Source organism: Methylorubrum rhodinum (genome assembly GCF_014199935.1).
GTDB classification, from domain to species: Bacteria; Pseudomonadota; Alphaproteobacteria; order Rhizobiales; family Beijerinckiaceae; genus Methylobacterium; species Methylobacterium rhodinum.
On record NZ_JACHOP010000005.1, the window covers coordinates 224,710 to 308,044 of the forward strand.

The following is an 83,335-nucleotide window of genomic DNA, read 5'->3' on the forward strand; positions in this document are numbered from 1 at the left end:
TCAACGACCCAGCGCGCCAGGGCCAAACCGATGCCGAAGCCCGGCTCCCCAGAATGGTTGTCGCGGCGGAAGCGCTCGAACAGTCCCTCGGCGTCCTCGGGAAAGCCCGGCCCGTCGTCCTCGATGGCGATGAGCGCGCGCTCGCCTTCCCCGTCGAACCGCTCGTCCACCGAGACGACGACGCGGGTCAGCCCGCTGGCGTGGCGGAACGCGTTGTCGATCAGGCTCTCGATGACCTGACGCAGCCATTCGGGGTCGGCGGAGAGTTCGAGGTCGCGGGCGCCGGGCTCCAGCACCAGCTCGATCCGGCGCCGCGCGGCCTCCGAGGCGAGGCCGTCGACCGCGTCGCTCGCGATGGCGACCGCCGAGACCGGGCGGCGGTCGAGCTCGATCTGCCCGGATTCCGAGCGGGCGACCCGCAGCAGATCCTCCACCCGCCGCTTGAGCCTTTGCGCCCGCTTGCGGATCGTGCCGAAGACGGGGGTGAAATCGGCGGGCCGCGGGCTCCCCCGCTCGATCGAGCGCTGGGCGAGGTCGCACTCGCCGAGGATGACGGTGAGCGGCGTGCGCAATTCGTGGCTCACGTCGGCGAAGAAGCGGCGGCGCGAGCGATCGACCATCTCCAGCCGCTCGTTTGCGGCACGCAGGTCGGCGGTGCGGGCCTGCACCGTGTCCTCCAGGGCGGCCCGGTCGGCGGCAAGCCGGCCCTCGCGGCGAGACAGCCGCGCCACCATGCGGTTGAAGTTCGCCACCAGCACGCCGAGTTCGTCGCGGGTCTCGACCGAGAGGCGGGTGTCGAGGGCCCCGCTGCCGACCGCCGTCGCGGCGCGGCGGATTTCGGCGATGCGCGCCAGCGTCGGCCGCGTGACCGTGCGGTACAGCAGCCCGACGAAGGCGAGCGCCAGCACCATGGCGGCGAGCGAGGCGGCGGTGAGCCGCTGCGACAGGGTGCGGGCGTCCTCCGAGCCCACCTGCATGCTGCGCCGCTCGGCCTCGATCAGCATCGACAGCGGCGGGCCGGTCATCGCCCCGAAGCCGTTCAGCGCCCCCTGCATGGCGTTGCGCCGCCGCTCCGGCTCGCTCTCGCGCTGCGCGATCCGCACCTGCCGGTCGAGCATCGCCCGGGCGGCGCGCACGCTGGCGAGCGGCCGTGTGCGGGCGAGGTACTGGATGCGGTCCTGCGGGTCGCTGCTCGATCCGAGGCCTCGCCCGAGGGCATCATCGACGGCGTTCAGCGCCTGATCGACCCGGCCGCGGGTCACCGACAGGGCCTCGGGGGGGGCCTCGGGGTTGTTGACGCTCTCGATCGCCGCGAGCCCGAACTGCGCGAGCCGCCCCGACAATTCGGCCATCAGCTCCAGCCGGTGCTGGGCGGCGAGCGTGCGTTCGATGACGTGCTCGGACAGCCGCGTCGACCACAGCACGCCGCCCGCGGCCATCAGCGCGATGAGCGCCGTGCCGCCGAGCAACAGGGCGAACCGGACCTTGAGCGAACGCATGGACTTCCGTGTTCCCGCCGTGATGGCGGCGGTCGGACCATGTCATCGCCCGGCGGGGCGCTCAAGCGACGGACATCACGTCCTGTCGGGCAGGCTGCCCTTCGGGGCGCAGCGCCAGCTCTTCACGTGCAGGTCGGGATGCTCCTCCTGCCAGGCCGCGAGCGTCGCCTGCGAATTGCGCAGGCACAGGAACGGGTTCGGGTTGTCGTAGCCGAGGTTGATCCGCTCGTCGTGGCACTTCGTCGGCTCGGCGACGAGACAGACGGACAGGAGCAGGAACATGCCGCACGACCTCGCGTGGTGAGCGACTGAGGCTTCCGCCCGCGCGCCGCGTCCGGGGAGAAGTGGGACGAAGCGGCAGGCCGGCAAGTGATTTCGTGCAGGGTCCGATGGGCGCAGGTGCAGGATCGTGCCGGCCGGTGGGTCAGCGGTTGATGACCCCGGCCGCGCCACGCTGGCGGTTCTGCTCAATCGCCTGCTTGAGCGAGTGGAACAGGCCTCGCGGCAGATAGCCCCAATGGCAGGGTACCGACGCAGCCTCGGTCGCCGAGGCGCGCCGGATCGGGCGGAGATCGGGGCCGGGCCAGACGAAGACGTTCAATTCGGTGGCGGAGATGAACGAGGCCTGCGCGTCGAGCCCGAGATGACGTTTGACGATCGCGGGGATTTCGACCGCTTCGTGCGAGGCTGCCGGCGGGCTGTGGCTGACCGGCGCGACGTAGAGGACGGGCGTGGGGCCGAGGTCGCGGCGGCCCAGGACCACCACGGCCGGACGGTCCTTGCGGCCTTCGCGGAGCCCGGCTTCGAACTCGCGCTTCCAAAGATAGGCGTAGCAGAGGACGAGGCCCGGTCCGGGATTTTCGGGCAGCCTCACCGGGTCGTCGGATCGGACTCGGCGTCCGGATCGCTCAGGTCGGCGATCTCGTAGGCATGTTCCTCGGGCACGTCCGCCGCCCGGAGCAGGGCCATCTCGTCGTCGGTCAGGTCCGCGGTGCCGACCGCCCGGCGGTAGCAGGCCCAGAGTTCGTGGAAGGTCTCGGCTGAGACGAGGTAGGCCGTCTCGCGGCCGTGCTTGGTGATCCGCACCGGCTCCTTCTGGGAGCGGTCGTGCCATGCGCCAAAGTTCTTCTGCGCCTCGGAGGCCGTCACCGTCGCGGTCATACTCGACTCCGTTTTCCGTAAAATACGGAAAACGGAAGCGGGTGTCACGCCGGCACGAACATCTCACCCTTACCCAGCGTCGCCAGATCGCCCGAGTAGCGCCGCAGCGTCCCGCCGAGGAGGCCGGCCTGCGCTGCGCCGAGGCGCTTGAGGGTCTGGGCGAGCAGGCGGACGTAGACGAGGTCAGGGGTGCCGGTCTCGACGAAGGTGGGCAGCAGGGCGCCGTGGCCGCCCGCGATCAGGGTGCCGCGGCGCATGCCGTAGCCCGGATGGTCGCCGATCGCGCCGGACACCACGATGGTGCCGGCGATCATGCGCGAGGCGGTCTGCGCGCCGGCGGAGCCCGCCAGGATGATCCCGCGGCGCATGCGGTCGCCGAGATGGGCGCCGGCCGCGCCCTTGATGACGAGCGTCGCGCCGTCGAGCCCGGCCTTGGCGGCGTAGACCGCGCCGCCCGCGTGGTCGCCGGCGTCCCCCTCGATCGTCACCGTGCCGCCGGTGGCGCCTGTCGCCGCGAACGGGCCGGCAGAGCCGGTGACGGTGAGCGAACCGCCCGCCATGCCCTCGCCGAGGCGCTGGCCGACATCGCCCTCGACGCGGATCGTGCCCTCCGAGAGCGCCGCGCCGACGCGGTCGAGCCGGTCGGAACCGCCCTCGATGACGAGCGTGTCGGAGCCGTCGAGGGTGATGTCGAACAGGTCGCCCAGGCTCACGCCGCGGCGGCTGGTGCCGACCGCGAGCTTGCCGGCTTCCGATTCCGACAGGCCCTTGAGCGCCAGCGGCGTCACGTTGAGGAGGTCGATCCGCTCCGGCGGCGCCCCGCGCAGTCTCAGCGTGCTCATGCTGCGGGTTTCTCCAACAGGTCGCGGAGGTGGTAGTGGTGCCGGCCGAGATTGCCGCCGTAATTGCCGGCGGTGACCGCCACGAGCCCGTACTTGGCGCCGATCTCGGTCGAGGCGTGGAGCGCCGCGCGCATCGACTCGGCGACGCCCTGCGAGGTCAGCGCGTCGATGACGATCTCCAGCACCACGCCGCATTCGGGCGGCAGCGCCGAGCCGGCGCGTCCCTTGAGCGTCGGGCAATAGGCGTCGTTGGTCGAGGCCATCATGCCCTTGGTGCGCCCGCCGACCTTCGAGCCGGAGCGGACGATGCCGCCGGGGAAGGGTAGGATTGCGCCGGGAATCGCCTTGGCGGCTTCGACCGCGATCTCGGCGACGATGAGCGTGTCCGAGTGCTTGCGCCCGAGGAACAGCAGGTTGCCGCCGCCGACCGCGCCGTCGACCGCGCGGGTCGAATCCTCGCACAGGAACTCGCCGTCCATGACGGGAATCCGCCAGTAGCGGCGCATCCGCCCCTGTGCGTCCGGCAGGCGCTTGGCGACGGCGAAGCCGTCGCCGAAATAGCGGATGGCGCCGCCGAGCTTGAGCTTGTGCGGGCCCTCGACGCCGGCAAAGCACGCCGTGCCAGGGCAGGTGAGGATGCACTGGCCGACGCGCTTGAGGAGTTGCTCCTTGAGCCCGTTCGGCTCGAAGCCGAACAGCAGGATGCGCACGCCGGGCCGCCCGTCCGGGGTTTCCTCCGGGGACAGCTCGGCGTCGATGCCGGCCTCGGCGCCGCAGCCGATGACCGAGGTGGCGAAGCCCGTCATCACGGTGGCCGCGATCATCGCCCATTTCGGCGTGTCGTTGGTCACGATGATCGCGGTGCCCGCGACGTCGAAGGCCTCGGCGAAGGTGTCCTCGACCTTGATGCCGTTGAGGGTGAGGTCAGCCATGGGTTCTCTTCCTCACGCCCGGCACGCCACGTCTTCGAACGTCCCGGTGTTGTCCGGGAACGCGGCGTCCGGCACCGCGAAGGTGTCGAGGCCGGCGCCGAAGCGGTCCTGCAGGTAGGTCTCGGCGCGCTTTTCCATGCCGGCATCCGCCTCGACGTTCAGCGACAGCGTCTTGCCGGAGAACCACGCCACGACCTCGCCGTCCTCGACGATCCTTTGGCCGTCCTTCAGCACCAGCTTGGCGTGGGAGAACATCGCCGTGCGGTTCCGGTCGTCGCGGTAGATCGCGATGTCGGCCTTGGCGCCCTCGCGCAGGTGGCCGCGGTCGGTCAGCCCGAGGAGTTTAGCCGGACCCGAGCGGGTCAGCTGCGCGATCTCGCTGAAAGAGTATTCGCGCTCGATCTTGGGCAGGCCGGAGCGCTCGCCGACGACCGGGGGCAGCGTCGCGATTTCCTTGGCCCGCTCCTCGGCATCCATCAGCAGGTGGATGATGCGCGGATACTCGGTGAAGACGCCGCCGTTGGGGTGGTCGGTGGTCAGGATGGTGCGCTCGGGGTTCGACGAGAGCAGCATCAGCTCCAGGCCGATCGCCCATTGCAGCGAAGAGACCGGGCCGCGCGGCCGGTAGAGGAACGGCACCACGCCGCCGCCCTCGGCGTCGCCCGCCGTGAGCACCCACTTCTTGGGCTTCGCGCCTTTCCGGCCGCCGAACTGGCGCAGGATGTCGAGCGAGATCGTCACGGTCTGGCCGAACACCACCTGACCGACGTCGTAGGTGGCATTGGGATGGGCCTCCATCGCCGCGTTGATCCGCTCGGCGGCCGAGCGGAAGCCGCCGGTCATCGGGTTCTCGGGGTCGGCGACGCCGTAGGCGTAGAACTGCGCGTGGGCGAAGTGGATGCGCCGGCCTTCCGCGGCTTCCAGCGTCGCGACGAGCGAGTCGTCGGCGCCGGGGAGCCCCAGATTGTTGCAGTGGACGTGCAGCGGATGCGGCACGCCGATCTCTTCCACCGCGTCGAGCAGCGCCGACATGATCTTGCGGGTGGTGAGACCGTAGCAGGGAATTTCGTCGTCGAGGCTGAGCTTCAAGACGCCGTCCTTGAAGGCCGAGGCGCCGCCCGCGTTGATGCACTTGACGCCCAAGCCCCGCGAATGGGCCAGCGTCTGCTGCACGAGATCGCGCACCGCCGCCTTGCCCTCGCCGTCGCGCAGGAGCTGGAGCAGGTGGTCGTCGTTGCCGAGGACGGCCAGACCGCCGCGGTCGAGCAGCGGGATGTCGGCGAGTTCGAGATGGGTCGCGAGCGCGTTCGAGGGCGGCAGCGCCGGCTCGACCGCGGTGGTGTAGCCCATCCGGGCGTAGTTGGCGCCGATCCAGCTGCCCGAGCCGCCGGCATGCGCGAAGGGATGGCCGTTGGGCGCGGATTCGCTGACATAGAGGTCGGGCAGGAGCAGGCGGCTCATCACCACGTTGCCGCCCGCGATGTGCGAGTGAACCTCGACGCCGCCGGCCATCACGACGCAGCCGGTGGCGTCGATGGTCTCGTCGGGGGCGCGGTCCGACGGGGCGACGACGCGGCCGTCCTCGATCCAGACGTCGCCGACGCCGTCGCGTCCGGCGGTCGGATCGACCACCCGTCCGCCATGGATACGGGTCAGCATGAGACACCCTTCTCGATGAGGCGGTCGCGGATGCGGGCGAGCACGTCGGCTGCGGTCTCGGCCTCGGCCGGAGCGGTCGCATCCGCGTAGGCGATGACGCCGCGCCGCTGGTTCCACAGCGCCCCGCCGACGCTCTCGCCCGGCACGCCGACGGTGATGACGACCTCCGCGGTCTCGCCCGCGGCCTCGGTCGAGCCTTCGCCGACGATGGCGACGGTCGGCAACGTGCCGAGCCAATCCGGGCGCGGCGCGGGAAGCGCGGCGAGCCACAGCGCGGCGTCGGCCTCGCCCGCCGCGATCTGGCGGGCGCTGTCGAAGCGCCACGGATCGTGCTCCGGCAGATGCCGGCCGAAGCCGACGCGGGGCGCCTGACCGGTGATCCAGGCGGAGAGCTGCACCGCGGCGCGGCCCTGGAACGGGTCGGCGAGCGGCAGCGTGAAGAAGCGGGTGGTCTCGTTGAGATCGCGGATCAGGCCCTGGAGCATCTCCACGCCGAGTTCGCCAAGCTCCTCCGCGTCGTAGACGACGACGCCGTACTGGGCCGCGAACAGGCGCTTGGCCAAGTCCGAAAGGGCCTCCTCGCCCGCGAGATGCCCCTTGGCGAAGGCGCGCAGGTGTCCGAGGGAGACGGCCAAGCCGCCCGCATCCGCGCCGTAGGCGACGTGGCGGATCGCGCCGTTCTGCGGCCCGCCGAGCGAGAGCAGGGTGCGCTCGGAGCCCGAGGCCCGGCCGCGGCGGATCGGGGCGGCAGCGATCTCGCCGATCAGGTCGCCGTCCCAGGGGCGATGCCCAAGGATCAGCACCACGTCGGCGCGGCCTACGGTCTCGGCCCGGGTCGTCGTCAGGGCGCCGCCCGCGCTCAGCGCGCCGAGTTCGGCGTAGACGCTTGTGCCGGCCACCGGATCGAGCGAGGCGCCGAGCGTCTCCGCGAGCCGATAGGCCGCGCGCAGGCCCGCCACATCCGCGTTCAGGCCGGCGAGCACCGGCACGCGTGCCGCGGCGAGCAGCTCGGCGGCGGCCGCCACCGCCGCGTCCACATCCGCCGCGCCCCCCTTCACCCAGGCTGCCATGATTCCTCACCGTCGCTTCTTCGGGCACCCCCGCACTTGAGGGCGGGGCGAAAGACGGCCGTGTCCGAGAGACGCCGGAGAGGGCGCCCTTGGTGGAGCCTCGATGTCCCGCGCCGTCGAGGGCGGCGGGCAGACGCTCGGACCGGCTCCGCGAGGGAGCGTGGTGGTTTTGCATTCCTGTCACCGCGCCCGCAAGTCCCCCCTTGCCAATCCCGCCACGGTTTTCCGAATGGGAATTCCCGCCCATCGGGCGGGGGGATGGGAAAACGGCGGAGACGGCGCGGACGTCGGCAGGGGCCGATCCTACTCCGCCGGCATTCCGGGGCTCGCCAGAGGCGAGAACCGAAATCCACGACTGGCCTCCACGATGCCGCTTCAGCCGGGCATCCCGCATCACGGGTGGATTGCACGCCTCCGGCGCGCCCCTTCGGGTCCGGGTTCCGCTCCGCGGTCCCGGAATGACGGGGGTGGATGACAGTGCGGTGGCGTAGGCGCCTTCGTGGTTGTCGCGGGCGCCGCCGCATGGGACAAGCCGCGCGCCGGGACCGAACCGGTCCCGGCAGCATGACAAAGAGGGAAGCGACGGTGGCCGAGGTCCCGCAACGCACGGGTGAGACCGCGACCGGACCGGTGGCAGGATCTTCCGCGGGTGTCCGCGTCCGCGCCCCGGCGCGCCTGCATTTCGGCTTCCTCGATCTCAACGGCAGCCTCGGGCGCCGCTTCGGCAGCATCGGCCTCGCCCTCGACGCGCCCGCGGTGCAGCTCGTGGCCCGCCCCGCCAAGCGCGTCGCCGCCACCGGCCCGGAGGCCGAGCGGGTGCGGGCGAACCTGCTCGCGGCCGCCGCCTATCTCGACGTACCCGACACCGTGGCGGTCGAGGTCGAGGAGGCGATCCCGCCCCATGCCGGCTTCGGCTCGGGCACGCAGCTGGCGCTGGCGGTGGCCGCCGCGCTCGCCCGTCTCAACGGACGCCCCTTCGCCCCGGCCGACTTCGCCGACGTCTTGGACCGCGGCAACCGTTCCGGCGTCGGGCTCGCCGCCTTCACCGAGGGCGGGCTGATCGTCGATGGCGGGCGCGACGAGTCCGGCGCGCCGCCCCCGGTCATTTCCCGGCTGCCCTATCCGGTGGACTGGCGGGTCGTGCTGATCCTCGACGAGGGCATGACCGGCGTGCACGGCTCGCGCGAGACCGAAGCGTTTCGCGATCTGCCGCCCTTCGATCCCGGCGAGGCCGCCGAGATCTGCCGCATCGTGCTGATGCAGATCCTGCCCGCCGCCGCCACCGCCGAGCCCGACGGCTTCGGCGCCGGCATCACCGCGATCCAGACGCGCATCGGCGACCATTTCGCCCCGCACCAGGGCGGGCGCTACGCCAGCCCCGCGGTGGCCGAGGCGCTGGCCGCGATCGCACAGAGCGGCGTGCCGGGCTACGGCCAGAGTTCCTGGGGGCCGACCGGCTTCGCGCTGATGCCCTCGCAAGCCGACGCCGAGCGGCTGGTCGCCTCGCTCGCGCGGCCGGGGCGCCTGCGCTTCGTCATTGCGCGGGGGCGCAACGACGGCGCCGCGATCACCGATCTTTAGATTTTTTTCGTCAGGACGCTCGCGAGCGAACCTGCGCTTGACGGGTGCGGGTGCGATACGCTTTGCACCTGAAGCGGCCTTTTGAGACCGCGATCACGGGAGAGGACACTGATGGCCCGCTCGATCCTGCACATGCTGACGCCGCTCAAGCATATGAGCCCGTTCGACGTGAACATGGCGATCGATGCCGGCTTCGAGACCCTGATCCCCTACACGGGCGTCACCCTGCCCGACGTGGTCTCGCTGACCCAGGACTCGATCTTCTCCCGCGCGCCGCAAGACGGCATCCGCACCGGCATCTTCATCGGCGGCAAGAACGCCGAGGACGCCCTCGACATGATGGACCGGGCCAAGAAGGCGTTCGTGCCGCCCTTCATCAACCACGTCTTCGCCGATCCGGCGGGCTCCTTCACCACGGGGGCCGCGATGGTCGCCGAGGTGAACCGGGCGCTGAAGGCGAAGTTTTCGACCGATCTCAAGGGCAAGCGCATCGTCATCTTCGGCGGCGCGGGCGTCGTCGCCTACGTGGCGGCGGTGATCGGCGCGCTGGAGGGCGCGCAGACCGTGCTCGTCGGCCATGACGGCGAGGAGCGTGTCTCGAAGATCGCCTTCACCATGAAGTGGCGCTTCGGCATCGAGGTCGGCGCCGTCGACGGCACCCTGCCCGAGGCGCGCCGCGCGGCGATCACCGACGCCGACGTAATCCTCTCCGCCGGCCCTGCCGGCATCCCGATCCTGACGGCCGAAGACCTCGAATCCGCGCCGAAACTCTTGGTTGCCTCCGACGTCAACGCCGTGCCGCCCGCCGGCATCGCCGGCATCGACGTGAACGCCAAGGACGTGCCGCTGCCGGTCGGCAAGGGCGTCGGCATCGGCGCGCTCGCCGTCGGCAACGTCAAGTACCAGACCCAGTGCCGGCTCTTTCGCAAGATGCTGGAGGCTGACGAACCGCTCTGCCTCGACTTCCGCGACGCCTACACGCTCGCCGTCGAGATCGCCGGCTGACCGGCCCGCGCATCCGCGAGGGCGGCGCGCTCCTGATCGCCGCCCAGTCCGGCCGGGCGCTCGCCCAGGCCGCGCGGCGGGCGGGCCTGCGGCCGTTCGTGCTCGACCTGTTCGGGGACGAGGACACGCTGGCGCTGGCCGAAGCGCACCGCCCGCTGCCGGGCCGCTTCGGCGCGGGGCGGCGGGACCGGGTCGCGGTGCTTTCGGGGCTGGCAGCGCTTGCCGCGGAGGCCGGAGGCGCCCCGCTCGGCGTGATGCTCGGCAGCGGGTTCGAGGGCGCGCCGGACCTGATGGCCGAGATCGCCGGGCGCTTCCCGCTGCTCGGTGCGACGCCCGCTGCTGTCGCCGCCCTGAAGGACCCAGCGGGCTTTGCTGCCCTGTGCGACCGCCTCGCGATCCCGCATCCGGCGCTTTCACCCGTTTCCGGTGGGCCGTCGGAGCCGCGTGGAACACGCGTTCCCCTCCCCCTTGCGAGGAGGGGTAGGGGTGGGGGTGGTTCAGGACGGATCGCCGAGCCTCCTCCGGCACCACCCCCACCTCCTACCTCCTCCCCGCAAGGGGGAGGAGAGGCGCCTTTTTCGGCTCATCTTGCGTCAGCGGAGCGCAGTGCGTGGCTCCTCAAGCGCGCCGGCGGCTGCGGCGGCTCGCATATCCGCTTGAGCGCCACCGGCGCGGTGCCGCCCGGCCATTACCTTCAGCAAAAAGTGACCGGCCGCGCCTTCGCCCTCAACTTCCTCAGCGACGGCTCCCGCATCGAGCCCCTGGCGCTGACCGAGCAATGGCAGGCGCCCTCCCGCCTCCGCCCGTTCCGCTACGGCGGCGCGCTCGCCCGCGGCCGGGACGAGCCGCACCCGGTCGCCTCTGCCTTGCGTGAGGCCATCACGGAGTCCGTCGCCCGGATCGTGCGCGCCACGGGCCTGACGGGTCTCGCCAGCGCCGACCTGCTGATCGACGGCGAAAACTGGTGGCTGCTCGAGATCAACCCCCGCCCCGGCGCGACCCTCGACGTGCTCGACCGGCGCCCGACGCCCCTGCTTCTCGCGCATATCGAGGCAAGCCTCGGCCGCCTGCCGACCCTCGAGCCCGCACCCCCGGATGCAACAGGCGCCGAGATCTGTTACGCGGCCCGGACTTACGCGGCCCTGCCGCCGCTCGACTGGCCGGCCCACGTCCACGACCGGCCGCGGGCCGGCAGCCGAGTGGGGCGCGACGCCCCGATCTGCACGGTGACGGCGACCGGGGCGGACGCGGCGACGGTCAAAAGGAATTTGCGGGCACGGGCGGATGCGCTCCGCGCCCGCCTCGACGACACGGAGAACAGGCATGAGTTCCAACACGACCGTCCCGAGCCTCAACGCCCTGGCGAACCCGCTGGTCGAGAGCCTCGTCGCTGACGCGGCCAAGCTCCGGCTCGTCGTCGCGCAGGAGAACGGGGCGCGCACGGTCGATGCCGGCGCCAACGCCCGCGGCTCGATCGAGGCCGGCCGGCGCATCGCCGAGATCTGCCTGGGCGGCCTCGGCACCGTGTCGATCGCGCCGACCGGCCCGATCGCCGCCTGGCCCTACACGATCGTCGTCCATTCCGCCGACCCGGTGCTGGCCTGCCTAGGCAGCCAGTATGCCGGCTGGAGCCTCGCCGACGAGGAGGGCGATTCCGGCTTCTTCGCCCTGGGCTCCGGCCCCGGCCGCGCGGTCGCCGTGGTGGAGGAACTCTACAAGGAGCTGAACTACCGCGACAACGCGGGCAAGACCGCGCTGGTGCTGGAATCGGCCAGCGCCCCGCCGGCCTCGGTCGTCCGGAAGGTCGCCGCCGCCACCGGGATCGCGGCCGAGAACGTCACCTTCATCTACGCTCCGACCCAGAGCCTCGCGGGCGCGACCCAGGTGGTCGCCCGCGTGCTGGAGGTGGCCCTGCACAAGGCCCACACCGTCGGCTTCGACCTGCACCGCATCCTCGACGGCATCGGCTCGGCCCCGCTCTCGCCGCAGCACCCGGACTTCATCCAGGCGATGGGCCGCACCAACGACGCCATCATCTACGGCGGCCGGGTGCAGCTCTACGTCGATGCCGACGACGCGGACGCCAAGCAGCTCGCCGAGCAGCTCCCCTCGACCACCTCGGCCGACCACGGCGCCCCCTTCGCCGAGATCTTTTCCCGCGTGAACGGCGACTTCTACAAGATCGACGGCGCGCTGTTCTCGCCGGCCGAGGCCATCGTCACCTCGGTCAAGACCGGCCGCACGTTCCGGGGCGGCCGCCTGGAGCCGACGCTGGTGGACGCCTCGTTCACGTAACAAGCGCGCCGTCATCAACCCTCCCCCCAACGGATATCGGGCTTGCCCGATATCCGCATGCTAAGTCCTCAAGTCGGGCAGGCCCGATTTGAGGTGGGGGAGGGTGCCTGCGGAGCAGGCGGGAGAGGGGAGCGACGGTTCCGGAGAGTTCGCGGTCGAACGCGGCCAAGCGGCACCGTCGCTCCCCTCTCCCGACCCTCGCTGACGCGAGGGCCACCCTCTCCCGCGGAGGGGAGAGGGAGAAAAAACGGAAAAAAGAATGCGCATCGGGCTCGCGGCCGACAACGGCAATTGGCACAAGGCGCGCCTGCGCGCGGCGCTGCAATCCTTCGGCGTCGAGCCGGTCCTGTTCTCCCTCGCCGACGTGGCGGTCGTCACCGGCGGCGGCGAGCCCCTGCGCGTGCCGGGCTTCGAAGACGGCCTGCCCGACGGCGTCCTCTTGCGCACCATCGCGGGCGGCACGTTCGAGGCCACCACGATGCGGTTGGGCGTGCTGCACGCGCTCGTCGCCTCCGGCGTCACCGTCTGGAACGGCCCCGTCGCCATCGAGCGCTCGGTGGACAAGGCCGCGACCTCGTTGCTGATCGCCCGCGCCGGCCTGCCGACGCCGGACACCTTCGTGGTCTCGAAGCGCGAGGCCGCGGCCGAGATCGTCGCCCGCGAGGCGCGGCCGGGCACGCCCATCGTCCTCAAGCCCCTGTTCGGCTCGCAGGGCGAGGGGCTGATGCTGATCGAGCACCCCGACGCGCTGCCGACGCCGGAGGCGGTGAGCGGCGTCTATTATCTCCAGCGCTACATCCCCCGCGCCGACGGGCTGTGGCGCGACTACCGCGTCTTCGTCTGCGAGGGCCGGGCCATCGCCGGCATGATCCGCGAGGGCGACGGCTGGATCACCAACGTCCACCGCGGCGGTCGGCCCCACGCCTGGGACGTGCCGGCCCGCGCCGCCGAACTCGCCGAGGCCGCGGCAGCGGCTGTCGGCGTCGATTACACCGGCATCGACCTCGTCGAGGACGGGGAGGGCGGCTTCCTCGTGCTGGAAGTCAACTCCATGCCGGCCTGGTCCGGCCTGCAGCAGGTGACCGAGACCGACATCGCCGCCGCGGTCGCCCTCGGCTTCCTCAACGCGGTGCGCGCCGCCCGCCCGCCGCGGCTGGTCTCGGCGCTCGGATGAGCGCGCGGCTGCCCTCCGCCACGGTGGCCGACTTCTACCGCGCCGCGTGTCTGGCCGAACTCGACGCGCTGAAACCCGGCAACGTCCACGCCTACGCCCCCGGCCACCGCATGGTGACGGCCGACTTCGTGGCCAGCGCCGAGGTCTCGGCCCCCCCGCTCGCCGCATCCGGCGCGCGGGTCGGCGCGCGGGTGCTGGGCGGCGTCGAGGCGACGTTCGCGGCGGTCGGCCAGAACACCAATCTCGGCATCCTGCTTCTCTGCGCGCCGCTCGCCCGCGCCGCGGAGGCCGACGGGCCGCTGTTCGAGGGCTTGTCGGCGGTGCTCGGCGGGCTCGACGCGTCGGACGCCGCCGATGTCTTCGCCGCGATCCGCCTCGCCAGTCCCGGCGGCCTGGGCAAGGCCCCCCGTCACGACGTGACCGATGCGGACACCGTCCCGCCGCTCCTGGATGCGATGGCGGAGGCCGCCCACCGCGACCGCATCGCCCGCGCCTACACCGACGGGTTTCGCGATCTTTCCGGGATCGGCCTGCCCGCCCTCGCGCAGGCCCGTGCAAAGGGCCTCGCCGCACCCTGGACCACGACCGCGGTTCATCTCGCCTACCTGACCGCGGTGCCGGACAGCCACATCGCCCGCAAGCACGGCCCCGAGCGCGCCGAGGCCGTGCGGATGCAAGCCGCCGCGCGGCTCGCCGGGCTCGACCTCGCCCAAGAGCCGCTGGCGGCGCTCCTCGACTACGACCGATTTCTGAAACGTGAAGGCTTGAATCCCGGCACGAGCGCCGACTTCACGGTCGCGACCCTGTTCGCCGACGCCCTGCTGGCGGCCCGCGGCGAAAGGATGTGAGCCCTCGCCCGCGAGGGAACGAAAAGTCTTCCCGTCAAGGCCCCGATCGGTCCAAAAAATCGCCGATTTCAGGCGCTTGCGCGGGTTGTTCGGGGCAAAAGCCCGCTGTAGGGTCCGCCGCGCTGTCCGGGCTAACCGGCTCGGCCCCCTGCCGGGCGCCGCGAACAAGGATGGCCTCGGGCCCCGCCTTCTCTCAGGGCGGGCCTTTTTTCAGGAATGCAGGGAGAGACCCCCAATGGCAAAAATCACCAAGGTTCAGGTTGGCGAAGCCCTCGTCGGCGACGGCAACGAGGTCGCCCACATCGACCTGATCATCGGACCGCGCGGCTCGCCGGCCGAGACCGCCTTCTGCAACGGCCTGGTCAACAACAAGCACGGCTTCACCAGCCTGCTCGCCGTGATCGCGCCGAACCTGCCGTGCAAGCCGAACACGCTGATGTTCAACAAGGTCACCATCAACGACGCCCGTCAGGCCGTCCAGATGTTCGGCCCCGCCCAGCACGGCGTCGCCATGGCGGTGCAGGATGCGGTTGCCGAGGGCATCATCCCGGCGGACGAGGCCGATGACCTGTACGTGCTGGTCGGCGTGTTCATCCACTGGGAGGCGGCCGACGACGCCAAGATCCAGAAGTACAACTACGAGGCCACCAAGCTCTCGATCCAGCGCGCCGTGAACGGCGAGCCGAAGGCTTCGGCCGTGACCGAGCAGCGCAAGTCGGCGACCCACCCCTTCGCCGCCAACGCTTAGATCGGACACAGTCCTGGGCAGAGCGAGCCTCCGCCCGCACCGCGGGGCCTGCTCCAGCGACTGGCTTCGATCTTCCTCGGACGTTGATGGATCGGGACGGCTTCGGCCGTCCCTTTCTTTTTGGGCGATGCTGTCGTCCGGGCGTGCGACAACTGGAAGTGGGCGACCTCCTGGAAAATCGCCTCAAAGCCGGCGGCGGGCTTCGAACGCGAGATGACGCTCCGGAGCAGGACGGAACCTTGGCCCGCATCCGGGACCTCGCAGGCCTCGGCCTTCTTCTTGCCTCGGTCTCGCTCGCGACGACTGGCCTTCGTGCTCGTCGACATGGGCCTGAACTCAGAGGGGCCGATAAGATCCGATAGGGACCCATCAAGCGACTATGGAGCGCCGACTCGAGCATCCTGTCGGATGGAGGAGGATGTCCAGCGATGACGGACGCGCTCGTCGACCGGATCTATGAGGCGAGCCTCGTCCCGGAGCACTGGCCCTGCCTGCTCGAAGACCTTGCCTGCCTGTCCGGCTCGGTTGGCGGCGTGATGTTCGCGACAGACACCGGGACCCTCACCCGTTGGACGGCCGCCGCCACGACCAGACAGATGGTCGTGGCCTACACGGAGAACTCGGATGTCCCGCCGAATGACCGGCCCCGCTTCCTCCGCCGGCGAAACTATCTGGGTTTCTTGCGTGAGATAGATTTCCTGCCGCCCGGCCATCTCGACCACGACCCCATCCAACTCTGGTTGAGGACATGGGGACTCGGCTGGCAGTGCGGGACGATGATCCCGATGCCGTCCGGCGAACTGGTCATCATGTCCTTCGACCGCCCCTACGAGCGCGGGCCGCATGCGGCCTCGCTGATGCCGCGGCTCGACGCCTTGCGTCCCCATCTCGCCCGTGCCGCCATGATCGCCGCCCGACTCGGGCTGGAGCGTGCGCGGACGGCCGTCGCAACGCTCGAAGCCCTTGGATTGCCGGCGGCCGTGCTCGATGGCGCGGGTCGCGCGCTCGCGGTCAATGGACTGGTGGCGGGCACGCCGGAGATGCTGACCGGTGCGTATGGCCGCTTGCGCCTGAACCATCCGCCCGCCGATGCCCTTCTGCGGGAGGCGCTCGGCGCCGGCTGGATCGGCGGTGCGGTCCGCTCGGTGGCGCTGCCGAGTTCCGGGACACGCAGCGCAAGCATCGTCCATGTGCTGCCCTTGTGCCGGGAGGCGCAGGACGTCCTCGGCGGCGCAACGCTCGTCGTCCTGACCCACCTCAAGGCGGACGCCAATATTCCCGACGCGGCGCTTCTGCCGGGACTGTTCGATCTCACGCCGCGCGAGGCGGACATCGTGGTGGGGCTCGCGGCCGGCCACTCCCTGCACGATTCCGCGGCGGCAGCGGGGCTGACGGTCGCGACGGCGCGCTCTTATCTGGAGAGCATCTTCCGCAAGACCGGGACTCATCGCCAGGGCCAGCTCGTCGCCCTCGTCAAGGGCCGATCCGGGATCCAAGGCGAAGCCCGGCCCGATCCGGCCTGAGGCCCCGTATCGGAGATCCGTATTCGGCACGCGGCTCCGATCCAGCGGGCCGCATCGGCGTCCTTCGAGAACCTGTAGGGCTTAACGGAACCCGCCATCATGGATCGCCGAGGCGACGAGCGCCCCGGCCGCGCCGACCTCCTCGAGCCGCGCCACGTCCAGGGGGCCACGCACGCCGCCCGCCGCGTAAATCCTTCGGCCACCCGCCCGCGCCAATGCTTGCGAAATCCCCAAAAAATCGGGGCCCGTGCCGGTGCCGACGCGGCCCAGCGTCATCACGATCACTTCATCGGGCCATGAACCGGCCTCGTCGTGCAGCGCGTCCGGCCCGAGTCGCTCGTCGCCGCGGCTGTCGAGGGAAAGGACGGCGCGGTTCCCCAGCGCCCGCACGAGCGCGTCGTCGCGCTGGCTCTCGCTGCCGATCACCGGGCGGCCGAGTCCCGTGCCCAGGAACCGCTCGACCGCGGCGGCCTGCGAAAACCCGGCATCGACCCAGAGCGCGACGCCGGGGCAGGCGCGGGCCACCGCCTCCAGGCTGGCGCGGTCGGGCGCGGTGCCGTCCATGATCGCGTCGAGGTCGGCGACGTAGAGGGTGTCGGCGGCGACCGCGTCGAGGAGGCCGCGGGCGACGTCGGCCGGCGCCGAACCCCTGGCCAAGGGGGTGACGATCGGGGCATAGGCATCGCGCTCGCCCGCGCGGGCGCGGACCACGACGCCGCGGCGCAGATCGATCACCGGGATCAGCCGGAACGGCGCCGCCCGACCTTGCAGAGCGTGAGACATCGCGTGAACCGGACTGAGACCAGGATCGTCGGGTGGGATCTCGGCGGGGTGCATGTCAAGGCGGCGCTGATCGAGGGCGGCCGCGTGGTCGAGGCGGTGCAGGCCGCCTGCCCGCTCTGGCGCGGCATCCCGGCCCTCGACCGGACGTTTTCGGAATTGCCCGACTGGGCGCGCGGCGAGGCCGACCACGCCGTCACCATGACGGGCGAGCTGACCGATTGCTTTGCCGACAGGGCGGACGGCGTCGAGAAGCTCTCGGCCTGGGCCGCCGCCACGCTGAAGGGGCGCGTGCGCGTCTACGCCGGCCGTGCCGGTTTCGTCGCACCCGAAGGCGCGCGCGCGGACTCCGAAAAAATCGCCTCGGCCAACTGGCACGCCACGGCGGCGCTCGTCGGGCGCTGCCTGCCGCGCGCGCTGCTGGTCGATATCGGCTCGACCACCGCCGACCTGATCCCGATCGTCGAGGGGCGCCCGGCGGCCACCGGCTACAGCGACGCCGAGCGGCTGGAGACGGGCGAACTCGTCTATACCGGCGTCGTCCGCACGCCGATCCTGGCGTTTGCCACCCACGCCCCCTGGCGGGGGCGGCGCACCGCGCTGATGGCCGAGACGTTTGCGACCGCCGCCGACATCCATCGGCTGACCGGCGACCTGCCCGAGGGCGCCGACCAGCAGCACAGCGCCGATCTCAAGGGCAAGTCGCTCGCGGAAACAGAGACGCGGCTGGCCCGCATGGTCGGCCGCGACCGGGGGGAGGGGACCAGCGAAGAGTGGCGGGCGCTCGCCGCGTGGTTCGCCGAGGCGCAGCTGCGCCCGCTGCACGACGCCGCCGCGGTGCTGCTGTCGCGGCCCGACCTGCCGCCGGATGCGCCGCTCGTCGTCTGCGGCGCCGGCCGCTTCCTGGCCGAGCGGCTGGCCACCCGGCTCGGGCGCGAGGGGGTGCCGCTCGCCGGCCTCATCGCCGACCGGGTGGCGGCGGAGGGCTCCGAATGGGTCTCGACCTGCGGGCCGGCGGTGGCGGTGGGGCTGATCGCATGAGGAACGGTTTGCGTTCCGCGCGTTGACCGGGACCGAAACGACGAGAGAGGGGAAGAATGAGCGCAGCCCAGAAACTCACCCGAATCCTGGCGACCCGCACGGGGGCGGATGTCGAGCTGGCCTTCGTCACCGAGGACGGCCGCACCACGCGGGTGCTGGCGAGCGACGAGCAGATCGACCGGCTGGTGGACGAGCTGGAGGACATCCTGAACTCGCCCGCCGAGGACGAACCCGGCGAGCCGCCCGCGGCGGCGTGACGCCTACCTCAGAAAATCGCCGAAGGAGCGCGGCCCGTCGCCGGTCTTCACCGTGCCGGTGACCGTCAGGCTCGTCGGGTCGATCAGGCTCAGGGAATTGTCGCCCCAGTTGGCGACCACGATCGTCGTGCCGTCGCGGGTCGCGGCGATGCCCTCGGGATGGTCGCCGACATCGACGGTGCCGAGTTTCTTCATCGTGGCCGGGTCGAACGCCGTCACGGTGTTGGAATACTGGTCGGTGACGAAGCCGCGCTCTCCCGCAAACGCGATGACGTAGGGACGCTGGCCGGTGCCGACGCGGCCGGTCTCGCGGCCCGCCGCGATGTCGATGGCTGAGACGTCGTCGGACAGGACGTTGGCGGTGTAGGCGCGCGTGCCGTCGGGCGAGAGCGTCAGGCCGAACGGGTGGGTGCCGACCGCGATGCGCCGCGTCTCCTTGCGGGTGGCGACATCGATCACCGAGACGGAATCGGATTCGCGGTTGGCGACCAGCAGCGTCGCCCCGTCCGGCGTCACGGCGATGCCCGAGGGCGATTTGCCGGTGGCGATCTCGCCGTCGAGCGCGACGCCGTCCGACGTGGCGCGCAGCACGAACACCCGCTCGGCGAACCAGTCGGCGACGTAGACCTCGCCCGATTTCGGATTGACCCCGACGCCGAGGGGACCGCCGGGCAGGGCAAGTTCGGACAGGACCTTTTCGTTGGCGAGGTCGATCACCGTGACGCCGTGGCCCTCGGGCCGGGTGACGTAGGCGCGCGCCCGGTCGGGCGAGAGCGCAATGCCGGCTGGCGCGCCCGCGACGGGGATCGTGTGCAGGATTTTTTGGGTCGCGAGATCGACGATCTCGACGGCGTTGCCGAGTTGCGTCGTGACGATGGCCTCTTGGGCCGGGGCGGGGGTGGCCGCGAGTAGGAGCAGGCTCAGCGAGAGCCGCTGCACCAAAACCCTCCCCCCACCCAATCTCGGGCTTGCCCGAGATTGGTCACCATCTGCCCAAGTCGGGCAGGCCCGACTTGGGTGGGGGAGGGTGCCTGCGGAGCGGGCGGGTGAGAGGACCGACAGTGCCGCTTGGCCGCCCTCTGTCGGCCATCTCCGGAAGCGGGGTTTCCCCTCTCCCGACCCCCTTCGGGGGCCACCCTCCCCCGCATAGGGGGGAGGGGGTTGGCGGCGCGCTTGTCCGAGCAACATCATCGAGCGCGCCGCCTGCATCATCGTGAAAACCTACGAACCCTTCTCGGCCTTGGCCTTCACGTTTTCCAGGCTCGCCTTGTAGAGGCCGAGCACGGCCTTCTTCGAGGCCTCGTCGTTGAGGTCCGGCGGCGGATCGTTGTTCATGTAGCCGCGGTAGAACGCGCCCTTCCAGGTCAGCTTGGTCTTTGAGCCGTCGCCCTCGACCTCGACGGTGGAGGAATAGTCGTTCACCGGCAGGGTCTTCACGTCGACCTTGGTGATCCGGTACATGTAGGTCTTCTTCTCGGCGTCGTACTTGGCGAGCTCTTCCTCGACCGTGGCGCCGCCCTTGAGGGTCAGCGTGCGGGTCGCCTTGACCTCGTTGCCGCCCTTGCCCTCGGTCTTCTCGACGACCGGGATCCAGCTGCCGTCCTGGAAATTGCCGACGATGGCCCAAACCTTGTCGGCCGGGGCGTTGATCTCGATCGACTCCGAGACCTTCTGGCGGGACGGGCCGTGGGCCTGGGCCGCGAAGGTCACCGTGGCGAGCGCCGCGACTGCGGCGAGCGTCTTGAATCGCATTCTCTTCTTCTCCTCCCGTGGGGCGCTGCCGGAGGGCGGCGCCGCGTCACCCCTCAGTCGATGCGTTCCCACACATCGCCCGCGGCGTCGACTTGGCCAGAGGGCCCGAGCCTCCGCTCACGAAAAATTTGTGGCCGAGCCGGCTGCGATCCGCCTTTTCCGACCGTCATGAGGCCGGCAGGACCCGCTCGCTGCGCCCGAGCGCGGCCGCGACCTTGTCCTCGATCCAGTCCCAGGCCTCGCGCTCGGGCGGACCGGCGGTCTTCTGGATGGCGATGGCGTGGTAGGCCATCTCCGTCAGGATCTTGTCCGGCTCCAGCATGTGCAGCCGGGTCGAGAGGATCGCGGCCTCGATCACGGCCGCTTGCGCCCGGTTGTAGCCGATGAACGGCACGTGGCTCTGCGCATGGACCATGCGACCGCGGTAGCGCGGGCGGGTCTCGTCGTCCTCGATTCCCGCCACCTCGAACTCGGCATGGCCGAAGCAGTCCGCGAGCCGCTTGCCGGGGATTTTTTCACAGTCGACGACAGGCCAGTCGCGGCGACCCGTGACCACGCCGGCGATCACCCGCACGTCGCTGGGGGCCGAGGCGCAGAAATAGGGCCGCTCGGTCAGGTTGGCGATGGTCGGCGAGGGCCGGAACGGGGCGAGCACGAAATCCTCGCCCTCGCGGATCAGGCCGAACGGCACGAGGTGCATCGCGCCGTCCGCCGAGAGGGTGGTGACGACGGTCTCCAGGATCAGCGGCATCGGCTCACCCCCGCTCCTCGTCCGGCACCAGCCGGCCGCAGACGATGCGCGCAGCCTTCGGCTCGCTGAGCGTGTCGCGGGCTTCCTCCGAGCCACGGCCGGACTCGGTCTGCGGCCCGGCGGCATCCTGTTCGGCTGGGATCGCCGCCGCGCGGGCGGCCTCCGGCGCCTCGGGGCCGCTGTGGCGCGTATGCGCCGCCTTCTTCGTCGGGCCGGCCTGCTTGAAGGCGGTGGTGTCCTGCTGGTCGCGGTCGGCGGCGCAGCCCCAGTCGAGCGGCTCGTCCTGCACGTAGCGTTTTCCGAGGCGGAACGCGGTCTCGGCCTTGGTCAGCTCGCCCCCGAGATAGAAGGCGTGGGCGCCGTCGCTTTCCACGCTCAGATCGGGGAAGAAGGCCATCGCGTCGGTGCCGGTCTTGTGAATGTCGCGGTTGAAGACGTGGATGCCGTCCTCGGCCACCGCGATGCGGTAGTTCGGATCGCGCACGTCGGCGGCCTGCGCCGCGATCTCGTCCGGGGTCTGCACGAAGGGGCGCTTGTCGTGAAGTGCCAGTAGCTCCCGGCCGTAGCCCTTGGGCAGGGCCGCATCGGCCTTGGCCGCGTACATCACCCGGCGGGCCGCGTCGTGCTCCTCGACGGTGCGGCGGGTGTGGTTCGAGACCTGCACGATCAGCACGTTGCCGATGGCGAGTTCCGAGCACATGCCGACGAGGAGCGCGGTGACGCCGAGGCTGTCGGCCTCGGTGAGTTCGGTGAGGTTGCCGGTGCCCATCATCATCGCGATGTCGGGCCAGCGGGCGCGGGTGTCGCGGTAGCGGGCGATGGAATCGACGAAGCCGAAATGGATCGGCTCGAGGATCGGGTCGGCCAGGAACGGTTTCCCGGCCTTCACCATCCGCTCGATGGCGCGGTCGAGCGAGGGCAGGTCGTCGGGGCGCATCGGCACGAGGACGGGCACCGCGTCGGTCTCGAAGGCGAGGTCCAGCGTCTCCTCGTTGAGGCTGAGCAGGAAGTCGGCCCCGGCCCTGGCACCGCGGGTGAGTTCGTCGAGGGAGAAGGAATCGACGCTGACCTTGAGCCCCGCCGCCTTGAGGCCGCGCACGCTCTCTTCGAGATGCGGAAAGTCGGTGTCGGGCAGCCCGCCGAGATCGATCACGTCCGCGCCCTTGGCCGCCAACTCCAGGCCCTTTGCGACGATCTCGTCCGGCGTCATCTTCGAGGCATCGACGATCTCGGAGAAGATGCGCAGATCGTGGCGCGAGAGATCGACCTTGCGGGCGGTGAGCCCGAGATAGGCCGGCAGATCGACCACCTCGTCCGGCCCCCGCTCCACCGGCAGGCCGAAATGCTCTGCCAGTGCCTGCGGGTTCGCCCGGCAGCGGCCGGGCAGGACGATGCGGGTCGCACCCTCGGGCATTTTCACGCGGCGCTTGATGATCTCCTCGGTCATCAGCGCGGCGACCTTCACGCCGGCATCCGCGATCGACCAGACGTAGCGCTCGCCCGGCAGGCTCGCGGCGACCTTTTCGAGCCGGGCATGGGCCAGTTTGCCGGTGATGAAGACGAGATGTTCGGGCGCGCTCATGCGGCCTCACTGACGGAGTCGGGGCCGCGCACCACGATCTGGCCGGGATAGAGGGCGGCGAAAAGCGGGAAGGCCGCGTCCACGAGGCCGAGCGCGGCGAGCGCTTCCGGGTCGGTGGTGGGCACGGGCGCGGATTTTTCCAGGATGCAGCGGCCTGCGCCGAGGCGGGTCGCGAGCCAGAGCGCGAGGCTGTCGGAGGTGATGTCCCAGCTCTCCGGGATGTCCGGGCAACCGGCCTTCAGCGCGGCCGGGTCCCAGACGATCGCGCGGCCTTGGGCGAGGGCCTCAGCCACGGCCTCCACGCTGGCGGCGATGGCGAGGCGCGGTTCGAGACTGCAAAACACCTCGGCCATGCGGCCCATGGCGTCGAGGGCGAGGCGGTGGGCCAGCGCGTCGTCGAAGCCCAGCGCCGTCTGGGCGGTCCGTACCGCGTCGGCGAAGGGGCCGCCGCCGGGGACGATGGCGACGCTGTCCTCGGCGCAACGAGCGAGAACAGCGCACAGGCGGGCGCGGTCGGAAACGAGGCTGCCGCCGACCTTGACCACGCGCCAATCCCTCCCCCCTCCGCGGGGGAGGGTGCCTGCGGAGCAGGCGGGAGAGGGGAGCGACGGTGCCGCTTGGCTGCGGTCGAAGGCGAGTTCTCCGGAAGCGTCGCTCCCCTCTCCCGACTCCCTTCGGGGGCCACCCTCTCCCGCGGAGGGGGGAGGGGATTTGGCGTCGCGCCCGTTCATCACGCGGCGTCGGCGCGGCGCGGCATCCGCAAAGCGGCGACGGCCTCGGCGATGCGAGCCTCTTCCAAATCCTGGCGCCGGTCGCCGCCGCGGCAGAGACCGCCGCGGAAGCCGAGATAGTCGGGGCCGAGCGCGGCGAGCGCCGGAATGTCGGCCAGTCGCAGGGAGCCGGCGAGCCCGCTCATCAGCCCGGAGCCGCGGCAGGCGGCGACGAAGGCGGAGAGTTTTGCCGCCGGCAGGATGTCGCGCAGGCCGGTGCCGCTTTTGCCCCGCGTGTCGATCATCGCGCCGGAAAACCCCGCCGCCGCGAGACGCGCCGGAAGATCGGCCCCATCGAAGGAATCCTCGGCGAAGACGACGCCGATCAGCCGGCCCGGCGCCGCGGCGGCGGCTTCCGTGAGCGCGGCGTCGGACGCAGATCCGACCGCGATCTTGATCCAGCGCGGGCCCGCAACCGCCATCGCGGCGACCGCGCTCGCGAGGTTGGTCCCCGTGCCGTCGCCCGCGACCGCGCTGGTGATCGCCCGCCCGTCGATCGCCGCGACGATTTCTTGAACCTTCGCGGCTGGCAGCGCGCCCAAGGCGCCCCGCTCGGGATCCTTGGCATCGATCAAATCGGCGCCTGCGCGCAGCGCGACGCGCGCTTCCGCGGCATCGCGGACGCTGACGAGGAGCCGGACGGGGGGGGACACCTGGGACACGGGAACGCTTAAACGCTCGGACGGGGCGCCTGCGCAAGTCCTCGCGCGAGCATGCCGGGATCGCCGAGAGGCGTTACGAGCGGCCCGGCAGCGGCTCGGCCAGCAGGCGGTTCTTCACGATCCAGCGCGCGGCGTGGGACCAGTCGTCGTCGGTGTTGGCCCGGATCGTCACCTGGCCCTGCCTCACGACCTTGCCGCTCTCGGCCTCGCTGATGGTGACGACGAGGTTGAACAGCTGGTTGGAGCCCTTGTCGGCGAACGCCGTCACGGCGAGTTCGGCGCCCAGCGCCTTGGCGATGGGCGAGACGCAGCCGTTGCACTTGTAGAGCGGGCTCTCCTTGCGGATTTCCTCCGCCTGAGGCGCCAGATCGACGCTCTCGATCCCGGCCTTCTCGGTCAACTGCGCCTTCAGCACGTCGGTGACGAGGCCGAGCCGCTTCTGGTCGGCGGGGGCGGGCTTGCGGCCGTAGGCGAGCGTCGGGTCGTTCAGCTCGGCGGGGAAGATCGCGGCCTTGCGCGCGCCCTCGGCCGAAGCGACGCCGCCAAGGAGCGGCAGCAGCGCGAGCGCCAGGGCGTGACGGCGGACGGCCGGGTGGGCGCGCAGTCTCATGAGGGGACAGCCTCGACGTCTCGTCGCGGCCTGAGGCGCCGCACGGCAAAATATCTCGGGCGGCCGGAGGATTTGGCAACGGCCCGCGCGCATCGTCCCGGTCGGCTCACGCACTTGTTCGCCGGCCATGTCTTAGAAAAATCTTATGTTTTCGCCGTTGAGGCGGGGCGGGCAATGTTGCTAGCGTTGTGCCTGCATGCGCGTTTCCCCGTCTCTCCTCCTCGCCCTCGCGTTTCTCGCGGGAATCCCGGCCGCCCAGGCGCAGGAGCCGAAGGCGGCGACCGGCGAGCCGCCCCCCGCTCCGCCGCCGCAGGCCGGCGGCAACGACACGCATATCGCGATGATCTACCGGCCCGTCCCGGCCCCGTCCTCCTACGACGCGGAGGCCGAGCCCGAGGATCTCGGTGTGGCCGGCGCCCGCATGGCGGTGAAGGATAACAACACCACCGGCCGCTTCACCAAGCAGACCTACGCCCTCGACGAGGTGGCCCTCGAACCGGGACAGGACGCGGTCGCGGCCGCGAAGGACCTGGCGGCCAAGGGCGTGAAATACTTCGCCCTGACGCTCCCGGCGGAAGAGGTGCTGGCGGTGGCCGACGCCCTGAAGGAGGGGGATGCGGTGGTCCTCAACGCGGGCGCCCCCGACGACCGCCTGCGCGGGGCCGATTGCCGGGCCAACGTGTTCCACACGATCCCGAGCCGCGCCATGCAGACCGACGCGCTGGCGCAGTACATGACGCTGATGCGCTGGCGTAAGATTTTTCTGATCGTCGGCCCGACCGAGCGCGACAAGGCCTATGCCGACGCGCTGAAGAACTCGGCGAAGAAATTCGGGCTCAAGATCACGGCGGAAAAACCCTGGACCTTCGGCCCGCTGGCCAAGGCGCGGGGCGACACGCCGACCCGGGCCGAGGCGATGGTGTTCACCCGCGGTCTCGACTACGACATGGCGGTGGTCGCCGACGAGGAGGGCGACTGGGGCGACTACGTCCCGTTCCGCACCGTCGATCCGCGGCCGGTGGCCGGCACGCAGGGGCTGATCGCCACGACGTGGCACCCGACGCTGGAGACCTGGGGCGCGGCCCAGGCGCAGAACCGCTTCCGCCGCCAGACCGGCCGTCTGATGAAGCCCCTCGATTACCAGGCCTGGGCGGCGATCCGCACCGTGGGTGAGGCGGCCACGCAGAAGAAGACCACGGATATCGGCGTGATCCGCCCCTACCTGACGACGCCGGAATTCTCGCTGCCGGCCTACAAGGGCGTCTCGCTCACCTACCGCCCCTGGGACCACCAGCTGCGCCAGCCGATCATCGTGGTGCAGCCCAAGGCCATGGTCTCGGTAGCGCCCGAGCAGGGCTTCATCCACCAGCGCACGCCGCTCGACACGCTCGGCACCGACGAGCCGGAGACGACGTGCAAGCTGAAGTGAGCGCGCGGCTTGCCGCCAGCCGCCCACGCTCCTACCGTTCGGACATCGCAGATGAGGGCAGGACCGTTCATGCAACTCGCGGTGACCGTGCATCACGACGCGGCGTCGGGCGTCTGGTACGTCCACGATTCCGAGCTGCCGGGACTGCACGCCGAGGCGCCGACGCTCGATGCCCTGGTGGCGATCATCGAGGATGTCGCGCCCGACCTGATCGAGACCAATCTGCCGCGCGGCGCCGACGGTGCCGTGCCGTCGCCCGAACTGCGGGTGCAGCACGTCGTCAGGGCCAAGCCCGCGCGCGCCGCCTAGATGGGGGGCAACCTCTATCCCGAACTCGTGCATCTCTTGCGGGCGGCGGGGTGCCGGCTCGTGCGGCAGGGCAAGGGATCGCACGAAATCTGGCACAGCCCGATCACGAATCGTCGTTTCGCCGTGCCCCGTAACACCACCATGGCGCACACCGCCAACGCCATCCTGAAGGAAGCCGGGCTGGAGAAGGCGTTCTGATCCGCCCCACGGTGTGGCAATCCACCACCCGGTCCGGGACGGTCCGGAAGCCGATTTTCCGTTTGTGCCGGGCGCCCTAGATGGCCATGTCGCCAGCACGAACACATCGAACCAAGGCGCAGCCAAGCGCCGGAACGACAGGGAGGAAGCCGATGGTCGCTCGCGTCAGGGCGGGACTGGGTGCGGCGGCGCTCGCAGGCGTCTGGCTCGCCGGAGCCGGTGGAGCGCAGGCCTTCACCGCCTACGTCACCAACGAGAAGGCCAACACCGTCTCGGTGATCGACACCACCACCATGGCGGTGACCGGCACGTGGAAGGTCGGGCGCCGGCCCCGCGGCGTCACGCTGTCGAAGGACGACAAGGAGCTGTTCGTCTGCGCCAGCGACGACGACCGCATCGACGTGCTCGACACCGCCACCGGCAAGGTCGTGCGCTCGCTGCGCTCCGGCCCCGATCCGGAGCAGTTCATCCTCGACCGCAGCGGCAACCCGCTCTTCGTCGCCAACGAGGACGACAGCCAGGTCACCATCATCGACATCGAGAAGAACAAGGTGCTCGCCGAGGTGCCGGTGGGCGTGGAGCCGGAGGGGATGGGCCTGTCGCCGGACGGGAAGATCCTGGTCAACACCTCCGAGACCACCAACATGGCCCACTTCATCGACACCAAGACCTTCGAGGTGATCGACAACGTGCTGGTCGATGCGCGGCCCCGCTTCGCCGAGTTCTCGAACGACGGCAAGATTCTCTGGGTCTCGGCGGAGGTCGGCGGCACGGTCTCGATCATCGACACCGGCACCCGCAAGGTGACCAAGAAGATCACCTTCAAGATCCCCGGCGTCACCGACGAGCAGATCCAGCCGGTCGGCGTGCGCCTCACCAGCGACGGCACCAAAGCCTTCGTCGCGCTCGGGCCGGCCAACCGCGTCGCGGTGATCGATGCCAAGACCTACGAGGTGCAGAAGTACCTGCCCGTGGGCCAGCGCGTGTGGCAGCTCGCCTTCACCCCGGACGAGAAGCAGCTCTACACCACCAACGGCTCCTCGAACGACGTCTCGGTGATCGACGTCGAGGCGCTGAAGGTGGTGAAAAGCATCCCCGTCGGCCTGCTGCCCTGGGGCGTGGCGATCTCGAAGAAATAAAATAAGCCGGCAAAAATATCGGGAGGACACGACATGGCATGGACCACGCGCCTCGGCCTCGCCGCCGCGGCCCTGATGCTGGCGGTTGCGCCCGCGGGCGCCCTCGATCTCACGAAGAAGCGCCAGAACCTGCCGGACCTCGTGCTCGGCAACGAGGAGGGCAACGACTTCGTGGTCGAGAACAAGGACATCGAACTGGAAGCCGGCAAGGCCTACCGCCTGCGGATCGTCGCCAAGGGCCGGCAGGAATACAAGTTCTATGCGCCGGAGTTCTTCCGCTACATCTGGCTCAACCAGATCGTGATCGAGCACAAGGAGATCCACGGCGGCGGCCCGCCCGATCACCTCGAATTCGACGATCCCGGCGAGATCGCCATCGAGTTCGTGGCGATCAAGCCCGGCGAGTACCGGTGGTACGCGCAAGGTTTGGAGGAGAAGGGCATGGCCGGCAAGATTTCGGTGAAGTGAGATGATGGACTTCGCAAAGCGCACCACCCCAACCCTCCCCCCTCTGCGGGGGAGGGTGCCCGCGGAGCGGGCGGGTGAGGGGAGCGACGGCGCCGGCAAAGGCTCTGCCTCCATGGAGGTCGCGACAGCTTCTGCGCCGTCGCTCCCCTCACCCGACCCCCTTCGGGGGCCACCCTCTCCCGCGGAGGGGAGAGGGGTATTCGCGGCGGTCGCCGCGCTCTTTCTGCTCGCCACCCCCGCGCTCGCCGACGACAAGGCCGCCTGCCTCTCCGGTATCGCCGACATCAAGGCCAAGGTCGCGGCAATCGCTCCCGATGCCGTCCCGCAGAAGCTGAAAAAGGCCCTGCGCGTCGCCGAGCGGGAGCAGGGCGAGGGCGAGTTCGACGAGTGCCTGGAGGCGCTCGACGACGCCAAGCGGGCGCTGCCGCGATGAGCGCAGCCCTGGAGGTCGCGGGTGTCGGCCACCGCTTCGGCCAGCGCGCCGCGCTCTCCGACGTGTCGATCACGGTCGAGCGCGGGCGCTTCATGGCGCTGCTCGGGCCGAACGGCGCGGGCAAGACCACCCTGTTCTCGGTGATCACGCGGCTCTACAACAATCAGGAGGGCCGGGTGTCGATCCTCGGCCATCCCCTCGACCGGGAGCCCTCGCGAGCGCTCGCCCGGCTCGGCGTGGTGTTCCAGGCGCGCACGCTCGACACCGATCTCACCGTCGCACAGAACCTGCACTACCACGCGAGCCTGCACGGCATCGTCCGCAAGGCGGCGCGCGCGCGCATCGAGCAGTTGCTCGCCCGCGTCGGCCTGTCGGAGCGGCGCGACGACAAGATCCGCACCCTGTCCGGCGGCCAGTCCCGGCGCATCGAGATCGCCCGCTCGCTGATCCACGAGCCGCGCCTGCTGCTCCTCGACGAGCCGACGGTGGGCCTCGATCTCGAATCGCGCGCCGACATCGTCGCCATTGTCCGCGCGCTGGTGCGCGAAGAGGGCCTGTCGGTGCTGTGGGCGACCCACATCTTCGAGGAGATTTCGCCCGAGGACGACGCCGTGGTCCTGCACAAGGGCCGCATCGTCGCCCGTGGACGTGCCGGGGAGATCGGCGCGCCGGGCGAGACGCTGGAGGCCGCCTTCCGCCGCCTCGTCTCCGAGCCGGGAAAAAGCACCGGAAAGGTCGCCGCATGAGCGCCCCCTCGAACCCCGCCGTGGCGGCCCCTGCGGAGGCTGGTGCCAAGCCCGTGCCGCATGCCGGCCGGCTCGACGCGGTCGGCTACCTGATCGCGCTCGGCGGCATCGTCCGCCGCGAGCTGCTGCGCTTCTTCAATCAGAAGGAGCGGTTCTTCTCCGCGCTGGTGCGCCCGCTGGTCTGGCTGTTCATCTTCGCCGCCGGTTTTCGCAACACGCTCGGCGTCTCGATCACGCCGCCTTACGAGACCTACGTGCTCTACGAGGTCTACGTCGTGCCGGGGCTCGCCGTGATGATCCAGCTCTTCAACGGCATGCAGTCCTCGCTGTCGATGGTCTACGACCGCGAGGTCGGCTCGATGAAGGTGCTGCTGACCTCGCCCTATCCGCGCTGGCTGCTGCTGCTGGCCAAGCTGATCGCGGGCGTGTGCGTCTCGATCGTCCAGGCCTACGCGTTCCTCGCCATCGCGTGGTTCTGGGAGACCGACATCCCGACCATCGGTTACCTCGCCGCCCTGCCGGCCTTCCTGGCGGCGGGGATGATGCTCGGCGCCATCGGCCTGTTCCTGTCCTCGCTGGTGCGGCAGTTGGAGAACTTCGCCAGCGTGATGAACTTCGTGATCTTCCCGATGTTCTTTGCCTCTTCCGCCCTATATCCGCTCTGGCGCATCCGGGAATCGAGCGATTCGCTCTACTGGATCTGCCAGGCCAACCCGTTCACCCACGCCGTCGAGCTGGTGCGCTTCGCCCTCTACGGGAAGTTCGAGCCGCTGAGCTTTGCCGTCGTGGTCGGGACCGGCCTCCTGTTCTTCACGCTCGCCGTGATCGCCTACGACCCGGGCCGGGGAATCATGGCCCGTCGTGGCGGACCGGCCGGCGAAACGCCGTGAGAGGAAGCATGCGCTCGACCCTGTCCCTGACCCTCCTGCTGGCGCTGGCCGCCGGGCCGGCCCTGGCGCAGCCTAGGCAGGATCCGGACTGGCCCTGCGTCCAGCGCCGGGTGCCGACGATCGGCTACGGCGCGGTCTGGACCGGGCCGGACCCGTCCGAGGCCGCCGGCACCTGGGGCAGCGACCGCGACGCGGCCCAGCTCGCCCGCAAGCTCGCCTCCCGCCGCACCGAACTGCGCGAGGCCGACACCCTGATCGACGAATTCGTGGAAAAGATCGATCCGGCCGAGAAGGCCAAACGCCTCACCCATGTCTTCGCCGGCGTCTACGAGATCATCACCGGCGAGCGCAGCACGGTGATGAACGGCATCGTCCGCTACGCGCAAGGCCAGCGACGTCTTGCCGAGCGCATCCGCGACGAGGCCGACAAGGTCAGCGAACTCAAGGACTCCCCGGACAACGACACCACCAAGGTCGCCTCCAAGGAGGTCGCGGAGTTGGAGACCAAGTTCAACTGGGACCGCCGCATCTTCGACGAGCGCAACCAGTCGGTCTCCTACGTTTGCGAGGTGCCGACGCTCCTGGAGCAGCGCCTCGGCGAGATCGCCAAGCGGATCCAGGCGAAGCTCTGACCTCCGCTCAAGGGCAGTAGCGCAGCGGCCGGCCGAACGGGTCGTCGAAGCCGAGACCGGGACGGAAGCCGTAATAGCTCGGCTTGCCCAGGCCGTAGGCCGAGCCGACATAGCTCGGATCGTCGGGCGCGTCGGTCGGCACCGGCGCGACCCGCGGCGCGCAAGCCGCGAGCCGGCGCGGTGGCGGCAGGCGCTCGCCGATGGAATCGCCCTCCGCGCGGGGGAAGAACCGCGGCGCTTGGGGGCCGGGCATCGGTTCGAGCCCGAGTAGGTCGGCGGCGTCGGCCGGTGTGGCGGCGAGGACGAGAAAGGCCGCTGCCCACAGCCGTCCGTTCGTCATTGCCGCCCCCCGCGAAAAACCTGAAAAGCCGTCGCAGCTTATGGTGAACGGTTCGTTACCACGCCGTCTCAGGCGAGGCGTCGCTTAGAGGCTGCGCCTGCGAGATCATTAACCTCCAAAGAACAACCTACGTCCGTCATTCCGGGGCCGCGGAGCGGAACCCGGACCCGAAGGGGCAAGCCGGAGGCGTGCAATCCACCCATGATGCGCCGGCTGTGCGAGCGTCGAGGCCAGTCGTGGATTCCGGGTTCTCGCCTTCGGCGAGCCCCGGAATGACGGCGGAGGGGAGGGTGTGGCGCATTACCCCCGCGGATAGACGATGATCGACAGATACGTCGTCGGCGTCTTCAACAGCTTGGCCGGGCCGTGCAGGCCGTTCGAGTCGAACATCAGCGCATCGCCGGGTCCGAGGTGATAGTCGAGGCCGGAATGGTGGTACACCACCTCGCCGGTCAGCATGTAGATGAACTCCGTGCCGACATGGCGGAAGCCCGTATAGGCCTCGGCCTCCTCCTGCAGCGTGATGAGGTAGGGCTCGACCACGACGTCGCCGCGGATGCCGGCCCCCAGCAATTCGTAGATATGGCCGACCTTGGTGCCGCGCCGCTCGATCAGCACGCCCTGGCCGCGCTTCACGTGGCTACAGTCGCGGGTCTCCTCGAAGGCGGCGAACAGCGCGGTGATCGGCACGTTGAGCGCCAGCGCGATGGCGTTGATCGACGCCAGGGAGGGCGAGATCGCCCCGTTCTCGATCTTCGAGATCATGCCCGGCGAGATGCCCGCCGCCGCGCCGAGATCGGCCACCGACAGGTCGCGCTCGCGCCGCAGCACCCGCACCTGATGGCCGAGCGCCTTCTCCAGCGGCCGCTCTTCCGCGACCGGCGCGTTCGAGGCGGTGTTCAGGTGGGGTCCCGCGGTCACCGTCTCGGTCTCCGGTCGCAAGCCCGCACTATGGCGCGCCGCGGCGCATGCCGCCAGTGAAGCGCCGGTCGCAGCGGGCGGGTTCCACCGCCGGTACCGTCGCGACGTTTCCCATCAAGAAATTTTAGTTCCCCTAAATTGACATGGGCCATAGCCCATGCGAGCAATCCGGCAACGGGCGAAACGGCGCGGGAGGGTGGACGCGATGTGCGGGATTGTCGGACTGTTCCTGAAGAACCCGAAGCTGGAACCGCAACTCGGCGCGCTGCTCGCCGACATGCTCAAGACCATGACCGAGCGCGGCCCGGACAGCGCGGGCTTCGCCGTCTACGGTGCCGACGGTGCGGGCGTGAAGCTGACGCTCCGCGGCCCCGACGCCGAAGCGCTCGCCAAGGCCGTCGCCGGGCTTGAATCGGCGCTCGGCGGCTCGGTCTCGGCCACGGCGCGCGACACCCACAGCGTGATCGCCCTGGCCGCCGATCGGGAGGAGACCGCCCGCAAGTGGCTCGCGGCCAACGCGCCGGGCATCGATGTCGTCAGCGCCGGCAAGCGGATGGAGATCTACAAGGAGACGGGTCTGCCCGAGAACGTCGCCCGGCGCTTCGACCTCTCGACGATGACCGGCACCCACGGCATCGGCCACACCCGCATGGCGACCGAGAGCGCCGTGACGACGAACGGCGCGCACCCGTTCTCGACCGGCCTCGACGAGTGCCTCGTCCACAACGGCTCGCTGTCGAACCACAACGACATGCGCCGCCGGCTCCAGCACGAGGGCATCACCTTCGCCACCAAGAACGACACCGAGGTCGCCGCGGGCTACCTCAGCTGGCGCATGCGCGAGGGCGCCTCGCTGAAGGACGCGCTGGAATCGAGCCTGACCGATCTCGACGGCTTCTTCACCTTCGTGGTCGGCACCGAATCGGGCTTCGCCGTCGTGCGCGACCCCATCGCCTGCAAGCCCGCCGTGATGGCCGAGACCGACGACTACGTCGCCTTCGGCTCCGAGTACCGGGCGCTGATCGGCCTGCCGGGCATCGACAAGGCCCGCGTCTTCGAGCCTGAGCCGGCCCGCGTCTATGCCTGGGAGCGCCACTGATGCCCGTCTACGATCTGAGAAGCGCCGGCCTGCGTGACCTGAACCGCCAGCTCCACGCGCTCCGGCCCGACACCAACGAGACCCACTGGACGGTGCAGAACCCCGACGGCGCCCACGCCATCGCGGCCGGGCTCGATGCGGCCGTCACCGTCGAGATCGAGGGCAATGTCGGCTATTACTGCGCCGGCATGAACAAGCTGGCCAACGTCGTGATCCACGGCAGCGCCGGCACGGGTGTGGCCGAGAACATGATGAGCGGCTTCGTCCACGTGAAGGGCGATGTCAGCCAGTCGGCGGGCGCCACCGCGCATGGCGGCATGCTCGTGGTCGACGGCAATGCCGGGGCCCGCTGCGGCATCTCGATGAAGGGCATCGACATCCTCGTGAAGGGGTCGATCGGCCACATGTCGGCCTTCATGGCGCAGGCCGGGACGCTCACCGTGCTGGGCGATGCGGGCGAGGCGCTCGGCGACTCGCTCTACGAGGCCCGGCTCTACGTGCGCGGCTCGGTGAAGAGCCTGGGCGCCGATTGCATCGAGAAAGAGATGCGCGACGAGCACCGCGAGCAGCTCTTCGCCAAACTGAAGGCCGCGGGGCTGGCGGGCGAGGTCGATCCTGGCGAATTCCGCCGCTACGGCTCGGCCCGCACCCTCTACCACTTCCACGTCGACAACGCCGGAGCCTACTGATGGCCGACAAGGCACCCCGCACGGCGCCGCGCTATTCGGCGACCTTCACCCCCGAGGTGATGTCCGAGATCCGCCGCGCGGCGGCGACCGGCATCTACGACATCCGCGGCGCCGGCGCGAAGCGCAAGCTCCCGCATTTCGATGACCTGCTCTTTCTCGGTGCCTCGATCAGCCGCTACCCGCTCGAAGGCTATCGCGAGCGCTGCAGCACCGAGGTGATCCTGGGCTCGCGCTTCGCCAAGAAGCCGATCCACCTCAAGACGCCGATCACGATTGCCGGCATGAGTTTCGGCTCGCTCTCGGCCAACGCCAAGGAGGCGCTCGGCCGCGGCGCGACGCTGGCCGGCACCTCGACCACGACCGGCGACGGCGGCATGACGCCGGAGGAGCGCGGCCACTCCAAGACCCTGGTCTACCAATACCTGCCGTCGCGCTACGGCATGAACCCCGACGACCTGCGCCGGGCCGACGCCATCGAGGTGGTGATCGGCCAGGGCGCCAAGCCCGGCGGCGGCGGCATGCTGCTCGGCCAGAAGATCACCGAGCGTGTCGCCGGCATGCGCTGCCTGCCCGCCGGCGTCGATCAGCGCTCCGCCTGCCGCCACCCGGACTGGACCGGGCCGGACGACCTTGAGATCAAGATCGGGGAACTCCGCGAAGTCACCGAGTGGGAGAAGCCGATCTACGTGAAGGTCGGCGCATCGCGCCCCTATTACGACACCGCGCTCGCGGCAAAAGCCGGCGCCGACGTGGTGGTGCTCGACGGCATGCAGGGCGGCACCGCGGCGACGCAGGACGTGTTCATCGAGCATGTCGGCCTCCCCACCCTCGCCGCGATCCGCCCCGCCGTGCAGGCGCTGCGCGATCTGGGCCTGCACCGGAAGGTCCAGCTCATCGTCTCCGGCGGCATCCGCTCGGGCGCGGACGTCGCCAAGGTGCTGGCGCTCGGGGCCGACGCCGTCGCCATCGGCACCGGCGCGCTGATCGCGCTCGGCGACAACGATCCGCGCTGGGAGGACGAGTATCAGGCCCTCGGCACCACGGCCGGCGCCTACGACGACTGGCACGAGGGACGTGACCCGGCGGGCATCACCACGCAGGACCCGGAGCTGATGAAGCGCCTCGATCCCGAACTCGCAGGCCGGCGGCTCGCCAACTACCTCGCGGTCATGACGCTGGAGGCCCAGACCATCGCCCGCGCCTGCGGCAAGAGCCACCTGCACAATCTCGAACCCGAGGATCTGGTGGCGCTCACCATCGAGGCCGCCGCCATGGCCCAGGTGCCGCTCGCCGGCACGTCCTGGGTGCCCGGCCAGACCGGCCTTTAGACGACCCGAGGCCGCTCCCGCGAGAAGGAGCGGCCTTTTTCTTGGATGTGGGGCCTGGAGCGTAGCTCGGCCCACCGACGGGAGGACATCAGCATGCCGCTCGATCTCGAGATTGCCGCCAAGGAACGCGGCATCAAGTACTTCCTCGTCTCCTACACCGACCTGTTCGGCACCCAGCGCGCCAAGCTGGTGCCGGCGGCGGCCATCAAGAGCACCTGCAAGAACGGCGCGGGCTTTGCGGGCTTTGCCACCTGGCTCGACATGAGCCCGGCGGATGCCGACCTGCTGGCGGTGCCGGACGCCGACGGCCTGATCCAGCTTCCCTGGAAGCCCGAGGTCGGCTGGCTGCCCGCCGACCTCGTGATGGACGGCAAGCCCGTCGAGCAGGGCCCGCGCAACATCCTCAAGCGGCTGATCAAGGACGCCGCCCGCGACGGCCTGCAGATGAAGACCGGCGTCGAGTGCGAGTTCTTCCTGATCACGCCCTGCGGCTCGGAACCCGCCGACATGGCCGACAAGCAGATCAAGCCCTGCTACGATCAATCGGCCCTGATGCGCCGCTACGACGTCATCACCGAGATCTGCGACGCGATGCTGTCGCTCGGCTGGAAGCCGTACCAGAACGACCACGAGGACGCGAACGGCCAGTTCGAGATGAACTGGGACTACGACGACGCCCTCGTCACCGCCGACCGGCACGCCTTCTTCAAGTACATGACCCGCTCGATCGCCGAGAAGCACGGCCTGCGTGCGACCTTCATGCCGAAGCCCTTCATGGACCTGACCGGTTCGGGCTGCCACGCCCACGTCTCGGTCTGGCGCGACGGCCGCAACGTCTTCGCCGATTCCTCCGACGAAATCGGCATGTCGCAGGAGGGCTACCACTTCATCGGCGGCCTGATCCACTCGGCGGACGCGCTCGCTGCGATCACCAACCCCTGCGTCAACTCCTACAAACGCATCAACGCGCCGCGCACCACGTCCGGCGCCACCTGGGCGCCCAACACCGTGACCTACACGGGCAACAACCGCACCCACATGATCCGCATCCCGGACGGCGGGCGCCTGGAATTCCGCCTCGCGGACGGGGCGGCCAACCCCTACCTGCTGCAATCCGCGATCCTGGCCGCGGGCCTCGACGGCATCCGCAACCGCCGCGATCCCGGAAAACGCCTCGACATCAACATGTACACCGACGGCCACACGGTGGAGGGCGTGAAGCGCCTGCCGCTCAACATGCTCGACGCCATGCGGGCGCTTGAGAACTGCGACGTGCTGAACGCGGCCTTCGGCTCCTTCGTGCCGAGCTATCTCAAGCTCAAGACCGAGGAGTGGAACAGCTACTGCCGCCACCTGACCCAGTGGGAGCGCGACACCACGCTGGATTGCTGACGCAGAAGGGCCTGCCCGATCAAGGATCGGGCAGGCCCTTCTGCTGTTACTGTCGTCTTGGTTCCCAAAGGGCGAGCCCTTTGGCGGGGTCTCGGGGCAGCGCCCCGAGATGGCTCCGCCGGCCGGGTTCCACCCTGGACCCGCGAAAGGACCAGGTCCTTTCGAAACCGATGTCTAGAACGGGATGTCGTCGTCGAGGTCGTAGTTCGGCTTGCTGCCGCCGCCGCCACCGCCGGAGGGACGGCGGTCGCCGCCGCCCGAGGAGCGGCCCGAGCCGTAATCGTCGCGTCCGCCGCGGTCGCCGCCGCGGCTGATCTGGCCACCGCCGCCCTGGTCGTCCTCGCCCGCGAAGTCGCCGCCGCCGCCACCGCCGCGCCCGTCGAGGATCGTCATTTCGCCGCGGAAGCGCTGGAGCACGACCTCGGTCGTGTACTTCTCCACACCCGACTGGTCGGTCCATTTGCGGGTCTGGAGCTGGCCCTCGATATAGACCTTCGAGCCCTTGCGCAGGTACTGTTCCGCCACGCGGGCGAGGTTGTCGTTGTAGATCACGACCGAGTGCCACTCGGTCTTCTCCTTGCGCTCGCCCGACGCCTTGTCCTTCCAGGACTCCGACGTCGCGATGCGCAGGTTCACCACGGGGTCGCCCGAGGACAGGCGCCGGGTCTCGGGATCGCGCCCGAGATTGCCGACGAGGATCACCTTGTTGACGCTGCCCGCCATCCCACTCTCTCCATCCGATCCGATCTCACAGGGCTAAACCTTGCCCGCGATGGTCCGGACCTTGGCGGTCCCGCCATCGCTGGGCAAGCCGTCGGCGGGGCTTGTGCCCACTTCACACCGGTTCACCGCGCCGCAAATTTGTTCTACTTTTGTTCGTTATGGAGGGCAAGGGTCGGACTGTTGCAAAAACCTCCCCCGTCATTCCGGGGCCGAGCAGCGGAACCCGGAATCCACGACGGAGCACAACGCCTTGTGTCGCCGCGCATCACGGGTGGCTTCCGGGTTCGCCTACGGCGCCCCGGAATGACGGCGGAGGGGCGAAGCAGCTCACGACACCTTCACCACCAACTTCCCGAAATTGGCACCCTTCAGCATCCCGATGAAGGCGGCGGGCGCGTTCTCCAGGCCCTCGACCACGTCCTCGCGCGCCTTGACCCGGCCGGCCTTCAGCCAGCCGCCGACGTCGCGCAGGAACGCGCCGTGCAACTCGGAAAAGTCCCAGACGATGAAGCCGCGCAGCGTCAGGCGCTTGGTCAGCACGGCGCGCATCAGGGTGGGCGTGCGGTCGGGGCCCGGCGGCAACTCGCTCATGTTGTAGCCCGAGACGAGGCCGCAGACCGGCACCCGGGCGAAGTCGTTCAGCAGCGGCAGAACCGCGTCGAACACCGCCCCGCCGACATTCTCGAAGTAGACGTCGATGCCGTTGGGGCAGGCGCGGGCCAAGGCCTCGGAAAAGTCCGGGGCGCGGTGATCGACGGCGGCGTCGAAGCCGAGCGTGTCGGTGAGGTAGGCGCATTTCTCCGGGCCGCCCGCGATTCCAACGGCGCGGGCGCCCTTGATGCGGGCGATCTGGCCGACCATCGAGCCGACCGGGCCGGCGGCAGCGGCCACCGCGACGGTCTCGCCGGGCTGCGGGCGCCCGATCTCGAGGAGGCCGGCATAGGCCGTCATCCCCGGCATGCCGAGCGCGCCGAGGAAGGCGCTCGGCGGGCCGTCCGCCGGATCGAGTCTTTGCAGGCCGCCCCCGTCGCAGACGAGGTAATCCTGCCAGCCGGCGGGGCTCAGCACGAGGTCGCCGACGGCGAAGGCCGGGTTCTCGGAGACCTCGACCGTGCTCACCGTCTGCCCGACCATGACCTCGCCGATCTCGACGGGCTTGGCGTAGGACTTCGCCGCGCTCATCCGCCCGCGCATGTAGGGATCGAGCGAGAGCCAGCGCGTGCGCAGCAGGACCTCGCCGTCGCGCAGCGCGTTCACGCGGTTCTCCTCCAGACGAAAATGCTCCGGCTTCGGCTCGCCGTGCGGGCGCGAGGCCAGGACGATCCGGCGGTTGACGACGGTCATGGGCGTCTCCGGGTGAGAGGATGGGGAACCGGCCAGATGGGTCGCACGTCGATCCCGGCAATCGGGCGGGAGTGTTCGCGGTGGTGGCCAAGGTCCTGGGCGTCGCGCTCGCGACGCTGACGATGGGAGGCGCGGCGATGGCGGATGGCAACCCGCTGGCGCGGTATGTCTGGAAGTCACGCGTGCTGGTGCTGGCCGCGCCGGCGGCGGGCGATCCCCGGCTCGCGGCGCAGCGTCAGGCGCTGGCCTCGGTCCGCACGGGCGCGTCGGAGCGCGACCTCGTGACGGTGGAGGCGGTGGGCGACGGGCCCGAGGCGGTCGCGATCCGTCGGCGCCTCGGTCTGCCGGCGGACGCGTTCCGGGCGGTGCTCGTCGGCAAGGACGGCGGGGCGAAGCTGACCGCGCAGGAGCCGATCCCACCGCAGCGCCTGTTCTCGACCATCGACGCGATGCCGATGCGGCGCGACGAGATGCGGCGCTGACACGCGGAAGGGGCCGCGCGGGGCGGCCCCTTCCTCGATGTCTCGGATCTTTGGGCGCTCAGTAGCAGCGTTCGACCAGGACCCGGCGCGGGCCCCACGGCGTCCAGCGGGTCCGCTCCACAGTGTAGCAGCCGCCACCGTAGCCGTAAGGATCGTAGCCGACGGTGGAGTAGCCGTAGGGGCTGCCGTAATAGCCGCCGTAACCGCCGTAATAGCCGGCGCCGAGGGCGGCGCCCGTCGCGAGGCCGAGACCGAGGCCCAGCCCGACGCCGCCGAAGCCGCGGCGATAGCCGTAGCCGCCGCGGTAGCCGTAGCCGCCGAAGCGCGGCCCGAAGCCGGCCGCCCGGTAACCGCCGAAGCCGCCGCCGAAGCGCGGCCCGAACCCGCCACCGCCGAACCGGCCGAAGCCGCCGCCGAAGCGCGGCCCGCCGAAGCCACCACCCCGGAAGCCGCCGAAGCCACCGCCGTGGAAGCCGCCACCGTGGAAACCGCCGAAGCCGCGGGCGTCGGCGGTCGCCGGGATCATCGCCAGCGCGCCGGCCATGGCGGCCGATGCCAGAACAATCCGTTTCATCGAACCATCTCCAACAGAGAGAGTGAAGTCTCCCCCATGCGCTCAGAACGTTCGGCGCGAGCGGAGGGTTCACGCGAACTCCAGTCCCGAATGCGTGAGTCGGGATGAAAGCGCTGGCTCAATCGTAGTTCGCCGGCCGCTTCGGCGGCTTGAATGCCGCCATGCTTTCGGGCGAGGAGAGGCATCCGCGGCCAAGCCTCGCCCCGAAGAACCCGTGGGGCTGCGCCGATCGACAGGGACCGTGGAACCCGTGACGCGCCTCGCCCTCCTCGCCGCATGCCTCCTCCTGTCCGGCCCGCTCGCGGCCCGCGCCGCCGCGGAGCCGGCGCCCGCAGCAAAGGGGCCGTGCCGCGCGGTGCAGGCGGAGGGGCAGCCCTTCACGGTCTGCACCGTCGATCTGCGGCGCGAGCGGGTCCGGCTGTTCTGGCTCGGGCCGGACGGCTTGCCCTATTCCTCGCTCGGCAGCCTCGCCGACCGGCAGGGCGCCCGCCTCAGCTTCGCAATGAATGCCGGCATGTACGACAAGGGGCAGGCGCCGGTCGGGCTCTATGTCGAGGAGGGGCGCGAGATGAAGGGCGTCTCGACCGCCAACGGGCCGGGCAACTTCCACCTCAAGCCCAACGGCGTGTTCTACGTGAAGGGCGACCGGGCCGGCGTGCTGGACACCGCCCGCTACCTGAAGGCCAAGCCCGCGCCCGATTTCGCCACGCAATCCGGGCCGATGCTGGTGATCGAAGGAAAGATCCACCCGAAGATTTCGGAGGATGGCCCCAGTCAGAAGATCCGCAACGGCGTCGGCGTGCGCGACGACGGGCGCACGGCGATCTTCGCCATCTCCGAGCAGCCGGTGACGTTCGGCGCCTTCGCCCGGCTGTTCAAGGACGCCCTCGGCTGCCGCAACGCGCTGTTCCTCGATGGCAGCGTATCGAGCCTCTACGCGCCGGGGATCGGCCGCTCGGACCTCAGCCGCCCGCTCGGGCCGCTGGTGGGGGCGGTGGCGAAGTAGGCTCTCGCGACGCCCTCATCGTTGCCCGTGGGCCGCATCCTTGAACAGATCCTTGTATTCCCGCGGCTGCGAGCGCCAGTACTGCTTCGGCGCCCGCACCCGGCCGCCGAGTTCGGCCGCCGCGTGCCAGGGCCAGCGGGGATCGTAGAGCATCGCGCGGGCGAGTGAGACCGCGTCGGCCTTTCCCTCCGCCAGGATGGCCTCGGCCTGCGCCGGCTCGGTGATGAGGCCGACCGCGATGGTGGTGAGCCCGGTCTCCGCCTTGATCCGCTCGGCGAAGGGCACCTGATAGCCCGGCCCCAGCGGAATTTTCTGGGCAGGTGAAAGACCACCCGTCGAGACGTGGATCGCGGCCGATCCCCGCGCCTTCAGCGCGCGGGCGAGTTCCACCGTCTGGTCGAGGTCCCACCCCTCCTCGACCCAATCGGTGGCCGAGACGCGCATCCACACCGGCTTTCCCGAAGGCACCGCCTCGCGCACCGCCTCGAACACTTCGAGGGGAAAGCGCATCCGGTTCTCCAGGCTGCCGCCATACTGGTCTTCACGCCGGTTCGAGAGCGGCGAGAGGAACTGGTGCAGCAGGTAGCCGTGGGCGCCGTGAATCTCGAACCCGTCGATGCCGAGCCGCAACGCAAGCTTGGCCGTCGCGACAAAACCATCGCGCACGCGCTTCAGGCCCTCCGCGTCGAGCGCGTGGGGCGCCACCTCGCCCTCGCCATGAGCCAAGGGGGAGGGCGCCTCGGTGCGCCAGCCGTCGGGGGCGTCGGGGGCGATCTGCGCGCCGCCCTCCCACGGCACCCGGCTCGACGCCTTTCGCCCGGCATGGTTGATCTGGATCGCCACGGGAATCGGCGCATATTCGCGGATCGCGTCGAGCACGCGGGCGAGCGCCCGCTCGGTGGCGTCGTCGTAGAGGCCGAGATCGGCCGGCGAGATGCGGGCCTCCGGCGCAATCGCGGTCGCCTCCAGCGTCAGCAGGCCCGCGCCCGATTGGGCGAGCTGGCCGAGATGCGTGAGGTGCCAGTCGGTCGCCGCGCCGCCGCGGGCCGAGTACTGGCACATCGGCGCGATGACGATGCGGTTCTCCAGTTCGAGGTCGTCGAGGCGGAAGGGTTCGAACAGGCGGGCGGGCATCGCGGGCTCCGTGTGTCGGTGGTCGGCATCTGGGGCCGCGCGTCCTCAAGGCCACCCCTGGGCTTCCATCCGCCTCGTCCCCTCCCATGTTCCCGCACGAACGGGAAAGGGCGCGCGATGGGTCTGCTGGTCGACGGGCAGTGGCGGGATCAGTGGTACGACACCGCCAAGACCGGCGGGCGCTTCGAGCGCTCGGCCTCCGCCTTCCGCAACTGGGTCACCGCCGACGGCCGGCCCGGCCCCTCGGGCGAGGGCGGCTTCGAGGGCGAGCCGGAGCGCTACCACCTCACCGTCTCGCTCGCCTGCCCCTGGGCCCACCGCACCCTGATCGTGCGCGCGCTCAAAGGCCTGGAAGACGCGATCTCGGTCTCGGTGGTCTCACCGTACATGCGCGAGGAGGGTTGGGTGTTTCAGCCCGAATCCGAGGGCGGCGTGCCGGGCGCCACCGCCGACGCGCTGTTCGGTTCAAGGCGCGTCTACGAACTCTACCAGCGGGCCAAGCCCGACTATAGCGGCCGCGTCACCGTGCCGGTGCTGTGGGACCGCGAGCGGAACACCATCGTCTCGAACGAATCGGCCGAGATCATCCGCATGCTCAACGACGCCTTCGGGGCCGGCGAGCCGGACCTTTACCCGCAAGACCTCCGCGAGGAGATCGATGCGGTCAATGCCCGCGTCTACGACCGGGTCAACAACGGCGTCTACAAGGCGGGCTTCGCCACCAAGCAGGAGGCCTACGAGGACGCCTTCACCGCTCTGTTCGCCGAACTCGACGCGCTGGAGGAGCGGCTCGACGGCCGGCGCTACCTCTGCGGATCGCGGCTCACCGAGGCCGACATCCGGCTGTTCACGACTCTGGTGCGGTTCGACGCGGTCTATGTCGGCCACTTCAAGTGCAACCGCCGCCGGATCGCCGACTACCCGAACCTGTCGAATTACCTGCGCGACCTCTACGCCCTTCCGGGCGTGGCCCCGACGGTAAATCTCGAGCACATCAAGCGCCACTATTACGGCAGCCACCCGACCATCAACCCGACCGGCATCGTGCCGCTGGGGCCCGAACTCGACTTCGCTGCGCCCAACGATCGCGCCCTGCGCTTCGGCGCTTGAAGCCGGGGCGGCGCGCCCGAGAATCCAGGCCAACAATGACGGCCGAACCGGAGGAAACCGAACCATGACGACCCGCGCCGCCCCCATCTTCGCCCTTCTCGGTGCGCTCGCCGCCGGCCCGGCCGCGGCGCAGCAGGGGGCCGAGATCAAGATGACCGGCCAGTGCGAGCGGCTGGTGATCGGCGGACAGGACATCACCCAGAACTGCAAGGAGCAGCTCGTCAACACGGTCACCCGCGGGCGCACCACCTTCGACTTCGCCGCCTGGGACGGACAGACCCTGAGCTTCAGCGGCGCGGGCGCCCAGCACGAGGCCACCGAGGAGACCGAGCAGCTCCAGCCGATCAGCCTCGTCGTAGCGGGCATGAAGAACGCCGAGGGCATCGTGCGCAGCCCGTCCCCCGCGGTCGGCGCCTGCCGCTTCTCCGCGCCGCAGCCGGGAAAGACCCAGATCGCCTGTGAGGCGACCTCGCAGGGCAAGACCTATGCGGGCACCTTCATCACGGACGTCAAAACGGATTCGAAGGCCGGCGGCGACGGCACGAAGGACGCGAAGGAGGGCGTGAAGCCCTGAGCGGGACACGCCGCCCGCGCGCCCGAAAACCGCTGGTCAGGCCGGGGCCCAGGCCCCATGTAGCGCGTGCGATGCAACGCACGCGACTCGCGTTTTCGACACTGAGGGCTCCATGCTCGACGCCAACCCTGCCGGTGCCCTTGCCGGTGCTCCTGCCGCCGCCGGCCTGATCAAGGACACCACCACCGCGGGGTTCCGGCAGGACGTTATCGCCGAGTCGATGAACCAGCCGGTCATCGTCGATTTCTGGGCGCCCTGGTGCGGCCCCTGCAAGCAGCTCACGCCCGTCCTCGAGAAGGTCGTGAACGCGGCGGGCGGCCGGGTGAAGCTCGCCAAGCTCAACATCGACGAACATCCGGGCGTGTGGCAGCAGATCGGCCAGCAGCTCGGGCTGCAATCGATTCCCGCCGTGATCGCGATCGACCGCGGCCGGCCGGTGGACGCCTTCATGGGCGCGGTGCCGGAATCGGAAGTGCGCGCCTTCGTCGATCGCCTCGCCGGCCCGTCCGAGATCGACCAGATCCTCGAAGAGGCCGCCGCGGTGGCCTCCGCCGGCGACCTCGCCTCGGCATCCGAGCTTTACGCCGCCGTGCTGCGCGAGGAGCCGGCCAACCTCAAGGCCATCGCCGGGCTCGCCAAGACCCAGCTCGAACTCGGCGAGACCGAGAACGCGCGCCAAGTGCTCGCGATGGTGCCCGCCGACAAGGCCGACGACGCGACGTTGGCCGGCGTGCGCGCCGCCCTCGAACTCGCCGACCAGGCCGAGAGCCTGGGCGACCTCGCCGGCCTCCAGAAGCGGATCGAGGCCGACCCCAACGACCATCAGGCCCGGTTCGACCTCGCGCTGGGCCTCAACGCCGCGGGCAAGCGCGACGAGGCCGTGGACCAGCTCGTCGCCATCGCGCGGGCCGACCGCACGTGGAACGAGGACGCGGCCCGCAAGCAGCTGCTCCAGTTCTTCGAGGCCTGGGGCCTGATGGACCCGGCCGCGATCCGCGGGCGCCGCCAGCTCTCGACGATCCTGTTCTCGTGACCGCGCGACGCCCCATCGGCGCGCAGGGGAGACGTTGATGAGTGCGCAGACGAGCCTCAAGTCTCCGGCGGATTGCCCGGCGGTGATCCCGGTCTTCCCGCTGCCCGGCGCTCTGCTGCTGCCGCGGGGGCAGATGCCGCTCAACATCTTCGAGCCGCGCTACCTCGCCATGATCGACGACGCTTTGCGCACCGACCGGATCATCGGCATGATCCAGCCGGACGCGGAGGGCAGCGGCTCAGCCATGGCGCCGAAACTCTACCGGGTCGGCTGCGCCGGCCGGATCAGCCAGTTCGCTGAGACCGGCGACGGGCGCTACCTGATCTCGCTCACGGGGGTCAGCCGCTTCCGGGTCGAGAGCGAGCTCGCCGTCACCACCGCCTATCGCCGCTGCCACGTCTCCTACGACGCCTTCGCCAGCGATTTCGAGCCGCGGGCCGGCGAGGAGGCGGTGGACCGCGCGGGCGTGCTCCAGGCCCTGCGCCGCTTCGTCGAGGCCAACGAGCTGCAGGTCGACTGGTCGGGGATCGAGGAGGCGCCCAACGAAGCCCTCGTCAACGCGCTCTGCATGATGAGCCCGTTCGGCGTGCGCGAGAAGCAGGCGATGCTGGAAGCCGCCGACCTCAAGACCCGCGCCGAGGTGCTGGTCGCGGTGACAGAGATGGAACTGGTGCGCTCCAGCGGCGGCTCGGAGCCGACCCTTCAGTAGACCTTTTGCCGTGGAGGCCCGGGCCTGTTCCGGCTATGGGCCGACGTTTCGTACCCTCAACCCGGAAGGCATCATGTCCGACAGCGCTGTCCCCCCCGTCGAGGCGACCCGGGTCGATCCCCGCCTGCTCGAACTTCTGGTCTGTCCACTGACCAAGGAGGCGCTCGAATACGACGCGGCCCGCGAGGAGCTGATCAGCCGCTCGGCCAAGCTCGCCTATCCGATCCGCGACGGCATCCCGATCATGCTGCCGGAAGAGGCGCGCTCGCTCGCCGAATAAGGGCGTCGGTCCGCCGGTCGCGTGCGCTGCGGGTTTCACGGGCCGCCGTCCGCTCGTCTCGAGGCGTCCCGCAAGAGCGGTCGACAAGAAAGGGGCGCCCGGCTCGCGCCGGACGCCCCTTTCCGTCAGTTCCAAAAAACTCAGCGGCCCTGCTGGATCGCCGAGAGGATCCACGGTCCCTTCGGCTCGCGCAGGAAGGTCCAGAACTCCTTGGCCTCCTGGGCGCCGTTCTCGACGTGGCGGTTGGTGGCCCGCTCGAACACCTCGTCGCGCAGGGAGAAGCGCATGGCGACGGTGGCGTATTCCACCGGGCCCTCGCGCCACGCCTCCGACAGGTCGCCCTGAAGCAGCTTCACGTCGGAGATGCGGTTGACCACGCCGCGGGCGGCGTTGGCGCGCAGCTCCTCCTCGAAGTAGCCGACCATCTCCGGCGTCACGAGGCGGCGCAAGGCGGCGACGTCCTCACGTCCGTAGGCGCCCTGGACCTCGGTGAGGCTGCGCTCGAACGCCTGGAAGTCGTCCGGCTGCACTTGGATCGGCTGCGGGCGGGCGCCGCCCGCGAGGCCGCCGCCCATCGGGTTCATCCCGCCGGCCATGCCGCCGCCCATCATGCCGCCCTGGGGCGGGGTGTTCTGCCGGTCGAGGCCGGAGCGGGCGTAAGGGGCGTTGCCGGCCATGGCCGGCTGCGCGCCCTCGCGGCGACGGCGGAAGAAGCGCACCGCGAACATGATAAGAAGCGCGATCAGGCCGACCTGGAGGATCAGGCCGAGGAACGAGGCGATGCCGCCCAGGCCTCCGGAGAAGCCGGCGCCGAGCAGCGCGCCAATCAGGCCGGCGCCGAGCAGGCCCGCCATGAAGCCGCCGCCGAAGCGCGGGCGGTTCTGGGCCGCCATGCCGGGATTGGTCATGCCGGGGCTCGGGCTCGTCTGCGAGCGCTGCATCGGCGCGCCCATCGTGCCCGGCGAGGTCGCCGTGCCGGCGGGCGGAGCATAGGTCTTCGAGCCGCGGGAGCCGAAGCTCGATCCGCCGCCGCCCGGCCGCGCATCGACGGCCGGTGCCGCGACGGCGAGCGAGGCCACGAGCGCGAGGAGGGTCACGACGCGCTTGGCGCGCGGGGAGGAAGCCATCGGTTGAACCTCGGGTCACCATCTTGAGAGCAGGCGGAAAGCGCCCTCTCGTAGATGGGGACGGGCGAGACGGGTTTTTAGTCCGCTTCCACCGTACTGAGGCGGGTTTCATCCCGCCGCCGGGAAGACGAGGCGCACGGTGGCCCCCTCGCCGGGGCGGCTGTCGAGGGAGATGGTGCCGTTCTGGCGCTTCATCAGCCCGTGGACGATGGCGAGCCCGGCCCCGCGCCCGGCCTCGCGGGTGGTGGCGAAGGGGGCGAGCGCCCGCGCCTGCATCTCCGGCGACAGGCCATGGCCGGTATCCGAGACCGTGACGGCGACGGCGCCCGCGTCCGGCCGCTGCAGGGTGCGGTCGCCGGGCTCGATCGCGAACAGGCGGATGGTGACGGTGCCGTCTCCCGCCATCGCCTCGCAGGCATTGGCCAGGATGTGGCCGAGCGCCAGCTCGACCTGGCTCGGGTTGCACAGGGCCGGCGGCAGGTCTTGGGGAATCGACAGGTCGAGTCGGACGCGCGGCGGCAGGCTCGGGCGCAGCCGGTCGAGGACCGTCCGCACCGCCTCCCCGAGATCGACCGGGCGCAGGTCCGGCGCGATGCGGCGGGAATGGGCCAGCAATTGCCGCGTCAGCACCGCGGCGCGCTCGGAGGCCTCGGTCGAGCGGGTGACGGCGCGCTGGATGAACGGCTCCTGCCGGTCGCCCAGCCGGCGCTTGAGCCCGTCGATGTAGCCGATCAGGATCTGGAGGAAGTTGTTGAACTCGTGGGCGACGCTGTTGGTGAGCAGCCCCAGGGCCTCGCGCTGCCGCGACAGGGCGAGCGCCCCTTCGGCCTCGCGGCAGCGGGTGATGTCGACGATCTGGCCGAGGAAGCGACGGGGTTCGCCCGGCAGCGGAACGACGAAGACCTCGCCCCAGAACGAGGCGCCGCCCTTGCGCCCGAACAGCAGCTCGACATGGACCTCCTCGCCCCGGCCGAGGGCCTCGCGGAGCGGCGACCAGCCGGCATGGTCGGCGTGCCGGCATTCGAGCGCGGCGAGCGGCCGGCCGATCAGGTCGGCCTCCGAAAAACCCGTCAGCGCGAGCAGCGCCGGGTTGGCGGCACGGATCGCCGCGCCGCCCTCGCCCGCCTCGATCAGCAGGGAAGGCAGCGGCAGGAGCGCCGGAAGAGCGTCCTCGGGAAGCGCGGTCATGCGGGCGTGGCTGCCGAAAGCCGGGCCGCGGGAGCCCTGGAAGCCCGATCGATAGCGGCTTTGGCCGCGCGCCGATACCACCCGGCGGCATCGCGCCGGGTTCCGGGGCGCCTCAGCGCTGCCCGCGGGCCGACTTGGTTTCGGCGACCTTGGGGTCCGGCGCCTTGCTCGCCGCTTCGACGGAGAGTTCGCAGGTGTCCTGTTTGCGGGCGAGGCAGGCGCGGATCGTATCGACCATCCGCTCGAGTTCCGGATAGGGCTGCCACGGACCGCTGCTGCAGGTGGTCCGATCATCGGTCAACCGGGTCTTGATCAAGACGCGCTTTTCCTTGGAGAAAATGCTCCCCTCGAGCGACGCCGTGAAGCAGCGGCGTTTCGGTTCGTTCCGGTTCATCAACGACATTACGTTCCCGAAGTCGGAGCCGCGCGCCTTCTCTTCCCGAACCGGGAAACGGACGTAGAACGTGTCCGCCGAAATCGGTTCGACCTCCGCCGGGCCGGCTGCATCCGTCATGTACTGCTTGACGATGCGGGCGGCGACTTGCGCGCGCAGGTTCGACGACCCCGGCTCGGCGGCCGCGGGCGGCAGCGAGGCCGGGACGGCACCCCCCGGCACGGCGGATTGCGGCGCCATCGTCGATTGGCAGGCCGCGAGACAGGACGCGATCAGGACGAGGAAAACGAGACGGGGAACGGCACGCATGATCGTCGGGGCCCACGGCAACTCAGGATTGAGGCCTGAGGGCTATCCGCCACCGGTTCGCACGCCAAGACCGGAAAGGGGCGCGCCGCTCCGAAACGCGGTCGCTGTGCCGCCGCGACCACACCGTCCGTCGTCCGGTCGGTCGAGCGCCGAAACGATCAGCGGTTCGCGGTCGTGACCGGCGAGGCGCCGTTGTTGAGGGTGACCCAGGCCTTGCCGTCCTGGCCCTCGCGCTTGACGAAGGAGTAGCCGGTGCGCTGCCAGGGCAGCACCGCGTTGGTCTTGTTGTCGAGGATCAGGTCGCCCCGGTCGGTGCGCACCATCAGCACCGCGTGGCCCTCGCCGATCTCGTCGATCACCACGGTCATCCGCAGGGCGCGGCGCGGCAGGCGGCGCTCGATCAGCATCCGGCGCTTGAGGAGCTGGATGTCCTCGCAATCGCCGAAGCCGTCGTCCGGAAAATCCCAGCGGTCGACGACGTTCCAGTGCGCCGCATCGGTGATCGGCTTGATGCGGGCGTTGACCCGCCGGTTGACGCTGGTGAGCGCCTGCCACACGGCGGGCGTCAGGGTGACGAGCGCCGGCTCGGAGACGTCGACCGCGCATTCGGCCGGATGGCGGGTGCAGAAGTCGTTCCAGGCGGCGACGGGCCGGGCGGGCGCGCCCTGCTCGGCGGCGGTGCCGGTCTCGGGGAGCGAGGCGACGGTCTGGGCTTGGGTCGAGGCGCCGCCGAGAAGCAGGATGGCGCCGACCAGCGACAGGTGGGCCGCCCGGCGCAGGCGTTGGCCCAGCACCCCGCGGGAGAACGCCGATCCGTCGCCGACGCCCCGAAGCACCGCGTACCGCATGGCCGACCGTCCTGCCGCCCCCGTTTCACGGCGAAGCTTGCACGCGTCCGCGCCGGGCTCAAGACGAAAATGAAGGAATGATGAAGCGCCGACGGCGCTTTCCCGTGTCGCAGCGAGACATCCTCGCGCGGGCTGGCAATCGGGCCACACCGGTGCCTTCCCCTCTCGGTTCATGCGGTGTCGATCCCGACCGAGGGTCGGGATCCTCGTCACCGGTTGGCGGTGGTGACCGGCGAGCTGGCGCCGCCCAGCGAGACCCATGCCAGGGCGTCCTGGCCCTCGCGCTTGATGAAGACGTAGCCGGTCTCGTGCCACGCGGTGACCGCGCTGGTCTTGTTGTCGAGCACGTAGTCGCCGCGGTCGGTGACCAAGGTGAGCACGGCGTGGCCCTCGCCCTTCTCGTCGATCACCACCGTCATCCGCATGGCGCGCCGGGGCAGGCCGGATTCGGCGAGCAGGCGCCGCTTCAGGAGCTGAAAATCCTCGCAATCGCCCGAGCCGTCCTCGGCGAGGTCCCAGCGGTCGGGGCGGCCCCAATGCTCCTGGTCGGTGACCGGGCGGATCTGCCGGTTCACCCGTCGGTTCACCGAGACGATCGTGGACCAGACCGCCGGGGTCAGCGCGATGCGGGCGGGCTCGGCGCGGTCGAAGGCGCACTCATTGGGGTAGGAGCGGCAGAAATCGGTCCAGGCCAGGATCGGCCGGGCCTCGGCGCCGGGCGTGAGGCCGGCGCTGGCGGAGGGCAAGGCGGAGGGAAGAGCGGCCAGGGTCTGCGCCTGGGCGGCACCGATGAGACCGGCGCCGAAGGCCAGGGCGGCGAGCGCCGTCCTCAGTCCGGCCTTGAGAGATCCCGTTTCGGCGTTGCGCATGGCGGCTGTCCTTCGAACGAGGCCAGGATGTCGCCGCACCCCCTCCGCCGCGCTGAAGCCGATGCGCGCAATTTTATCGATTCGCCGCCCACGGCCACGCTCCAACCGGAAGGGCGAACCGGGGCTCAGGGGCGACCGGCGAATCCGCGCTGTCGCATTAGGGGCAGGGAAACCCTGTGGGCCGCGGTCGCGCGGTCGACGCGAAAACGACGAAGGCCCGCGCGCGATGCGGGGCATCGCGGGCGGGCGATTCGTTCGCGTGGGGCAGGCAGCGCCGCCGTCCGGCGGAGGGCCGGGTGCCGGCTCTGACGCCGTTCAGAGCGTGATGCCCTCGTGGAAGCGGTCGGGGGAGATCGGCAGCATGAACTGGGCGCCGATGCCGCCTTCGAAGTAGCGCACCACCCGGCCCGGCGTGGAGCCGACCATCACGGCGGTGCCGATCGGCGGCGTCGTCGCGGTGGCGAGCGCCACGCCCGACATCGAGATGTCGATCACGCGGGCCGGGATCATCCGGCCTCCGTCGAGCCGCAACTGGACTCCCGGATTGACCGGCACGAGGCGCTCATGGGTGCGTCCCTCGGGCAGTCCCAGATTCTCGCGGTTGGCCAGCCACATCAGCTGCGAGGCGATCTTCTCGCGCTTGCGCGGGGTGGCGTTGAGCCGCATCGCGAAGCCGTGCGGGGGATAGCGCGCGATCACGCCCTCCAGCCGACCGATCTGCTCCAGGTAGAGCACCACGCGCTCGCCGACGGCGCCGAGCACGGCGCAGGTCACCCGCACGCCGCCGGGGGACATGTCCACCGTCTGGCACGGATATTCGCGGCGGTCCGACAGCATGTAACGCCCGAGCAGCTCGGCGCGCACCCGCTGATGGCGCCGCTGGTCGACGACGCGGGCGGCGGTCTCGCTGTGGGAGAGCTCGGTCATGGCGGTCCGGCGGTCGAGAGATCAGACATCTCCGATCGATAGGTACCGCCGGCCGGGTTACGAAACACTTGCCTCGACCGCTCAGTCCCGTCGTAGTCGGGTCACAATCTGTTCCGAGGCCGCGGTTTCTTCACCCGGCTCAGATCCCGCCGCGCCCGCCCTCGTGGACGAGGAGGTGGCCGAACCGCACGGGGCGGAAATCGTTGGCCGGCTCGGGCAGGCCCTCGACGAAGTCCCGGGCCGCGGCCTCGTCGCCGGGCGGGTCGAGCACCCGTTGCGACAGCGTCTCGACATGCAGGATCGGGCGGATGCCGAGCCAGGGCGGGATGGTGTGGGGACTGAGCGCGCCGAGCAGGCGCGCCTGCGTCTTGCCGCGATGGCGCAGGGGCAGGAGCACGAGTTCGAGATCGAGGCTCTCGCCGCGGGCGGTGCGGCCGGTGAGGCCCGCCACCATCCCGACCGTGTCGGCGGTGACCGCCTCGACGAGGCGCCAGGGATCGGCATTCACCCGGTCCGCATTCACCCGGTCGGCCTCCGGCCCGACCGCCGCCGCGTCCCACAGCCCGGAGAACGGGCCGCCGCGCAGCTCCCGCCCGAACAGGGCGCAGAGACGGGTGCCGGCGAGCCGCACCGCGCAGGCCCGGCGGGCCGGATCGATCTCGAGGATGAAGCTGTCGGCCAGGAGATGACGGATCTCGCCGGGTTCGATCTCGCCCCGTTCGGGCGCCGAGCGCGTGCCGCGCAGGCGGTTCCAGTAGGCGTGGAGCTGGCGGCTGGTGGGATGCTTCATGGGTGTTCCGCATCGGTACGGTCCGCCCCGTAACGGACCTTTAACGGTTCGGTGCGGGGCGGAACTCGCGTTCCAACCCGCCGCTCACGTCCTTCTGCGCACACCCTATGCTCAACGACCCGACCCCGCGCGGGTAACCCTTCCTTAACCTTAACGGAGGGTTGACGTCCCTCCGGCCTTGCCGCGGACGGGCATCCACGAGACGATCACGGCGTCGAGAGCGATGTCGACGCCATCACTTCGGCCGGGGCCGTCTCGGACCGCCGGCCGCACGGGAGGATCTGTTTCTGAGGTCCTCCCGTGTCTTTCCTCGCGGGATGCGGCGGCGAACCGCGCGGATTCGGCCCTGCCGGGACTTGCGGGGCGGGGCCGGGCGCCGACATGGTGCGGCATGGATGCCTCACCCGACTTGCCGCGACAGGGCCGCGTACCCGTCTTCAACCTGCCGGGGATCGTTACCGCCTCGATCGCGGTGCTCGCCGCCATCCACATCGTGCGCAGCGTCCTGCCGGACGAGCTCGACCTGTCGGTCCTGCTCGACCTCGCCTTCATCCCGGCCCGCTGGACCGCGGCCTTCGATCCGTCGCGGGCCGCCGACATCGTCAGGGCCGCGGGAGAGGCGGTGAGCGATCCCCAGATCGCCGCCGCGCGCCGCGAATTCGCCCGCTACCTCGTCTCCGACCCGTCCGCGATGCCGTGGACCCTCGTCAGCTACGGCCTGCTGCACGGCTCGTGGACGCACCTGATCTTCAACTCGGTCTGGCTCGCGGCCTTCGGCGCGCCGGTGGCCCGCCGCTACGGGGCTTTGCGCTACGGCCTCATCGCGCTCGCCGGGGTCGTGGCCGGCGCCGTCCTCCATCTCCTGTTCGATCCCGACAGCGCGATGCCGCTGGTCGGCGCCTCGGCCGGCATCTCGGCCCTGATGGCGGCGGCCGCCCGCTTCGTGTTCCAGCCGCCGCCGCCCTTCATGGCGGCAGCCCCCTGGCAGTTGCCGCCGCGACCGCCGCTGCAGACGATCCCCGAACTGATGCGCAACCGCACGGCGATGATGTTCCTCGGCATCCTGCTCGCCACCAACCTGCTGTTCGGTCTGATCGCCCTGCCGTTCGGCGGCAGCGACGGGCCGATCGCCTGGGACGCGCATCTCGGCGGCTTCATCGCCGGCTTCTTCCTGCTGCCGCTGATGGAGCCGCGCGGGCGCCGCTGAGGGAGCGGGCGCGAAACCGTGCCCTTTGGGCGACACCCCCCCGGCGGTCGTATCCCTTGATCGATTTTGCCGGCAATAATCCGGTCCGCCATCCGTCAGGACAGTAGGCGCGGCGACGGTCGCCGCGCGTCCGACGGAGCGTAACCCCCGGTGACACGTCGTACCCTCGCCGTCCTCCTGTCCTGCGTCGCCGCCGGCCCCGCCTATGCCGGCTCGGCCGCGCAGCCGGGCCAGACCATCGGCCTGCCCGTCGGCGCGCAACTCCCCGTCGGCCTCTACTTCGTCGACACCTCGAGCTTCGGCGTGCGCGACACCGCCCCCTTGAGTTCGGAGAGCAACGTCAACCTGCCGACCTTCGCTTGGGCGACGCCGTGGACGCTGTTCAACGCCCGGCTCCAGTTCTTCTTCACCCAGCCGGTGGTGGCCTCCAGCACGCGCGGCGCGCCGTACAACAGCGGCATCGGCCAGCCGCTGCTTGCCGGCCAGCTCGCCTGGAACCTCGGCAACGACATCGGGGTCAGCTACCTGTTCGGCGGCTATCTGCCGATCGAAACGCAGTTCCTGACCCAGTCGGCGTCGCTGAGCCACCGCTTCGCGATCAGCTACACCGGCAACGACTGGAACATCACCGCCAACCTGCTCTACGGCCTCTTCCTCGACACGCGCTCGCCGTCCGGCACGCTCTATCCCGACTACATCAACCTCGACCTGACCATGACGAAGAAGTTCGGCAAGTGGCAGGTCGGGCCCGTCGCCTTCGCCTCGACCGACCTGCCGACCGGGGTAGCGAGCGAGCGGCCGCAGGGGCAGATCGCGGTGGGCGGCCTCGTCGGCTACAATTTCGGGCCGGTGAACCTGCAGGCCTACGTCACCCGCGACGTGGTCGAGCGCAATTACGGCGGCCACGAGACCCGCGGCTGGCTCCGGGCGATCGTGCCGCTCTACCAGGACAAGGGCGAGGCGGCGCCCAACCGCACCACGGTGACGCGCCGCCAGTCGCAATAGGGCCGAGCGGATACACCGCGTCGTGGGAACCGGAGGCAGTCCCGCAGGGTCTCCCTGATGCGATTGTGGAAATTTCGTTCCGCATACCCGGCGGCTTGACAGTTTATTTTGCACGAAATGCTGGACAGTGCCGCGGAGGTGCCACACACTCGCCGCATCGGAGGCGGGATCAACCCGCCCCGGATCGCTCTCGCGCCGCGGGGCTGACGGCGCGATCCACAAGGGAGGGGACTTCATGAGCGTTGCACGCATTCTCGCGGAGAAGGGCACGTCCGTCGTCACGGTGCCGCCTCACCGCACCATCGACGAAGCCATCCATCTGCTGGCCGAGAAGCGCATCGGTGCCCTCATCGTCGGCGATTCCGGAGGCCGGGTCATCGGCATCCTGTCGGAGCGCGACGTGATGCGCGCGCTCGCCTGCGACGGTGCCACCGCCTTCGACCAGCCGATCTCCCGCTACATGACCGCCAAGGTCGTCACCTGCACCCGCCGCACCTCGATCGAGGAGGTGATGGAGCAGATGACGGAGGGGCGCTTCCGCCACCTGCCGGTGGTCGAGGACGGGCGTCTGATCGGCGTCGTCTCGATCGGCGACGTCGTCAAGCGCCGCATCGCCGCCGTCGAGGCGGAGCATCAGGCGATGCGCGACTATATCACGATGGCCTGAGTTTCGATCCGATCCGTCGCGCATCCCCTCTCCCCGCTGTGTGGGGAGAGGGCTTCGGCGACCTTGTCGTCGCCGAAGCGAGCCGGCAGGCGAAGGTGAGGGGGCTTATCCGTAGGATGCTCCTCCGTCGAAGCCCCCTCACCCCCGCTACCGCTTGCCGCGCCGACGACGGGGTCGTCGCGGCCCTCTCCCCGCGTGCGGGGAGAGGGGGAGCCGGCTGAAAGTGCCGGATTGATCTTTCAACACCGCGCCGCCGCGCTCTCCATCATGCGCCGGATCTCCGGCAGCGCGGCGCGGCCCGCCTGACGGCCGAGGTCGATCGCGTGTTCCGCGCGGTGGAACTCGAACTGGCCGAACTCGCCGAGCTTTGGCCGGATCGAGACGTCCGGCGGTTCGCCGGCCAGCCGGGCGCGGGAAATCCGGTCCTGGGTGATGTTGAAGGCATCGAGCATCACGCGGGCGACGCCGGGCGCGGTGCGACCCTCCTGGGGAGGTTTCGGCCGGGCGCGGCGGCCCATCAGGCGCCGGCTCGCGCCGGTGAGTAGGGCCCAGCGGCCCCGGCGGCGCACGGTCGCCTCCAGCGTCCGCTCGATCTCCGCCTCGTCGGGCTCGGCCGCCTCTTCGATCGCCTCCTCCGGATCGAGACCGGGGCGGATGACGCGAGCGCGGGGGCGGCTCTCGCAGGCGAGGTTCACGCAGATCACGAGGTCGGCGCCCAGTTCGCGGGCGAGCCGCACCGGCACCGGGTTCACCAGCGTCCCGTCCATCAGCAGGCGCCGCTCGAAGGCGACCGGCGGGAACACGCCGGGAATGGCGTAGGAGGCCCGCACCGCCTCGACCAGCGATCCCCGCGTTAGCCAGACCTCGTGGCCGGTGCCGAACTCGGTGGCCACGGTGGCGAAGGTCAGCGGCAGCGTCTCGATGCTGTATCCGGTCAGTTCCCGCGCGAGCCGGCGGCGCAGGCGCTCGCCCGCGATCAGTCCGGAGCCGGTCAGGCGCGGGTCGATCATCCCCATCACCCGGCGCCGGGTGAGCGAGAGCGCGAAGTCCTTGAGCGCCCCGAGCCGCCCCGCGGCATAGGCCCCGCCGACGACGGCGCCGATGGAGCAGCCCGCGACGACTTCGGGAAAGATGCCGCCCTCTTCGAGCGCCTCGATCACGCCGATATGCGACCAGCCGCGGGCCGAGCCGCCGCCGAGGGCGAGGCCGATGCGGGGTCTGCGGGCGCGGGGGGCGACGGGTTCCACCGCCCCTTCCGGAAAAAGGCGGGGGAGGGGCGCTTGCGCCTCCAGCCTCATCGCTCGGAAGGGGTGAGGAGGACGGCCCCGGTCTCGGGATCGGTCGAGACGGTGCGGTAGAAGCAGGAGCGGCGCCCGGTATGGCAGCAGCCGCCGTCGCCGCCGACCGCGACGCGGATCAGCAGGGCGTCCTGATCGCAATCGACCCGCATCTCGACGATGCGCTGGATCTGCCCCGAGGTCGCGCCCTTGTGCCAGAGTTCGCCGCGGGAGCGCGACCAGTACCACGCCTCGCCGGTCTCGAGGGTCCGCGCGAGCGCCTCGGCATTCATGTGGGCGAGCATCAAGACCTGCCCGTCATGGGCATCGACCGCGATGCAACTCACCAGCCCGTCCGGGCCGAAGCGCGGGGTGAGGCGGGCGCCTTCCTCGACCTCGGCGCGGGGGCCGGGCCTCTCGAACGGCTCGGTCATCGTATCGGGATCAGGCCTTGCCGCCGCGCACGAGCGTCAGGAAGCGGACCTGCTCGCTCGGATCGTCCTTGTAGACGCCGCGGAACTGGGTGGTGATAGTCGAGACGCCGGCCTTCTGCACGCCGCGCATTGCCATGCAGAGATGCTCGGCCTCGATCATCACGGCGCAGCCGCGGGGCTGGAGGATGCTCTCGATCGTGTCGGCGATCTGGGCCGTCATCGTCTCCTGCGTCTGCAGGCGCTTGGCGAAGGCATCGACCACGCGGGCGAGCTTCGAGAGGCCGACCACGCCCTTGACTGGGTAATAGGCGATGTGGGCGAGCCCCATGAACGGCACCATGTGGTGCTCGCAATGGGAGTAGAACGGGATGTCGCGCACCAGCACGACGTCCGAATAGCCCTCGACCTCCTCGAACACGCGCTCCAGCAGCGCATCGGCATCGACTTTGTAGCCCCCGAAGATTTGCTCGTAGGCCTTCACCACGCGGGCGGGGGTGTCGATCAGCCCCTCGCGGGTCGGGTCGTCGCCGGCCCAGCGCAGCAGCGTGCGCACGGCGGCCTCGGCCTCCTGGCGGCTCGGGCGGCCGAGCGCGACCTCGTTCGGCACGCGCTGGGCCGATTCAGGCAAGGGGGCAACATTTGGCGCGATGTTGGCCGGGCCTTCCGGCAAGCCGGCATCGTTGGCGCCGCGCATCCCGTCGAGGCCGACGGCGCTCATCCGTCGCTCGTCGTCGCTCATGCCGTAGGAGAGGGATTTGAGGGCGGCATCCATGGCATCTCCGGCCTTCGCGACACGGGCCTTCATGGTCGTGCTGTCGGGCTTGGCGTACATCGTCGATCCGTCCCGGCGCTCTCGCTTCCAAGTGCCGACGCCCTCGAACGATCCGATTCCGGGGTCAGGGCGTGACCGGGGGTCGACGGGGCCATTCTCGCGAAACGGCTTCGTCGCGCCTATATCGTCGCATTCGCGCCGCCGCGCAATGCACGGCGCGCGCATCCGGCTCCACGTTTCCTTGAGTCGGCTCTCGAACCGGCGCCGGGGTCAGACAAGGTCCGCCATGATCGATGACATCTACAACCGCCGCATCCTCGAACTCGCTGCCGACATCCCCCGGCTCGGTCGCCTCGACGCGCCGGACGCCACCGCCACCGCGCATTCCAAGCTGTGCGGCTCGACCGTCACCGTCGATCTCGCCACCGATTCGGACGGCACGGTCACCGACTTCGCCCACGACGTGAAGGCCTGTGCGCTGGGGCAGGCCTCGTCCTCGCTGATGGCGCGCCACGTCGTCGGATCGAGCGCCGACGAACTCCGGGAGCTGCGTCAGCGGATGCGGGCGATGCTGAAGGAGAACGGCCCGGTGCCCGACGGCAAGTGGGCCGATCTGGCCGTGCTGGAGCCGGTGCGCGACTTCCGCGCCCGCCACGCCTCGACGCTGCTCACCTTCGACGCGGTGGTCGACGCCCTCGATCGGATCGCCGCTGCCAGGGGCTCCGGTTCGCCCGAGGCCGCCTGAATCCATGATTCGTCGGGCGGCCCATCTCGCGATCCGCGGCTACCAGCTCACCCTCTCGGGGCTGGTGGGCCGCCAGTGCCGACACTGGCCGTCCTGCTCCGAATACACCGACGCGGCGATCCAGCGGCACGGGCTCTGGGCCGGCGGCTGGATGGGGTTTTCGCGCATCTGCCGCTGCGGCCCGTTCGGCACCCACGGCATCGACCTCGTGCCGGAGCGCACGCCTCCGGGCGCGGCGTGGCACCGCCCGTGGTCCTACGGTCGCTGGCGCGGCGTCGAGGCGCCGCCGCCGCTTGTGTGCGAGGATTTGGAAGAGCGACGCCGACCGGGCTGATTACGACTCCAGACAAACCCCCTCATCCTGAGATGCGCAGCGAAGCGGAGCCTCGAAGGAGGGCTCCAGGGATCGCGCGATACGCTGGACCCCTCCTTCGAGGCTGCTGTGCAGCACCTCAGGATGAGGGGGAAGGGGGGGAGAAGCGACGAATCGGCGCTACGGCGCCGGCTGCTCCACATGCTGCCCATCGAGCACCGCATCGGTGCTCGGGCGGCTCTCGGCGACGCCGTCCGCCCGGCGGCGGTCCGGGGAGGTCGCCTCCTCGACGAAGGCACTGAGCGCCGCATCCAGCGTCAGCGTCGTGGTCTTCTGGCTGCCGAGCCGGCGCACCGAGACCGTGCGCTCCTCCGCCTCGCGACGGCCCAAAGCCAGCAGCACCGGCACCTTGGCGAGCGAGTGCTCGCGGACCTTGTAGTTGATCTTTTCGTTGCGAAGGTCGGCGTCCACACGGAGACCGGCGCGCTCCAGAACCCGCACGACCTCACGGGCGTAAGGATCGGCCTCGCTGGTGATCGTCGCCACCACGATCTGCACCGGCGCGAGCCAGAGCGGGAAGTGGCCGGCGAAATGCTCGATCAGGATGCCGGTGAAGCGCTCCATCGAGCCGCAGATGGCGCGGTGGACCATCACCGGCGGCTTCTTCTGGCTGTCGGCGTCGATATAGGTCGCGCCGAACCGCTCCGGCAGGTTGAAGTCCACCTGCGTCGTGCCGCATTGCCAGTCGCGGCCGATGGCATCGCGCAGCACGTACTCGAATTTCGGCCCGTAGAAGGCGCCCTCGCCGGGGTTCACCGCGGTGCGGATGCGCCCGCCCGACTGCGCCTCGATCTCGCCCAGCACCCGCGTCATCACGGCTTCCGCGTGGTCCCACAGATCGTCGGAACCGACGCGTTTTTCCGGCCGGGTCGAGAGCTTGACCAGGATCTGGTCGAAGCCGAAATCGGCATAGGTCGAGAGGATCAGCTCGTTGATCTTCAGGCACTCGGCGGCGAGCTGGTCCTCGGTGCAGAAGATGTGCGCGTCGTCCTGGGTGAATCCGCGCACGCGCATCAGGCCGTGCATGGCGCCCGACGGCTCGTAGCGGTGGACCACGCCGAACTCGGCCATGCGAAGGGGCAGGTCGCGGTAGGATTTCAGGCCGTGCTTGAAGATCTGCACGTGGCCGGGGCAGTTCATCGGCTTCAGCGCGAACCAGCGCTTGTCCTCGGCCTCGTCGCCCGCCGACTGGGCCGCGAACATGTTCTCGCGGTACCAGCCCCAGTGGCCGGAGGTCTCCCACAGCGACTTGTCGAGGATCTGCGGCGCGTTCACCTCGGCGTAGTCGCCCTTCAGGCGGCGGCGCATGTAGGCGATCAACTCCTGGAACACCGTCCAGCCCTTGGCGTGCCAGAACACGACGCCGGGGCCTTCCTCTTGGAAGTGGAACAGGTCCATTTCCTTGCCCAGCCGCCGGTGGTCGCGGCGCTCGGCCTCTTCGAGACGATGCAGATACGCGTCGAGATCGGCCTGTGACGCCCAGGCGGTGCCGTAGATGCGCGTCAGCATCGGGTTGGCGGCATCGCCCCGCCAATAGGCGCCCGCGACCTTCATCAGCTTGAAGGCGGTGCCGATCTTGCCCGTCGAGGTCATGTGCGGGCCGCGGCACAGGTCGAACCACGCGCCCTGGCGATAGATCTTCAGATCCTCGCCCGGCGGGATCGCATCGACCAGCTCGACCTTGTAGCTCTCGCCCTTGTCGGCGAAGAGCGTCTTCACGTCGTCGCGCTTCCAGACTTCCTTCGTGAACGGGGCATCGCGCGCGATGATCTCGCGCATCTTCGCCTCGATCTTCGGAAAATCCTCCGGCGTGAACGGCTCCGGCTTGGCGAAATCGTAGTAGAAGCCGTTCTCGATGACCGGGCCGATCGTCACCTGCGTGCCGGGCCAGAGCGCCTGCACGGCCTCCGCCAGCACGTGGGCGCAGTCGTGGCGGATGAGTTCGAGCGCGCGGGGATCGTCGCGGCCGATGAATTCGATGGCCGCGTCCTGCGAAATGGTGTCGTCGAGGTCCTGAACGACGCCGTCGAGCGCCATGGCGACGGTGCGTTTGGCCAGCGACTTGGCGATGCCCTCGACCACGGTCCGGCCGGTCACCGCGGCGTCGAACGCACGGGTGTTGCCGTCGGGGAAGGTCAGGATGGGCATGATCGGACCGTGATCTTTTTGGGGTGCTGCGCCCCGAAAGAGGGCGTCGGCGGGTTTGGGGGACGCGGGTACGATAAGTCAACGACGATTGATGTGGGCCCGCGGCGCGGCGCTCACGGCCGCCAATCGGAGAACCCCGCGACCCGGTGGAGCAGGCGCCGGCCGCGGGCCGCCTCGCCGAAGGGGGCGAGCTCCCAGAGCCAGGAGCGGTCGGGCTTGGGCAGGGACACGCCGTAGAGCAGGTCGTGACGCGCGTGCTCGCGGCCCTCCCGGTCGACCTCGACCTCGTCGAGATCGGTGACGAGGCAGATGCGGGCCGGGAGCGCGGCGAGCGCGTCGAGATGCCCGGCGACGATCCGCCGGCCGAAGGCGTCGCCGTCCGCCCGCGTCCACGACCCGAGGGGCCGGCGCGATCCCTCCAGCCGGGCGACGGGGCGGATCGGCAGCTGCGACAGGAGGTTGGCCGAGATCACCAGCCCGGTCTCCGGCTCGGCGCAGACCGGCGGCAGGCGCGGATCGAGGTCGGCGGCCTCGCCCGTCAGCAGCGCCATGGCCCCGCTCAGATCCTCCGTCAGCAACTCGACATTCGGACAAGTCCGGACGGCGCGGCGCGTCGCCAGCGGATGCACGGCATCGACCAGCACGACCCGCCGGAAGTGTTTCGTGAGTTCGGCGAGCGGCACGTCGTCGAGGAGGCCGGAGCCCAGCACGACCGCCGTGTCGCGCCGCGGGCAGATCCGGATCGCCTCGCTCATCACCGCCCGGCTCGCCGCGAGATGCGGCGCCCAAGCCGCCCGGCAGCGGCGCGCCCGCGATTCGAGCCAGATGCTGTCGCGCAGGTAGCCGAGCCGGCGCTGGGCGGCCGGGGCGGGCGTCGCGAGAGAGCGGAGGAGGTCGAGGAGCACGGGGGGATCGGCCGTGACGGGGGCCGGCCTGTCAAGGCGGGTTGCGCGCCTTGGGGCGTCATCGCCGGGTCGCGAAGCGGCGGCAGAAGCGGCATGGTCCCGCCGTGACGACGCCTGCGCCGATGCTCTCCCCCTCGATCCGATGGGCCGCCGCCCTGATCGGGTTCTGCGCCGCCTTCGGCGTGTCGGTCGGGTTTTGGGGCGTCTACGGTCGGACCGGCTCCGTGCCGGCGGCGATCTCGATCATGGTCGCCTATTTCACGAACCTCACCGGCCTCCTCGTCGCGGTGGTCTTCGCCGGGCTGGCGCTGGGCCGGCCCGCCTTCGCCCATTCCCGGCTCGTCGCCGGCACGGCGCTCGCCACGCTCCTCGTCGGGCTGGTCCAGCGGCTGCTGCTGCAGGGCCTGCGCACCCTGCGCGGCGCCGATCTCGCCGCCGACATCCTGCTGCATCAGGTCGTGCCGGTGCTGGTGCCGCTGTTCTGGCTCGCCGTCCTGCCGAAGGGGCGGCTCGGCTGGCGCGATCCGCTGCTCTGGGCCTGCTACCCGCTGGCCTACCTCGCCTGCACGCTCCTGCGCGGAGCCTTCGGCGCACGCTATCCCTATCCGTTCCTCGATGTCGGCAAGAGCGGCTGGGGGTCGGTTCTCGCCTATGCGGGGGGCATCGCGGCGGCCTTCCTCGTCGTCGGTTGGGGCGTCGTCGCCCTCGACCGGGCCCTCGCCCGGCGCCGCGAGTCCGCGTGAGCACTCCACCACGGCGCGACCGTGCAACCGTTTCCCCTTCTTGTGAATTGCGGCCCCGGTTGCGTGCCTTCCTGAGGCCCGCCCCACGCCCTAGTTTCCCTGACGTGTCCCGGTCCAGCTTGCCCATCCTCTCGCTTTCACCCTGCCGTGGCCCGGCCGTTTCCGTCCGGCGGGGGGCGGCGGCGCTTGCCGTCGCCTTGCTCGCCGGCCCGGCCGGCGCGGCGCCGAAGGGCAGCGCCGCCTGCTACGCCACGGGCGGCGGCGCGCTGGAAATCTGCCGCTCCGACGACGAGGCCGAAGGCGTCTACGCCCTGCCGCCGGCCTGCCGCTTCGTTCACGACGTGCAGATCCTGCGGCTCAAGGATGCCGGCCCGCCGGGGCCCCTGCAGGTGATCTATCGCGGCGAGCCGCCCCGCAAGGAGGGCCGCCGGGGCGAGGATGCCTGCCCGGCCGACCTCCAGGCCGACGACCCCGCCGCGGGCGGCTCGGTGCGGATCGGCCGTCAGGTCGAGGCGCTCGCCACCGTCCTGCCGCAGGCCGATCCGCGCTTCGTCGGCGCCGCCGTCGAGGGCGCCGCCCCCGCGCAGGCGCGCCAGAAGCCGCGACGCAACAGCCGCGAGAGCCGGCGCGCCCGCCGCGACGCCCGGCGGGAGGCCAGGGAGGCGCGCGAGCAGGGCAAGATGACCTTCAAGCCGTGGCCCGCGGTCAACGAGGGCGACGCCTCGGGCAGCGCCATGATGGTGGCCGGGCGCGACTGGGCGGGCGATCCCTATTACGCGATCCTCACCACGGCGACCGAGCCGGTTGAGGGCGGACATCGCCGCGTCCTCGTCCAGGCCCGCACCTACGACTTCCAGGGCCTCGACCTGCGCGTCGAGGCCGAGCCCGGCACCGCCTGGATGCCGTTCGGCGGGCCGCCTCAGGCGGAGGAGGGGCGCGGACGCCGCCGCGGCGGCCGGCGGGCGGAAGGCATGCCGAAGCCCGCGCCCGTGCTCGACGAGACCGGCAAGGCGATCACCGGCCATTGCGCGGCGCCGGGCTTCGAGGCCCGCGGCCTGTCCGGCTCGATCAGCATGGTCGATCGCACCTATCACTACTTCTACACCGACGTGCTGCCCGCCGATTGCGGCGCCCCGGTCGGGAAGCGGCGCATGGGCCTCTACCTGCGCACCAGCCGCGATCCGCTGGCCGAACGCACCTGGAGCGCGCCGACGACCCTGCTCGAAGGGCTTCCCGCCGACACCCTGGTGCGGGTCGCCAAGGCCCGCGGCATGGACCGCTGGGCGGTCGCCTATTCCTGCTCGCGGCCGGTCACGGTCTCGGGCGGCCCGATCGCCGACATCTGCCTGCACTACACCGCCGACCTCTCGCCCGGCAGCATCAGCGCTCTGACGCTGTTTTCCGATCCGGTCGCGGCGGGTCATTCCACCGCCTATCTTGGCCTGCGCTCCGGCGGCGACGCGCTCGGCCGCGTCACCCGCGACGGCTTCGGCTGGATGACGGACCGCTACGGCAACCTCGAGACGCCCGGCCTCTACCCGGATAAGGGCGGCTTCCTCACGTGGCTCGACCGAAGGGCGCCGCGGGCCGACGGGGGCGACGCCTCCTCGCTCTACGGGCGTCCGGTGTTCTGGGCGACGTGGAGCGTGCGGGCGAAGGCGCCGTAGGCCGACGACAACGGTTCAACCCACCTCTGCCTGCAGGATGCGGGCGCTCTCATCCCCACAGGGGGAGGGGACGGCTCACCCCTCGGCCGAGCCTCCTTCGAACAAACGTTCAAACAAAAAAGGCGCCCGGCGGTGAAGCCGGACGCCCTCTGTTCGTCGTGCGAAAGGCTCAGTATGAGCCGAACTTGTAGTTGATGCCGGCGCGGACGATGTCGCCCTCGGTGCGCACCCGCGTCTGGGTCGCCGCGACCGGCGTGCCGGAGGCCGGGATGGTGTCGTAGAAGCCGGTCACGTTGCGGCTGCCGAGATCGAAGTGCAGGTACTCGACCTTGAACGTCACCGCGCTCGACCGGAAGAAGTTCAGGAAGTTGTCGGTCGGCAGCGCGTATTCGATGCCGCCGCCATAGGCGTAGCCGGTCAGGAACTGGTCGTAGCCGCCTGTGACGCTCGCGATCGGGCCGGTGGAGAAGGGAGGAGCGCCAGCGAAGGTGTAGCCGATGTTGAGTGTCGACGCGTAGGTGGACTGGCCGTAGGCGAAGCCGCCGGTCCCATAGACGAGCAGCCGGTCGAAGGCGTAGCCGATGCGACCGCGAACGGTGCCGAGGAACGACAACTCGCTGCGGCTGGCCGAATCGAGGTTGATGTTGACGGTGGTGCCGATGATGTCGTTCGAAGCCGCGTTCCGCCGCGTCAGGTCGGTATAGGCGGCGTCGGCCTCGACGCCGATCACGAAGCCGGAGCCCGGCGTGAACTGGACGTTGTAGCCGATCTGGCCGCCACCGGTGAAACCGCCGGAATCGCCGCGGCCGGTGCCGGTCCCGAGCGCCGCGAGGTAGTCGGCGGACGGGATCGGATCGGTGATCAGGCCCACCGCCGTCTCGCGGCGCCGGTCGCTCCAGGCGTAGCCGGCATTGAAGCCGGCGTAGAAGCCGGTCCAGGTGAAGACGGGGACGGGGGTGAAGACGGGCGGCGGCGCGGCGCGGCGCGGCAGGTCGGCGGCCTGGGCCGCGCCGACCGCCAGCAGGGACGCGCCCCCCGCCAACAGGAACTTCTTGAACATGGTGAAATCCAGCCTTGGTTCGAGGGCACGGTCCGGGCCGGGGCGGCGGGGCCGCCCCGGATCGAGAGTCAGCGGATCGTGCCGTTGAGGCCGGACGGGAAGAAGCCGCCGGGCCGCTTCGACGGGTTGAGGTAGACGATGTTGAGTACCTGGCTCGTCGTCCGGGCATAGGCCTGGCCGTTGGCCGGGTTCGTCAGCGAGACGTTGGCGATGGTCGCGGTGCCGATGCCCTGGTCGAGGTCGGTCGAGCCGTCGAGCGAGTCGCGGGCGTCCGAGATCCGCAGCGCCGGGGTGTAGAGGCCGCGGCTGTAGAGCACCGTGCGGATCGTGCCGGCGTGGTACGCCTCCGCGGCGAGGATGCCGCCGGCCGCCGCCAGGATCGACTTGTTGGAGATGAGCGGGGCGGCGCCGAGGTAGGCCGACACGCCGACATCCTCGAAGATGTAGGAGGCGAGCAGGAAGTTGGTCTCGTCGGCGAAGGCGTCGAAGGTCTGGCCGGAGGTGATCAGGCCGGCGGCCTGGGCCGCGGCGGTGAACGAGGTGGTCAGGTTGACCGCCGGACGGGCGACGCGGGCCGAGCCCAGCGCGCTGCGCAGGAACTGGACGTGGATGCGCTCCTCGCTGGCGATCTCGACGGCGTAGTTGCGGATCGCCGAGGTGGCGAAGTTCACCTGACGGCCGCCGGTGACGGCGCCGAGCGTGCCGGTGCCGGAGACTTCCGAGTCGGCCAGGCCGCGGCCGGTGGCGGCACGCAGGTAGAACTCGGCCTCGAGATATTCGAGGTTGAGGGCGAAGTTGAGGATGTCGGTGTCGGTGACGGTCTGCGCCGCCGCCGGGCTGAAGGCGGCCGGGCCGACGATCGCCGAGCCGGCCACGCCGAGGCCGACGCTCTGGATGAAGGCGCGCCGACCGGCGGCGAGATCGACGCCCGCGGGCGTCGCTGCGGGCTCGGACTTGCCGGCCGCACGAAGAAACTTGAGGACCACGTGACGCTCCCGCCCAAATATTGGCTTACGGCTGCAGCCTGCGCGGGTGCGGACTGCATCGCAAGGGGAATGGTCAGTAATTGAATCGCTCCCTTATCGATCTGCGTTCGATGTGGCAAAACAAGCACATTTATGGGCGGAAAATATGAAAGTCTCGTACGAGGAGCAGGGTAATCGTCATATCAAAAGAAGGTTTCAGCTTTCGAATACAAATTTCCGTGAACGGCCACGCTTCGACCGAAGCGCGTCGCCGGCCATGCGGTTTCCCGGCCGTGTCCGCGAGATGGGCCGGTTCGGGTCGGTCGGGATCCGGTCGCCAAACAGATGCCGTCCCGGACAGGGCGAGGGCGCCGGGCCAGTCCATGGGCGACCCTCCTCGCCGAGGCGCGCGGATGGGGCTCAGATGGGGAATAGGCACCGCGCACGCCCCACGCGCTTCAGCGCGCGCCGGCCTCGGCGCTGGCGTTGATCACGGTACCGGAAGCGGGCAGCGCCTCGCGTCCGGCGGCGCGGAGGATGCCGCGGATATCGGCACCCTCGGCGCCGAACCGCGCCCAGGCAGCCCGGCAGCGGCTCCGGTCGGCATCGGCCCGGAAGTAGCTTTCCTGCTCGTCAAGCAGCGTGTCGTAGACGGCGGCGCGCACGCCATGCGCCTCGCCGACATAGAGGCGGTAGATCCGGCCCCAGAACGCCTCGTCGATCTCCCACTCGCAGCCGCCCGAGGCCTTCATCAGCGCGAGCTTGCGCAGGCTCTGCCGCTCGGCATGCGGCATGGTGAGGAAGCCGACCTGCGCCTTGAGCGCCCGGCCCCCGGCCTCGTAGCCGCCCTCGCTCGTGAGCGCCCAGCCGAGATAGCCGCTGCCGGCGCCGATCAGGCCGCCGACGAGGAGGAGCGCTCTGAGAACGGTCATGGGCAGGCCCCGGTTGGCAGGCCGATTCGACCAGCCAACCTTGGCGGGATCAAGGAAGCCGGCGGGGCTCCGGCCTCGGCGGACTGTCCCAGGGCTTACGCCTTGCGCGCCACGGTGAAGCGCGCGGCGTCCTTGAGCACCTGTGCCCGCTCGCCCCAGGGGGCCACGGCCTCCTCGCAGACGGCGACCAGCCGGTCGCATTCGGCGCGCGCGCCGTCGAGGCCGAGGCGGTCGACGAGGGTGGCCTTGCCGGCGTCCTTGTCCTTGCCGGTGGCCTTGCCCATCGCTTCCGGCGAGGCCTCGCGGTCCAGGATGTCGTCGGCGACCTGGAAGGCCTGACCGAGCGCCTTGCCGAAGCGCAGGAGCGCGGCGCGCTGGTCGGCATCGGCGCCGCCGACGAGCGCGCCGGCCTCGACCGAGAAGGCCAGGATCGCACCGGTCTTCATCGCCTGCATCCGCAGGGTGTCGTCGATGTCGAGATCGACCGGGCCGAAGCGTCCCTCCGCCGAGAGATCGAGGAGCTGGCCGCCGACCATGCCGCCGAGCCCCGAGGCGCGGGCAAGCCCGAGCACCAGTTCGGCGCGGATGCCCGCGTCCGGCTGCCAGCGCGGATCGGCGGTGACCTCGAAGGCGAGCGTCTGGAGCGCGTCGCCGACGAGGATGGCGGTGGCCTCGTCGTAAGCCTTGTGCACGGTCGGCTTGCCGCGGCGCAGGTCGTCGTCGTCCATCGCCGGCAGGTCGTCGTGGACGAGGCTGTAGCAGTGGACGAGTTCGACGCCCGCGCCCGCGGCGAGCGCCGCATCCTCCGCGCCGCCGAGCATCCGCGCGGTCTCGATGGCGAGGAACGGGCGCAGCCGCTTGCCGCCGCCGAGCACGGCGTGGCGCATCGCCTCCATCAGACGCGGCGGCCGGGCGATCTCGCCCGCGTTCAAATTCGGCCCGAGCAGTTCGACGAGAAAACGCTCGACGGTGTCGGCGACCTCGGCGAGCCTGTGGGAAAACCGGTCGCCCGACGCATCCGCCTTGACCGAGGGGCTGGGAGACTGCGTTGAGGTCATCGGGATGGGCCTGGATCGGGGAGGGGCGGAAGCGCCGTGCGCTCGAGCGATGACAGCGACGCGGAGCCGCGCGGGCGCGACCTGAGGGTGGTGACGGAGCCGAGGCGGCGCGGCGGCGGGCTGCGGCGCATCGCGACGCTGATCACGCTTGCTCCCCTTCTCGTCATCGTCCTCATGCTCACGCTGGCGCTCGTCTATAGCGTGGCGACCCCGCCCTCAACCCTGATGCTGGGACGCTGGCTTGCGCTGGAGACGGCGCGGCGGGACAGCGTGCCGCTCGACGCGATCGCCCCGGCGCTGGTCCAGGCGGTGGTGGCCTCGGAGGACCAGCGCTTCTGCCTGCACAACGGGGTCGATTGGGGGGCGCTCCGCGACGTCGTCGACGACGAGGAGGGGCCGAGCCGCGGCGCCTCGACCATCACCATGCAGACGGTCAAGAACGTCTTCCTCTGGCCCGGCCGCTCCTACATCCGGAAAGGCCTGGAGATCCCGCTTGCCGTGATGGCCGACGCCGTCTGGGGCAAACGGCGGACGATGGAGATCTATCTCAACGTCGCCGAATGGGGCGACGGGATCTTTGGCGCCGAGGCCGCCGCCCGCCACTGGTTCCGCAAGAGCGCCCGCGACCTGACCCGCAACGAGGCGGCGCTGCTCGCAGCCGTCCTGCCGAACCCGATCCTGCGCAGCGCGGGCAAGCCCACGCCGGGGGTGCGGAGGATCGCCGCCCGCATCCAGGGGCGGATGGGGCAGGTGGACGGGCTGATGGGCTGCCTGAAGCGCTGAACGCTCAGCCCTCTTCCGCCTCGCACAGCCGCGTCACCGCCTGCTCATAGGACTTGGCGTCGAACTTCTTGAGCGAGTTCTCGCTCTGGTAGCGCACGCTGCCGAAAACCTTGCGGGTCTGCCAGGGGCGGTCGTGCAGGCCGTAGACCCAGGCGACGTTGGTGAAGGAATTCGCGTCGCGCCCGTCGAGGAAGTAGCGGTTGTTGAGCCGCAGCGTCACGGCAAAGCCCTCGGCGGGGGAGGGCGACCATTCGAGGATCTTCTTGCCCCAGTACATGCGCAGCTGGTTGTGCATGTAGCCGGTCTCGCGCATCTCCCGCATCGCCACGTTCCAGTAATGGTCGTGGGTCCGGCCTTCGGCCAGTTCCTTCTCGGAATAGAGGTGCGGGCGCGGGTCGTCGGCGTGCTCGGCGAGCGTCTTCTTCGCCCAGTCCGGCAGGGCGGTCTCGTAGGCGTCGTAGCCTTGCGTGTGGAACACGTGGTTCATGGCGAGCTCGCGCCGGACGATCAGTTCCTCGAGATAGGCCGAGCGATCGTCCGGATCCCCGGACTTCGCGGCGCGGACGGCGAGCGCGATCTCGACCGGCGAGATCTGCCCGAAATGCAGGTAGGGGCTCATATGCGAGGCCGCCCCCGCCTCGGGCTTGTTTCGGCCCGCGCCGTAGCCCTCGAACGCCTCCTTCAGGAAGGACTTGAGGCGGCGCGAGGCCTCGCCATGCCCGCCGCGGAAGCGCCTCACCGGCCCGACGACGGTGTCGAGGGTGAGCTTTCCCAGGAGCTTTTCGGGGTCGGAGACGTCGAGCCCGCCCTTCGGCTTCAGCCCCTCGGCGGGCCTTGCCACCTGGCGCGGCTTCAGCTCCTCCAAGAACTCGTCCCAGCGCTTGTGGAGCTTCGGCCGCAGCGTGCGCGCGGCGTATTCGTGCTTCCCCGAGGCGGTCTCGACCGGCACCACCACGTCGCCCTCCACCTGGACGACGCGGCATGTCGCGCCCTTCTCGATCTCGGCGTACCAGCGCCGCTGGATTGTGAGATAGCCGCGGTCGAGCACCAGCAGGGCGGCGCGCTTCGACAGAGCGAGGGCGACCTCCGACGGCGTGCCCCGGCGCATCAGGAAGGCGATGCCGCGCTTCTCGAGAGCGGACGCGACCTCGCTCAGCCCCTGGAGCATGAAGGCGTAGTGCCGGGCATTGGCCTCGGGAAAGCCGTTGGCGCCGTCGAGCAGCCCGAAGCCGACCAGCACCGGAAGGCCGAGGCGGTTCGCCTCCTCCACCGCGAGTTCGAGGGCGGGGTTGAAGGCGGCGCGCTGGGATTGCTGCATCAGGTAGAGCACGTGATCCGCGTCCTCGCGCGGCGGCTCGTCGCGCAGGATGCAGATACGGGCGGATTGAATCGCCATGCGTCGTCGGCTTCCGGACCGGGCGGAGTGATTCGCGGCAGCCGGACAGGCCCGTCGTCCGGACGACCGCTGCGGCGACGAATGCGCCAGCCGGGCGAAGGTTGCCGCCGCCGGTCTCGAGGCGGGTGGAAAAGCCCGGCGACGGATTGGCGCGGGAGCGGAATCGTGAGCCGGTTCAAATGCCTGGCGAGCGCGGTGCCGGTCGAGCGTCGCCGTTCTACTCCGTTCGGACGCGCGAAACCTTGTCGGACGCGTTCGAATGCGGCTGAGGCTTTTCGGATACAGGCCGCACGGATGTGCGCTCCAGCACCACCGGAAACGACAATTGCGGGCCGGGCGCCTTGAAAAAATCCCGGGAGAGCGCAGTTTGTGCATTGCGGGAACGCGGACGGCGTCCTCGGTCCCGCTGCCCTCCTTGGGCGTTTCCTCCCTAGACTTCGGGCCGCCTCGCAAGGGCGGCTTTTTTTTGCCCGCCCACCCTCGCTTCACCCTCTGGCGCGGGCGCGGATCATGAAGTTGTCGTAAGTGTATTCCGCCACTTGGAACCAGAGGTATTCCTCGTTCCGGAAGGTGCGGAGCGCCTCGTAGATGCGCTTGAAATCCGGGTTCTTGGCCGAGAGGTCGGCATAGACCTCGTTCGCCGCCTTCCAGGCGGTCTCCATCACCTCCTGCGGGAAAGGGCGAAGCTGCGCGCCGCCGGAGACGAGCCGGCGCAGGGCCTGCGGGTTGCGCGCGTCGTAGCGGGCCTGGACCTCGGCGTTCACCTGCGCGGCGGCGCCCTTGAGAATCGCCTGATACGCCTTCGGCAGACCCTTCCAGGCCTCGGCGTTGATCCAGAAGTGCAGCAGCGAGCCGCCCTCCCAGAAGCCCGGATAGTGGTAGATCGGCGCGACCTTCTGCAGGCCGAGCCGCTCGTCGTCGTGCGGGCCGATCCACTCGGCGGCGTCGAGCGCCCGGCTCTCCAGAGCGGAAAAGATTTCGGGGCCGGGCGTCGCCTGCACCGCGGCGCCGAGCTTGGCCATCACCGTGGCGCCGAGCCCGGTCACCCGCAGCTTCAGCCCCTGGAGATCGCCCACCGTCTTGATCTCCTTGCGGAACCAGCCGCCCATCTGCGCGCCGGTGTTGCCGCCGGGGAGCGCCGTGAGCCCCTGCTTGGCGAAGATCTCGGAGAAGAGTTCCGCCGCCCCGCCCTGGAGCCACCACGCGTTCTGACCCCGGGCGTTGAGGCCGAACGGCATCGCCGTAGCGAGGGCGAAAGCGGGGTTCTTGCCCATGCCGAGGGTCGCGGGGGCGTGGCCCATCTCGACCTTGGCGCCGCCGACCGCATCGAGCAGCCCGTCGGCGGGCACGCTCTCGCCCGCGGCCGTGACCTGGATCTGGAAGCGCCCGTCGGTCGCCTCGGCCACCGACCGGGAGAAACTCTCGGCGGCGCCGAACAGGATGTCGAGATTGCGGGCGAACCCGGAGGAGAGGCGCCAGCGCAGCTCCGGCGTCGCCGGCTGGGCGCGGGCCGGGGCGCCGAGCGCGACGCCACCGATGCCGGCGGCGAGGAGCGCGCGCCGGGGCAGGATCCGCTGGGGCATCGTGTCGTCCGGCCTCGCATCCCGGCGGCGATGGCTGCCGCGTGCGTGCCTTACACGCGAAGAGGGGAGGCGGGAAAGCGTCGCCTCGCGGGCGGCCGCGTGGTAGGGGGTTGGCGTGCGTACCGAGAACCTCCACCTCCACACCGTCTGCGGCCTCGACGAGCTCGTCGAGCACGAGGCGCGGGGCGTCAGCCACATCCTGTCGATCCTCGATCCCGACCGGGCCGACCCGACCGCCTTCGCGACCTACGGCACGCATCACCGGATCACCCTGCGCTTCCACGACGCCATCGCGCCGGCGCCCGGCATCGTCCTGCCGGAGCGGGAGGACATGGAGACGATCCTGGCCTTCGGCCGCGAGGCGGCGGCGTCGGAGGCTGAGGTCCACATCCTCGTCCACTGCCATGTCGGCATCTCGCGCTCGACCGCGGCGCTCGCGAGCCTGCTCGCGCAAGGAGAGCCGGACACGCCCGCCGACACGCTGATCGCCCGCCTGCACGAGCAGCGGGAGAAGGCGTGGCCGAACGCCCGGATGATCGCCTTCGCCGACGCGATGTTGGGCCGGGGCGGCAGCTTGAGCGAGGCGGTGCGCAGGCTCCACGCGCTGCAGCTGCGCAAGCGCCCGCAGCTCGACGCGATCATGCGCGACCTCAACCGCGGGGCCGAGGTGGACGCGGCACTCCGGGATTAGGTTTTTCGCGACGCTTCCGCCTTCACGCCGTCCTGGCCTCGGCTCCGCCCCGCAACGACGGGGAGGGCGTCGATGGCCCCCTCAATTCCCCTTCGCCGGCGTGAAGTTCCCGTCGCGCCAGACGTAGAGCACGTAGCCCTGGGCGGTGATGTCGCCCTTGGCGTCGAAGCCGACCGTCCCGAGCACCGTGTCGAAGCGCTCGGCGTGCAGCGTCCGGGCGATCACGGCGGGGTCGGTGCTGTGGGCGAAGTTGGCCGCCGCCACCAGCACCTGGAGCGCGGCGTAGCCGTAGATCATCGAGCCGTCGGCCTCGATGTTCTGCGCCTTGAAGCCGGAGACCACGCTCTGCGCCTCCGGCTTGCGGCTCGGATCGAGGTAGAAGGTCATCAGCACGCCGTTGCTGGCGCCACCGCCCGCGATCTTGGCGAAATCCGGCGTGGCGATGGCCGAGGTGCCGAACCATTGCGGGCGAAAGCCCCGCTCGGCTGCGATGCGCACGAGCCGGCCCATCTCCTGCGCGTCGCCGCCGTAATAGACCACGTCGATGCCCGCGGCCTTGAGCCGGTCCGCCAGCGCCGCGTCGTCGGCATCGCTTGCCTGGAAGGCGGTGAACAGGGCCTCGTTGACGCCGATGCGGTTGAGATTGTCCTTGGTGGCCGCGGCGAGCTGGCGCGAGGCCGGCGACAGGTCGTTGACGATCGCGATCTTCCGGTCGCGGAAGCGCTCGGCCAGGATCGCGGCGGAGAGCTTGCCCTGGTCGTCGTCCCGACCGCAGACCCGGAAGATCGTCGGCAACCCGCGGTCGGTCAGCTTGGCCGCGACCGAGGCCGCGGTGATCATCACGATTCCGTTGGCGGCATAGACCTCGGAGGCCGCGAGCGATGCGTTCGAGCAGACATGGCCGACCACGAGGCGCACGTTGGACTGGACGTAGTGGTTGGCGACGGCCACCGCCTGATTCGAGTCGCAGGAATCGTCCTGCACGTCGAGGACGATGGTCTGCCCGTCGAGGCCGCCCTTGGCGTTGGCGTCGCGCGCCGCCGCCTGCACGCCGCGCAGGACCTGCTCGCCCACCGCGACGTAGGGGCCGGTGCGCGGCACCGCCACGCCGACCGTGATCTCCGCCGCGGCGGGCATCGCCGATGTGGCGAACCCGATCAGCAGGGTGCCGAGGACGAGGAGGCGTCGGACCGTCATGTCGCCTGTTTCCCAGCCGGCCGCGCCTTTGCCAAGGTCTGTCGGCCCGGATCGTGACCGTCGGTCAGGACGACGATCCTGTTTCCCGCGTCCTCTGCAGGCCGATCCGGCCTGCCGTCCGAGCGCTCCCCGCCGCATGGAACGATGCGCGGGGGTGGCTTGGCAAGTCGGCCTTTCGGATGAAGCGGGGACGAGAGGGGCCGGACGATGATCCTAGGGTGCGCCCTACTGCGACAGCCGGTAGATGCCGGCGGCGGATCCGACGGGGGAGGCGACGGTGGAGACGACGCTGAGCACCTTGGCGACCTCGGAGAACGGCGCGCTCGACACGTAGAGCAGGTCGCGGTTGCGCATCCGGAAGGTCTGGGTCAGGAACAGGCTCTGCGGATCGCGCATGTTGATCCGGTACACCACCGGCACCAGCGGTGTGCCGAGCAGCGGCGAGGTCGGCCGCAGCCGCCGCACCAGGGGCGCCGGCTCGTAGCGGAAGATGTAGACGCCCTCCGGATTGGCCCGGTTATCGGTGAGGCCCGAGGCGCGGGCGAGCGCCTGCGCCATGGTCAGGCCCTCGGCCCCGAACGGGATCTCGGTGGTGTTGCCGACCGCGCCCACCGCGAGGAAGGTCTGCGGATCGCGCACCAGGGTGAGGGTATCGTTCGCGCGGACAAAAATGTTCTCGCGCGGGTTCGAGACGATGGTGCTCATCGGCACGGTGACGGTGCGGCCGGCCCGCGACAGCCGCACGAAGGTCTCGGCGACGGGGGAGCGCACGCCGCCGGCGAGCGCGATCACGTCGAGCAAGCGGTCGCCGCGGCCGGTCAGCGGCACGCGAGAGCCGCCGGCGGCCTCGCCGGTGACGGTGACGGATTGCGAGACCGGCCGGGTGACGGTGACGAGCACCTGCGGCTGGATCGCCTTGCCGGCGAGTTCGGTCTCGATCAGGCTCTGGACGTCCTGGGTGCGCCGCCCGGCGACCTTGATGCGGCCGGCATACGGCACGGAGATCGCGCCGTCGGGGCCGACGATCTGCTCGGGGATGGTGGCGGACTTGGAGCCGGCGGAGAAGCGGTCGGCCACCAGCGGGCCGGAGAACAGGCCGCCCGAGCCCGCCTCCCAGACCTGGACCGAGACGGCGTCGCCCACGCCGATGAGCGGCTCGGCCGCCGGCCGGTTGTCGCCGAAGGTGACGAGCAGGCTGTCGAGGGGGCGGGTGCGCAGGGCCTCGACGATGGCGGGGTCGATGTCGATGATCTCGTAGCGGGCGAACGTGCCCTCGGCCGTGGCGATGTCGGCCCCCGCCTCGATCGCCCGCGAGGTCGGACCCGAGGTCGGAAGCACCGAGCACCCCGACACCGCGAGCGCGGCGGCGAGGGTCGAAAGCGTCGCGATACGGCAAGCCGCACGGGTCATGGACATCTCCATCCGGCTCGGGGCGGACCGGCGGACCGGTCCCTGTCGGCCGAGCATGGCCGTGGATTTGCTGCGATCCATTTAACGCCGCCTCGACCAGCCGGACGCCGCGCGGCGACGCCGGGCACGGGGAGGTACCCTTACGTCACGGCGGTGCTACGGTCACGCTTGGCCCTTTAATCCCGGCCGATTTGAGGCCAGTGCGTCCCGCAGGAGACAGCCGAGCTGCGCCGCCGTCAGGTCGACGCGACGGGGGGCGCGCTCCGCCGGGGCGGAGAAGCGGAACACGGCGTAGTCGGTCGCGACCGGGCCCTCGGGGCGCGGGCGGCACTCCGGCAGGGAGGGCGCGTGGTCGCCGAACACGCAGAGCGTCGCCCGCCGCCCCTTGAGCCCGTCGATCAGCCGCTCGACCGCGCGGCCCGTGCCGGCGGCGTGACGGCCGTATTGCGCGAGGCCCGCCTCGACGCCGGGAAGCCGGCCCGGCTTCCAGGGGCCGTGGTTCTCCATGGTGACGGCGAAGACGAAGCGAGGCGCCCCGTCCGCGACCTCCGCGAGGATGCGCTCGGCCACCGCCTCGTCGGCGACGTAGGGGCCGACCCGGCGCGCGCCGGAAAAATCCTCCTCCATGACGAGCCGGTCGAAGCCGAGGCGTCCGAAGACCCGTGCCCGGTCGAAGAAGTCGCGATGGAAGGGATGCACGAAGATCGTGGCGAAGCTCTTCGTGCGGGCGAGCCGGGCGAGGCTCGTCGGCTCGTCGCCGCCCCGGGCGAGATAGGGGTCGTAGCGGCCGAAGCCGAGGCTTTCGGGCTCGCGGCCGGTCAGGACCGCGTGCTCGGTCCGCATCGTGTAGGCGCCGTGGGCCGGCACGGCGAGGCGCCCGTACTGCGCGGCCTCCGCCCGGATGCGGGCCATGACGGGGAGCGGTGCGCCGCCGAGCCGGGTGGGATCGAGGAAGGATTCGAGCTGGACGACGACGATCACCTCGTCGTCGGGCGCGCCCGGGGGCAGGACGGGCGGGGACGGAGCCGGCTCGAAGGTTTCGTCGCGGCGGCGCAGCGCGTAGCCCATCATGGTCGCGAGGATGCCGAAGCGGGCGACGTCAGTCGCCAGATCGGGCCGCGGAAACAGACGCCGCACCCCGGCCCGGCCGGGGGGCGTGCGGAGCAGCGCGACGACGGCGGCGAGCCCCAGCGGCAGCGCCGCGACGGCCGCGAGGGCGGCGGCGATGCCGTCGGGCAGGGCGGTCGGCTCCAGGGCGTACCACGCCGCGATCACGGCGAGGCCGAGGAGCAGCGGCACGGCCACGCGCGGATCGGCGGGCGAGCGGGTGTAGTAGAGGTCGGGATGGCGCGGCACCTGCGCCAGCAGGGCGAGGTCGCTGAAGACCGGCGGCTCGCCGATCACCCGGCGCTTGAGCCGGTCGACGCCGGCCAGGATCGCCACGGTCAGCAGGCAGGAGGCGGCGGCGAGCCAGGGCCGCCACGAGAACTGGAACCAGAAGGCCGTCACCAGAGCGTAGCCGAGGGCGCGCACGGCGAGGTCGGCCGGCCTCGGGCTCGGGCGTCGCGCGCCGGTCGCCGCCTCGACGGCGAAGGAGGCGGCGAGCGCGATGGCGAGCGGCACCAGCAGGGTTGCGGGAGCCATCGAATCAGCGTCCCGGATCGACGCCGCGGCGGGCGCGCAGGCGGCGCAGGATCGGGTTCAGCAGCGCGTAGCGCGCCCGCATCACCGCGTGCGGCAGGGCCTTGAGGGCGAGCGCCGTCGCGGGCGCCCCCGCGCGGGCTTCGCTCAGCCGGTCGAGCAGGTGCTCGGGCGTGCAGGGCTTCATCGCCACCGGATCGAGATAGAGCGGGTAGATGAGCAGCGCGCCCGCCACCAGCTCGTCGAGGGCGAGGCGCCGGCCGCGATCGGCGCCGGGCGCCAGGTCCTCGGTGAGGCCCCAGCCGGCATAGAACGGGCGCCCGTGGGTCGCGACGGTGAGGCCGCGAATCAGCGCTTCGAAGCCCGCCAGCGAGGTCATGGTCTCGACGTGGTGGACCCGGTCGAGCAGGTCGACGATGGACAGGCCGGTCACCACGCGGTCGGCGAGCGCGCGCGTCGCGTCCTCGGGGATCGCGCCCGTGCGAAAACCCGCCTCCACGTCCGGATGCGGCTTGTAGAGCAGGAAGGCGTCGGGGTTGCGGGCCCGCGCCGCCCTCAGCAGCGCGAGGTTGCCGCGCACCGCCTGCGAGCCGGTCAGCACCGAGGCGTCGTCCTCGACCTGCCCCGGCACCAGCACGATGCGCCGCCCTTGCGGGACGTCCAGGCCGCCGGCGGCGAGCCCGACATTGTACTTGCTGAGCCGCCGCGCCACGATCGCGGCGCGCAACGCGCCCGCCCGCCCGGTCAGCTCGGGCGGAAAAACGGTGTCCTTCAGGAGATGGGCGAGCCGGCTCTCGACGCGCGGGTCGTAGTAGATGCCGCGATCGTCGACGACGATGGAGGCGCCCGGCTTCAGGCTCGCGCCGAGTCCGACCGAGCGCAGAAAACCGTCCTCGACGCGGGCGAAGGGCAGGCCGGCCTCCGTGCAGAGCCGCGGCAGCGCCTCCGGGCAGCGCGTCGCCCAGGCCCAGACCGCGCCGTCGTGCCGGCGGGCCAGCGCCACCGCCTCGGCGGCCGCCATCGTGTGCAGCGGCCGTCCGCCGGGACCGTCGGCGAAGGCGTCGAGCGCCTCCCGCTTCCAGCCCGAGACGCCGACGAGGACGATGCGGCGGCCGTTGCCGCGGAAGCGCGCGGTGAGCCACGCCACCCGCTCGACCGCGTCGAGGAGCGGGATCGGCCGGCGCGTCCACGGATCGAAGGCATGCACGCCCGCGCCGAAGCGCAGGGTCAGCGAGCCGGCCGCCTCCACCGGCACCGGGCCGCGCGACGGGTCGGTGCACAGGGCGGGAAAGCCGGCGAGATGCGCCTCGCAGGCCGCCGCCGAGGAGGCGACGTGGATGCGGCCGGCCAGAGGGAACAGCGCGAACGGATCGACGGGCTCGGCGAAAATCGTCAGCCGCGGGTCATGTGGCAGGCCGGTGGGCGGGCAACCCTCGGGCCCGGCGGCGACGAAACACTCGTCGGGAAAGGCGCGCAGCAACTGCGCCAGGAAGGCGGGGGTGCGGCGTGCGGCGGCGAGATCGGGGTCGATCAGGGCGAGCGACGGGCGTGGTTCGGCGGCGAAGGCTTTCGTCCCATGGCCCCGCGGGAAGCGGTTGAAGCCGCTGAGACCCGACGCGCGCAGGGCCTCGGCAAGGCCCGGCGGGGGCGGTCCGCCGCCCAGCGGGCGCCCGGCATGGCTCAGGCGCAAGGTAGAGAGGCCGGTCGCGGGGGAATCGTAGGGGCTCAAGAGCGGCCCCGGCGCGACCCGCAGCACGCCGGCCCGGCCCGTAGCCGGGAAGGCCGCGCCGGGCGTCCAGAGCGCGGGCGCGCCGGGTCGGCCGAGGCGCAGGGGGCGCCCCGTGCAGGCCTCGATCTCGGCGGGCAGGCGGCGCAGGGGCGCGCTCAGCGGCAGGAAGGAGCGGGGCAGGGGGGGGTGTGCCCCGCGCGGATCAGGGGAGGGCGCATCGGCCATGGCCGGCCCGCCATAGCCCAAGGGGTGCCCCGGCGCGAGGCGGGATGAAAATTTCGGGGATTGTGGGGATCGTCGCCCGATCCGACACAAGCGAGCCGCAATCGCCCCCGAGAGAGAAGGCGTTCCGGCCGCGAATGTGGCGGGCCGGCAACGGAGATCGTGAATTGTGTTGATGTTCCGGCGCCGCGGTTGCAGGCGGCCGGGACGACGTGCGACGCGTCTCACTCGGATGTCGTCGACCCGCCGCCTCACGCGTTCAGGGACCCCGCGCCTCGGAATGACGCAGCCTCGCGCAGACGCTTCGAGCAGCCCCGCTGCGACGTTCCTGTTCTTGCAGGGGATCGCGTCTCCGTTCTTCTCCGATCTCGGTCAGGCCCTGCGTGAGCGCGGATTCAATGTCCGCCGCATCAACTTCTCGGCGGGCGACTGGCTGTTCTGGCGCCTGCCCTCCGACAATTACCGCGGCAACCGCGAGGGCTGGGACGCCTTTCTCGAAGCCTATATCCGCACGCACGCCATCACCGACATCGTGCTGTTCGGTGATTGCCGGCCCTACCATCAGGCGGCGATCCAGACGGCCAAGCCGATGGGCGTGCGCATCCACGTGTTCGAGGAGGGCTATATCCGCCCCTACTGGATCACCTGCGAGCAGGGCGGGGTGAACGGCAACTCGCCGCTGCCCAAGCGCGCGGAGGAGATCCGGGCGCTCGCCCGCAAGCTGCCGCAGGCCGGCCGCGCCATGCCGCTGACCGGCGACATGGCCCGCCGCAGCCTCTGGGACATCGGCTTCAACGTCGCCAATGTCGGCTTCCCCTACCTCTATCCGGGCTTCCGCAGCCACCGGCCGAATCACATCGCCGCGGAATACGGCGGCTGGATCAAGAAGTTCATCCGCCGCAAGCGCACACGGCGCGAGGCCGTGCGCGTCTGCGAGAACTACCGGGCGGTCAACGCCGACTATTTCCTGCTCCCGCTCCAGCTCGACAGCGACTACCAGATCCGCGTCCACTCGCCGTTCCTCGGCGTCGAGGGCTTCATGGACCGGGTGATCGCCTCCTTCGCCCGGCATTCGAGCGCGCCGACGCGGCTCTTGGTGAAGCTGCACCCGCTCGACAGCGGCATCATGAACTGGCGCAAGCGCGCCCGGCAGGCGGCCAAGCGGCACGGCTGCAACGACCGGCTCGACTTCATCGACGGCGGCGACCTGCCCCAGCTGATCGACGGCAGCCGCGGCGTCGTGCTGGTGAACTCGACGGTCGGCATGCTGGCGCTGGAGCGCGGCCGGCCGACGCTCGCCTTCGGGCAGGCGGTCTACAACATGCCGGGCCTGACGCATCAGGGCGACATCGACACCTTCTGGAGGAACCCGCGCGCCCCGGACATGGAGCTGATGGAGGATTTCCGCCGGGTCGTCATGCACCGCACCCAGATCAACGGCGGCTACTTCTCGCCCTCCGCCATCGAGCGGGCGGTCGCCGGGGCGGTGCCGCGACTGGAGGCGGCGCTGCCGCCGGCCGCCTTGGCCGCAGCCCGCGACCGTCGCGAGGGCACCGAGCGGGCGGGACGGCTCTCGCCGGCCTATTGATCGCAGAGGCCGCGACAGGCTTTACAGGCCGCGTCCCGCGCCCCATCCCGTCGCGATGCCCGTCATCCTCATCACCGGCGCCTCCAGCGGCATCGGCACCGCCCTGGCGCGGCGCTGCGCCCGACAGCCGGGCACGCACCTCGTCCTCACCGGTCGCGACCGCTTGCGCCTCGACGCCGTGGCCGACGAGTGCCGGGCTCTCGGCGCGTCCGTTCGCACCGGACTGTTCGACGTGCGGGAGCGCGAAACGGTCGGGGCGTGGCTGCGGGAGATCGACGGGCAGACGCCGCTGGACCTCGTCGTCGTCAACGCCGCGGTGAACGGCGGCCATCCTGCCGGCGGCCTGGAGACCGAGGCGACGGCGTTCGAGACCGCCGACATCAATTATGGCGGCGCGCTCAATGTGCTGCTCCCCACCGTCACCCTGATGAGCGGGCGCGGGCGCGGGCAGATCGCGCTGGTCTCCTCGCTCGCGGCCTATGCGCCGCTGCCGGACGCGCCGGCCTATAGCGGGGCCAAGGCGGCTTTGCTGGCCCACGGGCTGGCGCTGCGGGCCAAGCTGAAGCCGCACGGCGTGCGCGTCAGCGTGGTGACGCCGGGCTACGTCAAGACGCCGATGGGCGGCGTCATCAAGGGCTGGCGCCCGCTGGAGATGAGCGCCGACGAAGCCGCGGAGCGCATCCTGCGCGGGCTGGAGCGGGACCGCGACGTCGTCGCCTTCCCCTGGCTGCTGGCGGCGCTGGCCCGCGGAGCGCTGCTGGTGCCCGAACGGGTGCGGAGCCTCGGCCTGCGGGGCCTGCGCTTCCGCAACCGGCCGCGCCGATGAGGGCCGCGCCGCAGCTCGCGATCTTCGCGCTGGAGGCGCTGCCGAACGCCCGCGCGCTCCGCCGCTTCATTGCCGACAACTCGGAAACAATCGCGTTCGTGGGGCTGTCGCACGCGGAGCGCCCCTCGGCCGGCGGGCTGGTCGCGCAGGTGCGGCGGCATCTGGCCCGCTCGGGGCCGCGCTTCCTGCCCTATCTCGCGGTCAATTTCGGCCTGCCGGATCTGGTCAACGGCGCGGCGAGCGCCCTGCGGCGCAACGGCTCCCCGGAGGCGACGCCGCTGGCGCCGCTGTGCCGCCGCCTCGGCATCCCGGTTTTGACGGTGGACGACGTGAACGGACCGGAGGTCGCCGAAGCCTTCGCAAAATATGCCCCCGACCTGATCGTCTCGTTCCACTTCGACCAGATTTTTTCGCAAGGCACACTCGACCGGGCGCCGCTCGGCGGCCTCAACGTCCACCCGAGCCTGCTGCCGCGCCATCGCGGCCCGACCCCGACCCTGCACGCGCTCGCCGACGGCGACCGAGCTTTCGGCGTTACCGTCCACCGCCTTGCAGTCGCGATCGATGCCGGGGCGGTCCTGGCGCAGGCGGCGGTGCCGCTTCCGCCCGGCACGAGCGCGACCCGCGCCGCGATCCTGCTGCACGAGCGCGGGCGCGAGTTACTCGAAACCGTGATCGCCGAGATCGCAGAGCGGGGCGCGGTGCCGAATGGCGAAGGCGTGCCGGTCCTGCCCTATCGCGGCTTCCCGGACCGGGCGCTGCTCGCCCGGATGCACCGGGCGGGCCTGCTTCTCGTGGATCGGGGCGATTGGCGGGCCGCGCTCGGCCTCGCGTCAGGCCCGTAGGGCGGCGTCGAGGTCGTCGATCAGATCCTGCGGGTCCTCGATGCCGATCGAGAGCCGCACCACCTCCGGCCCGGCGCCCGCGGCACTTTTCTGCGCGTCGGTAAGCTGGCGGTGCGTGGTCGAGGCCGGGTGGATCACCAGCGAGCGGGTGTCGCCGATATTGGCCAGATGGCTGAAGAGTTGGAGGTTCGACACCAGCTTCACGCCGGCCTCGTAGCCACCTTTCAGGCCGAAGGTGAACACCGCGCCCGCGCCCTTGGGCGTGTAGCGCTGCGCCAGCGCGTGATACTTGTCGGTCTCCAGCCCCGGATAGCTCACCCAATCGACGAGCTCGTGGCTGGCCAGGAATTTGGCGACCTGAAGCGCGTTGTCGGAATGCCGCTGCATCCGCAAGGGCAGGGTCTCGATGCCGTTGAGGATCAGGAAGGCGTTGAACGGCGAGAGCGCCGGCCCGAGATCGCGAAGCGAGAGAACCCGCACCGCGATCGCGAAGCCGAAATTCCCGAACGTTTCGGCCAGCACCATGCCGGCATATTCGGGCCGGGGCTCTGACAACATCGGATAGCGCGCGTCGCCCTGCCACTGGAACGTGCCGCCGTCGACGATGAGCCCGCCGATCGAATTGCCGTGGCCGCCCAAGAACTTGGTGGCCGAGTGGACGACGATGTCGGCACCGAACTCGAACGGCTTGATCAGGTACGGCGTCGCCATCGTGTTGTCGACGATGAGCGGGATGTTGTGGCGCTTGGCGATGACGCTCAGCGCCGCGATATCCGTGATCACGCCGCCGGGGTTGGCGATGGATTCACAGAAGATCGCCTTGGTGCGCGGGGTGATGGCGCGCTCGAACGAGTCCGGATCGTCGGTGTCGGCCCAGACCACCTGCCAGCCGAAGTTCTTGTAGGAATGGTTGAACTGGTTGATCGAGCCGCCGTAGAGCTTGTTGGCCGCGATGAACTCGTCGCCCGGCTGCATCAGGGCGTGCATCGTCAGGAACTCGGCGGCGTGGCCCGAGGCCACCGCGAGCGCCGCCGTGCCGCCTTCGAGCGCCGCGATGCGCTCCTCCAGCACCGCGTTCGTCGGGTTGGTGATGCGGGTGTAGATGTTGCCGAAGGCCTGCAGCCCGAACAGCGAGGCGGCGTGATCGACGTCGTCGAACACGAAGCTCGTGGTCTGGTAGATCGGCGTCGCCCGCGCGCCCGTCGCCGGGTCGGGGGTCGCGCCCGCGTGGATCGCGAGGGTGTTGAAGCCGGGCTGGCGGTCGGTCATCGCGAAAACTCCTCTGGGAGCCGTCGTTTACGCCCCCGGTCTGAAGGGGTGCAAGGGTGGATGCGGCGAGGCAGGACTGCGAAGTCGGGTTCAGGTGAACCCATGGCCTCCCGCTTACCCCTCCGCCGTCATCAACTCAGTTCGTGGCGACCTGTCGTTTTTCGGCGAAGGCGTCGCGCAGGCGCGCGTTTGCGATGACGATGAGGCGCCGCATGAGGGCG

Annotated in this window: 87 protein-coding genes (1 of these 87 cut by a window edge); 42 read left to right on the forward strand and 45 right to left on the reverse strand. The window is 70.7% G+C overall.

Annotated features, from left to right (window positions below):
- The 8 genes from HNR00_RS08705 to HNR00_RS08740 all read right to left on the reverse strand — a co-directional run.
- On the reverse strand, positions 1–1,499 hold the 5' portion of the coding sequence (locus HNR00_RS08705; protein ID WP_183567972.1) for a sensor histidine kinase. Its footprint begins 151 nt before the window's first position; the window shows 1,499 of its 1,650 coding nt (coding positions 1–1,499); its start codon is at positions 1,497–1,499; the stop codon falls past the left edge of the window.
- Between the two features lie 75 nt (positions 1,500–1,574).
- Positions 1,575–1,781 (reverse strand): hypothetical protein, encoded by a 207-nt coding sequence (locus HNR00_RS08710; protein WP_183567975.1) that lies wholly within the window; start codon positions 1,779–1,781, stop codon positions 1,575–1,577.
- Positions 1,782–1,923: 142 nt separating this feature from the next.
- Positions 1,924–2,373: a hypothetical protein gene (locus tag HNR00_RS08715; protein WP_183567978.1), complete on the reverse strand. Its 450-nt coding sequence runs from the start codon at positions 2,371–2,373 to the stop codon at positions 1,924–1,926.
- Complete coding sequence (locus tag HNR00_RS08720; protein WP_183567981.1) at positions 2,370–2,660, reverse strand: type II toxin-antitoxin system Phd/YefM family antitoxin; 291 nt, start codon at positions 2,658–2,660, stop codon at positions 2,370–2,372. The genes HNR00_RS08715 and HNR00_RS08720 overlap by 4 nt, the downstream gene beginning before the upstream one ends.
- Positions 2,661–2,704: 44 nt before the next feature.
- A complete protein-coding gene (locus HNR00_RS08725) occupies positions 2,705–3,502 on the reverse strand; it encodes a formylmethanofuran dehydrogenase subunit C (RefSeq protein ID WP_183567984.1) in 798 nt (265 codons plus the stop codon).
- Positions 3,499–4,434 carry a formylmethanofuran--tetrahydromethanopterin N-formyltransferase gene (gene fhcD / locus HNR00_RS08730; protein ID WP_183567987.1) on the reverse strand — a complete coding sequence of 312 codons (936 nt, stop codon included), beginning with the start codon at positions 4,432–4,434 and terminating at the stop codon, positions 3,499–3,501. The genes HNR00_RS08725 and fhcD overlap by 4 nt, the downstream gene beginning before the upstream one ends.
- A gap of 12 nt (positions 4,435–4,446) precedes the next feature.
- Positions 4,447–6,093, reverse strand: coding sequence for a formylmethanofuran dehydrogenase subunit A (locus HNR00_RS08735; protein WP_183567991.1), 1,647 nt, complete (start codon positions 6,091–6,093; stop codon positions 4,447–4,449).
- Positions 6,087–7,163, reverse strand: a complete 1,077-nt coding sequence (locus HNR00_RS08740; protein ID WP_183567994.1) for a molybdopterin-binding domain-containing protein — start codon at positions 7,161–7,163, stop codon at positions 6,087–6,089. The genes HNR00_RS08735 and HNR00_RS08740 overlap by 7 nt, the downstream gene beginning before the upstream one ends.
- Before the next feature lie 585 nt (positions 7,164–7,748).
- Here HNR00_RS08740 and HNR00_RS08745 point away from each other — a divergent pair.
- The 8 genes from HNR00_RS08745 to HNR00_RS08785 all read left to right on the forward strand — a co-directional run bounded on the left by HNR00_RS08745 (position 7,749) and on the right by HNR00_RS08785 (position 16,337).
- Positions 7,749–8,744: a beta-ribofuranosylaminobenzene 5'-phosphate synthase family protein gene (locus HNR00_RS08745; RefSeq protein ID WP_312886018.1), complete on the forward strand. Its 996-nt coding sequence runs from the start codon at positions 7,749–7,751 to the stop codon at positions 8,742–8,744.
- A 111-nt stretch (positions 8,745–8,855) separates the two neighbouring features.
- Positions 8,856–9,749, forward strand: a complete 894-nt coding sequence (gene mtdB / locus HNR00_RS08750) for an NAD(P)-dependent methylenetetrahydromethanopterin dehydrogenase (protein ID WP_183568000.1) — start codon at positions 8,856–8,858, stop codon at positions 9,747–9,749.
- An 86-nt stretch (positions 9,750–9,835) separates the two neighbouring features.
- Positions 9,836–11,143, forward strand: coding sequence for an ATP-grasp domain-containing protein (locus HNR00_RS08760; protein WP_246390463.1), 1,308 nt, complete (start codon positions 9,836–9,838; stop codon positions 11,141–11,143).
- Positions 11,073–12,044 (forward strand): methenyltetrahydromethanopterin cyclohydrolase, encoded by a 972-nt coding sequence (mch, locus tag HNR00_RS08765; RefSeq protein ID WP_183568003.1) that lies wholly within the window; start codon positions 11,073–11,075, stop codon positions 12,042–12,044. Before HNR00_RS08760 ends, mch begins: the two co-directional genes overlap by 71 nt.
- Before the next feature lie 259 nt (positions 12,045–12,303).
- Positions 12,304–13,218: an ATP-grasp domain-containing protein gene (locus HNR00_RS08770; protein WP_183568007.1), complete on the forward strand. Its 915-nt coding sequence runs from the start codon at positions 12,304–12,306 to the stop codon at positions 13,216–13,218.
- Complete coding sequence (locus tag HNR00_RS08775) at positions 13,215–14,066, forward strand: triphosphoribosyl-dephospho-CoA synthase (RefSeq protein ID WP_183568010.1); 852 nt, start codon at positions 13,215–13,217, stop codon at positions 14,064–14,066. The genes HNR00_RS08770 and HNR00_RS08775 overlap by 4 nt, the downstream gene beginning before the upstream one ends.
- A gap of 235 nt (positions 14,067–14,301) precedes the next feature.
- The gene (gene fae / locus HNR00_RS08780; RefSeq protein WP_108939831.1) at positions 14,302–14,814 is read left to right on the forward strand and encodes a 5,6,7,8-tetrahydromethanopterin hydro-lyase; all 513 of its coding nucleotides are present in this window, start codon (positions 14,302–14,304) and stop codon (positions 14,812–14,814) included.
- Positions 14,815–15,242: 428 nt separating this feature from the next.
- Positions 15,243–16,337 (forward strand): helix-turn-helix transcriptional regulator, encoded by a 1,095-nt coding sequence (locus HNR00_RS08785; protein ID WP_183568013.1) that lies wholly within the window; start codon positions 15,243–15,245, stop codon positions 16,335–16,337.
- Between the two features lie 81 nt (positions 16,338–16,418).
- Here HNR00_RS08785 and HNR00_RS08790 read toward each other — a convergent pair whose 3' ends face one another.
- Positions 16,419–17,120 carry a HisA/HisF-related TIM barrel protein gene (locus HNR00_RS08790; protein ID WP_183568015.1) on the reverse strand — a complete coding sequence of 234 codons (702 nt, stop codon included), beginning with the start codon at positions 17,118–17,120 and terminating at the stop codon, positions 16,419–16,421.
- A 3-nt stretch (positions 17,121–17,123) separates the two neighbouring features.
- Here HNR00_RS08790 and HNR00_RS08795 point away from each other — a divergent pair, with 3 nt between their 5' ends.
- A complete protein-coding gene (locus tag HNR00_RS08795; RefSeq protein ID WP_183568017.1) occupies positions 17,124–18,158 on the forward strand; it encodes a hydantoinase/oxoprolinase family protein in 1,035 nt (344 codons plus the stop codon).
- A gap of 56 nt (positions 18,159–18,214) precedes the next feature.
- Positions 18,215–18,415, forward strand: coding sequence for a hypothetical protein (locus HNR00_RS08800; RefSeq protein ID WP_183568019.1), 201 nt, complete (start codon positions 18,215–18,217; stop codon positions 18,413–18,415).
- Between the two features lie 3 nt (positions 18,416–18,418).
- Here the strand turns inward: HNR00_RS08800 and HNR00_RS08805 are convergent, their stop codons facing one another.
- The 7 genes from HNR00_RS08805 to HNR00_RS08835 form a co-directional block, all read right to left on the reverse strand.
- The gene (locus HNR00_RS08805; protein ID WP_312886019.1) at positions 18,419–19,354 is read right to left on the reverse strand and encodes a YVTN family beta-propeller repeat protein; all 936 of its coding nucleotides are present in this window, start codon (positions 19,352–19,354) and stop codon (positions 18,419–18,421) included.
- A 282-nt stretch (positions 19,355–19,636) separates the two neighbouring features.
- Positions 19,637–20,167 (reverse strand): SRPBCC family protein, encoded by a 531-nt coding sequence (locus HNR00_RS08810; RefSeq protein WP_183568021.1) that lies wholly within the window; start codon positions 20,165–20,167, stop codon positions 19,637–19,639.
- Between the two features lie 166 nt (positions 20,168–20,333).
- Positions 20,334–20,918, reverse strand: coding sequence for a DUF447 domain-containing protein (locus tag HNR00_RS08815; protein WP_183568023.1), 585 nt, complete (start codon positions 20,916–20,918; stop codon positions 20,334–20,336).
- 4 nt (positions 20,919–20,922) lie between these two features.
- A complete protein-coding gene (locus HNR00_RS08820) occupies positions 20,923–22,500 on the reverse strand; it encodes a DUF6513 domain-containing protein (RefSeq protein ID WP_183568025.1) in 1,578 nt (525 codons plus the stop codon).
- Positions 22,497–23,045 carry an amino acid kinase family protein gene (locus HNR00_RS08825; protein ID WP_183568027.1) on the reverse strand — a complete coding sequence of 183 codons (549 nt, stop codon included), beginning with the start codon at positions 23,043–23,045 and terminating at the stop codon, positions 22,497–22,499. Before HNR00_RS08825 ends, HNR00_RS08820 begins: the two co-directional genes overlap by 4 nt.
- 185 nt (positions 23,046–23,230) lie before the next feature.
- On the reverse strand, positions 23,231–23,923 hold the full coding sequence (locus HNR00_RS08830; RefSeq protein ID WP_312886020.1) for a (5-formylfuran-3-yl)methyl phosphate synthase: 693 nt from the start codon (positions 23,921–23,923) through the stop codon (positions 23,231–23,233).
- Positions 23,924–24,005: 82 nt separating this feature from the next.
- A complete protein-coding gene (locus HNR00_RS08835) occupies positions 24,006–24,542 on the reverse strand; it encodes a DUF3280 domain-containing protein (RefSeq protein WP_183568033.1) in 537 nt (178 codons plus the stop codon).
- A gap of 196 nt (positions 24,543–24,738) precedes the next feature.
- On the opposite strand from HNR00_RS08835, the gene pedA1 reads away from it, so the two are divergent.
- The 9 genes from pedA1 to HNR00_RS08880 all read left to right on the forward strand — a co-directional run bounded on the left by pedA1 (position 24,739) and on the right by HNR00_RS08880 (position 30,786).
- Entirely contained in the window at positions 24,739–25,971 is a 1,233-nt protein-coding gene (pedA1, locus tag HNR00_RS08840; protein ID WP_183568036.1) for a lanthanide ABC transporter ABC transporter substrate-binding protein PedA1, read from the forward strand.
- Between the two features lie 51 nt (positions 25,972–26,022).
- Complete coding sequence (locus HNR00_RS08845) at positions 26,023–26,280, forward strand: DUF1902 domain-containing protein (RefSeq protein WP_183568038.1); 258 nt, start codon at positions 26,023–26,025, stop codon at positions 26,278–26,280.
- A complete protein-coding gene (locus HNR00_RS08850; protein WP_183568041.1) occupies positions 26,281–26,478 on the forward strand; it encodes a type II toxin-antitoxin system HicA family toxin in 198 nt (65 codons plus the stop codon).
- Positions 26,479–26,630: 152 nt separating this feature from the next.
- Entirely contained in the window at positions 26,631–27,617 is a 987-nt protein-coding gene (locus HNR00_RS08855; RefSeq protein WP_183568044.1) for a YVTN family beta-propeller repeat protein, read from the forward strand.
- A gap of 33 nt (positions 27,618–27,650) precedes the next feature.
- Positions 27,651–28,085, forward strand: coding sequence for a cupredoxin domain-containing protein (locus HNR00_RS08860; protein ID WP_183568048.1), 435 nt, complete (start codon positions 27,651–27,653; stop codon positions 28,083–28,085).
- A 223-nt stretch (positions 28,086–28,308) separates the two neighbouring features.
- Positions 28,309–28,518 carry a hypothetical protein gene (locus tag HNR00_RS08865; RefSeq protein WP_183568257.1) on the forward strand — a complete coding sequence of 70 codons (210 nt, stop codon included), beginning with the start codon at positions 28,309–28,311 and terminating at the stop codon, positions 28,516–28,518.
- Positions 28,515–29,264, forward strand: a complete 750-nt coding sequence (gene pedB, locus HNR00_RS08870) for a lanthanide ABC transporter ATP-binding protein PedB/LutE (RefSeq protein ID WP_183568051.1) — start codon at positions 28,515–28,517, stop codon at positions 29,262–29,264. The genes HNR00_RS08865 and pedB overlap by 4 nt, the downstream gene beginning before the upstream one ends.
- Complete coding sequence (pedC, locus tag HNR00_RS08875; protein WP_183568054.1) at positions 29,261–30,154, forward strand: lanthanide ABC transporter permease protein PedC; 894 nt, start codon at positions 29,261–29,263, stop codon at positions 30,152–30,154. The genes pedB and pedC overlap by 4 nt, the downstream gene beginning before the upstream one ends.
- 8 nt (positions 30,155–30,162) lie before the next feature.
- Positions 30,163–30,786, forward strand: a complete 624-nt coding sequence (locus HNR00_RS08880) for a hypothetical protein (RefSeq protein ID WP_183568057.1) — start codon at positions 30,163–30,165, stop codon at positions 30,784–30,786.
- Positions 30,787–30,793: 7 nt separating this feature from the next.
- Here HNR00_RS08880 and HNR00_RS08885 read toward each other — a convergent pair whose 3' ends face one another.
- On the reverse strand, positions 30,794–31,126 hold the full coding sequence (locus tag HNR00_RS08885; RefSeq protein ID WP_183568060.1) for a hypothetical protein: 333 nt from the start codon (positions 31,124–31,126) through the stop codon (positions 30,794–30,796).
- A gap of 300 nt (positions 31,127–31,426) precedes the next feature.
- Positions 31,427–32,047 carry a helix-turn-helix domain-containing protein gene (locus HNR00_RS08890; RefSeq protein WP_312886021.1) on the reverse strand — a complete coding sequence of 207 codons (621 nt, stop codon included), beginning with the start codon at positions 32,045–32,047 and terminating at the stop codon, positions 31,427–31,429.
- A gap of 205 nt (positions 32,048–32,252) precedes the next feature.
- Here HNR00_RS08890 and HNR00_RS08895 point away from each other — a divergent pair, with 205 nt between their 5' ends.
- The 4 genes from HNR00_RS08895 (at position 32,253) to glnT (ending at position 36,555) form a co-directional block, all read left to right on the forward strand.
- Complete coding sequence (locus HNR00_RS08895) at positions 32,253–33,146, forward strand: class II glutamine amidotransferase (RefSeq protein WP_183568063.1); 894 nt, start codon at positions 32,253–32,255, stop codon at positions 33,144–33,146.
- Positions 33,146–33,835: a protein glxC gene (locus HNR00_RS08900; protein WP_183568066.1), complete on the forward strand. Its 690-nt coding sequence runs from the start codon at positions 33,146–33,148 to the stop codon at positions 33,833–33,835. Before HNR00_RS08895 ends, HNR00_RS08900 begins: the two co-directional genes overlap by 1 nt.
- Complete coding sequence (locus tag HNR00_RS08905; protein ID WP_183568070.1) at positions 33,835–35,163, forward strand: FMN-binding glutamate synthase family protein; 1,329 nt, start codon at positions 33,835–33,837, stop codon at positions 35,161–35,163. The genes HNR00_RS08900 and HNR00_RS08905 overlap by 1 nt, the downstream gene beginning before the upstream one ends.
- Before the next feature lie 93 nt (positions 35,164–35,256).
- On the forward strand, positions 35,257–36,555 hold the full coding sequence (gene glnT / locus HNR00_RS08910; RefSeq protein WP_183568073.1) for a type III glutamate--ammonia ligase: 1,299 nt from the start codon (positions 35,257–35,259) through the stop codon (positions 36,553–36,555).
- Between the two features lie 174 nt (positions 36,556–36,729).
- Here glnT and ssb read toward each other — a convergent pair whose 3' ends face one another.
- Positions 36,730–37,278 (reverse strand): single-stranded DNA-binding protein, encoded by a 549-nt coding sequence (gene ssb, locus HNR00_RS08915; protein WP_183568076.1) that lies wholly within the window; start codon positions 37,276–37,278, stop codon positions 36,730–36,732.
- A 327-nt stretch (positions 37,279–37,605) separates the two neighbouring features.
- Entirely contained in the window at positions 37,606–38,622 is a 1,017-nt protein-coding gene (gene curA, locus HNR00_RS08920) for an NADPH-dependent curcumin/dihydrocurcumin reductase (RefSeq protein ID WP_183568080.1), read from the reverse strand.
- Between the two features lie 122 nt (positions 38,623–38,744).
- Here curA and HNR00_RS08925 point away from each other — a divergent pair, with 122 nt between their 5' ends.
- Positions 38,745–39,104 (forward strand): DUF4174 domain-containing protein, encoded by a 360-nt coding sequence (locus tag HNR00_RS08925; RefSeq protein WP_183568262.1) that lies wholly within the window; start codon positions 38,745–38,747, stop codon positions 39,102–39,104.
- Between the two features lie 58 nt (positions 39,105–39,162).
- Here the strand turns inward: HNR00_RS08925 and HNR00_RS08930 are convergent, their stop codons facing one another.
- Positions 39,163–39,678, reverse strand: a complete 516-nt coding sequence (locus tag HNR00_RS08930) for a hypothetical protein (RefSeq protein WP_183568083.1) — start codon at positions 39,676–39,678, stop codon at positions 39,163–39,165.
- A 250-nt stretch (positions 39,679–39,928) separates the two neighbouring features.
- On the opposite strand from HNR00_RS08930, the gene HNR00_RS08935 reads away from it, so the two are divergent.
- Complete coding sequence (locus tag HNR00_RS08935) at positions 39,929–40,684, forward strand: phosphodiester glycosidase family protein (protein WP_183568086.1); 756 nt, start codon at positions 39,929–39,931, stop codon at positions 40,682–40,684.
- A gap of 15 nt (positions 40,685–40,699) precedes the next feature.
- Here the strand turns inward: HNR00_RS08935 and HNR00_RS08940 are convergent, their stop codons facing one another.
- On the reverse strand, positions 40,700–41,818 hold the full coding sequence (locus HNR00_RS08940) for an NADH:flavin oxidoreductase/NADH oxidase (RefSeq protein ID WP_183568089.1): 1,119 nt from the start codon (positions 41,816–41,818) through the stop codon (positions 40,700–40,702).
- A gap of 117 nt (positions 41,819–41,935) precedes the next feature.
- On the opposite strand from HNR00_RS08940, the gene HNR00_RS08945 reads away from it, so the two are divergent.
- From HNR00_RS08945 to HNR00_RS08965, 5 genes are all read left to right on the forward strand, one after another.
- The gene (locus tag HNR00_RS08945; protein ID WP_183568092.1) at positions 41,936–42,928 is read left to right on the forward strand and encodes a glutathione S-transferase family protein; all 993 of its coding nucleotides are present in this window, start codon (positions 41,936–41,938) and stop codon (positions 42,926–42,928) included.
- A gap of 64 nt (positions 42,929–42,992) precedes the next feature.
- Positions 42,993–43,502, forward strand: a complete 510-nt coding sequence (locus HNR00_RS08950; RefSeq protein ID WP_183568096.1) for a hypothetical protein — start codon at positions 42,993–42,995, stop codon at positions 43,500–43,502.
- Between the two features lie 112 nt (positions 43,503–43,614).
- Positions 43,615–44,535, forward strand: coding sequence for a thioredoxin family protein (locus tag HNR00_RS08955; RefSeq protein ID WP_183568099.1), 921 nt, complete (start codon positions 43,615–43,617; stop codon positions 44,533–44,535).
- A gap of 37 nt (positions 44,536–44,572) precedes the next feature.
- Entirely contained in the window at positions 44,573–45,244 is a 672-nt protein-coding gene (locus HNR00_RS08960; protein ID WP_183568102.1) for an LON peptidase substrate-binding domain-containing protein, read from the forward strand.
- 73 nt (positions 45,245–45,317) lie between these two features.
- Positions 45,318–45,524 carry a Trm112 family protein gene (locus tag HNR00_RS08965; protein WP_183568106.1) on the forward strand — a complete coding sequence of 69 codons (207 nt, stop codon included), beginning with the start codon at positions 45,318–45,320 and terminating at the stop codon, positions 45,522–45,524.
- 140 nt (positions 45,525–45,664) lie between these two features.
- Here the strand turns inward: HNR00_RS08965 and HNR00_RS08970 are convergent, their stop codons facing one another.
- The 7 genes from HNR00_RS08970 to HNR00_RS09000 all read right to left on the reverse strand — a co-directional run bounded on the left by HNR00_RS08970 (position 45,665) and on the right by HNR00_RS09000 (position 51,976).
- Positions 45,665–46,651: a TIM44-like domain-containing protein gene (locus tag HNR00_RS08970; protein WP_183568109.1), complete on the reverse strand. Its 987-nt coding sequence runs from the start codon at positions 46,649–46,651 to the stop codon at positions 45,665–45,667.
- Positions 46,652–46,759: 108 nt separating this feature from the next.
- Entirely contained in the window at positions 46,760–47,839 is a 1,080-nt protein-coding gene (locus HNR00_RS08975; protein WP_183568113.1) for an ATP-binding protein, read from the reverse strand.
- Positions 47,840–47,951: 112 nt separating this feature from the next.
- On the reverse strand, positions 47,952–48,542 hold the full coding sequence (locus HNR00_RS08980) for a hypothetical protein (protein WP_183568117.1): 591 nt from the start codon (positions 48,540–48,542) through the stop codon (positions 47,952–47,954).
- Between the two features lie 158 nt (positions 48,543–48,700).
- Positions 48,701–49,390 (reverse strand): transglutaminase-like cysteine peptidase, encoded by a 690-nt coding sequence (locus tag HNR00_RS08985; protein ID WP_183568120.1) that lies wholly within the window; start codon positions 49,388–49,390, stop codon positions 48,701–48,703.
- Between the two features lie 209 nt (positions 49,391–49,599).
- A complete protein-coding gene (locus tag HNR00_RS08990) occupies positions 49,600–50,259 on the reverse strand; it encodes a transglutaminase-like cysteine peptidase (RefSeq protein ID WP_183568124.1) in 660 nt (219 codons plus the stop codon).
- A 315-nt stretch (positions 50,260–50,574) separates the two neighbouring features.
- Entirely contained in the window at positions 50,575–51,186 is a 612-nt protein-coding gene (locus HNR00_RS08995; RefSeq protein WP_183568129.1) for a PilZ domain-containing protein, read from the reverse strand.
- Between the two features lie 139 nt (positions 51,187–51,325).
- Positions 51,326–51,976, reverse strand: coding sequence for a PAS domain-containing protein (locus tag HNR00_RS09000; protein ID WP_183568132.1), 651 nt, complete (start codon positions 51,974–51,976; stop codon positions 51,326–51,328).
- Between the two features lie 391 nt (positions 51,977–52,367).
- Between HNR00_RS09000 and HNR00_RS09005 the strand changes: the two genes are divergently transcribed.
- The 3 genes from HNR00_RS09005 to HNR00_RS09015 all read left to right on the forward strand — a co-directional run bounded on the left by HNR00_RS09005 (position 52,368) and on the right by HNR00_RS09015 (position 54,855).
- On the forward strand, positions 52,368–53,183 hold the full coding sequence (locus HNR00_RS09005; RefSeq protein ID WP_183568135.1) for a rhomboid family intramembrane serine protease: 816 nt from the start codon (positions 52,368–52,370) through the stop codon (positions 53,181–53,183).
- A 150-nt stretch (positions 53,184–53,333) separates the two neighbouring features.
- Positions 53,334–54,188, forward strand: coding sequence for a transporter (locus HNR00_RS09010; RefSeq protein WP_183568138.1), 855 nt, complete (start codon positions 53,334–53,336; stop codon positions 54,186–54,188).
- 235 nt (positions 54,189–54,423) lie between these two features.
- Positions 54,424–54,855, forward strand: coding sequence for a CBS domain-containing protein (locus tag HNR00_RS09015; protein ID WP_183568142.1), 432 nt, complete (start codon positions 54,424–54,426; stop codon positions 54,853–54,855).
- Between the two features lie 239 nt (positions 54,856–55,094).
- On the opposite strand, the gene HNR00_RS09020 is transcribed toward HNR00_RS09015, so the two are convergent.
- From HNR00_RS09020 to folE, 3 genes are read right to left on the reverse strand one after another with little or no spacing between them, the layout of a single operon-like run.
- Positions 55,095–56,153 carry a patatin-like phospholipase family protein gene (locus HNR00_RS09020; RefSeq protein WP_183568145.1) on the reverse strand — a complete coding sequence of 353 codons (1,059 nt, stop codon included), beginning with the start codon at positions 56,151–56,153 and terminating at the stop codon, positions 55,095–55,097.
- Positions 56,150–56,566: a phosphoribosyl-AMP cyclohydrolase gene (gene hisI, locus HNR00_RS09025; protein WP_183568148.1), complete on the reverse strand. Its 417-nt coding sequence runs from the start codon at positions 56,564–56,566 to the stop codon at positions 56,150–56,152. The genes HNR00_RS09020 and hisI overlap by 4 nt, the downstream gene beginning before the upstream one ends.
- Positions 56,567–56,576: 10 nt before the next feature.
- The gene (gene folE, locus HNR00_RS09030) at positions 56,577–57,338 is read right to left on the reverse strand and encodes a GTP cyclohydrolase I FolE (RefSeq protein WP_488199504.1); all 762 of its coding nucleotides are present in this window, start codon (positions 57,336–57,338) and stop codon (positions 56,577–56,579) included.
- 286 nt (positions 57,339–57,624) lie between these two features.
- Between folE and HNR00_RS09035 the strand changes: the two genes are divergently transcribed.
- Both HNR00_RS09035 and yidD read left to right on the forward strand, forming a co-directional pair.
- Positions 57,625–58,083 (forward strand): iron-sulfur cluster assembly scaffold protein, encoded by a 459-nt coding sequence (locus HNR00_RS09035; RefSeq protein WP_183568154.1) that lies wholly within the window; start codon positions 57,625–57,627, stop codon positions 58,081–58,083.
- A 4-nt stretch (positions 58,084–58,087) separates the two neighbouring features.
- Positions 58,088–58,417, forward strand: a complete 330-nt coding sequence (gene yidD / locus HNR00_RS09040) for a membrane protein insertion efficiency factor YidD (protein WP_183568157.1) — start codon at positions 58,088–58,090, stop codon at positions 58,415–58,417.
- Between the two features lie 159 nt (positions 58,418–58,576).
- On the opposite strand, the gene thrS is transcribed toward yidD, so the two are convergent.
- Complete coding sequence (gene thrS, locus HNR00_RS09045; protein ID WP_183568160.1) at positions 58,577–60,604, reverse strand: threonine--tRNA ligase; 2,028 nt, start codon at positions 60,602–60,604, stop codon at positions 58,577–58,579.
- Between the two features lie 113 nt (positions 60,605–60,717).
- The gene (locus HNR00_RS09050) at positions 60,718–61,509 is read right to left on the reverse strand and encodes a hypothetical protein (protein ID WP_183568163.1); all 792 of its coding nucleotides are present in this window, start codon (positions 61,507–61,509) and stop codon (positions 60,718–60,720) included.
- A 104-nt stretch (positions 61,510–61,613) separates the two neighbouring features.
- On the opposite strand from HNR00_RS09050, the gene HNR00_RS09055 reads away from it, so the two are divergent.
- Positions 61,614–62,252: a Pr6Pr family membrane protein gene (locus HNR00_RS09055; RefSeq protein WP_312886022.1), complete on the forward strand. Its 639-nt coding sequence runs from the start codon at positions 61,614–61,616 to the stop codon at positions 62,250–62,252.
- Between the two features lie 197 nt (positions 62,253–62,449).
- Positions 62,450–63,919 (forward strand): hypothetical protein, encoded by a 1,470-nt coding sequence (locus tag HNR00_RS09060; protein WP_210306366.1) that lies wholly within the window; start codon positions 62,450–62,452, stop codon positions 63,917–63,919.
- A gap of 169 nt (positions 63,920–64,088) precedes the next feature.
- Here HNR00_RS09060 and HNR00_RS09065 read toward each other — a convergent pair whose 3' ends face one another.
- From HNR00_RS09065 to HNR00_RS09080, 4 genes are all read right to left on the reverse strand, one after another.
- On the reverse strand, positions 64,089–64,979 hold the full coding sequence (locus HNR00_RS09065; RefSeq protein WP_183568166.1) for an outer membrane protein: 891 nt from the start codon (positions 64,977–64,979) through the stop codon (positions 64,089–64,091).
- 68 nt (positions 64,980–65,047) lie between these two features.
- Positions 65,048–65,965, reverse strand: coding sequence for a ferritin-like domain-containing protein (locus HNR00_RS09070; protein ID WP_183568169.1), 918 nt, complete (start codon positions 65,963–65,965; stop codon positions 65,048–65,050).
- 437 nt (positions 65,966–66,402) lie between these two features.
- Positions 66,403–66,876 carry a hypothetical protein gene (locus HNR00_RS09075; RefSeq protein WP_246390440.1) on the reverse strand — a complete coding sequence of 158 codons (474 nt, stop codon included), beginning with the start codon at positions 66,874–66,876 and terminating at the stop codon, positions 66,403–66,405.
- Between the two features lie 95 nt (positions 66,877–66,971).
- Positions 66,972–67,934, reverse strand: a complete 963-nt coding sequence (locus tag HNR00_RS09080) for a polyprenyl synthetase family protein (RefSeq protein ID WP_183568172.1) — start codon at positions 67,932–67,934, stop codon at positions 66,972–66,974.
- Positions 67,935–67,970: 36 nt separating this feature from the next.
- Here HNR00_RS09080 and mtgA point away from each other — a divergent pair, with 36 nt between their 5' ends.
- Complete coding sequence (gene mtgA / locus HNR00_RS09085) at positions 67,971–68,717, forward strand: monofunctional biosynthetic peptidoglycan transglycosylase (protein ID WP_183568175.1); 747 nt, start codon at positions 67,971–67,973, stop codon at positions 68,715–68,717.
- Positions 68,718–68,721: 4 nt separating this feature from the next.
- Here the strand turns inward: mtgA and HNR00_RS09090 are convergent, their stop codons facing one another.
- Both HNR00_RS09090 and HNR00_RS09095 read right to left on the reverse strand, forming a co-directional pair.
- Entirely contained in the window at positions 68,722–70,113 is a 1,392-nt protein-coding gene (locus HNR00_RS09090) for a deoxyribodipyrimidine photo-lyase (protein ID WP_183568179.1), read from the reverse strand.
- A 485-nt stretch (positions 70,114–70,598) separates the two neighbouring features.
- Positions 70,599–71,696: a TRAP transporter substrate-binding protein gene (locus HNR00_RS09095; protein ID WP_183568182.1), complete on the reverse strand. Its 1,098-nt coding sequence runs from the start codon at positions 71,694–71,696 to the stop codon at positions 70,599–70,601.
- Between the two features lie 115 nt (positions 71,697–71,811).
- Between HNR00_RS09095 and HNR00_RS09100 the strand changes: the two genes are divergently transcribed.
- A complete protein-coding gene (locus HNR00_RS09100) occupies positions 71,812–72,387 on the forward strand; it encodes a tyrosine phosphatase family protein (protein ID WP_183568185.1) in 576 nt (191 codons plus the stop codon).
- Positions 72,388–72,468: 81 nt separating this feature from the next.
- Here HNR00_RS09100 and HNR00_RS09105 read toward each other — a convergent pair whose 3' ends face one another.
- The 4 genes from HNR00_RS09105 to HNR00_RS09120 form a co-directional block, all read right to left on the reverse strand.
- Positions 72,469–73,584, reverse strand: a complete 1,116-nt coding sequence (locus HNR00_RS09105) for a branched-chain amino acid ABC transporter substrate-binding protein (RefSeq protein WP_183568187.1) — start codon at positions 73,582–73,584, stop codon at positions 72,469–72,471.
- Between the two features lie 225 nt (positions 73,585–73,809).
- Complete coding sequence (locus HNR00_RS09110; protein ID WP_183568190.1) at positions 73,810–74,994, reverse strand: polysaccharide biosynthesis/export family protein; 1,185 nt, start codon at positions 74,992–74,994, stop codon at positions 73,810–73,812.
- A 162-nt stretch (positions 74,995–75,156) separates the two neighbouring features.
- Positions 75,157–76,638, reverse strand: coding sequence for an LTA synthase family protein (locus HNR00_RS09115; protein WP_183568193.1), 1,482 nt, complete (start codon positions 76,636–76,638; stop codon positions 75,157–75,159).
- Positions 76,639–76,642: 4 nt separating this feature from the next.
- Positions 76,643–78,589, reverse strand: coding sequence for a capsular polysaccharide export protein, LipB/KpsS family (locus tag HNR00_RS09120; protein ID WP_183568196.1), 1,947 nt, complete (start codon positions 78,587–78,589; stop codon positions 76,643–76,645).
- A gap of 277 nt (positions 78,590–78,866) precedes the next feature.
- Between HNR00_RS09120 and HNR00_RS09125 the strand changes: the two genes are divergently transcribed.
- From HNR00_RS09125 to HNR00_RS09135, 3 genes are read left to right on the forward strand one after another with little or no spacing between them, the layout of a single operon-like run.
- Positions 78,867–80,174 carry a capsule polysaccharide biogenesis protein gene (locus HNR00_RS09125; protein ID WP_183568199.1) on the forward strand — a complete coding sequence of 436 codons (1,308 nt, stop codon included), beginning with the start codon at positions 78,867–78,869 and terminating at the stop codon, positions 80,172–80,174.
- A gap of 55 nt (positions 80,175–80,229) precedes the next feature.
- A complete protein-coding gene (locus HNR00_RS09130) occupies positions 80,230–81,000 on the forward strand; it encodes an SDR family NAD(P)-dependent oxidoreductase (protein WP_183568202.1) in 771 nt (256 codons plus the stop codon).
- A complete protein-coding gene (locus tag HNR00_RS09135) occupies positions 80,997–81,845 on the forward strand; it encodes a methionyl-tRNA formyltransferase (protein WP_183568205.1) in 849 nt (282 codons plus the stop codon). The genes HNR00_RS09130 and HNR00_RS09135 overlap by 4 nt, the downstream gene beginning before the upstream one ends.
- On the opposite strand, the gene HNR00_RS09140 is transcribed toward HNR00_RS09135, so the two are convergent.
- Entirely contained in the window at positions 81,834–83,114 is a 1,281-nt protein-coding gene (locus tag HNR00_RS09140; RefSeq protein WP_183568208.1) for an O-acetylhomoserine aminocarboxypropyltransferase, read from the reverse strand. The two genes, HNR00_RS09135 and HNR00_RS09140, sit on opposite strands and share 12 nt — an antisense overlap.
- Positions 83,115–83,335 lie beyond the last annotated feature (221 nt).

What these genes read in the sequence shown, in the direction of transcription:
- mch (WP_183568003.1), top strand. Translation starts at nt 11,073, where the DNA reads ATGAGTTCCAACACGACCGTCCCGAGCCTCAACGCCCTGGCGAACCCG.
- HNR00_RS09080 (WP_183568172.1), bottom strand. Translation starts at nt 67,934, where the DNA reads ATGACCTCAACGCAGTCTCCCAGCCCCTCGGTCAAGGCGGATGCGTCG.
- HNR00_RS08905 (WP_183568070.1), top strand. Translation starts at nt 33,835, where the DNA reads ATGGCCGACAAGGCACCCCGCACGGCGCCGCGCTATTCGGCGACCTTC.
- HNR00_RS08855 (WP_183568044.1), top strand. Translation starts at nt 26,631, where the DNA reads ATGGTCGCTCGCGTCAGGGCGGGACTGGGTGCGGCGGCGCTCGCAGGC.
- HNR00_RS09115 (WP_183568193.1), bottom strand. Translation starts at nt 76,638, where the DNA reads ATGGCTCCCGCAACCCTGCTGGTGCCGCTCGCCATCGCGCTCGCCGCC.
- ssb (WP_183568076.1), bottom strand. Translation starts at nt 37,278, where the DNA reads ATGGCGGGCAGCGTCAACAAGGTGATCCTCGTCGGCAATCTCGGGCGC.
- HNR00_RS08775 (WP_183568010.1), top strand. Translation starts at nt 13,215, where the DNA reads ATGAGCGCGCGGCTGCCCTCCGCCACGGTGGCCGACTTCTACCGCGCC.
- HNR00_RS08965 (WP_183568106.1), top strand. Translation starts at nt 45,318, where the DNA reads ATGTCCGACAGCGCTGTCCCCCCCGTCGAGGCGACCCGGGTCGATCCC.
- HNR00_RS08940 (WP_183568089.1), bottom strand. Translation starts at nt 41,818, where the DNA reads ATGCCCGCCCGCCTGTTCGAACCCTTCCGCCTCGACGACCTCGAACTG.
- HNR00_RS08970 (WP_183568109.1), bottom strand. Translation starts at nt 46,651, where the DNA reads ATGGCTTCCTCCCCGCGCGCCAAGCGCGTCGTGACCCTCCTCGCGCTC.
- HNR00_RS08800 (WP_183568019.1), top strand. Translation starts at nt 18,215, where the DNA reads ATGAGCGCAGCCCAGAAACTCACCCGAATCCTGGCGACCCGCACGGGG.
- fhcD (WP_183567987.1), bottom strand. Translation starts at nt 4,434, where the DNA reads ATGGCTGACCTCACCCTCAACGGCATCAAGGTCGAGGACACCTTCGCC.
- yidD (WP_183568157.1), top strand. Translation starts at nt 58,088, where the DNA reads ATGATTCGTCGGGCGGCCCATCTCGCGATCCGCGGCTACCAGCTCACC.
- thrS (WP_183568160.1), bottom strand. Translation starts at nt 60,604, where the DNA reads ATGCCCATCCTGACCTTCCCCGACGGCAACACCCGTGCGTTCGACGCC.
- HNR00_RS08880 (WP_183568057.1), top strand. Translation starts at nt 30,163, where the DNA reads ATGCGCTCGACCCTGTCCCTGACCCTCCTGCTGGCGCTGGCCGCCGGG.
- HNR00_RS08900 (WP_183568066.1), top strand. Translation starts at nt 33,146, where the DNA reads ATGCCCGTCTACGATCTGAGAAGCGCCGGCCTGCGTGACCTGAACCGC.
- HNR00_RS08980 (WP_183568117.1), bottom strand. Translation starts at nt 48,542, where the DNA reads ATGCGTGCCGTTCCCCGTCTCGTTTTCCTCGTCCTGATCGCGTCCTGT.
- HNR00_RS09130 (WP_183568202.1), top strand. Translation starts at nt 80,230, where the DNA reads ATGCCCGTCATCCTCATCACCGGCGCCTCCAGCGGCATCGGCACCGCC.
- HNR00_RS09120 (WP_183568196.1), bottom strand. Translation starts at nt 78,589, where the DNA reads ATGGCCGATGCGCCCTCCCCTGATCCGCGCGGGGCACACCCCCCCCTG.
- HNR00_RS08950 (WP_183568096.1), top strand. Translation starts at nt 42,993, where the DNA reads ATGACGACCCGCGCCGCCCCCATCTTCGCCCTTCTCGGTGCGCTCGCC.
- HNR00_RS08835 (WP_183568033.1), bottom strand. Translation starts at nt 24,542, where the DNA reads ATGAGACTGCGCGCCCACCCGGCCGTCCGCCGTCACGCCCTGGCGCTC.
- HNR00_RS08820 (WP_183568025.1), bottom strand. Translation starts at nt 22,500, where the DNA reads ATGAGCGCGCCCGAACATCTCGTCTTCATCACCGGCAAACTGGCCCAT.
- HNR00_RS08725 (WP_183567984.1), bottom strand. Translation starts at nt 3,502, where the DNA reads ATGAGCACGCTGAGACTGCGCGGGGCGCCGCCGGAGCGGATCGACCTC.
- HNR00_RS08740 (WP_183567994.1), bottom strand. Translation starts at nt 7,163, where the DNA reads ATGGCAGCCTGGGTGAAGGGGGGCGCGGCGGATGTGGACGCGGCGGTG.
- HNR00_RS08720 (WP_183567981.1), bottom strand. Translation starts at nt 2,660, where the DNA reads ATGACCGCGACGGTGACGGCCTCCGAGGCGCAGAAGAACTTTGGCGCA.
- HNR00_RS09105 (WP_183568187.1), bottom strand. Translation starts at nt 73,584, where the DNA reads ATGACGGTCCGACGCCTCCTCGTCCTCGGCACCCTGCTGATCGGGTTC.
- HNR00_RS09125 (WP_183568199.1), top strand. Translation starts at nt 78,867, where the DNA reads ATGACGCAGCCTCGCGCAGACGCTTCGAGCAGCCCCGCTGCGACGTTC.
- glnT (WP_183568073.1), top strand. Translation starts at nt 35,257, where the DNA reads ATGCCGCTCGATCTCGAGATTGCCGCCAAGGAACGCGGCATCAAGTAC.
- HNR00_RS08770 (WP_183568007.1), top strand. Translation starts at nt 12,304, where the DNA reads ATGCGCATCGGGCTCGCGGCCGACAACGGCAATTGGCACAAGGCGCGC.
- HNR00_RS08960 (WP_183568102.1), top strand. Translation starts at nt 44,573, where the DNA reads ATGAGTGCGCAGACGAGCCTCAAGTCTCCGGCGGATTGCCCGGCGGTG.
- HNR00_RS08850 (WP_183568041.1), top strand. Translation starts at nt 26,281, where the DNA reads ATGGGGGGCAACCTCTATCCCGAACTCGTGCATCTCTTGCGGGCGGCG.
- HNR00_RS08810 (WP_183568021.1), bottom strand. Translation starts at nt 20,167, where the DNA reads ATGCGATTCAAGACGCTCGCCGCAGTCGCGGCGCTCGCCACGGTGACC.
- HNR00_RS08955 (WP_183568099.1), top strand. Translation starts at nt 43,615, where the DNA reads ATGCTCGACGCCAACCCTGCCGGTGCCCTTGCCGGTGCTCCTGCCGCC.
- HNR00_RS08995 (WP_183568129.1), bottom strand. Translation starts at nt 51,186, where the DNA reads ATGACCGAGCTCTCCCACAGCGAGACCGCCGCCCGCGTCGTCGACCAG.
- pedA1 (WP_183568036.1), top strand. Translation starts at nt 24,739, where the DNA reads ATGCGCGTTTCCCCGTCTCTCCTCCTCGCCCTCGCGTTTCTCGCGGGA.
- HNR00_RS09090 (WP_183568179.1), bottom strand. Translation starts at nt 70,113, where the DNA reads ATGGCGATTCAATCCGCCCGTATCTGCATCCTGCGCGACGAGCCGCCG.
- HNR00_RS08885 (WP_183568060.1), bottom strand. Translation starts at nt 31,126, where the DNA reads ATGACGAACGGACGGCTGTGGGCAGCGGCCTTTCTCGTCCTCGCCGCC.
- HNR00_RS08930 (WP_183568083.1), bottom strand. Translation starts at nt 39,678, where the DNA reads ATGAAACGGATTGTTCTGGCATCGGCCGCCATGGCCGGCGCGCTGGCG.
- HNR00_RS08925 (WP_183568262.1), top strand. Translation starts at nt 38,745, where the DNA reads ATGGGAGGCGCGGCGATGGCGGATGGCAACCCGCTGGCGCGGTATGTC.
- HNR00_RS08860 (WP_183568048.1), top strand. Translation starts at nt 27,651, where the DNA reads ATGGCATGGACCACGCGCCTCGGCCTCGCCGCCGCGGCCCTGATGCTG.
- HNR00_RS09015 (WP_183568142.1), top strand. Translation starts at nt 54,424, where the DNA reads ATGAGCGTTGCACGCATTCTCGCGGAGAAGGGCACGTCCGTCGTCACG.
- HNR00_RS08710 (WP_183567975.1), bottom strand. Translation starts at nt 1,781, where the DNA reads ATGTTCCTGCTCCTGTCCGTCTGTCTCGTCGCCGAGCCGACGAAGTGC.
- curA (WP_183568080.1), bottom strand. Translation starts at nt 38,622, where the DNA reads ATGACCGTCGTCAACCGCCGGATCGTCCTGGCCTCGCGCCCGCACGGC.
- HNR00_RS08975 (WP_183568113.1), bottom strand. Translation starts at nt 47,839, where the DNA reads ATGACCGCGCTTCCCGAGGACGCTCTTCCGGCGCTCCTGCCGCTGCCT.
- HNR00_RS09020 (WP_183568145.1), bottom strand. Translation starts at nt 56,153, where the DNA reads ATGAGGCTGGAGGCGCAAGCGCCCCTCCCCCGCCTTTTTCCGGAAGGG.
- HNR00_RS08990 (WP_183568124.1), bottom strand. Translation starts at nt 50,259, where the DNA reads ATGCGCAACGCCGAAACGGGATCTCTCAAGGCCGGACTGAGGACGGCG.
- HNR00_RS08790 (WP_183568015.1), bottom strand. Translation starts at nt 17,120, where the DNA reads ATGTCTCACGCTCTGCAAGGTCGGGCGGCGCCGTTCCGGCTGATCCCG.
- hisI (WP_183568148.1), bottom strand. Translation starts at nt 56,566, where the DNA reads ATGACCGAGCCGTTCGAGAGGCCCGGCCCCCGCGCCGAGGTCGAGGAA.
- fae (WP_108939831.1), top strand. Translation starts at nt 14,302, where the DNA reads ATGGCAAAAATCACCAAGGTTCAGGTTGGCGAAGCCCTCGTCGGCGAC.
- pedB (WP_183568051.1), top strand. Translation starts at nt 28,515, where the DNA reads ATGAGCGCAGCCCTGGAGGTCGCGGGTGTCGGCCACCGCTTCGGCCAG.
- HNR00_RS08895 (WP_183568063.1), top strand. Translation starts at nt 32,253, where the DNA reads ATGTGCGGGATTGTCGGACTGTTCCTGAAGAACCCGAAGCTGGAACCG.
- pedC (WP_183568054.1), top strand. Translation starts at nt 29,261, where the DNA reads ATGAGCGCCCCCTCGAACCCCGCCGTGGCGGCCCCTGCGGAGGCTGGT.
- HNR00_RS08945 (WP_183568092.1), top strand. Translation starts at nt 41,936, where the DNA reads ATGGGTCTGCTGGTCGACGGGCAGTGGCGGGATCAGTGGTACGACACC.
- HNR00_RS09135 (WP_183568205.1), top strand. Translation starts at nt 80,997, where the DNA reads ATGAGGGCCGCGCCGCAGCTCGCGATCTTCGCGCTGGAGGCGCTGCCG.
- HNR00_RS09005 (WP_183568135.1), top strand. Translation starts at nt 52,368, where the DNA reads ATGGATGCCTCACCCGACTTGCCGCGACAGGGCCGCGTACCCGTCTTC.
- HNR00_RS09110 (WP_183568190.1), bottom strand. Translation starts at nt 74,994, where the DNA reads ATGACCCGTGCGGCTTGCCGTATCGCGACGCTTTCGACCCTCGCCGCC.
- HNR00_RS08845 (WP_183568038.1), top strand. Translation starts at nt 26,023, where the DNA reads ATGAGGGCAGGACCGTTCATGCAACTCGCGGTGACCGTGCATCACGAC.
- HNR00_RS09075 (WP_246390440.1), bottom strand. Translation starts at nt 66,876, where the DNA reads ATGACCGTTCTCAGAGCGCTCCTCCTCGTCGGCGGCCTGATCGGCGCC.
- HNR00_RS09065 (WP_183568166.1), bottom strand. Translation starts at nt 64,979, where the DNA reads ATGTTCAAGAAGTTCCTGTTGGCGGGGGGCGCGTCCCTGCTGGCGGTC.
- HNR00_RS09095 (WP_183568182.1), bottom strand. Translation starts at nt 71,696, where the DNA reads ATGCCCCAGCGGATCCTGCCCCGGCGCGCGCTCCTCGCCGCCGGCATC.
- folE (WP_488199504.1), bottom strand. Translation starts at nt 57,338, where the DNA reads ATGGATGCCGCCCTCAAATCCCTCTCCTACGGCATGAGCGACGACGAG.
- HNR00_RS09000 (WP_183568132.1), bottom strand. Translation starts at nt 51,976, where the DNA reads ATGAAGCATCCCACCAGCCGCCAGCTCCACGCCTACTGGAACCGCCTG.
- HNR00_RS09035 (WP_183568154.1), top strand. Translation starts at nt 57,625, where the DNA reads ATGATCGATGACATCTACAACCGCCGCATCCTCGAACTCGCTGCCGAC.
- HNR00_RS08785 (WP_183568013.1), top strand. Translation starts at nt 15,243, where the DNA reads ATGACGGACGCGCTCGTCGACCGGATCTATGAGGCGAGCCTCGTCCCG.
- HNR00_RS08985 (WP_183568120.1), bottom strand. Translation starts at nt 49,390, where the DNA reads ATGCGGTACGCGGTGCTTCGGGGCGTCGGCGACGGATCGGCGTTCTCC.
- HNR00_RS09140 (WP_183568208.1), bottom strand. Translation starts at nt 83,114, where the DNA reads ATGACCGACCGCCAGCCCGGCTTCAACACCCTCGCGATCCACGCGGGC.
- HNR00_RS08735 (WP_183567991.1), bottom strand. Translation starts at nt 6,093, where the DNA reads ATGCTGACCCGTATCCATGGCGGACGGGTGGTCGATCCGACCGCCGGA.
- mtdB (WP_183568000.1), top strand. Translation starts at nt 8,856, where the DNA reads ATGGCCCGCTCGATCCTGCACATGCTGACGCCGCTCAAGCATATGAGC.
- HNR00_RS08815 (WP_183568023.1), bottom strand. Translation starts at nt 20,918, where the DNA reads ATGCCGCTGATCCTGGAGACCGTCGTCACCACCCTCTCGGCGGACGGC.